Source organism: Amycolatopsis bullii (assembly GCF_014654205.1).
Classification (GTDB): domain Bacteria; phylum Actinomycetota; class Actinomycetes; order Mycobacteriales; family Pseudonocardiaceae; genus Amycolatopsis; species Amycolatopsis plumensis.
Window position 1 is genome coordinate 55,169 of record NZ_BNAW01000003.1, and the last position, 111,858, is coordinate 167,026.

A 111,858-nucleotide genomic window follows, 5' to 3' on the forward strand; every position below is an offset into this window, starting at 1 on the left:
ACCTGGCCTTGGACCACCAGGAGGAGTTCGTCACGTCGCTGGCCCACACCGTGACGACGCGCCGGCCGGGCGAGTCGGCGACGGCTGCGTTGCGCCGTGCGTTCGCCGATGCCGTCGAGAGCAGGGATCCGGTCGCGGGCTTCTCCGGACCGGAGTTCGCCCGCATGATCGCCGACAGCCCGACCCTGACCACGTGCCTGCGTGGCCTGCACGACCAGCGCGAACACCGCCTGGCCGAGGCGCTGGCCGAGGCTGCCCGGACCCGGCCGGACGACATCGCGGTCGAGACTGCCGCCGGGTTGCTGGGGGCCGTTCATCGTGTGCTGTTCCAGCGCATCCAGGCGCTCACCCTCGCCGGGCACGCCAACGACCGGATCGCCGACACCGTGGGCGCGGAGGCGGCGCAGGCCTTCAAGCTGCTGGAGACCGGTCTGGCCGGCTGGCCCTACACCCGCGTGCACGCGCCCGGGTGAGTTCGTTAGCGTGGCGAACTATGGCGAAGGCAATTGTCGGGGGCTATGTCGTCCCCATCGACGGTGATCCCATCGAGGGCGGCACGGTCCTGATCGACGGCGGCAAGATCGTCGCGGTCGGCACCGAGGCCGACGTCGACATCCCGGAGGACGCCGAACTGGTCGACGCGGCCGGCACCTGGGTGCTGCCCGGCTTCATCGACGCCCACGCCCACCTCGGCGTCCACGAGGACGGCGAGGGCTGGGCCGGCAACGACACCAACGAGATGACCGACCCGAACGGCGCCCGTTTCCGCGCCGTCGACGGCATCGACCCCTACGAGCCGGGCTTCGACGACGCGCTGGCGGGCGGCGTCACGAGCGTCGTCATCAAGCCCGGGTCCGGCAACCCGATCGGCGGCCAGACGATCGGCGTCAAGACGTGGGGCCGCAGCATCCTGGACATGACGTTCGCGGAGCACGTCAGCGTCAAGAGTGCGCTCGGCGAAAACCCGAAGCGCGTGTACGGCGACAAGAAGCAGACGCCGTCGACGCGTCTCGGCGTCGCGGCGATCCTGCGCGAGGCGTTCACGAAGGCCCGCAACTACCAGGCGAAGCGGGCACACGCGGAGTCCGAAGGCAAGCCGCACGAGGTGGACCTGACGCTGGAAACGCTGTCGAAGGTCCTCGACGGCGAGCTGTACTGGGACCAGCACGTCCACCGCGCGGACGACATCGTGACGGCGATCCGGCTGGCCGACGAGTTCGGCTACAAGCTGGTGATCAACCACGGCACCGAGGGCCACCTGATCGCGGACCTGCTGGCCGAGCGGGACGTCCCGGTCATCCTGGGCCCGCTGTTCACGACGAAGTCCAAGGTCGAGCTGCGCAACCGCACGCTGCGCTCGGCGGGCATCCTGGCCCGCGCGGGCGTGAAGATCGCGATCACGACGGACCACCCGGTGATCCCGATCAACTTCCTGGTGTACCAGGCCGCACTCGCGGTGAAGGACGGCCTCGACCCGGCGACGGCCCTGCGGTCGCTGACCATCAACCCGGCATCGATGCTGAACCTCGACGGCCGGATCGGTTCGCTGAAGCCGGGCCTGGACGCCGACGTGGTGCTGTGGTCGGGCGACCCCCTGGACGTGATGAACCGCGCCCTCCGCGTCTTCATCCGCGGCGACGAGGTGTACCACTTCGACGAGTCGACGGGCGAGGGCGTGTCGAAGGACCGCCGTTACCGGGAGGTCCGCTGAGTTTCGGGCGGCACGCCGGTGACCGGGCGGTTCCGGCGTGCCGCCCGATCAGTCGAGGAGCGCGTTCAGGTCGAGCGTGACGGGGAACGGGACATCGGTGGCGAAGGTCCCGGTGACCGCGGCGGCGTCCATATAGCCGAACTCGCCGGCTTGGTGGCAGGCGACCAGCGAGATGGGTTCGCTCATGTCGATGATCCAGTAGTGCGGGATGCCCGCGTCGGCGTACTCGTTGTGCTTCACCTGGTAGTCGGTGCGCTTCGAACCCGGTGACACGATTTCGACGACCACGACCACTTCAGCGGCGCGATACATGTCGCCTTCTTCATCCACGCGAGCGCTCGCCTCGCGGTAGGTGATCAACAGGCCGGGACGGCGCGAGAATCCCGGTTCACCCCGGGGTGCCAGACCCAGGTCCACGTCGATATCCGGGGTGAAGTCGAGTTCCGCGGGCAGCTGCGATTCCAGCTGTCGGCCCAACAAGTAAGCGGCTTTGTTGTGCTTTCGGCTGGGGCTGGGGGACATCAGGACGCGGCCTTCCACGAGTTCGGTGAAACCTGTGTCGGTTTCACCGAGCGCCGCGTACTCCTCGATCGTCAGCAGGTGATCCGGGATCTCCCACCGTCGAGCAGCGCCCGGCTTGGGAAGTGCAATCACAGCGGCTCCTCACGTCGCCCGGCATTGTCTCACGGCTCAGGTGCAACCATGAGTAACGCTATCTGTACCGAGCGTGTGACACCGTTGCCTCGACCTGGTGATTCAGGTGCGCTCACGGGACCAGCGCGTCGAGGTCGAGCCGCACCGGGAACGGGATGTCCGTGGTGAAGGTATCGGTGACCGCGGCGGCGTCCAGGTCGCCGGCGCGGCACGCGACCAGCGACACCGGCCCGGTGATGTCGACGATCCAGTAGTGCGGGATGCCCGCGTCGGCGTACTCGTCGTGCTTCACGACGTAGTCCGTCCGCTTCGAATCCGGTGCCACGACCTCGGCGACGACCAGCACCTCGTCGGCCCGCACCAAGCCGCCGGCGCGGGTGAGTGCCGCCCGGCCGACGACCATCAGGTCCGGGCGGCGGGCGAAGCCGGGCGCGCCGTCCGGGGCCAGGCGCAGGTCCAGTTCGGCGCGGACGACGAACGCGAGCCCGCGCGGCAGCTGCCGCTCGAGCTGGGCGGCCAGCAGGCACACCGCCATGTCGTGCCGTCGGCCGGAACCGGGGGACGTCACGAGGCGGCCTTCCACCAGCTCCGTGAAGCCGGGGCCGTCGAGTGCCGCGTACTCCTCGATGGTCAGCAGATGACCGGGCATGGGAAAACGCTAGCCGTCCCCGAAGCGCGACACCGGTCGCTGGATCGGGCTACGCGTTCTTCAGCTCCCGCGCGATCACGACCCGCTGGATCTGGTTCGTCCCCTCGAAGATCTGCGGCACCTTCGCCTCCCGCATGTACCGCTCCACCGGGAAGTCCCGCGTGTACCCGGCGCCGCCGAGGACCTGGACGGCGTCCGTCGTCACCTTCATGGCACCGTCCGTTGCCACCAGCTTGGCGATCGACGCCTGGCGCTTGAACGGCATCCCGCGGTCCCGCCGCCGGGCCGCGTCCAGGTACAGCGCCCGGGACGCCTCCACCGTCGCGGCCATGTCCGCCAGCAGGAACTCGACGCCCTGGAAGTCGATGATCGGGCGGCCGAACTGCGAACGGCCCTTCGCGTAGGCCACCGCTTCGTCCAGCGCCGCCTGGGCCAGGCCCACCGCGCACGCCGCGATCCCGAGCCGGCCCGAGCTCAGCGACGACAGCGCGATGCGGAGCCCGGCCCCGGGGTCGCCCAGGAGCCGCGAAGCGGGCACGCGCGCGCCGTCGAAGATCATCTGGGCCGTCGGGGAGCCGGTCAGGCCCATCTTCCGCTCGCGCGGTGCGGCCGAAAGCCCCGGCGTCGACGAGTCGACCAGGAGGCACGAGATCTCGGAATCGCCCGTGCGGACCATCGTCGTGTAGAAGTCCGCGACGCCCGCGTGGGTGATCCACGCCTTGGTGCCGTTGACGACGTAGTCCGAGCCGTCGAGACGCGCGCGCGTCGAAAGCGCGGCCGCGTCCGAGCCCGCCTGCGTCTCCGACAGCGCGTACGCGCCCAAGAGCGAGCCTTCGAGCATGTCCGGCAGCCACTGCTCGCGCTGCTCGTCGGTGCCGTACTCCGCCAGCGCGTAGCAGGACATCGTGTGCACCGACAGCCCGACGCCGACCGTCATCCACGCCGCCGCGATCTCCTCCAGGACCTGGAGGTAGACCTCGTACGGGACGTCGCCGCCGCCCCAGCGTTCCGGGTACGGCAGGCCCAGCAGGCCGGACTTGCCGAGCAGGCGGAACTGCTCGCGGGGGAACTGCTCGTCCTCTTCCGCCGCTGCCGCGCGGGGCGCGAGCTCGTCGCGCGCGATCTCCCTGGTCAGCGCGACCAGTTCCTCGGCTTCCGAGTTCGGCAGGAGGCGTTCGGCGGGCATCGTTGTCCTCCAGAAGCGGTACTGAAAACAGTACTGTGGGTCGGTTCAGAGTACAGTACGACTGACCTGGGGTGGCCGGAAAACATAGGAGATAGTGAGCCGATGCGCCCCGAACCCCGACGACGCCCGACCGCTCGCCAGCAGGCGCTGCTCGGCGAGCTCGAGGCGCTCTTCCTGGCCGAGGGCTTCGCCGCCTTCACCCTCGACGACCTCGCCGGCCGCCTGCGCTGCTCGAAGTCGACGCTCTACGCGCTCGCGCCCAGCAAGGAGCAGCTCGCCGTCAAGGTCGTCACCCGGTTCTTCCGGGGTGCCGCGGAGCGGATCGAGGAGCGCATCGCCGGGATCGACGACGCCCGCAAGCTCATCGGCGAGTACCTGGCCGGCGTCGCCGAGCACCTCAACCGGGCGTCCGCGGCCTTCATGCGGGACCTCGCCGAGTTCGGCCCGGCCCGGGAGGCCTACCAGCTCAACAGCCGGTTCGCCGCGAAACGGCTCCGGCAGTTCATCGACGCCGGCGTCGCCCAGGGGGTGTTCCGCGACGTCCACGCGCGGCTGGTGGCCGAGATGACCGGGCTGATCATCGAGGGCATCCAGACCGGCGTGCTCGCCCAGCGGACCGATGTGTCCGACGCCGATGCGTTCACCGCTTTGGGCGAACTGCTGCTGGGCGGGCTGAACAAATAGCGGACAGGAATTGTCAGCCGGAACTCCATTAAACTCCCGGCGTGATCGTCGTAGGCGGAGAAGCTCTGGTCGACCTGGTTCCCGGCGACCCCCTGGATTCCACTGTGGACGGTGGGCTGCGCGCGCTGCTGCCCCGGCTGGGCGGCGGCCCGTACAACGTCGCGCTGGCCGCCGGGCGCCTGGGCGTGCCGGCGGCGTTCTTCTCCCGCGTGTCCACCGACCGCTTCGGCGACGCGATGATCGAGCGCCTGCACGCCTCCGCCGTCGACACCTCGCTGCTGCAGCGCGGCGACGAGCCGACGACGCTGGCCGTCGTGGCGCTCGACGCGAAGGGCGCCGCGCGCTACACGTTCTACGTCGAGGGCACCGCCGACCGGCTGGTCACGGACCCTGGTCCGCTGGCCGAAGATGTGACAGCGCTCTCACTCGGGACGCTCGGCATGGTCCTCGAGCCCGGCGCCTCGGCGTACGAGGCGATGTTGCGGCGCGAAGCGGCCCGCGGCGTCCTGACCGTCCTCGACCCCAACATCCGCGAGGCGCTCATCACCGACCCGGCCGCCTACCGGGCCCGGTTCGCGTCCTGGCTGCCGGACGTCCGGCTGCTCAAGATCTCCGACGACGACGCCGCGTGGCTGACCGAGGGCGCCGATCCGGTCGCCGCGGCGAAGACGTGGATCGAGTCCGGTGTGGACGCCGTGGTGCTCACCCGGGGCGCCGACGGGCTCTCGGTGATCACCGCCGCAGGTGAGCTGGCCCACGTGCCGTCGCGAAAAGTCACCGTCGTGGACACCATCGGCGCGGGGGACACCGTGCACGGCGCGCTGCTGGCCTGGCTGCACACCCGCGAGGCCACCGACCTGGCGTCCCTGGACGCCGGCGCGTGGCGCGAGGCGCTGGAATTCGCGGCGAAAGCGGCGTCGATCACCGTGTCCCGCAGCGGCGCCGAGCCGCCCACGTCCGCCGACATGGCGGCCACCGTGTGAACCTGGTCCCAAAGGGGCCCCCAGGAGCAACGTCACCGCTGCGCGAAGGCGGGTTTCTCGACTAACGTTGAGGGGCATTCTTCATACCCCAGCGGGGCGGTGTGCAGCGAGGCGCCAGTGTTTCCTCGCGTGAACACGTGGCTACCTGTGGAACGTACAGGCGCCGCCGGCCCGTGCCCAACGTGAGAGGGACTTGCATGTCCGACGCGACGACTGCGGGGCAGTCCGGCGGAGAAACCGCGAAGCTGACCCTGCCGAGTGGCGAGCACGAGTTCAAGATCGTCCACCCGGTCGAAGGCGCGCCGGGGATCGAGCTGGGCAAGCTGCTGGCGCAGACGGGGTACATCACCTACGACCCCGGTTTCGTCAACACCGGTGCCGCGTCGTCCGCCATCGCCTACATCGACGGTGACGCCGGCATCCTCCGCTACCGCGGGTACCCCATCGAGCAGCTGGCCGAGAAGTCGACCTTCGTCGAGGTCTCCTACCTGCTGATCTACGGCGAGCTGCCGACCGAGACCCAGCTGGCCGACTTCACCGAGAAGATCCAGCGCCACACGCTGCTGCACGAGGACCTCAAGGCGTTCTTCAGCGGCTTCCCGCGCGACGCGCACCCGATGCCGGTCCTGTCCAGCGCGGTTTCGGCGTTGTCGACCTTCTACCAGGATTCGCTCGACCCATTCGACGAGCCGAACGTCGAGCTGTCCACGATCCGGCTGCTGGCCAAGGTGCCGACCCTGGCCGCGTACGCGTACAAGAAGTCCGTGGGCCAGCCGCTGCTGTACCCGGACAACTCGCTCGGCCTGGTCGAGAACTTCCTGCGGATGACGTTCGGCTTCCCGGCCGAGCCGTACGACGTCGATCCGGACGTCGTCAAGGCGCTCGACCTGCTGTTCATCCTGCACGCCGACCACGAGCAGAACTGCTCGACCTCGACCGTGCGCCTGGTCGGCTCGTCCGAGGCGAACCTGTTCGCCTCGATTTCGGCCGGCATCAACGCGCTGTTCGGCCCGCTGCACGGTGGCGCGAACGCCGCGGTGCTCGACATGCTCGAGGGCATCAAGAACGACGGCGGCGACGTCGCCAAGTTCGTCGAGCGGGTGAAGAACAAGGAAAAGGGCGTGAAGCTGATGGGCTTCGGGCACCGGGTCTACAAGAACTACGACCCGCGCGCGAAGATCATCAAGAACACCGCCGACGAGATCCTCGGCAAGCTGAAGGGCGGCGACCAGCTGCTTGACATCGCCAAGAAGCTCGAGGAGACCGCGCTCTCCGACGAGTACTTCATCGAGCGCAAGCTGTACCCGAACGTGGACTTCTACACCGGCCTGATCTACCGGGCGCTGGGCTTCCCGACGAAGTTCTTCACGGTGCTGTTCGCGCTCGGCCGCCTGCCGGGCTGGATCGCGCACTGGCGCGAGATGATCAACGACCCGGCCACCAAGATCGGCCGCCCGCGGCAGATCTACACCGGCCACGCGACCCGGGACTACATCCCGATGTCCGAGCGCTGATCCGGTTTTCCGGAAACGCCCCGTCGTGCACCTGCACGGCGGGGCGTTTATCGTTGTCCGTCGTGACTCGAGAAGCGCCGGTCGTCCTCTGGTTTCGCCGTGACCTGAGGCTCGGCGACCACGCCGCGCTGCTGGAGGCGTCGAAGCACAGCAAGCACGTGCTCGCGCTGTACGTCCTCGACGAGGCGCTGCTGAAGCCGGGTGGCGCGCCGCGGGAGGCGTTCCTGTACGGCTGTCTCGAAAAGCTGAACGACCAGCTCGGTGGCCGCCTGATGCTGGCCCGCGGCGACCCGGCGACCGAAGTCGTCCGTGCGGCGCGCGAGATCGGCGCGGCCGCGGTGCACGTCAGCGCGGACACCGGTCCCTACGGTCGTCGCCGGGACGCGGCGGTGGCGGAAGCGTTGGCGGAGCACAACATCGACTGGGTGGAGACGGGCTCGCCGTACGCGGTGACACCCGGGCGCGTCACCAAGCCGGACGGCAGCCCGTACCGCGTCTTCACGCCGTTCTTCCGCGCCTGGACCGCGCACGGGTGGCACTCGCCCGCCGACACCGGACCGTCCCTTGTGGACTGGGTGGCGCCACTGAATTCGCCGGAAATCCCGCATCCGCCTCGGATTTCCGCGGCTCTGCCCGAGCCGGGCGAGCAGGCGGCGCTGGAAGCCTGGCACGCGTTCCTCGCCGACGGCATCGAGACCTACGACGAGGATCGCGACCGCCCGGACCGCGAGGGCACCACACGGCTTTCGCCGTACCTGCGCTGGGGATGCATCCACCCGCGGACGATCCTGGCGGACCTGTCCGGTGACGATCGCACCGGCGCGAAGTCGCTGCGGAGCGAGATCTGCTGGCGGGAGTTCTACGCCGACGTCCTGTGGCACCGCCCGGAAACGGCCCGCGAGAACTACGACAAGCGCTTCGACGACATGAAGTACGACAACGACCGCGAGGCCTTTTCACGCTGGTGCGAAGGCCGGACGGGTTACCCGATCGTGGACGCCGGGATGCGGCAGCTGCTGGCCGAGGGCTGGATGCACAACCGGGTGCGGATGGTCGTAGCGAGTTTCCTGGTGAAGGACCTGCACCTGCCGTGGTGGCTCGGCGCCCGCCACTTCATGAAGCACCTGGTGGACGGCGACCTGGCGTCGAACCAGCTGAACTGGCAGTGGGTGGCGGGCTGCGGCACCGACGCGGCGCCCTACTTCCGTGTCTTCAACCCGACGACCCAGGGCGAGAAGTTCGACCCGCAGGGGGACTACGTGCGCAAGTACGTGCCGGAGCTGCGTTCGGTGCCCGGCAAGGCGGTGCACCAGCCGAAGAACCGCCCCGAGGACTACCCGGAACCCATGGTCGACCACGCCCACGAGCGCCAGGTGTCCTTGGAGCGGTACGGCAAGATCACCTCGTGAGTGTTCAGGCGGGTTCTAACCCGCCTAACCACTCACGAGCGGTTTGGCGCGCCAGACGACTGCGAGCGCGGGATCGCCGCCTGCGCTCGGCTCGATCCGCTCCACGGCGAAGCCTTCGCGCTCGTAGCGGGGCCCTGCCGAATCTTTGCTCGCCGAACAGGAGGTCGCCCCCAGGGGACCCCCTGATTTCACGTTACCGCAGGGGTCTGACAGTTTCGGGCGGTCAGGGCACTGGCCTGTGCGTTGGTGCGAAGCGCGCGATGGACCGCCGGCCGACGGCTGCGTGGCCGCGCTGGGTGACGCCGAGGAGCGCCCCACCGTCCTCGGCGACGACCACCAGTCCGGTGGCCACGGACGTACCGGCGTGCGTCTCGCTGCCCGGTTCCGGACCGGCGCGGCCGCGCCGATCAGCGGGGTTCTGCCGCCCGCACCTCAGCCACGCAAGGCCTCCTTCAGCTTGATCCGGCTGCCGATCCGCAGCACGCTGTTGCCGTAGATCTTCCCGCCGATCCAGGTGAGCACGGCGACGAGCGCGACGGTCAGCGCGAGCGACAGCCCGATCTCCCAGCCCGCCGCCGCGCCCGTCGAGATGCGGGCCGGCATCAGGATCGGCGACAGCAGCGGAATCAGCGAGACGATCTTCGTCGCCGAGCCCGCCGGGTTCTGGACCAGCAGGTTGAACCCGGCGATGAACCCGACGACCAGGATGATGTTGAGCGGCCCCACCACCGACTGGGTGTCCTCCTGCCGGGACACCAGCGAACCCAGCGCGCCGTAGATGGTGGCGTACAACAGGAAACCCAGCAGGTACCAGAGCAGGCCCCACAGCACCGCGCCGGTCGCGAAGCCGGACAGCGTGAACACGCCGGTGGCCGACGCGGCACCCAGCCCGACCACCGCCAGGATGACCAGCTGGGTCAGGCCGACCAGGCCGAGCCCGATCACCTTGCCCAGCAGCAGCTGCCACGGCCGCACGCTGGCGAGCAGGATCTCCACCACCCGGCTCGACTTCTCCTCGACCACGCCCTGGGCGACCATCATCCCGTAGGTGATGATGCTCATGTACAGCAGGAACGCCACGACCAGCCCGACGACCAGCCGCTGCGTCTGGTCCGCCGGCTGCGGCGAAAGGGCGTCGTCCCGGACGTGGGTGGCGTCGACCCGGGCCATCACTTCGGCCGGCTCGAGCTGCGCGGACGACAGCACGCCGTCGAGCACCTGCTGCTGGGCGACCTGGTCGAGCACCCGGCGCAGCTGGTCGTCCAAAGAGGACTTGTAGGTGGCGGTCAGCTGCGCCGCGCTGCCCGAAACGAGGGCGTCGAGGTCTCCGTCTTCGACCTTCTGCCGGCCTTCCGCCGGGTCGGTGACGACGACCGTGCTGATCTCGCGGCCGGACAGCGCCGCCTCGGTCTGCAGCTGCCGGGCGATCCCGATCGCCTGGCCGGTCAGCCCGACCGTGTTCTTGTCCGACGAACTGGCCAGCGACGTCTGGAAGAAGACGTACCCCAGCAGCAGCACCAGCAGCACGCCGGTGCCGACCACGAACGACCGCGTGCGCAGCCGCGTGTTCAGCTCGCGCTTCATCACCAGCCAGACGGCGCGTCGGCCACTCAGCGTCCTCATCGCGGTTCCCCCTTCTCGGACACGGCGTCGCGGAACAGCTCGGTGAGCGAACGGCGACGGCGGCTGAACTCGGTGACCGGCCCGGTCGCCAGCGCGGCGGCGAGCACGGCCTGGTCGTCCGCGCCCGGTTCGAGGTCGAGCACGGTGGTGGTGCCGTGCTGCTCCAGCACCCGCACGCCGGGCAGGCCCGCGGCCCAGCCGTTGTTCGCGGCCGGCGCGGTCACGACGAGCTTGCTGCGCGCGCCCGCGGTCAGCTCGTCCACGGTGCCGACGGCGACCATGCGGCCGCCGCGGATGATCCCGACCCGGTCGCACAGCCGCTCGACGAGGTCGAGCTGGTGGCTGGAGAACACGACCGGCGCCCCGGCGGCGGCCTTCTCCCGCAGGACGCCGCTCATCACGTCGACGGCGAGCGGGTCGAGTCCGGAGAACGGCTCGTCGAGCACCAGCACGGCCGGGTCGTGCACCAGCGCGGCGGCGAGCTGGACGCGCTGCTGGTTGCCGAGGGACAGCTTCTGCACCTCGTCCTTGCGGCGCTCGGCCAGCCCGAGCCGGGTGATCCAGGTTTCGGCGTTGCGGTGGGCTTCGTTCGCGCTCAGGCCGTGCAGCTCGGCCAGGTAGACGAGCTGGTCGAGCACCTTCATCTTCGGGTACAGCCCGCGTTCTTCCGGCATGTAGCCGATGTGCGTGCGCGTCTCGTGCGTGACCGGGTTGCCGTCGAAGCGCACCTCGCCGCCGTCGGCGGCCAGCACGCCCAGCGCGATCCGCATGGTGGTGGTCTTGCCGGCGCCGTTGCTGCCGACGAAGCCGAACAGCTCGCCGGCGCGGACGTCGAACGAGACGCCGTCCAGCGCGACCTTGGCGCCGTAGCGCTTCGAGATCCGGTCGATCTCCAGTGTCCCCTCAGGCATTCCCCATCCCCTCCTCGAAATCTTCGGGATCGTCGTCCGGCAGCGACCAGCCCAGCACGATGGCCGGGATGGTGGTGCCGGTGACCAGCAGCGCGGACAGCATCATCGCGCCGGCGGCCGCGGTGTCGGCGACGATCAGGCCGTAGAACATCGCGATCAGCATCAGGTAACTGAGCGCCTGGTAGCCGATGTAGGTGACGCGGTGGCGCCACTCGCGCTCGCGTTCGTCCAGCAGGCGCGAAAAGCTGCCGCTCATCCGGCCGGTCAGGACGCGCAGCGTGATGAACGCGAACCCGCCGACGAACAGGCCGGTGAGCCAGAAGGCCGGGAACACCCAGCGCGGGTCGGCTCTGAACTGGGTGGCCCCCGCGACGAGGGCGAGATCGGCCGCGACCAGCACGACGACCAGTGCTCGCCGGTGTTTTCGCGTGCGCCAGCCCGGCAGTTTCCGCGACCGCTTCCGTTCGGCTTCCTCCAGCTTGTCGAGCTGGCGTTCCCAGTAGGCCGCGAGACGGCCCGGCTGCTCGGTCATGCTCCCCCCTCGCGGTAGACCTGGGTGGAAAGCGGCGTGAACGGCTCGCGGCTGAAGACCGCCTCGACGGGCAGGTCGAACACCGCGCAGATCCGGAACGCCAGATCCAGGCTCGGGTAGTGGTCACCCCGCTCGAGCGCGCCGATGGTCTGCGGATTGACTTCGACGGCACTGGCGAGCGCGGCCCTGGTCATCCCGCGCTCGGCCCGGAGCACGGGAAGCCGGTTGTAGATCGGCAGCTCTTTGCCGCGTCTGACCGGACTCATGGACGTACTGTTGCAAAAACCCAACGGGTCGTCAACTCAAGAGAACATCAAGTGGGGTTGTGCACAACTTGGGTGGGGTGTGGGTTCGGGCGTCAGCGTCCCGTTCGCGCGCCGGTGAGGCACCTGAGAAGGCGGAGTGTCGGCCGTGGTGGGTGCTGTCGCGGCAACGGGACTCAGGCCAACCCCGCCAGCGACTTGTCGACAAGCTCCGCCACCCGCTCCCGCGCGGCCTCCGCGTCCGCCGGGATCAACGACAGCCGCGTGCGGCGCTCCAGTACGTCCTCCACGTCCAGTGCCCCCTCGTTCCGGACCGCCCACACCACCTCGGCCGCCGTGATCTCGGTTCCCGGTCCGACCGGGGCCGCGAACTCCGTGTCCAGCTCGCCCAGCGCCGCCACCCGGGGCGCCTCCGTGCCGTACCGGGCCACCAGTCGCGGTGAAGCGTCCACAAGCGACAGATGAGACCGGGGAGCCGCGCCCAGCAAAGGCAACCGCGCCGTGCGGCAGGGCGAAGCCGTCAGGCCCGCCAAGCGGACCGCCGCGTCGACCGCGTCCTCGGCCATCCGCCGGTACGTGGTCAGCTTGCCGCCGACCACCGTCAACAGTCCGTCGGATCCCGCCAGCACCGCGTGCTTGCGGGACAGGTCCGCCGATCGGCCGCCCGTTCCCTCGACCAGCGGCCGCAGCCCCGCGTACGACCCGGCCACGTCGGCCCGGGTCAGTGGCCGGGCGAGCACCGACGATGCCAGCGACAACAAGAAGTCCACATCGGACTCCGGAACCACTGGCACGGCGGGAATCGGACCCGATAACGGCTCGTCCGTCAGTCCCAAATAGACTCGGCCGTCCGGCTGGGGGAGCAGGAAGACGAACCGGTTCGTCTCCCCGGGCACGCCGATGTTCACCGACGTCGTCCCCATCGGCACCGTCCCCGGCGCCAGCACCAGGTGGGAGCCGAGTGACGGCCGCAGCCGGACTGCGCCCGTCAGCGTTCCCGCCCACACCCCGGTCGCGTTGATCACCTGCCGCGCGTGAATGTCCACTGTGGAGCCGGAGACGGCGTCGCGCACCTGGACCCGGTCTGCCGAAATCGACGAAGCCGACAGTCGGGTGAGGATTCGGGCGCCGAACGACGCTGCCGTGCGCGCGAGAGTCACCACCAAGCGCGCGTCGTCGACCAGAGCGCCGTCGTATGCCAGCAAAGCGCCGCGCAACCCGTGAGCGGAAAGACCGGGCGCCAGCGCCAGGGCCTCCAAAGCGGGAACCGAACGCGGCCCCGGCAGCACCGACGACGGCGTGCGTGCCGCCCGGCGCAGCGCGTCCCCGGCGCGCAAACCGGCCGCGACCACCTTCTCCTGGACACGGGAAGTGCTGGGGTACAACGGGAACAGCTGCGGCATCGCCCGCGTCAGGTGCGGGGCCGTGCGCGTCATCATGATCCCGCGCTCCACCGCGCTCTCGTGCGCCAAGCCGAATTCACCGTGCGCCAGGTAACGCAGGCCGCCGTGGACCAGCTTCGACGACCAGCGCGACGTCCCGAACGCCAGGTCGTGCGCCTCGACGAGCGCCACCGACAGGCCTCGCGAAGCCGCGTCCAGTGCGATACCCGTGCCGGTGACGCCGCCGCCGACCACGACGATGTCCACGCGCTCGCCCGACGCCAGCTCCGCGAGCTCGCGTTCGCGGCGCCGCGCGTTGAGCGAGCCGGGCGTCATGGCCGCAAAGCCGCGTCGAGCACGTGGGTGAACTCCGCCATCAGGGCCGCCTCGTCGACGTCCGCGGTCGCCGGGCGCAGCGAGAACGCGAAGGACTGCACCACCAGCAGCACCGACCGCGACTGCACCGCGACCGGCGCCCGCCGGATCGAGCCGTCCTGGTGGCCGGCTTCGAGGAGCCCGTGCAGCGCCTGCTCGGCGAACTTCTGCGTCGCGCCCAGCCGCTCCACGATGTACGGGAGAACCAGCTCGGGGTCGACGTCGAGCAGGGTGCGGAACAGCGGGTCGGTCGATAATGCGCGGACGCCGGCCGCCGCGATGAGCACGAGCCGGTCGCGGCTGTGCGCGGCGTCGGCGCCGCTTTCGCTCGCGGTGCGCAGCAACCCGCTGAACTCGCGGGTCATCAGCGCGGCGAGCACGCTGCGGACGTCGGGGAAACGGCGGTAGACCGTCATCCGGCTGACGCGCGCGGTGCGGGCGATTTCGGCGAGTGTGGTGCGGCGCACACCGACGGCCAGCACGCACGAGCGCGCGGCGTCGAGCAGCACGTCATCGGCCACCCGTGTCGCCGTCTGGCGGTTGCGGGTGTCCGCGAGCGCGGAGGAACCCGCCGTCTGCATGGTGTGACGTTTTACGTCCATATGTCACACTGTAGTCGTGAACGCTCTTATTGACCACCGCCTCCGCCGGTCCTGGACCGAGGGAGCCGCCGGCGCCGCCCCGCTGCCCGCGCGCGCGGCGAGGTGGCTCGACCAGCGTATCGGCCCCGTGGTCCCCGGTGGCGCTCCCGCGGGCGACATGCCGGTAAAAATACCGTCACCGAAGCTGGCGAAACCGGCCGAGGAAGCGCTTGCGAAAGTGGTCGGCGCGGAGAACGTGCTGGTCGACGACCCGGCGCGGCTGGCGCGGGCCACCGGGCTGTCCTACCTCGACCTCCTGCGGCGCCGTTCGCCCTCGGCGGACTTCCCGGTGCCCGACGCCGTCGTGCTGCCCGCCGACCCCGACGAGGTCCAGGCGGTCCTCGATGCCTGCGTCCAGCACGACGTCGGAGTCGTGCCCTTCGGCGGCGGGACGTCGGTGGTCGGCGGCGTCGCGGCGCTGCGCGGGGAGAAGACGTCGGTCATCGCGCTGGACCTCGTCCGGCTCGACGCGCTGGTGTCGGTGGACGCCGAGTCCCGCATCGCCGTGCTGCAGGCCGGCGTCCGCGGGCCCGAGGCCGAGCGGCTGCTCGCCGGGCACGGCCTGACGCTCGGGCACGTCCCGCAGTCGTTCGAGCGCGCCACGATCGGCGGCTTCGCGGCGACGCGCTCGGCCGGCCAGGCGTCGTCGGGGTACGGGCGGTTCGAAGACATGGTGACCGGCGTCCGGCTGGCCACTCCGCGCGGCCCGTGGAAGCTCGGCGTCGCCCCGGCGTCCGCGGCGGGACCGGACCTGCGCCAGCTCGCGATCGGCAGCGAGGGCACGCTCGGCGTGATCACCGAGGTCGCGCTGCGGGTGCGGCCGGCGCCGCCGGTCCGGCGCTACGAGGGCTACGCGCTGCCCGGCTGGGCCGCCGGTGCCGAAGCGGTGCGGGACCTCGCGCAGCACCACGCGCTCGCCGACGTCACCCGGCTGTCCGATGTGGACGAGACGGAGGTTTCCCTGGCGCTGAACGCGGGCCTGAAGACGGCGGCACTGCGCCGCTACCTCGCCGCGCGGGGCGTCCGGCGGCCGTGTTTCCTCATCGTGGGCTGGGAAGGCACCGCGCACGACGTGGCGCTGCGCCGCCGTGAGACGGCTCGTCGGCTGAAGGCCTCCGGTGCCGTGCGCGTCGGCAAGGCGCTCGGCGAATCGTGGCGGCACGGCCGGTTCGCCGGTCCGCGGCAGCGGGACACGTTGCTGGACATGGGGGTCTGTGTCGAGACGCTCGAGACAGCCGCCTACTGGTCCAATGTGGACGAGTTGCGCGACGACGTCCGCGCCGCGTTGACGGCCTCGCTGGGCCGGTCGATCGTCATGTGCCACATTTCGCACGCGTACGAAACGGGCGCGTCTCTGTACTTCACGGTGCTGACGGCCCGCGACGAAACCGACTCGGTCGGGCAGTGGCAGCGTGCGAAGGCGGCGGCCTGCGAGGCGATCGCCGGGCTGGGCACGATCTCGCACCACCACGCCGTCGGCGTCGACCACGCGCCCTACCTGAGCGCGGAGATCGGCTCGCTCGGCGTCGAGGTGCTGCGGGCAGCCAAGTCCACTGTGGACCCGACCGGGATCCTCAACCCGGGAAAGCTGGTGTGACGACTTCGCAGGGCACGCCGTGCCCGTCGGCCGCGACGCCGTCGAGCAGCGCCGCTGCGGCCTGCGGGACGTCGGCCGTGCGCACCGGCGCGCCGTCGACCAGCAGGGGGTAGCGGATCGGCGCGGCGCCGACGTACGTGTGGACGTCGGTCAGGCGCGTGCCGTCTTCGAGGGTGATGTCGGGGTCGGTCAGCCGGGCCAGGTGGTAGCGCGTGCCGCGGCCTTCGCAGCGGTCCAGGACCGCGAGCTGGTCCGGCGTCACGAACCAGATGGCGTGCTCCTCGACGCCGTCGAGCGCGGTGAGGGTGGCCGGGCGCTGGTCGTCGACCACGCGGAAGCCGGCCGCCCAGACGGCGGCGAGCCCCGCGCAGCGCGCGTGCGCCACGACGACCGGGCCTTCGAGCCCGAGCCGGGCACGCAGCCAGGTGATCTTCGACGGGTTGGCGTTCGAGCCGTAGGCGAGCACGGCCATCCGGTCGCGCCAGCCGTCGGGGGCGGTGTCGAGCGGGTGCCCGACGCCGTCGACGTGCACGAACGAGTGGCCCGGCCGGGTGCCCGGGTAGGGCTCGGCCGGGTACTCATCGTCGGTGAAGAGGGTCAGAACGTCACCACGCTGCGCAGGACGTCGCCGTGGTGCATGCGCTCGAAGGCCTGTTCGACGCCGTCGACGCCGATCCGCTCGGTGACGAACTTGTCGAGCGGGAGCCGGCCCTGCAGGTAGAGGTCGACGAGCATCGGGAAGTCCCGGCTGGGCAGGCAGTCGCCGTACCAGGACGACTTCAGCGAGCCGCCGCGCGAGAAGAAGTCGATCAGCGGCAGGTCGTTCAGCCGCATCTCCGGCGTCGGGACGCCGACCAGCACGACCGTACCGGCCAGGTCGCGGCCGTAGAAGGCCTGCCGCCAGGTTTCGGGGCGGCCGACGGCGTCGATGACGACGTCGGGGCCGAACCCGCTGGTGGCGTCCTGCAGGGCTTCGACGACCTGCGCTTCGCTGAGGCCCTTGCTGTTGACGGTGTGCGTCGCGCCGAAGTCCTTCGCCCAGGTGAGCTTCCGGTCGTCCATGTCGACCGCGACGATCGTGGTGGCCCCGGCGAGTTTCGCGCCGGCGATGGCGGCGTCGCCGACGCCACCGCAGCCGATGACGGCGACCGAGTCGCCGCGCGTGACGGCGCCGGTGTTGATGGCCGCGCCCAGCCCGGCCATGACCCCGCACCCGAGCAGCCCGGCGACCGCGGGCTCGGCGGCCCGGTCGACCTTCGTGCACTGTCCGCTGTGGACAAGAGTTTTCTCGAGGAAGGCGCCGATGCCGAGGGCGGGCGAGAGCTTCGTGCCGTCTTGGAGGGTCATCGGCTGGGCGGCGTTGAAGGTGGAGAAGCAGTACCACGGCTTGCCGCGCTTGCAGGCCCGGCAGGTGCCGCAGACCGCGCGCCAGTTGAGGATGACGTAGTCGCCCGGCTCGAGATCGGTGACGCCTTCGCCGACGGCCTCGACGACCCCGGCGGCCTCGTGGCCGAGCAGGAACGGAAACTCGTCGTTGATGCCGCCCTCGCGGTAGTGCAGGTCGGTGTGGCAGACCCCGCAGGCCTGGACGTTCACGACGGCTTCGCCGGGACCGGGATCGGGCACGAGGACGGTCTCCAGCGAGACGGGCTCGCCCTTCGCCCGCGAAACGACCCCCTGGACCTCGTAGGGCATTCGAACCACCTTCCGGCTGCGCTGCTGGTCGACCGCAGCTAATCACGGATCATGCGGAGATGGCGACATCCGCATGAGTGACGTTCTGCGCAACCTGTTGCGCTTTACGCAACTGTGGTCGTCCAGGTGGCGAGGGTGGCGAGGTCCTGGCCGGTGAGGCCGGTGGCCGGGTCGACGGTGTGCAGGAGGGCGGGTGCGGGGTGGTGGCGCGCGACCCAGGCGCGGTCGGCGTCGGTGGTTTCGTCGTCGATCCAGGCGAAGGGGCGCCCGGCCGCCCACTCGACGATCGGCGCGGTCTTCCAGTGCAGCCCGGGGAGGCCTTCGTCGGGGCAGTCGAGCACGGGCAGTGGCGGCAGGCCGAGCAGCGGGGCGATGCACTCGTTGGCGTCGTGCGCCCAAGTCGTGGCCCAGACGAGCTCGCAGCCCAGTGCCAGCAGCTGCGGGCCGAGGCTCGGGTCGATACGGGACAGCAGGGGATTGCCCAGGTCGGTGCCCGTTCCGTAGGTGCGGGGACTGCCTCCGAACGGGATCAGCGGGCCGTCGACGTCGAGGAACAGCAGCATGGTCTCCGCAGTTTGGCACGGGCAGGCCGGCCTCCGGCCCCGGTTTCCAGCTTACCGGGCACCACCGACGGTTTCGGGCGGCTCCGGCAGGGCCATGGACGCGAGCTTCACCGGGTCCGCCACCGCCGCGATGCTCACGATCCGGCCGTCGACCACGGTGAACGCCACCACCGACAGCGGCGTCCCGTCCGCGCGCCACGCCACCACACCGGGCAGGCCGCCCACCAGGACGCGGCGGCCGTCGTTGGTGGCTCCGAAGCGGGCGCCCGCCGCCACGTTCGTGGCGCCCAGGACCACCACCACTCCGTCCGGCGTGTCGATCGTCAAGCGGACGTCCGGGTCGAGCACCCGCAGCAGCTCCTCGAAGTCGCCGTCGCGGGCCGCCGTCAGGAATGCCTGAACCACCTCGCGCTGGGAAGGCCCGGTCGGCGGTGCGGGGGTCCGGACCTTCCGGCGGGCCCGGCTCGCCAGCATCTTGGCCGCCGCCGTCGACTTGCCCAGGATGCGGCCGATCTCCTCGAACGGGACCGCGAACAGGTCGTGCAGCACGAACGCCAGCCGCTCGCTCGGGCCCAGCGTCTCCAGCACGACCAGCAGCGCCAGCCCCACCGAATCCGCCAGCTCCGCGTCCGCCGAGGGGTCGTCGTCGGCCTCCACCACGATCTCCTCGTACGCGCCCTCGGGACGCGCTCGGCGCGACCGCAGCACGTCCAGGCTGATCCGGCCCACCACCGTCGTCAGCCAGCCTTCGAGGTTGTCGATCGTCGCCGCGTCCTGGCGGGAGAGGCGCAGCCACGCCTCCTGGACCACGTCCTCGGCGTCGGCGTGGGAACCCAGGACCCGGTGGGCCACCGCGCGCAGCCGGTCGCGCTGCGCTTCGAACGTCGACGCCAACCTGTCGGACATGGTCGTTACCTTCCTCGCTTCTGCTCCGTCGTGGACATGACGGGCCCGGAGGGGCACAGGTAACCGATGGAGGAACCGATGGAACCACGGCTGAAGACGCCGAGCGACCCCGACGTGACCGGCGCGGTCCAGCAGCTCTACAAAGCAGTGCACGGCGCGGGTGTCGATCCGCTGCTGCTCGAGCTGGTCCACCTGCGGGCCAGCCAGATCAACGGCTGCGCGCCCTGCACCTACGCGGGTGTCCGGAACGCCAAGCGCCAGGGCGAGACCGACGACCGGCTGCACAGCGTCGTCGCCTGGCGCGAGACGCCGTTCTTCACCGAGCCGGAGCGGGCGGCGCTGGAGCTGACCGAAGCCGCCACGCGGATCCAGGACGGCCAGCCCGGCGTGACCGACGAGATCTGGGCGGCCGCCGCGGCGCACTTCGACGAGAAGCAGTTGTTGGCGATCGTCACGCACATCGCGCTCACCGGCTTCTTCAACCGCGTCAACCGCGCGATCCGGGAGCAGGCCGGCAAGACGTGGTGAGCCCGGCGGGGCGCCGCCGCGGCGCCCCGCCGAACCTGGTCAGGCCGGTGTGATGATGTACGCGATGCCGCCCGGGCCGCCCGCCACCGTGCCGTCCGCGCGGTAGCGCTTCGTCCGCTGCCAGATCTTCTCGAACTGGTCGCGCTTGTACACGTTGCGGACCCGGTCGTTGCTGCTCGACGCCGGGTCGTTCGCGATCACGTCGCCGTCCTTGGTGAAGCCGATGACGACCATGATGTGCCCCGACGTGCCGTAGCCGGCGCCGTCGAGTTCCGAGGAGAGGAACGACTGCGACGTGATCACCGGGATGCCACGGGCGATGTAGTTCTCCAGCTCGTTCAGCGAGTGCAGGCGCGTGATGTGGCCGCGCAGCCCACGCGAAGCCGCGTACGCGGTGTTGAACGGCCAGTTGCCCGTGCCGTCATACGCGTGGTCGTAGGTGTAGCGCGCCGCGAAGGCCACCTGGGGGTCGACGTAGTCCGCCGGGATCCAGGACATCTCCGCCGCCGACGGCTTCTTGCCCCAGTACTCGGCCACCATCTCGGTCGACGTCGGGCTGCACCAGGCTTCGCCGCCCCCGCCGTACTGCGGGAACTGTCCCTTGTGGAGGTTCTGCGCGTACGCGGGCACCTTCAGCTCGATCCCGGTGGCACGCCCCGGCTTCGTCGGCTGGACCTCGAAGCGGTCCGGGACGGCCGAAGTCATCGCGCCCAGCAAGCTCACCGACGGTGTTGCGCCCGAGCCGGCTTCGCGGTAGAGACTCACCCGCAGCTGGTACGACTTCAGTGTCACGCCCGCCTTCGTGACCAGCGTGTCGACGTCGACCATGGCGTTCGCGTCGTCCTGGCCGTCGACGCTGGTGCGCAGGATGTCGGTGTCGCCGCTGGCCCAGCGGCCCATCACGTACCACGCCGTTTCGGCGCCGGCCGACGTCCGGCCCTGCGCCTCCACCTGCAGCCAGGTCTTCGCGGGCGTCTTCGCGTTCCACGACGCCACCAGCTGCGTCGCGCCGAAGCCCTGCCGGTACACCGGCGACGTCCACTGGCCGTATTCGTACGTTCTCGTCGTGCCCAGTTCCGGCTCGGTGTGCTGGACCGTCCCGATCGGGTGGGTGAGGCGCAGGCCGTCGCGGTTCAGCGCCACCCCGGCGAAGTGGCCTTCGTGGAAGCGGCCGCCGGTCCACTCGTGGTAGTCGATCGCCTCGTCGTCGCGGGGCCGGACGGGCCCGGCCTCGGCGGCTTGTGCGGTTACCGCGGACAACACGACCACTGACAATAAGGTGAACAACTTGCGTACGCGCATCGCGGCTCCCTGCTCGACCCACCCAGTAGCCAGAGATTTTCGCCGGTCCGGCCGGGTCTGTAAACAGGTACCTACAGAACCGCCTGGGTCTGTGTCACTTTCGCGACCAGCTTGCCGTCATCGTCGTGGATTTCGGTTTCCACCACGACGAACTTGCGGCCCGCGTGCAGTGGTCTGGACGACGCAACGGCGTAGCCCGAACGCACCGCACGCAGGAAGTTCGTCTTCGACTCGACGGTCGTCGTGCCCTGGCCGCCCTCGGGCAGGTTGAGGAACGCGCACACGGCGCCGGTCGAGTCGGCCAGCGCCATGAGCGCGCCGCCGTGCAGCGCGCCGCCGAGCGTGCAGAGGCTCTCGTCCCACTTCAGCCGGCTGCGGACGAGTTCACGCCCGTGCTCCAGCACCTCCACGCCGAGGCGTTCCGAAAACGGCATGGAGCGGTGGAAGAGCTGCGTGCCCTCGAGATCGGTCATGCCCTCACTCTGCCGTTCAGGACAGCGGGTTCACCAGCAGCAGCTCCGTGTTGTGGTCCGTGGCCGCGCCGACCCGGTCGAGGTCGACGTGGATGTCGTTGTAGGACAGCTCGCGGTACAGCGACGCAAGCGCTTGCGGCGTCCGGGCGTCGTAGTCGACGGCGTACGGCGCTTCGGCCTCGATCAGCGTCGTGAACAGCGACAACGTGCCGTCGGCGTTGTCGGCGACCTCGACGATCCGCGCGTGCTGCGGGAAGTCGACGTGCGACGCCGTGTTGATCTCCCAGAAGCCCTGTTGCGGCGTGTTCCCGGCGTGCGCGGTGATCTTGTTGAGGTGCGTGTGGCCGTTGACCCAGGCCAGCACGTTCGGGAACCGGTTGAGCAGCGCGACGAACGCGTTACCGTCCAGCCGCGGGTCGAGCAGGTGGCGCGAGTCCGGCAGCAGGTTGCCCATCGAGCCGCTGGTGTGGTGGCTGAAGAGCAGGAACAGCTCGTCGGTGACGGCGTGGGTGACCTTGCGGCCGAAGAAGTCGTAGTACGTCGAACTGCCGCGCTTGAGCGTCGACTCGACCCAGGAGTACTGCGCGAGCCCGATCGAGCCGTCGGCGAACCCGGCGTCGGTGGTCGTGTCGAGGCTGATGCCGGTGATGCCGGGCGCGATCCGGAACGTGTAGTAGACGTTCTGGCCGTCGGCGTTGGCGCTGGTGAAGCCGTGGCCGACCGGGCCGGGGCCGGTGTTGGCCGCGTCGAGGTGGGCGCGGACGAACTCGCCGGTGCTGAAGGGTCGGCGCCGCGCGTCCGGCGTCACCTCGCGGATGGTGCCGCTGCCGCCGAACAGCTCCGCGACCGGAACGCCGGAGCCGCTCTTGATCGCGTCGGCGAGCTTCTTCGAGGTGGTCTCGTCCTTGCCGATCACCTTGTACTTCCCGGTGTACCAGGCGTCGATGCCCGGGATGTTCGCCGGCAGCGAGCCGACGATGCTGTCGTCGTGGTTGCCGAAGGTGCAGAACCACGGGACGTCGAGACCGGGCGCGGTGAAGGCCTTCATGCCCGCTTCGAGCAGGCCCGGCAGCTGCGGGAAGCCCTTCGCCGAGTACTGGTCGCCCACACCGGGGATCGAGGGGTTCCAGTACTCGTCGTTGCCCGAGGCCTGGACGCCTTCGTAGGCGTTCGCGTCGCCGGAGTTCGGGGTGACGGTGCCGCCGTTGAGGACCTTGAGGAACCACTCGAGCTCGATCAGCTCGTGGTTGTCGGTGTTGTCGCCGGTGGTGACCATGAGGTCGAACGGCCGCCCGGTGAACGGGCCCTGCCGCACGCTGTTGACGCGCTCGACGAGGGCACTGGTGGCGACGGTGCCGAGCGCCTCCTGCGGCCGGTGCGCGGAGCCGATGTAGGGGTGCAGGTACTCGAAGCGGGCGGGGCTCTCCGCGTCGGTGATGTGCAGGTCGGTGAACTGGACGAAGGCGGACAGCGCCCGGCGCCGGTCGTCGCGGCCGCTCTTCGGCGTCGCGAGATCGCTCCGCACGACCAGCGGCCAGCCGGGACCCGCGGACAGGCGCGAGTAGGTGCTGGTGGCGCCACCCGTGGCGACCTGCTCGAGCGTGGTCCCGGCGGTGGTGACCGAGCGGGCGCTCGTCAGTCGCAGGGCGCGGTCGAGGGCGTTGGCGGTGGGCGTGCAGAGCAGGAGCCCGACACCGGCGGCGCCCGCGGTGGCGAAGGTGCGCCGGGTGAGTTCGGCCATGGGTTCGCTCCCCAGTCTTCTCGGTTGCCCAGCACCGTGCCTGACGTCGGTGACCGGACGGTGAACGTGACATTTCGAGCTAGCCTGTCACGGGCATCGAGGGGGGTGTACCGCCGAAGGTCGTGGTCATTTCCGCCGTGCGGCGAGGCCGTCGAGGATCACTTCGGTGCCGAGGGCGAACAGCTCGTCCGCGGTGGTGCGCGCGAACGCCGGGCCGAGCGCCGCGACGGTGGGGAAGCCGGCCAGCCGGTTCCGGAACTCGGGATCGGTCCGTGCGGGCGTCTCGGCGGAGGCGAGCACGTGCGCGGTGAGCAGGCGGGCGATGCCCGCGGTGTCTTCGGGGGTGAAGCCCGCGTCGAGCAGGATCCGGCACGTCGTCTCGATGTGCGCCAGGCGGTTCGGCCCGGGCAAGCGCTCGCGAAGCAGGGTTGCGGCGTCGCGGTGCTTGAGCAGCAGCGCGCGGAACTGGTGCAGTCCCTGTTCGAGCTGCCCGCGCCAGTCCGCCGTCTCGTCGATGTCGAACGCGTCTTCGCAGATGGCCTCGGCGAGCAGGTCGAGCAGCTGGGCCTTGTCCTTGACGTGCCAGTACAGGGTCGGCGAGCTGACGCCGAGCCGCGCGGCGAGCCGCCGGGTGCTCAGTTCGGCGAGCCCGGCCTCGTCGAGCAGTTCGAGGGCGGCTTCGGTGATCCGGCGGCGATCGAGCGGCACCCGGCGGACTCTATCAGTGATAGATTGGTCTCTATCACTGATAGGGGACTGGGGATGCGCTGGTGGGTGGCGGTTTGTTCGCTCGTGTTCGCGATCGGCACGGCGGTGCAGAACTTCGTGGTGATCGGCCCCGGCCTGGTGGCGCGCGCGGCCTTGCTGGCGGGCGCGCCGCTGTCCGACGGTTTCCTGACCGGGTTGCGCCTGGCGGGGGACGTCTACCTGGTGGGGAACCTGCTCGGGCTGCTCGTCCTGACCGGGCGCCGGTGGGTGTTCTGGCTGGTCCTGGCGGTGAACGCCACCCAGGCAGCTGGCGTGTTCGTGATCCCGCCGCCGGTGTGGCGGGCGACGCTGGACCTGTACGGCTGGCCGGGCCTGCTGCCCTCCCTGATCACCGACGGCGGGGCGCTGGTGCTGACGTTCGCCTTGCTGTGGTGGCGGTTCAGCCCTTCAGGCCGGACTCCGCGACTCCGCGCACCAGGTACCGCTGCAGGAACGCGAACAGCAGCACGATCGGCAGGATCGACACCGCCGCCGCCAGGAACAGCAGGTTCAGCTGCGGGTTCTGCGCGGTCAGCAGGCCCGACAAGGCCACCTGGACCGTCCAGGAATCGGGCGACTGGGCGATGATCAGCGGCCACAGGAACGCGTTCCAGCTGCCGATCACGGTGATCACCGCGATCGCCGCGAAGAAGCCCTTCGAGTTCGGCACCACGACCCGCCAGAACACGCCCCAGCGGGACAGGCCGTCCACCCGCCCGGCCTCCTCCAGCTCGCGCGGGAAGTCCAGGAAGTACTGGCGGAACAGGAAGACGCTGAACGCGCTGAACAGCCCGGGGATCACCAGGCCGCGGAAGTCCGACAACCAGCCCAGCGACGAGACGACCACGAAACTCGGCACGAACGTCACCGACGTCGGGATCATCAGCGTCGCCAGCACCGCGTAGAACACGATCCTGGAATGCCGGTAGGGGATCCGCGCCAAGCCGTAGCCCGCCAGCGAGCAGAGCACCAGCAAGCCGGTCGTCTGCAGGGTCGCGACCAGCGCCGAGTTCAGCAGGCTGCGGGCGAACGGGACGTCGGAAAGCGAGAACAGCCGCGCGAAGTTCTCCCAGTGCACTGTGGACGGAAAGATCGTCCACTGTGGAGAGGTGAGGTCCGATCGCGACGCCAGCCCGTTGCGCAGCAACAGGTAGAACGGCAGCAGGAACAACACCGCCGCGACCACCAGGCAAGCCCACCGCAGGAACGCTTTCACGAAGCACGCCCGAACCGCAGCACCCGGCCCTGCAGCACCGTCACCAGTGCGATGATCAGCGCCAGGATCACCGCGCCGGCGCTGCCCCGGCCGAGGTCCTGGCCGCCCGAACCCAGTGACGTGTAGTACAGGTACACCAACGGCGGCCGGGCGAACGGCGGGTAGCCGCGTGCGTCGCCCATGATGTTGTAGAACTCGTCGAACGCCTGGTAGGCGTTGATCAGGTTGAGCAGCAGCACCGCCACCGCCGTCGCGCGCAGCTGCGGCAGCGTGATGTACCGGAACAGCTGCCAGCCCGGTTTCGCGCCGTCGAGCGAGGCCGCTTCGTACAGCTGGGCCGGGATGCGCTGCAGTGCCGCGATGAACAGGATCATGTAGAACCCCAGCTGCAGCCACAGCCGCGCGGTCACCAGCACGATCCAGTACAGCGGCGGGTCGACCGTCCCGGTCCAGGCCACCGGGTCGGCGCCGAACCACCCGAGCACCGTGTTCGCCAGTCCGTACCGGACGCCGGAGAACAGCGACGTCTTCCAGATCAGCGACGCCACCACGTACGAACACGCGAACGGCAGGAAGAACACCGATCGGAAGAACGCCTGCGCGAACCGCAGCCGGTTGACGCCCAGCGCCAGCGCCAGCGACAACACGAACGTCAGCGGCACGATGAACACCGCGAACACGCTGAACGTGCCCAGGCTCGACAGGAACGGCTCGTCGGTGAGCATGTGCCCGTAGTTGTCCAGCCCGACGAACTCGGTCGGTGTCACCGTGTTGCGCGCGTCGAAGAACGAAAGGTAGGCGCTCCAGCCGATCGGCAGGTACGCGAAGACCGCCAGCCCCAGGAGGAACGGTCCGACGAACAGCCAGAACGCGCGCGCATCGCGCTTCTTCATCCGAAGAGGCGCTTCAGCTCGGCCTTCGCCACTTCGACGGCCGTCTTGGTCTGCGCGACCGGGTCCGCGCCTTCCTTGGCGATCTTCGCGACCGCGTCGGACAGTGCCGTGTTCGCCTGCTGGGTCCACACCGGGCCGCCGACGAGGTGGCTGTTCTCCTGGACGAACCGGGCCGCGTCGGCGGCCGGGCCGGACTTGAGGCTGTCGGCGCGGCCGATCAGGCTCTGCCGGGCCGGCACGTGGAAGCCGAACTTCGTCGCGAACTCCAGCTGGTCCTGCGTCTGGTCGATCCACAGCCACTTCACGAACGCCTTGGCCTCGACGACGTGCGCGCTCTTGGCGTTCACCATCGCGCCGTACGCGCCGACCGGTACCGACGGCGCGCCACTGCCGTCCAGCTTCGGGAAGGGCAGCACGCCGAAGTCGTCGTCGAACGCCTGGCGGATCTTCGGCACGTTCCACAGCCCGGTCCACTGCATGGCGGTCAGCCCGTCGATGAAGGCGCCCGGGTCCGACCAGTCCGCCGGCGCGCCGAGCAGCAGGGAACCGTTGGCGTTCAGCGTGTGCAGCTTCGCCAGCGCAGTGGCCGCGCGCGGGTCGTCGAAGCCGACCTCGCGGTTGCCGTTCTTCAGGTAGTCGAGGCCCGCCGACCACAGCAGCGGGCCGGTCAACACGCCGACGCCGCCGTCGTTGCCCGCGAAGAGGCCCTTGACGCCGTCCTTCGTCAGCTTCGCGGCCGCGTCGACGAGCTCGTCGACCGTCTGCGGCGGCTGCACACCGGCGGCCTGCAGCAGGCTCTTGCGGTAGAACAGCAGCTGCGTGTCGGTGGCCTGCGGGATGCCGTAGACCCGGCCCTCGACGGTCTGCGCGGCCAGCACCGCCGGGCTGAAGTCGCCCTTCACCGGCCCGATGACGTCGTCGAGCGGGACGACCTGCTTCTGCCGCACCCAGTCGATCTTGACCTGTGCCTCGAAGACGTCGGGCACCTTGCTGTTCTGCAGCGCGGTGACGATCTTCGAGTCGTAGTCGCCCGGGTTCCACTGCACGGTCACGGCCGCGCCGGGGTAGCTCGCGGCGTACCGCTTGACGGCGTCCTGGACGCCTTCCTCGCCGTACGCGTGGTACCACTGCTGGAGCGGGACCTTCGGGGCGTTCGACGGCGGCGGGCCCGCCGAGTACGCCGTCGAGGGTGGCGGGTCACCCTGCCGCCCGGTGTTCGACCCGCAGGCCGTCGCCAGCGCGCCCATCCCGGCCAGTGCGAGGAAACTCCGCCTGTTCCGCTGCATCCTCAGAACCCCTCCGACGTGCTCTGAAGGTCACCATAGGGGCGTTAGGTTCCCCCATGGTGACCACCAAAGGCGTGAAGACTCGCCGGAGTCTTACCCGTTAGAGCTGGGCGATGTCGAGCTTTCCCTCGGAGTAGGACGCGCGGATCCGCTTCTTGTCGAACTTGCCGACACTGGTTTTCGGCACTTCGTCCACGAACGTCCAGTTCTCCGGCAGCTGCCACTTCGCGACCTTGTCGCTCAGGTAGTCGCGCAGCTCCTCCGGCGTGACACTCTGGCCCTCCTTGAGCACGACGGCGACCAGCGGGCGCTCGTCCCACTTCTCGTCCGGGATGCCGACGACCGCGGCCTCGGCCACCGCCGGGTGGCCCATCACCTGGTTCTCCAGGTCGACCGAGGAGATCCACTCGCCGCCGGACTTGATGACGTCCTTGGCGCGGTCGGTCAGCGTCAGGTAGCCGTCGGCGCTGATCTTGCCGACGTCGCCGGTGCGCAGCCAGCCGTCGTGGAACTTGTCCGGGTCCGGGGAATCGGCACTGTCGGAACCTCCGTAGTACTGGCCGGCGATCCACGGGCCCTGTACCTCGAGCTCGCCGACGGCTTCGTTGTCCCAGGGCAGCACCGCGCCGCCGTCGTCGATCAGCCGGGCGCGCACGGACGCCGGGAAGCGGCCCTGCGTGTAGCGGTACTTCCACACGTCGTCGCCGGTCGCCGACGCCGGCGGACGGGCGACGCTGCCCAGCGGCGACGTCTCGGTCATGCCCCAGGCGTGCAGGATCGAGACGTGGTGGCGCTCCTCGAACGCGTGCATCAGCGACGGCGGCACCGCCGACCCGCCGACGACGACCTCACGCAGGTGCGAGATGTCCTGCGGGTGGGCTTCGAGGTGGGCGAGCAGGCCCTGCCAGACGGTCGGGACCGCGCCGGCGAACGTCGGCTTCTCGGCGGCCAGCATCGCCGAAATCGGGGCCGGCTGGAGGAACCGGTCCGGCATCAGCAGCGACGCGCCGACCATCAGCGCCGCGTACGGCAGGCCCCACGCCATCGCGTGGAACATCGGCACGATGGCCAGGGCCTTGTCGCTCTGCGCCAGGTTCATGCTGTCGCTCATGCAGACCTGCATGGAGTGCAGCCAGATCGACCGGTGTGAATAGGCGACGCCCTTGGGGTCACCGGTCGTGCCCGAGGTGTAACACATCGCGGCGGCCGAGCGCTCGTCGACGTCCGGCCAGTCGAAGGTGTCGGGCTGGGCGGCCAGCAGCTCGGCGTAGGAGTGGACCTGGACGCCGTCGGGGGCTTCGAGGGACGCGGCGTCGCCGTTGGCCACGATGACGTGCCGGACCGTCTTGAACTGCGGCAGCTGCTTGGCCAGGAGGGGAACGAGGGTGCCGTCGACGATGACGACGTGGTCCTCGGCGTGGTTGGCGACGAACACGAGCTGCTCCGGGAACAGCCGGATGTTCAGCGTGTGCAGCACGGCGCCCATGGCCGGAACGGCCAGGTAGGCGGCCATGTGCTCGGCGTTGTTCCACATGAACGTGCCGACGCGCTGGTCGCCCGTCACGCCGAGGCCCCGGAGGGCGTTCGCGAGCCGGGCGGCGTGCCTGCCGAGGTCGCCGTAGGTCTCGCGGCGGGCTTCTGAACCGGTCCAGGTGATGACTTCGCTCGCCGAGTGCACCGACGTGCCGTGGCGGAGCAGGTTCGCCAGCGACAGCTGGCCCTCCTGCATGGTGCTCAACATGGTCGCTCCCGGGGGTCGTTCGCCGGTGGGCTGGGGTTGGGCCGACTCTAATGCGGATCGGGTGAAGCGAGCATGGTCAACAACGGCTCCGTTCGGTCACGGTCGTAGCGCGATCGGGCGACGACCGGACGATGATCAAGATCATCAATTTTTCGACTTTTCCTTATGTGCAAGGAAATGTGCACGAGAACAGGGCGTAACGGAAGCTCCACTTCCGGGTGAGAGAGGCCACGCCGGCCACTTCTTGGGAGCGTTTCCGCAGGCCGGAGCGGGTTGCCCGGTATCACCTCCGGGGGTAATAAGTGCGTGTCGGTTGCACGGCCACGAAGCGGGTGGCGTTTACTGGGCCCGTGGCAAGAGACGGCTGAGCAGCGCTTGCAGGAGCAAGCACTCACAAAAGCTGTCGGCCGCGAAAGCGGAGACCTGAGAGGAAAGGACACTACGTTGGCTCTGCCTACGTTGACTCCGGAGCAGCGCGCCGAGGCCCTGGCCAAGGCCGCCGAGGCTCGCAAGGCGCGTTCGGAGCTGCTCGCGTCGATCAAGTCCGGCAAGGAGAGCATCGAAAAGGTGCTCAAGCAGGCCAAGGAGAACAAGACCATCGGGAAGACGAAGGTCACCCAGCTGCTGAAGGCCGTCCCCGGCCTCGGCGCGGTGAAGGTCGCCGCCCTGCTCGAGCAGGCCGGCATCGACCCGGACCGGCGTGCGGCCGGTCTGGGCGAGCGTCAGCGCGAGGCGCTCATCGACGCGCTCAAGTAGCGCGTCACCAGGAGCTGACCGCGGGGGGAGTGTCGCTGGCGACACTTCCCTCGCGGATCTCCCGTCGCCTGGGACGCTGGGTCTTGTGAGTTCTCCTGATCCGGCGACCCCGGCTGACCTCGCCGCCCGCTACCAGCGTGGCGACTTCCTCTTCACGACGGCTTCGCGCGCACTCCTCGCGCAGGGCACGATCCGGACGGTGACCGAGACGGACCCGCGGCGGCTCGCCTCGGCGATCCCCGGCGTCCTGGCCGAGACGGGCGCCCCGCTGGCCGTCGGCGTCCTGCCGTTCGACACCGGACCCGACACGAAGGTGCCGGGTCACCTCGTCGTGCCGCGGACGGTGCACCGCTCCTCGGGAGCGCCTTCGCTGCCGCGCGAGACGCTGCCGATGCCCGTGCGGGTGCGTGCGGTGCCCTCACCGGCGCTGCACATGTCGTCGGTGCGCGCCGCGGTAGCTGCGTTGGACGCGCGTGACCTGCGCAAAGCCGTCTTGGCACGTGCCCTGGACCTCGAGTTCACCGCGCCGGTGCCGACCGAGAGCATCGTGCGGAACCTGGCCGTCGGCAATCCCCGGCACTTCACCTACGCGGCCGAGCTGCCGGGCGGCCGGTCACTCGTCGGGGCGACCCCCGAGCTGCTGCTGCGCCGCACCGGGCGGACGGTCTTCTCCTCGCCGCACGCCGGCTCGATGCCGCGTTCGGCCGACCCGGTCGTCGACCGCGCGAACGGCGAGGCGCTGCGGAACTCCCGCAAGGACCAGCTCGAGCACGCCGTGGTGATCGACTACCTGGTCGAGGCGCTGCGGCCGTTCTGCCGGACCCTGGACGTCCCGGCCGGCCCGGAGCTGGTCACGACCCCGGCGATCTGGCACCTGCGCACGCCGATCGCGGGCGAGCTGGCGGACCCGGACATCACGGCGCTGGACCTGGCGGCGGCCCTCCACCCGACCCCGGCGATCTGCGGCACCCCGACGGAGGGTGCGCGTGAGCTGGTCCAGGAGCTGGAGCCGTTCGACCGCGACTACTACGCGGGCGCGGTCGGCTGGGTCGACGCAGCGGGCGACGGCGAGTGGGCGGTGGCGATCCGGTGCGCGGAGATCGCCTCGACGTCGATGCGGTTGTACGCGGGCGGGGGGATCGTGGCGGCTTCGGATCCGCAGGCGGAGCTGGACGAGACGACGGCGAAGTTCCGGACGCTGTTGACCGCGATGGGCCTGGCCGACCTCCCGGACTGACCGGCCCAGAGCGCCCCAATGTGGCCTTCGGTGCGTCAGACGCACCCAAGGCGGCCTTCGGTGCTCCATCCATGCCCCCGCCACCACCCTCAACGGAGGCGCTTCGCGCCGCAGTGCTGATTCAACGCAACCAAGGCCACCTTGGGGCGCTCGGGCTCAGGGGGTCCAGTGTTCCTCGGTGACCGACAGCTCCTCGGTGGTCAGCACCGCGATGGCCGCCCGGTAGCCGTCCGCGGCCTTCAGGTCCGCCAGCCGCGTCGTGGCCGGGTTCAGGGCCGGGTCGCCTGACGCGGCCAGGCGGGCCGGCTCGTCGTAGCGGGAGAACGTGATGCTCTGCAGCGGGATGCGCAGGCCCTTGCCGGTGGCCTTCATCACCGCCTCCTTGCGGGTCCAGTAGACGAAGAACGCCGCGGCCTTCTCCTCCGGCCCCAGGCCCGCCAGGTGCTCCGCCTCCGCCGGGCTCAGCGCGTAGTCGATCAGGCCGTCGTCCGCGCGGCGGGTCGCCGTCTCGACGTCCAGCCCCACCGGGACCGACGGCGTCGCCGCGATGCCGATCAGCTCGCCCGAATGGGAGATCGACAGCGTCAGGTCCGCGCCCGGGACGCGGGGCCTGCCGTGCGGCTTGCCGCAGTCTTCGCAGGTCGCGTCGAACCGCACCGCCTCGACGGCCAGGCCGAGCCGCTCGGCCGCGACCGTCTTGGCCAGGACCCGGCCGGTGAGGAACCGCCGCTTGTCCGCCTCCTGCCGGTACGCCTCGAAGCGGCCCTGTTCGACGTCGTCGAGCAGGCGCAGGAAGCGTTCCTCGGCGGGCAACGGCGACGACCAGCGGACCTCGATCTCCATCACCCCTCCGATCCTTCCCGGCCCGGAAGCCGTTGTCACGAATTCCGGCCGAGGTCTGGGGTTATCCCCGCCCCACGAGGTACCCTCGGGTAAGCAAGCGCTTAGCCAGAGTCGGAGGAGCACCCGGGACATGGACTTTTCACTCAGCACCGAAGAACGGGAAGTGCGCGACTGGGTCCGCACGTTCGTCCAGCGGGAGCTGGTCCCGCTCGAGCAGGAAGTCCTCCGGCGCGAGCGCGCCCACCAGCCCGGCCTCACCGGCGAGGAGCTCAAGGACCTCCAGCTCAAGGCGAAGGAGTCCGGCTTCTGGGGCGTGCTGACGCCCGAGGAGTACGGCGGCATGGGCCTGTCCGCCGTGATGGCCGCGCTGCTGGAGGCCGAGCTCGGCCGGACCTTCGTGCCGTTCCGCTTCGGCGGCGCCGCCGACAACATCCTGTTCCACGCCAACGAAGAGCAGAAGCAGGCCTACCTGCTGCCCACCATCTCGGGCGAGCGCAAGTCGTGCTTCGCGATCACCGAGCCGGGTGCCGGGTCGGACGCCAAGGCCATCCGGACCACCGCCCGCAAGGACGGCAGCGACTGGATCATCAACGGCGAGAAGACCTTCATCACCGGGGGCAACGAGGCCGACTTCACCATGGTCTTCGCCATCACCGACCCGGAGAAGGGTGCGAACGGCGGGGTCACCTGCTTCCTCGTCGACCGTGAGGCCGGCTGGAAGTCCGAGTACATCGACACCATGGGCGAGTGGGGCCCGGCGTCGCTGATCTTCCAGGACGTCCGCGTCCCGGAGACGCAGATCCTCGGCGAGGAGGGCCGCGGCTTCGAGCTGGCCATGCAGTGGATCGGCCAGGGCCGCTACCTGCTGCCCGCTCGCGCGATCGGTTCCTGCGAACGACTGATCACCATGGCCATCGAGCACGCCAACACGCGCGAGACGTTCGGGCAGAAGATCGCCGAACGGCAGGCCATCCAGTGGATGATCGCCGACTCCGGCGTCGAGCTCGAGGCGCTGCGGTGGCTGGTGCTGCACGCCGCCTGGCAGGTCGACCAGGGCGTGGATTCGCGGCACGCGCAGTCGATGGCGAAGCTGTACGGGGGCCAGAAGGCCAACGAAATCGTCGATCGCGTCCTGCAGATCCACGGTGGCATGGGCTACACGCGCGAGCTGCCGGTCGAGCGGTGGTACCGCGAGCTGCGGCTGCTGCGCATCTACGAGGGCACCGACGAGATCCAGCGCCGGACGATCGCCCGCAACCTGCTCAAGGGGCACGTCAAGGTCGGCGGGACGCTGGGCTGAGAACGCGAGAAGCCGTCAAGGCCGCCCCGAAGGGAGCGGCCTTGACGGCGTTTCGGCTTGCTTACTTCTTGTTGCGGATGGCGATCGGGACGCCCGCGAGGTCCTCTTCGTTGCACAGGAGCTTCACGTCGTAGTACGGCGAACCCTGGCGGTCGTCGTAGTCGAGGTGGATGGCCAGGACGTCGAGCGGCTCGCCCAGCCACTCCTGCGCCTGCCGTAGCCACTTCGAGCACCGCTCCAAGGCGGTGGGGAGATCGTCATCACGGAACTCGACGGGGCGATAGGGCACATCCTGCACCTGATCGCGGGGGTTTTCCGGCGCCGGGAGGCCCGGCGCGAGACCCGAGTCGTCCAGTTCCAGTTGGATCGTTTCCTCAGTCACCCTTCGAGCGTCCCCCACCCGCGCCGTCTGGGCAAGGCGTACACAGGTAAAAGCGCCGCTAAACGGACACTCCCCACTCTTTCGCGACGATTTCCCGGCACCGTCGCAAGTCGGTGACGCCGGGCGCGGACGTGCAGCCCAGCGCCCTGGAGGCCAGTTCCGCGTAGTGCTCCGCGAGCTCGTCCAGCGCCAGCGGGCCGCGTGGGGAATACCACCTCGCGACCCCGCTGCACATCTCGAGCAGGGCGAGCCGGGTCACCGCCGGGTGCTCCACACGGAACACCCCGGCCGCCACCCCCTCGTCGATCGCGGCCGCCCACAGCCGTTCGTAGGCGTCCCGCAGGGCCACCACCGGCTCGCGCGCGGCCGGGGACAGGACGTCGACTTCGTTGTCCACCACCCGGGTTTCGGCCGGTCCGACGGCGTGCGCGAGGACGTGCAGCACGACCAGCGTGCGCAGCCGGTGCACCGGGTCGCCGCCGCCCGCGGTCGCCTCGCGGGCCGCGTCGAGCAGCCGGTTCAGCGCCGTGTGCATGATTTCGGCGAGCAGATCCTCTTTGGTGCCCATGTAGTGGTACAGGCTGGCCGAGGACAGTTCCGCCTCTTGCGCCAGATCCCGGATGCCGGTGCCGTGGAAGCCCTTGGTGGCGAACAGCTTCACCGCCGCCGCACGCACCCGCTCCCGGCTGCTCACAGCCATGCTCCCGCCTTCGCGTCCCAGGACCCGGCCCGCGGGTCCGCGACCTTCCGCAGCTCCCCCTTGGTCACCCGCTCCGACGGCGTCATCGGCAGCGAATCGGCGAACGCCCAGAACCGCGGAACCTTGAAGTAGGCCAGTTTCCCGGCGCAGAACGCGGCGAGCTCGGCGGGGTCGGGCCGGTCGCCGTCGCACACGACGTACGCCTTGATCTCCTCGCCGCGCAGCTCGTCCGGCACCGCGACGACGGCGGCCAGCCGGACCGCCGGGTGCAGCAGCAGCGCCCGCTCGACCTCGTCGGCGGAGACGTTTTCGCCGCTGCGGCGGATCATGTCCTTGGTCCGGCCCACGTAGTAGACCCGGCCCTCGGCGTCCATCCGGGCCAGGTCGCCGGTGTGGAACCAGCCGTTTTCGAACGCCTTCGCCGTCGCGTCCGGATCGTCGTGGTAGCCGTGCATCAGCCCGATCCCGCGGATCAGCAGCTGCCCGGTTTCCCCGCGCGGCACCGGCTTCCCGTCGTCGCCGGCGATCAGCACCTCGCGATCGCGGCTCGGCCGCCCGATGCAGCCGGTGCCGACGGTCTCGTCGTGGTCGGCCGCGGTCATCCGGATGTCGCCGCCGGTTTCGGTCATCCCGAACGCCTCGTACCACGGCACGCCCCAGCGGGCCTCGAGCTCGGCGTGCAGGTCGTGCGGGATGGCGGACGCGCAGATCGCGCGGACGCGGTGCTCGCGGTCGGCCTCGGACGGCTCCTGCCGCAGCAGCAGCGTCGGCATCAGGCCCAGGCAGTAGAACCAGGTGACGCGGTGTTCGCGGACCTTCGCCCAGAACGTGCTCGGGTGGAACCGGTCCAGCACGACCAGGGTGGCGCCGCCCGCGAGCCCCAACGCGACGTTCCACTGTGGATCGATGTAGTGGAACGGCTGCGCGGTCAGGATGACGTCGTCCTCGCCGACGGCCGGGAAGTCGGCGGCCAGGCTCACCGCGAGGGTGGTCCAGTAGCGGTTCGGCAGGACGCACCCCTTCGGCGCGCCGGTGGTCCCGGAGGTGTACTGGATGTTGACCGCCGTCTCCGGCACCGGCGTGAACTCCGGCGGTTCGGCGTCGGTGCGGAGTTCGTCCGGGGTGATGACCTCGGTCAGGCCGATCCGGTCGAGGAGGGCGGTGAACTCGGGGGCGGCGACGGCCAGCTTCGCGCCGGAGTGGCGGAGCACGTGGGCGCCGTCGAACTCCTGGTAGTTCGTGTTGACCGGCACGAGCTGCGCGCCGATCTTCGCCAGTGCGAGCCAGATCAGCGGGAACTCCGGCTGGTTGCGCAGCATCACGGCGACGCGGTCGCCTTGGCCGATCCCGCGTTCCGCCAGCGCCGCGGCGATCCGGGAGCTTTCCCGGTCGACCTCGGCGAAGGTGAACGTCCGGTCCAGGTGGTCGAAGATCCAGGCCGTGTGCTCCGGCCACAGCGCGGCGGCCCGCATGACGAGCTGCGCGAGCGTCCCGATCTCGGACAGAGGGGTCACGCCCGGCTCCGGAAGGCTTCGGTGGACGCGGCGACCGCGGCCGAGTGCTCGGTGATCAGGGCGTGGCTGACCTCGAGTTCGAGGGCGGGCTCGAGGTCGGTGCTCGCGTCGAGGACGCGCTTCGCCATCGCCGCGGCGGCCGGCGGGTGCTCGGCGATCCGCTTGGCCCAGCTCAGCGCCTCGGCCTGGAGCTGCTCGGCGGGCACGGCCGCGTTGACCATGCCCAGCTCGGCCGCCTTCCGGCCGTCGAAGCGCTCGCCCAGCAGCAGGAGCTCTTTCGCCTTGAGCGGGCCGACCAGCAGCGGGAGCAGCCGCGACGCCGCGCCGGTGACGCTCAGCCCGAGCGAGACCTCGGGGAACGCGAACACGGCGTCCTCGGCGGCCAGGATCAGGTCGCAGCCGAGCGCGAACTCCGCGCCGGCGCCGATCGCGTAGCCGTGCACCGCCGCGATCACCGGCTGCCGCAGGCCGCGCAGCCGCCGCGTGACGTCCTGGAGCCGGTCCAGCCGCGCCCGTGAGTCACCCGCGGGGGCGGGTTCCTTGAGGTCGTGGCCGGCGCAGAAGGCGCGCCCGTTCCCGGACAGGACCACGACGCGGGCGTCGCTGCGGGCGGCCTCGTCGAGGGCGGCGAGGAAGTCGTCGACCAGCACGGCGGCGACCGCGTTCAGCCGCTCGGGCCGGTTCAGCCGGATGTGCGCGATGCCGTCCTCGACGGCGAAGTCCACGGTGGGCATGAGGGCGATGCTAGACGTTCGATCGATCGATCGATAGCCTCTGAATGTTGCAGCGGCGCGAAGCGCCTCCGTTGAGGGCGGCGGTGGGGAGGAAGGCGGAGCGTGCGAGTCGATGCGGTCTACGAAAACGCCACGGTATGGACGGGCGCCGGCGTGACCAGCGCCATCGCCGTCCTGCACGGCCGGGTGGTCGCGCTGGGCGATGAGGCGCGTGAGCTTTCGGCGCGCTCCCGGGTCGACCTCGCCGGCGGGTTCGTCGTGCCCGGCTTCCACGACGCCCACAACCACATGGCGTGGTTCGGCATGGGCCTCGACGACGTCCCGCTCAGCGACTGCCGCAGCGTCGAGGAGGTCTACGACGCCGTCGCCGCGCGCGCCGCGACACTGCCGCCCGGGAGCTGGGTGGTCGGCAGCGGGTACGACCAGAACAAGCTCGCCGGCGGGCACCCGGACCGGCGCGGCCTCGACCGCGCCGCACCGGGCATGCTCGTGCGGCTCAAGCACACGTCCGGGCACATGACCGTGGTCAACTCGGCCGTGCTCGACCAGCTCGACCTGGCGCACGTCCCGGTGGGCGGCGACGTCGTGCTCGACGCCGGCGGCTCGCCGACCGGGCTGCTGCGCGAGCAGGCGCAGCTGCTGCTGCGGCCGCTCACCTACCCGACCCCGGTCGAGCGGGTCGTGCGCGGGCTCGAGCGGGCGTCCGAGCAGTACCTGGCCGAGGGCATCACCAGCGTCCAGGAGGCCGGGATCGGCGGTGGCCTGGTCGGCGAGACGCCCGCGGAACTGGCCGCCTACCAGCTCGCGCGCGACCGCGGCCTGCTGCGCGTGCGCAGCACGGTGATGGTCGCCGCGAGCGTGCTGCACGACCTGCCCGACGACGCCGGCTTCGGCCTCGACCTCGGCCTGCGCACCGGCCTCGGCGACGAGTGGCTGCGCGTCGGCCCGATGAAGTTGTTCGCCGACGGCTCCCTGGTCGGGCGCACCTGCGCGATGCACGACCCGTTCGACGGCGAGCCGGGCAACCGCGGCTACTTCCAGGTGCCCGAGGACGAGCTCGCCCGCACGATCCGCCGCGCACACGAGGCGGGCTGGCAGATCGCGACGCACGCGATCGGCGACCGCGCGATCACCGTCGTCCTCGACGCCTACGAAGCCGCGTTGGCCGCTTCGCCGCGCACGGACCACCGGCACCGCATCGAGCACTGTGCGGTGCTCCGGCCCGCGGAGCTGACCCGGCTCGCCTCGCTCGGCATCATCCCGTCACCGCAGGGCCGGTTCGTCAACGAGCTCGGTGACGGCATGCGCGCCGCGCTCGGTGACTCCCGCGTGCCCTGGTGCTACCGGCTGCGCAGCGTCCTGGACGCGGGTTGCGTGCTTCCGGCGTCCTCCGACCGGCCCGTGGTGAACGGCGCACCGCTGCTCGCGCTCGCCGACATGGTGCGTCGGCGCACGGCGTCAGGCGCGCCCTTCGCTCCCGAAGAGGCGCTGACGCCGGAGCAGGCGTTGCGCGCGTACACGTACGGCTCGGCGTACGCGACCTTCGCCGAGCGTGACCTGGGCACGCTCGAACCCGGGAAGCTCGCCGACTTCGCCGTGCTGTCCGGTTCGCCCCTGGACGAGTCCGCTGTGGACGGGCTCGCTTCCGGAGAACTCAGCGTGCAAGGCACCGCCGTCGGCGGCGAACTGCGTTATCAAGCGTGATGACCACCTCCCTTCCAGCCCGACCGTAACGACCACCACCGACAAAACCGGGAGGCGAGATGCCCGTCCGCGACGCCGTCTTCGAGGACATCGAAGAGATCTGCGCGCTCATCGAGGAGCACGCCGTCTACGAGGACAACCACGACCTGAAGCTGGACCGCGCCGAGATGAGCGGGCACCTGTTCGGGCCGGACCCGAAGGCGTGGGTGCTGATCGCGACCCCGCCCGGAGAGCCCGGCACGGTGGCCGGCTTCGCCTTCTGCAGCTGGAACTTCTCCACCTGGGAGGCGCGGCCGGGGATCTGGCTGGACGACCTGTTCGTCCGCCCCGCGTACCGCCGCCACGGGCTCGGCGGCGAGCTGCTGGACGAGCTGCGGAACCGCACGAGCGGGCGCGTCGAGTGGGACATGCAGGAGGGCAACGAAAAGGGCGAGGCGTTCTATGCCCAGCTCGGCGCGGAGCCGGTGCCCGGCTGGATCCGCTACCGCTGGCGGCCGTGAACTTTCACGAGAAAGTACGCGGCCCCGTATCGTATGCGGTATGGGAGATGGTTCGGTCCGGAGGTCCTCGTCGGTCGAGGACTACGTCCGGGTGATCTACGGCCTGGTCGAGCGGGGTGAGGCGGTCACCAACGCGTCGCTCGCCGGCCGGCTGGAGGTCAGCCCGTCCTCGGCGTCGGGGATGGTCACGAAGCTGTCCCAGCTGGGTCTGGTCACCCACGTGCCTTACCGCGGCATCGAGCTCACGGCCGACGGCAGGCTCCTGGCGCGCTCGGTGCTCCGGCGGCACCGGCTGATCGAGACGTACCTGGTGTCCGAGCTCGGCTACACGTGGGACGAGGTCCACGCGGAGGCGGACGCCCTGGAGCACGCGGTGTCGGACAGGCTGGTCGAGCGCATAGCGGCGAAGCTGGGCAACCCGGTCCGCGACCCGCACGGCGACCCGATCCCGGCGCCGGACGGCAGCGTGGAGGAACTGCCGGTCCGCATCCTGGACGACCTCCCGCCGGGGGCGGTGGGCGAGATCGTCCGGGTCTGGGACACGGACCCGGAGCTGCTGAGGTACCTGACCGAACACGCGATCAACCTGGGCGAGCGCATCGAGGTCGTGGAGCGGCAGCCGTTCGGGGGGCCGATGGTGGTGAAGGTGGGGTCGCCGCCGGATGCCGCCACGCACGCCATCGGCAAGGAGATCGCTCAGGCGTTGTCGGTCACCCTGCGCTGAGGGACGTACGCGCGGGTGACGTCGTGAAGCGGATGTGGTGACGCCCTCCTCCACACGACCATGACCGCATGAAACCCTTCCGCTTCGGCGTCGTCGCCGGTTATGCGCCCGATCTGACCTCCTGGACCGCGCAGGCCGAGCGGGTCGAGAAGCTCGGCTTCGACACCCTGCTCGCCACCGATCCCGTCGGCACCGCCGACCCCTTCGTCCTGCTCGGGGCCGCCGCCGCGGTCACCATCGACCTCACGCTCGGGACCTTCGTGCTCGCCGACCCCTTCCGCGACGCCGCGGCGCTCGGCTGGCAGGCGCAGACCCTGCACCGGCAGACCCGCGGCCGGTTCGAGCTCGGGCTGGGCGTCGGGCGGCCCGGCGCCGAGACGCACGCGGCGGCCCTCGGGCGGGAATTCCCCTCACCGGGTGAGCGCATCACACGGATGGCCGCCACCATCGCGCACCTCAAGCGCGAGCCCGACCGGCCGCGGTTGGTGCTCGCGGGCGGTGGGCCGAAAATGCTGGCGCTCGCCGCGCAAGAAGCCGACACCGTGACCTTCACCTGGCGCCCGACGACCACCGAAGCCGAGGCGCAGTCCATTGTGGATCAATTTCGGGAACTCGCCGGGTCGCGGCTGCCGGAGATCGAGCTCGGCCTGAACCTGATGGCCGTCGGCAGCGAGCCGTCGCCGGGAATCGCGCGGTGGGCCGGGGTCGACGTGCCGGAACTCGCCGCCGGGGGTGCCGTGACCGTGCTGCCCGAGGATCCCGGCGCGGCCGCGGAAACCCTTCTCCGGTGGCGGGAACGGTGGGGGATTTCCTACGTCACGATCAACTCCGGCTACGCGGAACCGTTCGCGGCAATCGCCGACGAGGCGCGCAAGGCAGGTGGGTGAGGGCCCTTCCGATCTTGCGAAGCGGCGCCTACGCTCCAATGTTCTGTAAACGGGAGTGCTTCGGAGCGTTGTGATGACCGGTCAGCGAACACGCACCATCGACCGGGGGGAACAGGCGGAGCTGAGCCGGCTGCTGGCAGCCGGACCGTTCGACGTGGCCCTGCGGGCGGCGATCCGGGCCCGCGGCCTCGGCCTCGAGCGGATCCGCTATCGCTTGCGCGGCAGGGGAACCACGGTCAGCCTGGCCACCCTCAGCCACTGGCAGTCGGGACGGTGCCGGCCCGAGCGGCCGGAATCGTTGGAAGCCCTGCGGAATCTCGAGGACATCCTGAACGTGCCGGACGGCTCGCTCAGCAAGCTCCTCGGGCCGCCGCGGGCGAGAGCGCGGTTCCACGCGCTCAATTGAGCGGCGGTTAGGCTCGCGCCATGCGAGCTGTCGTCATGGAGGAGTTCTGCGTCCCGCCCGTCGTGCGGGACGTGCCGGAGCCGGTGGCCGCGCCGGGGGGTGCGGTGATCGAGGTCGACGCCACCGGCGTCTGCCGCAGTGACTGGCACACCTGGCAGGGGCACGACGCCGCCGTCACGCTGCCGCACGTCGCCGGGCACGAGCTCGCCGGCCGGGTCGTCGCGCTCGGCGAAGGCGTCCGCGGCTGGGAGCTCGGCGCGCGCGTCACCGTGCCGTTCGTCTGCGCCTGCGGCTCGTGTGCCCAGTGCGCCCGCGGTGACCAGCAGATCTGCGACCGCGAGTTCCAGCCCGGCGCCACGCACTGGGGGTCGTTCGCCGAGCGCGTCGCCATCGAGCACGCGGAGACGAACCTGGTCGCGCTGCCAGACTCGCTCGGCGCCGCCGAAGCCGCGGCGCTGGGCTGCCGGTTCGGCACGGCGTTCCGCGCGGTCCTGCGGCAGGGACGCGTCAGCGCGGGCCAGTGGGTCTCGGTGTACGGCTGCGGCGGGGTCGGGATCTCCGCGGTGCTGCTGGCGGTCGCGGCGGGCGCGAAGGTCGTCGCCGTGGACGTCTCGACGGCGGCGCTGAAGCTGGCCGCGAAGTCGGGCGCGGCGCTCACCGTCGACTCCTCGACGTTCGACGGTCCCGAAGCCGTCGCCGCGCGCGTCCGCGAGCTGACCGGCGGGGGCACGCACGTCTCGCTCGACTGCCTCGGCTCGCCGTCGACCTGCGCGGCCTCGGTCGGCAGCCTCCGCAAGCGCGGCCGGCACGTCCAGGCCGGGCTGATGCCGCCCGCGCAGGGCATCGCGCCCATCCCGATGCACCGCGTGATCGGCGGCGAACTGGAACTGGTCGGCATCCACGGGCTCCAGGCCCACGAGTACCCGGAGCTGCTGCGCGTCGTCGAGACGGCGGGCATCGACCTCGCCGCGCTGATCGGCAGGCGCATCGGGCTCGACGACGTCCCGGCCGCGCTGGCCGCGATGAACGACCCCGTTCCGGCGCAGGCAGGCGTCACCGTCGTGACTTTCCGTGACTGATCGGCGTCGCGGCGGTCAAGAGACCCGTTCGTAGCTGATCCACGCTGGCTTGTGACATTCAGGTGTGGGAACGTCGACCTCATGGTGGCCCAAAGCGAGGGGACGCGGCCGCAGGGGCGCTCCGCTGGTCCATTGGGGCAGCTCCTGCGGCTGTTCGCCACCACGGGCGTCACGTTCCGCGGTCACCACGTGGTGCCCTCGCCGATCACCGAACGTGTGCGGCGGAAGTCTGCGGCACAATCGAAGTAATGGACGCCCTCCTGCCGCGCCCGCGCGCCGAACAGGCGCCCGGGGCGGTGCACCTGCCCGACTGGCTGGGCTTCGACGAACAGCGCGAGCTCGTCGCGGCCTGCCGCGGCTGGTCCGGCTACCGCCACACCCGGCTGCCCAACGGCGGCGTGATGTCGGTGAAGTCGGTCTGCCTCGGCTGGCACTGGTACCCGTACGGCTACTCGCGCACCACCGGCGAAGGGACACCGGTGCTGCCGTTCCCGGACTGGCTCGGCGACCTCGGCCGCCGTGCGCTGGCGGCCGCGTACGGCGAGGCCCGGCCTTACGAGCCGGACATCGCGCTGGTCAACTTCTACGACGCCACCGCGAAGATGGGGCTGCACCAGGACAAGGACGAGCGCAGCCTGGAGCCGGTGGTGTCGTTCAGCCTCGGTGACGCCTGCGTGTTCCGCTTCGGCAACACCGAGACCCGCGGCCGGCCGTACACCGACGTCGAACTCCGCTCCGGGGACGTCTTCGTGTTCGGCGGCCCGTCCCGCCTGGCCTACCACGGCGTGCCGAAGACCCTGCCGGGCACGGCGGACCCGGCGCTGGGCCTCGACGGGCGGCTGAACATCACGCTCCGGGTGTCCGGCTTCTAGTCCTCTGTGGACTCTTCCTCCGGCACCACGATGAACCGCACGGAGACCGCCCGCGAGCCTTCGGGGTGCTGCCCCGGCTCGGTGGCGTACTTCCACACCAGGTTCTGGTACTCCTCGACGAAGGACGTCACCTGCTCCTTCGTCAGGTGCAGACCGGCGCGGTGGATCTGGTTCCAGCCCGCGGAGCTGTCGTAGCCCGCGTAGGCCCGCGTGACCAGGCTGAGGTCGTGACTCATCTTGAGGGCGCCGAGCTTGAGCATCGCCTCGCGCTCGTCGGGCGCCAGGTCGAGGCCGGGCGGGGTGTAGATGTCCTTCGGCCGCGACTTCCACCAGCGCTCGCGGCCGTCGCCGCGGTCCACGAGCTCCTCGATCAGGTCCAGGTCGGCGAGCTTGCGGAGGTGGTAGCTGGTCGTCCCGGTGCTCTCGCCGAGCGCCTTCGCGACGCTCGTCGAGTTCGCTTCGCCGTGTTTGCCCAGGTAGCTGAGGATGTCCCGGCGCACGGGATTGGCCAGTGCCTTGGAGAAGGCCTTCAGGTCCGCGCCGGTCAGGACGCGCTTTTCGGGACGTTCGACCACGGCGTGAGCGTACTACAGAGATTGTTTGCAAAGAATCTCTGCAATCGCTACCGTGGATCGGAGATCGGGGGTTGCGATGAAGAAGCTGTTCTGGGCGGCGGGGTTGGGCCTGTTGCCGTGGATTGCGATACTGGGGACGACGCTGCCGGACGTCGTGGCGGCGCGGCACTGGCGGCTGGCGTGGACGGGTTTCGACGCGGCGGAGGCGGCCGGCCTGCTGCTCACCGCCTGGCTGCTGGGCCGTGGTGACGCGCGGACGCCGCTGGTCGCGACGGCCACGGCGACGCTGCTGCTGGCCGACGCCTGGTTCGACGTGGTGACGGCCGGCGACGACGTGGTGTTTTCGCTGCTCATGGCCGGTCTGGAGGTGCCGCTGGCGCTGGCGTGCCTGGCGGTCGCCGTGCCGCGCCCGGTGCCGGCGCGTGTCTGAGCTGGACGCGCGGCTGCGCGACCGGATCGACGACCAGGTCGCCGAGGCCCTGGACGCCTACCTCGCCGATCTCGCGGAGTCGCGGCCGCGACGGCCGCGGCGCGCGTGGCCCGTGGTGGTGACGGTGGCACTGGGGGTCGTCACCACCGGGCTGGACCCGCGCGTGGCCTGGGCGGCGTGGCTCGCGATCGCGGTCACCAACGTCACCTGGCTGCTGGTCTGCCGCGGCCGCTCGTGAGTGAGAAACAGTGTTCTAACCCTGTTTCTCACTCACGAGGCGGAACGGAAGCGGACGGTCTGGCCCGGGCGCAGCTGGGCCGCGAGGTCGAGGTCGTCCTCCTCGACGACCGCGATCACCGGGTACCCGCCCGTCGTCGGGTGGTCGGCGTGGAACAGGATCGGCCGGCCCGACGGCGGCACCTGCAGCGACCCCGGCACGCACGCCTCCGACGGCAGCTCGTCGTGGCGCGCGCGGGCCAGCGCCGGCCCGGTCAGCCGGATGCCGACGCGGTCCGAGTCCGGCGACACGGTGTACACAGTGGACAACAGGTCGTCCGGCGCGGTGAACCAGTCGCGACGCGGGCCCGGCGTCACGCGCAACACCGGTTCCGCCGGAAGAGCCGCCCGGGGGGCCAGGTCCACCACCGGGAACGCGGCCGGCGCGGGGCCGATCGGCAGCAGCATCCCGGCCGTCACCGGGGGCGGACCGAGCTTCCCGAGCGTGTCCGTCGCCCGGGAGCCCAGCACCGGCGGCACGTCGATCCCGCCGCGCACCGCGACGTAGCACCGCAGGCCCGACTCCGCCGTGCCCAACGCCAGTTCTTCGCCCGGCCACAGGGTGATCGGCCCATTGAGGCCGCCCTTCGAGAGCGGGCAACAGGCGCCGGTGACCGCCACCGTCGTCACGGCCGACGCACGCAGCACCAGCCCGCCGAGCGTGACCTCCAGGGCCGCGGCTCCGGCCGGGTTCCCGACGAGCCGGTTGGCCAGCCGGAACGACCCGCGGTCGGCCGCGCCGGAGCGGCCGACGCCGAGGGCCGCATGCCCCGGACGGCCGAGGTCCTGCACCGTCGTCGCGAACCCGGGCCGGACGACTTCGAGCTTCACGACCGCACCGCCGTGAACCGGACCCGGGTGCCCGGCGGCAGCAGGTTCGGCGGGTCGCGCTCGACGTCCCACACCGGCACACCCGTCCGGCCCAGCAACCGCCAGCCACCCGGCGACGCGCTCGGGTAGACCGCGCTGTACTCGCCGGCGATCGCCACCGAACCCGCCGGGATGCGGGTGCGCGGCGACGACCGCCGGGACACGTGCAGGGCGGGGTCCGAACCAGTCAGGTAGGCGAACCCCGGCGCGAAGCCGCAGAACGCCGAAACGTACGCCCCCGCGGTGTGCCGCGAAATCAGTGAAGCCACGCTCAGCCCCGCCTCCGCGGCGACGTCGGCCAGGTCTTCACCGTCGTACACCACCGGGATCACCACCTCGCCCGCCTCGGCGGCCACACTGTCCACAGGGGACACCTGACGTAGCAGGGCGCCCAGCCGTTGCGCGTTCGTCACCGAAGGGTCGAAGCGGACCAGCAGCGTCCGCGCCGCCGGGACCAGCTCCTCGACGCCGGCCAAGCCGAGGCGGGACACCGCCGTCTGGTACCCCAGCACGTCACCGGTTTCCACCAGGACCGCGCGCCGCCCGCACGGCAGCAGCCGGACGGTCATCCGGTGAACGCGCCGAGCTGGATGCCCGCCCCGGTCAGCGCCGCCTCGATCCGCCGGGCCAGCTCGACCGCCCCCGGCGTGTCCCCGTGTACGCACAGGGAATCCGGGCGCACGTCGAGCTTGGTGCCGTTCTCCGCCACGACGCCGCCGGTCGCCATGCCGACCGCACGCTCGGCGACCACGTCGGCGTCGTGCAGGACCGCACCCGGCCGGCCACGCGGCACGAGCTTGCCGTCTGAGGTGTAGGCCCGGTCCGCGAACGCCTCCGCGTACGCGACGACGCCGGCTTTCTCCGCCTCCCGTTGCATTTCCGAGTCCGGCAGGCAGAGCAGCGCCAGCGCGGGGTCGTAGCGGCGCAGACCCTCGACGATGGCGGCCGCCTGCTCGGTGTCGACCGCCGCCGTGTTGTACAACGCGCCGTGCGGCTTCACGTACGTCACGCGGCTGCCGGCCGCGCGGGCGAACGCGTCGAGCGCGCCGATCTGGTAGAGCACTTCGTCCGCCAGGTCGTCCGGTGCGATGGCGAGCGCGCGCCTGCCGAAGCCCGCCAGGTCGCGGTAGCCGACGTGCGCCCCGATCGCGACGTCGCGCTCGGCCGCCATCTCGCACACCCGCCGCATCACCGACGGGTCGCCGGCGTGGAAGCCGCACGCGACGTTCGCGCTGGTCACGATGTCGAGCATGGCTTCGTCGTCGCCCATCTTCCAGGCGCCGAAGCCCTCGCCGAGATCGCTGTTCAGATCCATTTCAGCCCACCCGGTATTCGCTGTCGTACCGATCGGTTATGAACATGTACCCCGGTGCGTGGGTGATCGCAAAGGGGGGCCGGGACGCCATCAGCGCCGCCTGCGGCGTGACCCCGCAGGCCCAGAACACCGGGACGTCGCCGGGTTCGGCGTCCACCGGATCGCCGAAGTCCGGCCGGGCCAGGTCTTCGATGCCCAGCGCGCCCGGGTCGCCGATGTGCACCGGGCCGCCGTGCACGGCGGGCATCGCGCGGGTGATCCGGATCGCGTCGGCGACGCGGTCCTCCGGGATCTGCCGCATCGACACCACCAGCGGGCCGAACAGCCGCCCGGCCGGTTCGCACGACCGGTTCGTCACGTACATCGCGACGTTGCGGCCCTGGTCGACGTGCCGCAGCGGGATGCCCTCGGCGGCCAGTGCCGTCTCGAACGTGAAGCTGCAGCCGAGGGAAAAGGCGACCATGTCGCTGCGCCACAGGCCGGTCGCGTCCGAGACCTCGCCGGCCAGGACGCCGTTCTGCCAGATCCGGTAGCGCGGCAGGTCGGTGCGCAGGTCCGCGCCCTCGGCGAGCCGGGTGGCCGGGTCGCCGGGGTCGGTGACGTCGAGCACCGGGCAGGCCTGCGGGTTGCGGGTGCAGAACAGCAGGACGTCGTAGGCCCAGTCCTCGGGCACGGCGATCAGGTTGGTCTGGGTGAAGCCGGTGGCCCAGCCGGTCGTGGGGTGGGCGGTGCCGGCGCGGAACGCCGCTCGCGCCTGCGCCGGTGTGTAGGTGGCCGGCTCGTCGAAGGTCGTCATTCCGCCCCTCAATCCTCGAGTTCCGCGCCGCGGGTTTCCGGTAGGCCGAGCAGCGCCAGCACCGCGATGCCGTACCCGATCGCGCCGAAGACGATCGCGCCACCCGCGCCGAGGTAGCCCACGATGGTCGGGAAGATCGCGCCGACCGCGCGGCCGAAGTTGTACGTGAAGCCCTGGCCGGTGCCGCGCAGCGCCGTCGGGTACAGCTCGGCGAGGAACGCGCCGAACCCGCTGAAGATCGCGGACATCGAGAAGCCGAGCGGGAAGCCGAGCACCAGGATCAGCCCGTTGGCCCCTTTGGGGATCTGCGTGTAGGCAACGATCAGCGCGGCCGAGAGGATCGCGAACGTCATGAACGTCTTTTTGCGGCCCAGCAGGTCGGTGAGGTAGCCGCCGCAGACGTAGCCGACGAACGCGCCGGTGATGAGGAAGGCCAGGTATCCGCCGGTCCCGATCACCGTCAGCTCGCGCGTCTTCTTCAGGTAGGCGGGCAGCCAGGTGTTGATCGCGTAGTACCCGCCCTGTACGCCGGTGGCCAGCAGCGACGCGAAAAACGTCGTGCGCAGCAGCTCGCCTTTGAAGATCTTGGCGAGTGAGCCCCTGGTGCGCTCGGTGGCCCGGCGCTCCTCCGCGCGCGGGGCGTCCTGCACGCTGCGGCGGACCCACAGCACGAGCAATGCGGGGATGACGCCGGTCCAGAACATGATCCGCCAAGCCACGTCGTCGCTCGCGAGGCTGAAGACGATCGTGTAGACGATGACCGAGAGGCCCCAGCCGACGGCCCACGCGCTCTGCACGAACGCCACGGTCCGGCCGCGGTACTTGGCCTGCGAATACTCGGCGACCAGGGCCGCGCCCGCCGCCCACTCGCCGCCGAAGCCGAGGCCCTGCAGCGCGCGGAAGACCAGCAGCGTCTCGAAGTTCGGCGCGAAGCCGCAGAGCACGGTGAAGATCGTGTACATCGCGATGGTGATCTGCAGCGTCCGGACGCGGCCGATGCGGTCGGCGAGGATGCCGGCGCCGACGCCGCCGATGGCCGACACGACCAGCGTCGTCGTGCTGAGCAACCCCGCCTCGCCGCTCGAGATGCCGAAGAACGCGGTGATCGCCGCCAGGCCGAGCGGCAGGGTCTGGTAGTCGAACGAGTCCAGGCCGTACCCGCCGAACGCGCCGAGGAAGGCGCGGCGCCCACGTTTTCCCAGCGTGCGGAACCAATCGAACGGTCGTGCCTCGGTAGCTGTGGCAGTCATGCGGCACCTCCTGGCCAGTGTTCCTCGTCGTGGCGTGCCTCACACGGTAAGGATTGTTCAACAATTCCACAAGGTGCTGAGTGGATCGTCCCCTGAGTGGCGGGTAGCCTGGACTTCGTGGTCACCCAACATCGCGACGTCCTGGGCCTCGAGGCCGATCGCGAACTGGTCACGCGCAAGAGCACGGCCGAGCGGGTCGCCGGCGTCCTCCGCAACCGCATCGCGGAGGGGTTCTTCAAGCCCGGTGTCCGGCTGTCGGAGCAGGACATCGGCAAGGCGCTCGGCGTTTCCCGCAACACCCTGCGCGAGGCGTTCCGGCTGCTCACGCACGAACGGCTGCTGACCCACGAGCTCAACCGCGGGGTCTCCGTCCGCATCCCGAGCGTCGAGGACGTCGTCGACATCTACCGGGTGCGCAAGATCATCGAGTGCGCCGCGGTGCGCGGGCTGAAGGCCAAGCCGGCGACCTTCGCGCGGATCAAGGAGAAGGTCGAGATCGGCGACGAGGCCGCGCGCACCGGCAACTGGAAGGACCTCGGCACCGCGAACGTCTGGTTCCACCAGGAGCTGGCCGCGCTGTCGGGCAGCGAGCGGGTGAACGAACTGGTCGGCAGGCTGACCGCCGAGCTGCGGCTGGTGTTCCACATCATGGCCGAGCCGCGGCGCTTCCACGAGCGCTACCTGCCGCGCAACCACGAAATCCTCGACCGCATCGAGGCCGGCGACGGGCCGGGTGCGGAGCAGTTGCTGCTGAAGTACCTCGACGACGCCGAAGAGCAGCTGGTCGCCGCGTACGCCGACCGGACCGAAGCGGCCCGCGCGGCCATCGCGGCGGAGTGACCGAAACGGCCCCCATGTCACATGGGGGCCGTTTGGGCAGGGTTCGCGTCCGGACGGCCCGAGCACGAGCCGGACGCGACCGCCGGTCGATAACCTCGGGGGCGGTTCCGCCGCCGGAGACCCCCAGCGGCAGGCGGGACCCCACGCTGCCGGGTCGCCGCTTCCCCAGGGCCGCGGCCCGGCAGCCCTTCGCTCAGCCGGCGTAGCGGGCGAAGATCCTCGTGAAGTCCCACGCCTGTTGGGAAACCCCCGAACAAGTGTCGTTGTTCGGGTACCCGCCGGGGCACGGGCGGTCGCGGTTCGCCGACCAGAACGTCAGCCGGGCCAGGTGGTGGGAGTTGGCGTAGCCCAGGATGGTCGTGAAGTCGTCGAGCGTGACCGTCTCGCTGTTGTCGGTGATGCCGTTCATCGACGAGATGCCCATGTGCCGGTAGGCGGTGTCGTCGTCGTAGCCGTACGCGCTCTTGACGACGTTCTTCAGGCCTTCGGCCGCCCGCTGCGTCAGCGTGCCCATGTTCTGGCCCGCGCCGCCGAAGTCGAACGGCATGATCACCCAGCCGTCGACCGTGAGGCCGGACTGGGCCGCGCGGTTGACCAGGCTGTTGTCCGGCCCGGACTGGCCGGTGCCGAAGGTGACGTAGATCTTGATGCCCGGGTTGTTCGCCCGGACCGTCTTCAGCGCGTCGACCGTCCGCTGCTGCACGGTCGGGTTGCTGTAGGCGTCGGCCTCGATGTCGATGTCGATCGCCTTGAGACCGTAGGCGTTGATCACCTTCTGGTAGCCCGCCGCCAGCTCACCGGCGCTGCCGCACGACGACTCCAGCTTGTTGCCGGAGTAGCCGCCGAACGACGGGATGACGTCGCCGCCGTTCGCCCGGATCGTGGTGATCGTGCTCTGGTCGACCCCGCCGGTGAGCGCCCGGCCGCCGTCCCACTGCGGGTTGCAGTAGCCGTTGGACAGGATGAACGCCAGCGTGAACCACTTGACGCCGGTAGCGCTCATGATCGTCGCCGGGTTCGGCGGGTCGCCCCAGCCGTTGTAGAGGTAGGGGGCGACGGCCATCGCGCCCGGCCCGGGCGGTGGGGTGGTGCCGCCGCCGGGCAGCGTCCACTGCTGGTTGGCCGTGCTCGCGCAGGTCCAGATCTGCAGCCGGGTGCCGTTGGCGCTGGAGTTGCCGGTGGCGTCGAGGCACTTGCCGGACCCGGTGTTGACCAGGTTCTTCGCCGTGTTGGCCGTCCACTTCTGGGCGCCCGAGCCGTTGCAGTCCCAGAGCTGGACCGTCGTGCCGTTCGCCGTGCCCGCGCTCGTGACGTCGAGGCACTTGCCCAGCGCCTGCAGGGATCCGTCGCTGCCGACCGTCCACTGTTGAGCGTTCGTGCCGTTGCAGTCGTAGAGCTGGATCGCCGTGCCGTTCGCGGTGCTCGCCGCGTTGACGTCGACGCACTTGCCGCCGAGGCCGGTGATGGGCCCGGTCGCCGCCTGCGCGACGCCCGGCGCGAGCACCAGCGCCGAGGCGGCTGCTACGAGAGCACCGAATGCTGCGAGTTTCTTCATGCGGGTACGTTCCACTTCTGGTTGGCGGCGCCGGTGCAGGTCCAGATCTGCAGCCGGGTGCCGTTGGCGCTGGAGTTGCCGGTCGCGTCGACGCACTTGTTCGAGCCCGCGCCGACGATGTCCTTGGCCGCGGTGGCCGCCCACTTCTGGTTGGCCGTGCCGCCGCAGTCCCAGAGCTGCAGCTGCGCACCGTCCGCCGTGGACTGCCCGGTGACGTCGAGGCACTTGCCGAGCGCGCGGATGGTGCCGTCCGTGCCGACGGTCCACTGCTGGGCGCCCGAGCCGTTGCAGTCGTAGAGCTGGACAGCGGTGCCGTTGGCGCTGTTCGCGCCCGCGACGTCGATGCACTTGCCGCCCAGGCCGGTGATCGGGCCGGTCTTGCCGGTGCCACCGCCGGTGCCCTGGGTGCCGCTCCAGGTGAACGTCGCCGACGTGCGGCCGGGCAGGCTGTAGGTGAACGAGGAGCTGCCCCAGTTCACCCGGACGCTCTGGGCGCCGGTGCCGGAGTTGTAGGCGATCAGCGCCTTCGAGCCGTCCGGGTTCTTCCAGGCGACGTTGCGGACGGCCGAGCTGTCGTTCGAGTCGATCCGGTACGCGCCGGGCTTCACGAACTTCGTCAGGTGGCCCATCGTGTAGTACTCGACGGTGTAGTCGACCTGCCCGCTGCGCGAGTCTCCGTTGTGGACGGTGATCAAGCCGGTGCAGGTGCCGCAGCCGCCGTTGTGCGGGCCCATGTTCTGGTCGACGCCGAGGCTCCACTTGACGAAGCTCTTCGACCAGTTCCGGGTGTAGTCGACGATGTTGTTCATGTCTTCGGCCTGCTGGTTCGAGATCCAGGTGCCGCCGGAGTGCTCGGTCGAGTAGGCGTTGACGTTCGGGTACTGGTTGTGCGTGGTCGTCTGCTGGGCGATGTCCCCGCCGTAGCCGTGCCACGCGACACCACCGAAGTTCGGGTGGTTGCGGATGGCCGCGTCGTCCAAGGTGGGCGCGCCGTACGACGCGTAGGTGTCCCAGTTCCAGTCCAGCGCGAGAACCTTTGTGGACAGACCGGCGTTCTGGAGCGCGGGCAGCAGGTTGTTCTTCGCGAAGTACGCCAGGCCGGCGCCGTTCCAGTTGGTCGACGGGTAGCTCGCGCAGCACGTCGGCTCGTTCTGCATCGAGACGTAGTCGATCGGGACACCCGCGTCCCGGTAGGCCTGGAGGTACTTGACGAAGTACTGCGCGTAGGCCGGGTAGTACTGCGATTCCACCCAGCCGAGCAGGTAGCTGTCGTTGTCCTTCATCCACGGCGGCGCGCTCCACGGCGACGCCATCACCTTGGCCTGCGGGTTGAGCTGCTTGGCCTGCTTGGTCAGCGGCAGCACGTCGGCCTGGTCGTGGGCGATCGAGAAGTGCGTCAGGTTCGGGTCGGTCTGGCCGGCCGGCATGTCGTCGAACGTGTAGCTGTAGCGGGCCAGGTCGGACGCGCCGAGCGGGTTGCGGATGAAGCTCAGCCCGATGCCGCTGTTCGGGTCGAACAGCTTGCGCATGGTGTCGTCGCGGGTGGCCTGGGACAGCGCGCCGCTGGAGTTCATCAGCCAGGCCGCGGTGTCCGTGAACGACGCTCCACCGCCTTCGAACTGCTGGTACGTCGTGTTTTCGTTGACGTTGATGGTCACTCCGCCGCTGCCGGTGCCGGCGGCGAACGTCACCGGCGCCTGCTGCTGGAGGCCCCGGGTGACCTGGCGGCCGCCGGCGTCGCTGGTCGTCGTGAGCCAGACGTTCACGGTTTCGCCCGCGGCCTGCGCGGGCGCGGCGAGGGTGGCCGCGGCGACGGCGGTCACCCCGAGCATCGCCAGGAGAGAGCGTTTTCTCATGGGAGCGTCCACTTCTGGTTGGCGCCGGTACCGCAGGTCCAGATCTGGAGCCGGGTGCCGTTGGCGCTGGAGTTGCCGGTGGCGTCGAGGCACTTGCCGGAGCCGGTGTTCACGAGGTTCTGCGATCCGTTCGCCGTCCACTTCTGGGCGTTGGAGCCGTTGCAGTCCCAGAGTTGCGTCGGTGTGCCGTTCGCGGTGCCCGCGCTCGTGACGTCGAGGCACTTGCCGAGGGCTTTGACGGTGCCGTCGCTGCCGACCGTCCACTGTTGAGCGGTGGTGCCGTTGCAGTCGTAGAGCTGGACGGCGGTGCCGTTGGCGTTGTTCGCGCCGGCGACGTCGACGCACTTGCCGCCGATCCCGGTGATCGCGCCGGCGTTCTGCGTGGGCGGCGTCGTGGTGCCACCGGCGAACTGGGTGGCGACCTGCTCGCCGAGGCTGACCGCGTTGGCGTGGTTCTCGATCGGGTTGACGTGCGTGTTCGGGAACACGATGTACGTCACCGGGCCTTCGGTGCCGCCGTTCTTCGGGTCCGGGTTGATGCCGAGGCTGACGGCGGTGGCGTAGGACGCCTCACCGATGATGCTCGTCGGGCCGGTGTCGCCGACCACGGCGTAGGTGACCTGGTTGTTGTAGATCACCGCCACCACCGAACCACCGTCGATGCCGTAGGTGCGGTAGTCCCAAGTGGACGTCGGCTGGGGGAGGACGATGTACGGGAGCTGGGCCGCGTTGAGCGGCTGGTCGGTCGAGGTGTGGAACGCGGTGTCGGGGTAGAAGCAGCAGTCGGTGTTCTCGTTGCACTGCGTGGTGCGGACGCCGTCGCAGTCGATGTCCATGTCGGCCGTGAAGAACACCGCGCCGTTCGCCTGGCACACGGGCACGGTGGCCGCGCCGCCTTCGTCGAAGGAATACTTCCCGTTCGAGATCTGTTGACAGGACTGGGTTTTGGCGAGCAGCTGGCTCGCGGACGGACCGGCTTCGACGGCCGCCTGGGCGGAGCCGGTCGTCAGGAAGGAAAGCGCTAACAGGGCACACCCCATTAGCGCGACGAGAATTCGCCGCACTTCGGTTCTCCTTATGGGGTCGTGGGTGCGTAACAGTGTTAGAACACTGTTACGCACTCACGAGGGGTGGGGTCAGGGAGTGGTCCACTTCTGGTTTGCGGCGCCGGTGCAGGTCCAGATCTGCAGGCGGGTGCCGTTCGCGCTGGAGTTGCCGGTGGCGTCGAGGCACTTGTTCGCGTTGGGGTTCACGATGTCCTTCGCGCCGGAGATGGCCCACTTCTGCGCGGCGGTGCCGTTGCAGTCGTAGAGCTGCACCGCTGTCCCGTCCGCGGTGCCCGCGCCGGAGACGTCCATGCACTTGCCGAGGGCCCGGATGGTGCCGTCGGTGCCGATCGTCCAGTTCTGCGCGGCGTTGCCGTTGCAGTCGGTGATCTGGATCGGCGTGCCGTTGGCGGTGTTCGCGCCGGCGACGTCGACGCACTTGCCGCCGATGCCGGTGATCGTGCCGGTCCGGCCGCCGCCGCTGCTCGAGGTGTTGGTGACGTGGACGTAGTCGACGATCAGCTGCTGCGGGAACTGCGTGCTGCTGTTGGGGTCACCGGGCCAGTACCCGCCGACGGCGAGGTTGAGGATGATGAAGAAGTTGTGGTCGTAGACCCAGCGGTTGCCGTTGAGGTCCGACGGCGTGCGCGTCTGGTAGAGGTTGCCGTCGACGTACCACTTGATCTGGTTGGGGGCCCAGTCGATGGCGTAGGTGTGGAAGTCGTCGGAGAAGTTCGGGCCGTTGTAGGCCGCGCCGATACCGCCGGAGCCGGAGTATCCCGGGCCGTGGATGGTGCCGTGCACGGTGTTCGGCTCGAACCCGACGTTCTCCATGATGTCGATTTCGCCGTCGGTGGGCCAGTTCCCGCCGCCGAGCATCCAGAAGGCGGGCCACATGCCCTGGCCCCGCGGGAGTTTCATGCGCGTTTCGAAGTGGCCGTAAGCCTGGCTGAACTTGCCGGCGGTGTTGAGCCGGGCGGAGGTGTACTCGCAGCGGCCGTACCAGCAGTTGTAGTTGCCGGGATTTTCCTTCTTGGCGGTGATGACGAGGTGGCCCTGGCCGTCGAGCTGGGCGTTGTTGGTGCCGGAGGTGTAGTACTGCCGCTCGTGGTTGTTGACGTTGTCGCCGGTCTCGAGCTGCCACTTCGACCCGTCGACGCCGGCGCCCGCGGGACCGTTGAAGTCGTCGGTGAAGGTGGCGGCCGCTTCGGCCGGGGTCATCGTGAGGGCTTGCTGCCCGAGCAGGAGCAGGGAGCAGGCGGCGAAGAGTGCCGCCCAGCGGTTCTTTTTCAAGGGGGACATCGTTGTCTCCTCTTTCACCGTGGGGAACGGCGTTCCGCGCGCAGCACGGAACGCGGGGAGGGGAGGTGGCCTCGCGTGCCGGGGCGGCGGCAGGCGCGGCCGATCAGCCGGCGCTCGCGGTCCTGGGCGGGGTCGGACGTGGCGAGCACCGGCGGGCGCTTTGTTGTGTCTGGCAACAAAGTATGCATGGTCCAGACAAGGCGGGCAACAGTCGCGCGGGTCATTTTTTTCAACCCGAATTAAGGGGTGGTGGGTGACTGGTTGCGGGTCTTGTGCTGGGTCCCGCTCAGCGGGGCACTCTGGTGTGCGGGGCCCGGTGGCAGTTCGGTCGTGGCCTTTCGGCACCCCGAAACTGTCCTTGTGACTACGGCCGGCGGCACCGCGTCAAGGCGGGAAAGCGTGCCTTGACCCGGCGCCGCCGGCCCTGTCGTGGCTTCGGATCGGGGTGCGGGGAGGTCTGGGTGCTCGTCGGTTCCTGTTCGCGTCCACAACTGGGTCGGGCTGTGGACAAGGCGGGCCGAGTAGGGGTTTGCGCCGGTTTCTGTCGGGGCGTGCCGATACGCTGGAGCGGGGATGGACCCCCTGGGAGGGTGGGTCCTGGGCGGGCCCCGCTATGCCTGGTTCACCTGGCGCTCACGCCGCGTCGGAGTCCGGGGCTCCCGGCTTGGCGAGCCTCGAGGTCGCTCCCTGCTCCAGCAGGTCCGCCACCGGGAGCGTCGCCGCCCCGGTGGCCACCGCGTCCAAGCCCAGGGAGCCCAGCTGGATCGATGTCTGGCTGAACGGGTGCCGCAGGGCGTGCCCGGCCGCCGCCGCGCGGATGGTCGGCAGCAGCTGCTCGCCCAGGGCCAGGCCCGCCCAGCCGCCGATCACGATGCGCTCCGGGTTGAACAGGTTGATCAAGTTGGCGATGCCCGCGCCCAGGTAGCCCGCTGTCTCGTCGAGTACGCGCGCTGCCGTCTTCGACTTCGGTGCCGCCGACAGCAGGGCCGAAAACTGGGCCTGCTCGTCCTCACCCGTGATGTCCTTGCCGCGTGCCCGGCGGTACCGCGCCAGCACCGCGCCCGCCCCGATGTACGCCTCCAGGCAGCCGCGTGCGCCGCAGCGGCACTCGTGGCCGCCGTACGCGATCGTCGTGTGGCCCCACTCGCCCGCGCTGCTCGTCGAGCCTCGGTACGTCGTTCCGTCCGTCACCACCGCCGCGCCCACGCCCGAGCCGATCAGCGCGATCACCGCGTGGCGCGCCCCCCGGCCCGCGCCGAACCACATCTCCGCCTGGCCCTGCGTCTTCGCGCCGTTGTCGATGAACAGCGGCAACCGGACGCCGGCGTCGTGCAACAGCGAAGCGAACGGGACGCCGTCCCAGCCGACCGTCGGGGCGTGGACCAGCACCTCCGTGCCCTGCTCGACCGTGCCCGGGACGCCGATGCCGACGCCCAGCACACCCGATTCGTCGATGCCCGCGCTCGCGAACACCTCCCGCAGCCCGGACGTCACCTGCTCGACCGCCGTCGCCGGGTCGGGGGCCTTCGGGAGGGGGTGCTCGACCGTGGCCAGGCGGTTCATCGCCAGGTCGAACAGCTCGACCTTGACGCCCGTTTCGCCGATGTCGACGCCGGCGACGTGCCCGTACGCCGGGTCCACCCGCAGCAGCACCCGGGGCCGTCCGCCGTCCGATTCGACCTGGCCGGCTTCGGTGATCAGGCGTTCTTCGCCCAGTTCGGCGGTCACGTTGCTCACCGTGGCGGCACTCAATCCGGTGAGCTGGCTGAGTTCGTGCCTCGACAGCGGGCCGTCGAAGTACAGTTTCGACAGCAGCAGGGATCGGTTGTGCCGCCGCAGATCACGGACGGTGGTGCGCTTGCTCGCCATGGGCAACCCATCTAACTTCTTACCGGCTCACTGACAGGATGCCTGATCGCCGTAAGTTGTGGCTATGTATTAAGTGGTGAACTAAGTCCCGAACCCATGGTGGCGGGGCCGCGATCTGGCAGAATCCTCCCGGTGACCCAGGTGGTGCGCCAGACGACCCGTGACCTCAGGCGGCACAACCGCGCGGCGCTGCTCTCCTCGCTCTACCTCCGCGGTCCCGTCAGCAGACTGGAACTGGTAGCTGAATCGGGTCTGTCGGCCGCCACCGTTACCAACGTCGTCTCCGAGCTCATCGCGGACGGCGTCGTGGCGGAGGCCGGATCGGTCGAATCGGACGGCGGACGGCCCCGGACGCTGCTGGCCGTGAGGCCCGGCTTCGGGCACGTCGTGGGCGTCGACGTCAGCGAGACGCACGTCGAAGTCGGCCTGTTCGACTGCGCGCTCGGCACCCTCGGCACCGTGCGCCACCCGCTCGTCGGCACCCGTCTCGACCCGGAGGAAGTGGCCGGTCTGGTGCGCACGGGCATCGCCGAAGTGCTCGAAGGCGGCGATCCGGACGTGGTGTTCGGCGTCGGCATCGGCGTGCCGGGCGCGGTCCGCGACGGCGGGATCGTGCACGCGCCCACCCTCGGCTGGCGAGGCGTGGACTTCGCCGAGCTGATCCACCCGCACATCCAGGCACCCCTGCACCTGGACAACCGCGCCCGCACCCTGGGCCAGGCCGAGACCTGGCGTGGGGCCGGCCGGGGCGCCGAACGCGCCATCGTCGCACTGCTCGGGGTCGGCGTCGGGGCCGCCGTCGCCACGGCCGGGCGGTCGCACCCCGGCATCACGACCAGCGAGTGGGGTCACACCGTCGTCAAGGCGGCCGGGGCGGCCTGCCGGTGCGGCTCGCACGGCTGCCTGGAGGCCTACGTCGGCACCGAGGCGGTCGTCCGCCACTACGCCGCCCGCGTCGGCAAGGAACCGGTCATCGGGGACGAAAGCGACGTCGAGCTGGCGCACATCGTCGCCGAAGCCCAGGGCGGCGGCCCCGCCGCCGACGTGCTGGCCGAGACCGGCGAGTACCTGGGCATCGGCATCGCCAGCCTGATCAACCTGCTCAGCCCCGATCGGGTGGTGCTTTCCGGCTCGGCGGGCGCGATCATGGGGCAGGCGATCCTCCCCGCGGTCCGGGACGCCGTCGAGCGGCACGCCCTGGACTACCTGGCCGAGCGCACCGAGGTCGTCCTGGGCCGGCTCGGGCCCGAGGCCGTCGCGCTGGGTGCTGCGACCCTGCCGATCGCCCAGCTGCTCGCGAACGGCGGCCGCATCGGCTGAATCCCTTGCCTGGCAAGGAATGATCCAAAAATAGGTCTAGACCGCTATTCTTTCAGAACTTAAACTTAGGTCCAAAAAGTTACCGCGGTGTTATTGACGTGACCCGAGTCACCCGGGTTGACTTCGGGACGTCGTTCGGTCGCCGGCGGTCGGGGCTCGCAACCAGTCGACAGCACGTAGTCGTCGATGACCAGGAGGAACCGATGCGAGTCAAGCGCTCCATCGTCGCAGCGCTCGTAGCCATGACTGCACTGAGCGGCCTCACGGCCTGCTCGGGCGGAAGCTCCAACGCGGCCCAGAGCAACCCGGACGCCGTGCTCACCGTCGGCAAGCCGGACGGCCCCCAGGCGGAGAACAACAACCCGTTCCTGGAGACGTCCGCCCTGTCGAACATGGGCTACCGGTGGATGATCTACGAGCCCCTCGTCATGCTCAACCGCGTCAAGCCGCAGGAGCCGGGCAAGCCGTGGCTGGCCACCAAGTGGGACTGGTCGGACAACTACAAGAAGCTGGTCCTGACCGTCCGTGACGGCGTGAAGTTCTCCGACGGGCAGCCGATGACCGCCGAAGACGTCGCCTACACCTTCCAGCTGCTGCGCGACAACAAGGCGCTGAACGTCGACGCCGTCCCGTACAAGGACATCACCGCGGCCGGCAACCAGGTCACCCTGGCCTTCGACGGCTCGCAGTTCGTCAACCAGGTCAAGATCCTGCAGACCCTGGTCGTGCCGAAGCACGTCTGGAAGGACGTCAAGGACCCGGCGCTCGACCTGGTGAAGAACCCGATCGGCACCGGCCCGTACACGCTCAAGTCGGCCACCCCGCAGACGATGATCGTCACGCGGCGCGACAGCGGCTACTGGCAGGAAGCGCCGAAGGTCAAGGAGATCCGCTACACCTCCTACACCGACAACAACGCGCAGGTCAGCGCGCTGGTCAACGGGGCCTCTGAGTGGAGCTTCGTGTTCATCCCGAACTACAAGGCCGTCTACACCAACAAGGACCCGCAGCACTACAAGCTGTGGTTCCCCGCGCAGTTGGCCGTCCACGGCCTGTGGTTCAACACCGAGAAGGCGCCCTGGAACGACCCGAAGCTGCGCCAGGCGATCAACAAGGTGATCAACCGCGACGACATCTTCAACCAGGGCGAGGCCGGCTACTTCTACCCGAAGAACGACCAGGTCACCGGCATCCCGACCCCGGCGGGCGACCCGTTCATCGCGCCGGAGTACAAGGGCAAGACGGTCCAGGTCGACGTCCCGGGTGCGAAGTCGCTGCTGACGGGCGCCGGTTACCAGTTCGCCGGCGACAAGCTCACCGACCCGAGCGGCAAGCCGGTCACCATCAAGCTCACCGTCCCGTCGGGCTGGTCGGACTACGTCACCGACCTGGAGATCATCAAGGACAACCTGGCGCAGATCGGCATCACCGCCACGGTCGAGAAGATGAACCAGGACGCCTGGATGAAGTCGGTCGACACCGGTGACTTCGAGGGCCTGATGCACTGGACCAACGACGGATCGACGCCGTACGACATGTACCGCGACGTCATGGACGGCAACCGCTACAAGCCGACCGGCCAGGGTGGCATCAACGGCAACTACGGCCGCTACAAGAACGACGAGGCGACCAAGGCCCTCGAGACCTACGCGAACGCCGAGGACGACGCCGCCCGCACCGCCGCCATGGCGACGCTGCAGAAGATCATGATCGAGCAGCAGCCGATGATCCCCACGTCGGCGGCCAACTCCGGCGGCGAGTACAGCACGAAGAACTGGGTCGGCTGGCCGGACGACGCCAACCCGTACGCGCCGGCCCAGCCGACGCTGCGCAACGCCCTCGACATCGTCCTGCACCTCAAGCCCGCGGCCTGACGATGGCGGATTCAGCCGTGACGACCGAGCAGTCCCCCTCCGACCCCGTCGCCGTCGGGTCGGAGGGGGACCTCCCCGTGGTCCTCGAAGCCACGGGCCTCACCAAACACTTCCCGGTGCGCCGCAAGGGCCGGGCCGCCCTCACCGGTCCCCGGCGCAGCATCCAGGCCGTCGACGACGTGACCCTGACGCTCCGCCGCGGCCGCGTCACCGCCCTGGTCGGCGAGTCCGGCTCCGGCAAGTCGACGGTCGCCCGCCTGCTCGCGGGCCTCCACCCGCGCACCGGCGGCGACATCCGCCTGCACGGCGAGACGGTGAACGTCAAGCACGGCAGGGCGTTCCGCGCCTACGCCCGCCGCGTGCAGATGATCTTCCAGGACCCGTTCGCGTCGCTGAACCCGGTCCACACCGTGCGCTACCACCTGACGCGGGCGCTGAAGATCCACGGCCGGGCGGGCGAAGACCTCGAGAAGGCACTGCACGAGCTGCTCTCGCGCGTCCAGCTGACCCCGCCCGAGCGGTACGTCGACAAGTTCCCGCACGAGCTGTCCGGCGGCCAGCGCCAGCGCGTCGCGATCGCGCGGGCGCTCGGCGCCGACCCGGAGGCGCTGCTGGCCGACGAGCCGGTGTCCATGTTGGACGTCTCCATCCGGCTCGGCGTGCTCAACCTGTTGCGCGACCTCAAGGAACGCCTGCACCTGGCGATCCTGTACATCACGCACGACATCGCGTCCGCGCGTTACTTCGCCGACGAGACGATGGTGATGTACGCGGGCCGCATGGTCGAAGGCGGCGACAGCGAGACCATCACCCAGCGGCCGGCGCACCCGTACACCCGGCTGCTCATCGAATCCGCCCCCGACCCGGACCGGATCGCCGGCGGCGCCGAACCCGGGGAAACGCCGGCGGAGCGCGGGTCCGGCGAACCGCCGAGCCTGATCGACCCGCCGCCGGGCTGCCGGTTCCACCCGCGCTGCCCGGTGGCGATGGCCCGGTGCGAGACCGAGCTGCCGCCGCGCTTCGACGTCGGCGACGCGTCCGGTCACTGGGCCGCCTGCTGGCTGTACGACGGGGCCGCCCGATGAGGTACCTGCTGCAACGGCTGGGCTTCTACGTCTTCACCGCGTGGGCCGCCGTCACCATCAACTTCTTCATCCCGCGGCTGATCCCGGGCGACCCGGTGCAGTCGCTGATCGCCAAGAACCAGGGCATGATCAGCGCCGAAGCGATGCAGTCGCTGTACGTCCTGTTCGGACTGGACAAGAACGAAAGCGTGGTCTCCCAGTACTTCGACTACTGGGGCCAGCTCTTCCGCGGTGACCTCGGGATCTCGTTCACGTTCTTCCCGACGCCGGTGTCCGACCTGCTCACCGACAGTCTGCCGTGGACGATCATCCTGGTCGGCATCACCACGGTCGTCGGCTTCGCGGTCGGCACCGGGCTCGGCGTGGTCGCCGGCTGGAAGCGCGGCTCGTGGGTCGACGGCCTGCTGCCGGTGACGACGTTCCTCTCGTCGATCCCGTACTTCTGGCTCGGCCTGATCGCGCTGGCGCTGCTGGCCGGCCCGGGCAGCTTCTTCCCGTCGTCCGGCGGTTACGACCCGGGCACCGTCCCGGGCTGGGACCCGGCGTTCATCGGCAGCGCGATCCAGCACAGCCTGCTGCCCGCGCTGACCATCCTGATCAGCTCGATGGGCAGCTGGATCCTGGGCATGCGCAACATGATGGTCACCGTCGCGTCGGAGGACTACGTCACCGTCGCGCACGCCAAGGGCCTGCCGGAACGCCGGGTGATGGTCGGGTACGCCGCGCGCAACGCGCTGCTGCCGAGCGTGTCCGGGTTCGCGCTGGCCCTCGGGTTCATCGTCGGCGGCACCCTGCTGGTGGAGATCGTCTTTTCCTACCCGGGTGTCGGCTACCAGCTGTTCCAGGCCGTCGGCTCGCAGGACTACCCGCTGATGCAGGGCATCTTCCTGATCATCACGCTGTCGGTGCTGGTGGCGAACCTGTTCGCCGACGTCGCCTACCTGGCGCTCGACCCGCGCACCCGGAAGGAGGGCTGACATGGCCGTACCCGCGGCGGACGTCAAGGCCGCCCAGGCCCTCCCGCTCGAAGCGGTCGCGCGCCGGCGCCGCTTCCGGTTCCTCACCGGCGGCAAGACCGTGACCGGCGTCGCCGTCATCGGCTTCTTCCTGGTCATCGCGGTGATCGGCGACTGGATCGCGCCGTACGACCCGTCGGCACGCAGCAGCGACCTGCTGGAACCGCCGTCGGGACGGCACTGGTTCGGCACCACCCACCTCGGCCAGGACATCTTCAGCCAGGTCGTGGTCGGCACGCGCAGCGTCATGCTGGTCGGGCTGGCCGCCGGGATCGTCGCGACGATCCTCGCGGTGATCGTCGGCGTGACGTCCGGGTACCTCGGCGGCACCCCGGGCGAAGGCCTCTCCGCACTGTCCAACGTGTTCCTGGTGATCCCCGCGCTGCCGCTGATCATCATCATCGGCAGCGCGGTGCCCACCGGCGGTGACATCCTGGTCGCGGTGATCATCGGGTTCACGTCGTGGGCGTGGGGCGCACGGGTCCTCCGGGCGCAGACGTTGTCACTGAGAGGCCGCGAATACGTCGAGGCGGCCCGGGCCACCGGCGAATCGACGTGGCGGATCATCTTCTTCGAGATCCTGCCGAACCTGACGGCGGTGATCGCGTCCAGCTTCGTCGGCACGGTCATCTTCGCCGTGATGTCGGAGATCACGCTGGCCTTCGTCGGCGTCTCCGGGCTGTCCGACTGGAACTGGGGCACGATCCTGTTCTGGGCGCAGAGCCAGCAGGCCCTCGCGCAGGGCGCGTGGTGGTGGTTCGTGCCGGCCGGGCTGGCGATCGCCATCCTCGGCACGGCGTTGTCCCTGCTCAACTTCGGCATCGACGAGTTCGTCAGCCCGCGGCTGCGCGGCAGCGGCAAGGCGCGGGTGCGCGGTGCGGACGGGAAGGTGCATCGCATGCGGGTGGGCTTCACGCCCGTGCTCGGGCGGGAGGAACGGCCATGATGGACCCGGTGCTGGAGATCAAGGGCCTGGACGTCGACTACGGCGTCGGCGAGGAGGCCGTGCGCGCGGTCCGGGACGTGCACTTGACGCTGCACCGCGGCGAAGTGCTCGGCCTGGCCGGGGAAAGCGGCAGCGGGAAGTCCACTTTGGCCTACGGGCTGACGCGGCTGCTCGCCCCGCCGGGCGTGATCCGCGGCGGCGAGGTGATCTACCACCCCGCGGACGGCGAGCCGTACGACGTCCTCAAGCTGACGGACAAGCAGCTGCGGGACTTCCGGTGGGCGGAGACGTCCATTGTGTTCCAAGGCGCGATGAACTCGCTGAACCCGGTGCACAAGGTGGTCACGCAGCTCGTCGACGTCATCAAGGCGCACGAACCGCGGACCACGAAAGCGGGCCGCGTCGCCCGTGCGAAGGACCTGCTCAAGCTCGTCGGCATCTCGGCCGACCGGCTGGAGGCCTACCCGCACCAGTTGTCGGGCGGCATGCGGCAGCGCGTGATGATCGCGATGGCGCTCGCGCTGGAACCGCGGATCGTCATCATGGACGAGCCGACCACCGCGCTCGACGTCGTGATGCAGCGGCAGATCCTCGGCCAGCTGGTGGAACTGCGCGAACGGCTGGGCTTCTCGGTCCTGTTCATCACGCACGACCTGTCGCTGCTGGTGGAGTTCTCGGACCGGATCGCGATCATGTACGGCGGCCGGATCGTCGAGCAGGCGCCGGCGGCCGACCTCTACCGGGACGCGCTGCACCCGTACAGCCACGGCCTGCTGAACTCGTTCCCCGCGCTGCGGGGACCGCGGCGCGAGCTGGCCGGGATCCCCGGCTCGCCGCCGGACACGCGCGGGATGCCGTCCGGCTGCGCCTTCCACCCGCGGTGCCCCCAGGCCTTCGAGCCGTGTCCCGACCGGGTGCCGCTGCTGGGAACGCCCGGTGATCCGGCGCGCGAAGTGGCGTGCTGGCTGCATCCCGTCGCCACTTCCTGAACGCCGGTATCCGCTACCCCTGGAGGAGAGCCGCCTTGACCGAGACCACCGCCGCGACCGCCGAGCAGCAGGCGCTGATCGACACCCTGCCGCCGGACTTCCGCTGGGGCGTGGCGACCGCCGCGTACCAGATCGAAGGCGCGGTCTCCGAGGACGGCCGGACACCGTCCATCTGGGACACGTTCTGCCGGGAGCCGTGGGCGATCGACAACAACGACAACGGTGACGTGGCGTGCGACCACTACCACCGGATGCCGTCCGACATCGGTCTCGTGTCGGAGCTCGGGGCGGACACCTACCGGTTTTCGGTGGCGTGGCCCCGGGTCCAGCCGCGCGGCCGCGGCGGCGTCAACGAGGCGGGCATCGGGTTCTACGACCGGCTCGTGGACGAGACGCTGAACCGCGGGATCACGCCGTGGCTGACGCTGTACCACTGGGACCTCCCGCAGGAGCTGGAGGACGCGGGCGGCTGGCCGGCGCGCGACACGGCGTACCGGTTCGCCGACTACGCGATGCTGGTGTTCGACCGGCTTTCCGACCGCGTCCGCCACTGGACGACGTTGAACGAGCCGTGGTGCTCGGCGATGCACGGGTACGTCCACGGCGTGATGGCGCCGGGCCGCCGTGACTACGCGGCCGGGATGCACGCGGTCCACCACCTGCTGCTCGGCCACGGGCTGGCGGTGCAGCGCATGCGCGAGGCGGCCCCGGCGGACACGCAGTTCGGCATCACGCTCAACATGTGCACGGCCGACCCGGCCACGGACTCCCCGGAGGACGTCCGCGCGGCCCGCCAGGCGGACGGCCTCGGCGTCCGGATCTACCTGGACCCGCTGGTCCACGGTCGCTACCCGACGGACGTGGTCGAGGACCTGGCCGCCCGCGGGGTGCGGCTGCCGGTCCAGGACGGCGACCTGTCGGTCGTCTCCACCCCGCTGGACTTCCTCGGCGTCAACTACTACTTCGGCCAGCAGTTTTCCGGAGTGGACGAATCGGGGTCCGCTGTGGACTCGGACGGCGTCCCGGCATCCCGGGTGGTCCCGTTCGGCGAGCCGACGACGGCGATGGGCTGGGAGATCCTGCCGGGCAAGTTCACCGAGCTGCTGACCCGGCTGGGCCGCGACTACCCGGGCCTCCCGATGTACATCACGGAGAACGGCTCGGCGTTCGACGACGACCCGGACTCGTCGGGCTTCGTCCGCGACGACGGCCGCACGGCGTACTTGGCCTCGCACATCGCGGCGGTGGCTGCGGCCCGTCAGGCCGGAGTGGACGTGCGCGGGTACTTCGCCTGGTCCCTTTTGGACAACTTCGAGTGGGCGTACGGGTACGCGAAGAGGTTCGGCCTGATCCGGGTGGACTACGAGACGCAAGCGCGGACGATCAAGCAGAGCGGGTACTTCTACCGCGACACCGTCCGGCGGGTGCGGGGCAGCTGAACGGCGGTGGGGTGAGCCCCACCACGGTGGCGGTGGCTCACCCCATGGCTCCTGCCGGGGGCTTTCCCTAGCGTCGGACGAAAGCCGACCTCGGGGGGAAGCCATGACCGTCCGCACGGAAGTCAGACCCGCACCTGCCGCGGCGACGCCGAGGTGGTGGCGACGGCCTTGGGTGGCGCCGCTCGCCCTGGTCGTCGCCGTTTTCCTCGCCTACTCCGTGCCGCCCTACCTCACTCTCGACCCGGCGCAGTCACGGGTTCCCGCACCGGCCGGGTTCGCCGCGCACTACTGGCTGCTCGTCGCGCACATCGCGTTCGGGACGATCGCCATCGTCGGCGTCATCCTGCAGATCTGGCCCTGGCTGCGCCGGACGCACCCGGTGGCCCATCGCCGGATCGGGCGGGTCTACGTCTTCGCCGGGGCGATCCCCTCTGCCGTGCTGGCCGCGGCGATCGGTGCCGTGAGCCCCTTCGGGCCGGTGCTCGCCGTGCTCGACGTCGTGGCCGCGCTGCTGTGGCTGGGCTTCACCGTCGCCGGGTGGCGGGCGGTTCGGCAGCGGCGGTTCGCCGATCACCGGAAATGGATGATCCGCAGCTTCGCCATGTGCATGAACACCCTGATGACCCGGGCGCTGTCGCCGGTCTCGTTCCTGCTGCTCATGCCGAGGATCGAGGGCAAGGAGACGCTCATCCTCAACGCGGCCACCCTCTCGGGCTCGCTCAGCGTCGTGACCTTGCTGCTGCTCAGCCAGTGGTGGCTCGACCGGACGCCGAAGAAGCCAGCCAGCGCGCGATGATCGTCCGCTGGATCTCCGACGCGCCCTCGTAGATGCGGGGCGCCCGGACCTCGCGGTACAGATGCTCCAGCAGGTGCCCGCGCCGCAACGCGCGGGCACCGTGGAGCTGGACCGCCGAGTCGACGACGAACTGCGCCGCTTCGGTGGCGAACAGCTTCGCCATCGCCGCCCGGCCGCCGAGGTTCGGCTCGCCCGCGTCGTACGCGCCCGCCGCCGCGTAGACCAGCAGCCGCGCCGCTTCCGTGCGGGTGGCCATCTCCGCGAGGGTGTGCGCCACCGCCTGCTGCTTGATCAGCGGCCCGCCGAAGGCTTCGCGAGACCCGGTGTGGTCCACAGTGGCGTCGAGCGCGGCCTGCGCCATGCCGACGGCGAACGCGCCGACGCTCGGGCGGAACAGGTCGAGGGTCCGCATCGCCACGGCGAAGCCGCGGTTCTCCTCGCCGAGCAGTTCCTCCCGCCGGACCGCGACGCCGTCGAACGTCACCGTGCCGATCGGGTGCGGGCTCACCAGGTCCAGGTGCTCGCCGCCGAGGCCCGGACGGTCGGCGGGGACGACGAACGCGCTCACCCCGCGCGATCCCGCGCCCGATGTCGTGCGGGCGAAGACCGTGTAGAAGTCGGCCTCGGGAGCGTTCGAGATCCACATCTTTTCGCCGGTGAGGCGCCAGCCGTCGCCGTCGGGCTCCGCGGCCAGTGACAGCGCCGCCGCGTCCGAGCCCGCGTCCGGCTCGGTCAGCGCGAACGCCGCCACCGCGTCGCCCGCCGCCACCGCGGGCAGCCAGCGCGCCACCTGTTCGTCCTGTCCGGACTGCAGGATCGGGTAACTTCCCAAGCCCTGCAACGCCAGCGCCGTCTCGGCTTCGGTGCTCACCGTGGCGAGGTTCTCCCGCAGGATGCACAGGTCCGTCGCGGCCGCCTGCCTCGACGGCGTGCCGGAAGCGACGCCGGGGAACAGCCGCGCGAGCAGGCCGAGCGCACCCATCGCCTTGAGCAGCGGGCGGTTGACCGCACCCTCCACTCCGGACTCGGCGAGCGGGCGCAGCTGCTCGGCCGCCAGCTGCCGGACCTCCGCGGCGAACGCCTGCTGCTCGGGGCTCAGCGTGAAAGTCATGAGGAGGCTCCCGGTCGCCAGCGGGCATGGGCGGTGCCGGCCGGGCCGGACCGGACGAGGTCGAGCCGCGGCTCCGGTCCGTCGGAGCGGCCCGTCTGCGGCTTGCGGCTGCCCGCGGCGAACGGCTTCGGCCACGGCACCGGATAGCCCTGCTCGGCCGCCGCGTGCAACGTCCACTGTGGATCGTAAAGGTGGGTGCGGCCCAGCGCGCAGAGGTCCGCGCGGCCGGCCAGGATCAGCGAATTGACGTCGTCGTAGGAAGAGATCGCGCCGACCGCGATCACCGCGATGCCGTACTCCTCGCCGATCTCGTTGCGGATCCGGTCGGCGTACGGCGTCTGGTAGCTGCGGCCGTACTGCGGGCGCTCCTCGCTGACGACCTGCCCGGTCGAGACGTCGATGCCCGCGGCGTCGTGCGCGGCGAAGGCCCGCGCGATCTCGACGGCGTCGTCGGCGTCGATGCCGCCCTCGCACCAATCGGTCGCCGAGATCCGGACCGTCATCGGCCGCTCGGGAGGCCAGGCGGCGCGGACGGCGTCGAAGACTTCGAGGGGGAACCGCAGCCGGTTTTCGAGTGAGCCGCCGTAGGAATCGGTCCGCTGGTTGGTCAGCGGCGAGAGGAACGACGAGAGCAGGTAGCCGTGCGCGCAGTGCAGTTCGAGGACGTCGAACCCGGCGCGGGCCGCCGCACGGGCGCACGCGACGAACTGGTCCCTGATCTCGGACAGTTCCGATGTAGACAGTTCACGCGGGACTTGGTTCCGGTCCGAATAGGGCAGTGCCGAGGGTGCGCAGACCTCCCAGTTGCCGGACGGCAGCGGCTCGTCGATGCCGTCCCACATGAGTTTCGTCGAGCCCTTGCGCCCGGAGTGTCCCAACTGGACGCCGATCCGGGCCGGCGTCTGCGCGTGCACGAAGTCGACGATCCGCTTCCAGGCCGCTTCCTGTTCCGGCGTGTACAGCCCGCCGCAGCCCGGCGTGATGCGGCCTTCGGGGGAGACGCAGACCATCTCGGTCATCACCAGCCCGGCGCCACCCAAAGCCTTGCTGCCCAGGTGCACCAGGTGGAAGTCGCCCGGCACGCCGTCGACCGCGGAGTACATGTCCATCGGGGACACGACGATCCGGTTGGGCAGCTCCAGGCCACCCAGCGAGAACGGCTGGAACATCGGCGGCCGCGACGTCGTCCCGAGCGACCGGGCGAACCAGTGGTCGAGCTCGGCCGCGAACTCGGGGTCGCGCAGGCGGAGGTTGTCGTAGGTGACGCGGCGGCTGCGCGTCAGGATGTTGAACGCGAACTGCGGCGGCTCCTGGTGGGCGTACTGCGCGATGTTCTCGAACCACTCCAGGCTGGCCTGCGCGGCGCGCTGCGTCGACGTGACGACCGGCCGCCGCTCCAGCTCGTAGGCCTTCAACGCCTCCGGCACGCCGTCGTTCTCGTGCAGGCACGCCGCCAAGGCGAGCGCGTCCTCCATCGCCAGCTTCGTGCCGGAGCCGATCGAGAAGTGCGCGGTGTGCGCGGCGTCGCCGAGGAGGACGACGTTCTCGTGCACCCACGTCTCGCAGCGGACGGTGCCGAACGAGACCCACTTCGAGTTGTTCGCCATCACCTGGTGGCCGTCGAGGACGTCGGCGCACAGCTCGCGGATCAGGGCGATCGACTTCTCGTCGCTCTCGCCGGGCTTCAGCGAGGTCGCCGCGATCGGCCCGAACGTCCGCTGCCAGACGTCCTCCTGCACCTCGAGGATGAACGTGCTGCCGTCGCGGCCGTACGGGTAGCCGTGGATCTGCATGATCCCGGCCGGCGTGTCGAGGACGTAGAACTTGAAGGCGTCGAACACCAAGTCGGTGCCCAGCCAGATGTACCGGCACCGGCGGGTCTCGACACTCGGCCGGAACGTCTCGGCGTACCGCGCGCGCATCGCGGAGTTGACGCCGTCGGCCGCGACGACCAGGTCGTACCCCTCGAGATCGGCCGGTGCTTCCTCGCGGAAGTGCAGGCCGACGCCGAGCTCGCCGCAGCGGCTCTGCAGGATGCCGAGCAGGCGCTTGCGGCTCATCGCGGCGAAGCCGTGGCCGCCCGAGGTGGTCACCGTGCCGCGGTAGTGGACGTCGATGTCGTCCCAGCGGGCGAATTCGGCCTTCATCGCCTCGTGCACGGCCGCATCGGCGTGCTCGATGCCGCCGAGCGTCTCGTCGGAGAACACCACGCCGAAGCCGAAGGTGTCGTCGGGCGCGTTGCGCTCCCAGACGGTGATTTCGTGGCCGGGACCGAGCTGTTTCGCGAGCGCGGCGAAGTACAGACCCGCCGGGCCGCCACCGATGACCGCGATTCGCACGCCGTCCAGGGTATGTCGTGATGACTACGACCGTCAATAACGCGAAAGATGGCGTACCGTGTCCGGCATGGAACGCATCAACCCGCCGGAGCTGGGCAAGCCGTCCGGGTTCTCGCACGCGGTGGTGGCCGAGGGGCGGGTCGTCTTCCTCGCCGGGCAGACCGCGCTGGACGCGTCGAACAAGATCGTCGGCGACGGTGTCGTCGAGCAGTTCGAACGCGCCCTCGGCAACCTGCTGGCGTCGCTGCGCGCGGCCGGCGGCTCGCCGGAGGACCTCTGCAGCGTGACGATCTACATCGTCGACATGGCCGGCTACCGGGCCCACGCGCGCGAGATCGGCGCGGTCTGGAAGCGGCTCGCGGGCACGGAGTACCCGGCGATGGCGGGCATCGGCGTGTCCCGGCTGTGGGACGAGGAGGCCCTGGTCGAGCTCCAGGGCTTCGCGGTGCTCAGCCGAGGTTGATCGCCTTGGCGACGTACGCGCGGGCCGGCGTCTCCAGCTTCGCGTGCAGCTCGAAGAACAGCTCGGCCGCGCGGATCCCGGACCAGCCCGCCGGCAGGAACTCCGCGGGCAGGCCCGGGTCGAGGTAGGGCATCCGCCGCCAGCCGGTCAGCACCCGGACGTAGTCGGCGAAGGCCTGCTCGCCGGTCACGGACTTGCGGCGCAGCGCCGGGCCGTGCTCGTCGAGGAACGTCGTGTACAGCTCGTCCAGCCGGTCGAGGTCCCACCAGTCACGGACCTTCGCCGCGACGTCGCCGAAGGCCAGGTGGTCGGCGCGGAACAGGTCGGCGTACCCGGCCAGGCCGAGCCGGCTGAGCGCTTCCTCGGTCGCCGCGTGCAGGTGGGCCGGGGCGATCCAGACGCCGGAAGCCGCGGTGCCGAAGCCCATCCGGGCGAGCTGGGTGCGCAGGAGGTGGCGCTTGTGCCGTTCGGTCTCGGGCACCGAGAACACCGCGAGCAGCCAGCCGTCGGCCGGGGTCGCGCGCCCGCGCCGGAAGATCCGCTCGTCGCCCTCGCGCAGGATGTCCCGGGCGGCGTCGGACAGCTCGTAGCCCGCCGTCGCGTCGCGGCGCACCGCTTCGAGGATCCCGCGCCGCTTCAGCCGGGAGATCGACGAGCGCACCGCGGGCTCGTCGACGCCGACGACGGCCAGCAGGTCGATCAGCGAGGCGACCGAGAGCCAGCCGCCCTCCGTGCGCGAGTAGAGGCCGTACACCGTCACGATGAGCTGGCGAGGCTGGGCGGACCGGCCGGAGCCGTCCAGTTCGGTTGCCTCGGGTACGGCCGTCATCGCGCCACGATAGCAACTCCCGCCCGGATCGCTCCGCTACGATTTCGCCGCGATGCTGCCAGCCACCAAGGGGATCTTCGACCGGCTCACCCGCCGCGGGCGCCTGATGACCAAGCGGACCTGCGACCGGCAGGGCCACGTCCTGCGCACCGGGCGCTACCTCTTCCGCACGCCGACCGCGTGGGAGTACGCCGCCGCCGCGGCAGGGGGCAGCGATCCGGCCGCACAACGGTGGCTCGGCTGGCAGCCCGACTCGATCGTCGCCGAGCCGATGCGGGCGGACGCGCTGCGGGTCGTGCCCGGCACCGGGCCGCACTGGGCGTCACCCGATCCGCAGTCCGTCGACCTGGTGATGATCGACGTCGAGGCCGGTCGCTGCGCCGGGCTGGTGAGCGTGCACACCGGCGAGGACGGCGGCCCGGAGACCGGCGGCTACCTGGCCCCGGACTACCGCGGGCGCGGGTGCGGGCGGGTGCTCTTCGCGGCCGGGCTGGCGCTGGCCCACGAGCACCTGGGCCTGGCGCGGGTGCGCGCGGGTGTGGAGGTCGGCAACATCGCCAGCGCGCGGTCGCTGCAGGCGGCCGGGCTCGTCCGCGTGGCCGGCCCGCCGACGTACCGGCTGCCGGACGGCCGGATCATCGAGGCGTGGTGGTTCCAGCACGACGTCCCGCGCCCGGCGCAGTGTGGCGGCCCGCAGGCTAACTGGTTCCCGGCGTCGTCGGTGCTCTGACACTTCGGCCGTCGCCGACGTTTTCCGCGGCTAACTTCGCGGCATGACTTCGCTTTCCGCTCCGGTCCCGCCCGTGCCCCTCGACGTTCCGCCGGGCGGCATCGCCTGGCTGCGCGCGTCCGTGGCCCGCTTCAGCAACGGCCCCGACCACGTCCGGCGGCGGGGGCTCGCCGTGGATCTCCTGGCGCCGCTCGACGAGGATTCGTTGCGGCGCAACGCTTTCGAGCGGACCCGCCGGATCGTGGCCGAACTCGACGTCCTCGACGTGATGGCCGCGGTCGCGCGGCCGGTGCCGGTCGGGGTGCTCGCCGAGGCGCTCGGCCTGCCGGACGTCTCGGCCGACGTCGCCGGAGTCGCGGCGGCGTACCACCCGCACGTGTCGCCCGGTGCGGCCGAGGAAGCGGCGTTGACGCGGCTGGTCGCGGTCTGCGGCGGCCCGACCGAACTCGCGGCGGCCCGGATCGGCCTGCTCGTCCAGGCCTGCGACGCCACGGCGGGTCTCATCGGCAACGGGCTTCGGGCGGCGCTGACCGGAAAGCCCGCCGAGCAGCCGGTGCTCGCCACGCGCCGCCGGATCGGCGGCGAGGACGTGACGGTGTCCCTCGCCGGGACGCCGTTCGGGGCCGGCCCGCGCGCGTGCCCGGGGTCGCGGCCCGCGCTCGCCCTCGCGGCCGGCGTTCTCGAGGCGTTGCGCGGTTTCCGCCTGACAGAAGGGGAACCGGTTTGGGTTTCCTCGCCGAATCTTCGGATGCCCGCGGTGCTGCGGGTGACCCGCGGCTGAGCTGCTTCGGCCTTCTGCTAAGACTTACCGCGTTCATCCGGTGGGGGAAGGCGGGAAATTGCTGTACTTCGACGGCCTGCTCGGCATCGTCACGCTCGGGTTGTGGATCTTCTGCCTGGTCGACGTGATCACGACGGACGAATCGTCCTGCCGCAACCTGCCGAAGGGCCTCTGGCTGCTGCTCGTGCTCGTCGTGCCGCTGGTCGGCTCGATCATCTGGCTGGTCGCGGGCCGCCCGCAGCAGGTGACGCGGGCGCGCGGGCCGTATGAGCGCCACGCGCCGGCGTTCCCGGAGTACGACCGGCCGGGCCGGTTCGCGGCGACGAGCCCGGAGGACGACGAGGAATTCCTCCGGAAGTGCCGGGAACGCGCGGAAGCCCAGCGCAAACTGGCCCGGGAAAAGCGCGGCGACGCCTAGCAGGCCGGCCCGTCGCAGGTGCCGCGTTCGTAGGCTTCCAGCGTCGTGATCACCAGCTGCCGCTCGGCGGGGGTCAACGGCGTCAGTGCGTCGCTCCAGGCCTTCGCGCCGCGGGCGAGCCAGGCGTCGACCGCCGGGCGCTTGTCCTCGGCGATGCTGACGATCGTGCGGCGGCGGTCGGCCGGGTCCTCGTCGCGGTTCAGCACGCCCTGACGGCTGAGGTCGCCGACCATCAGACTCGCCGTCGTCGGCGCCACCTGGAGGCGGGTGGCGAGTTCGGTGACCGTCATCGGCCCGTCGAAGAGCAGGTACGACAGCAGCGAGAGGTGCCGGGGCGCCAGCGCGCAGCCGTCCAGCTCCGCCGGCACCGGGGTGCGCTTCGCGCGGCCGACCAGGCGGGGCATGAGCAGCAGCAGCTGCCGCACGCCGTCCTCGACACTCGGTCCGGCCTCCGTTGACACCACGCACTTCCCGTCGGTAGCTTTGCTTGCAAAGCAAACGCTTCAGCTCGTCCGAGCCTACCTCGCGTCCGGTCGAGCGTACCGGCCAGAAACAGGGGATCCCATGACCACGCCAGCCGAGATGAACGACTTCAACCAGCAGGTCGTGGCGGAGTTCCGCGCCAACGACGGCAAGGTCGGCGGCATGTTCGCGGACAAGAACGTGCTCTTGCTCACCACCATCGGCGCGAAGAGCGGCGAAGAGCGCCTCTCACCGCTGGTCTACACCCGCGACGGCGACCGTTACGTCATCGCCGCGTCCATGGGTGGCGCACCGAAGAACCCCGCCTGGTACCACAACCTCGTCGCCAACCCGAAGGTCACCGTCGAGGTCGGCACCGAGAAGTTCGAGGCCACGGCCACGGTGATCGCCGACCGTGCCGAGCGTGACCGCCTCTACGCGGGCATGGTCGCGCACGCCGAGGGCTTCGCCGACTACGAGAAGAAGACCGACCGGGTCATCCCGATCGTGGTCCTGGAGCGCTAGGACCCGATCGGCGCGGGCTTGGGCTCGGCGCGTGGCGTCTCGGCGGGCGGGGGAACCGCCTGCCGGGACTCGCGCCGGGCTTCCTTGCGGGCGATGACCCGCTTGCCGAAGCCGATCAGCGGCTTCTCGACCCAGCGGTGGATCAGGTCCGCGATCGCCAGGCCGACCAGGAACACCGTCAGCGCCGAGACCGTCCGGTGCGGGGCGAGCCCGGGCACCGCCTGCACGACGACGAAGTGCACCGGCCCCTGCAGCAGGTACAGCGAGTACGACCGCTCGCCGACGAACCGCATCGGGGCCGTGCTCAGCAGCCACCGCAGCGGGCCCGGGCTCACCAGCACGATCAGCAGCAGCATCGTCAGTGCCGCGTACGCGACCAGCAGCCAGAGGTTGTTGCGGGTCTCGTGCCACAGGTCGTCGAAGTTCGTGTGCAGCAGCGCGAACGCCACGACGATCGGGATCGCCGCCAGCGGGTGCGTCAACGGCTTCAGCAGCGCGTACCCACGGGGGTAGTGCAGCAGGATCGCCAGCAGGCAGCCGCCCGCCAGGATGAAGTAGTGGATCGTCGAGCGGTAGATCGCCGTCTGCGAGTACTCGAGGACCCAGCCGCCGGTGGTGAGCGGGACCAGCGCCAGCAGCGCGACCATCGCCACGCCGACCAGCAGGAACTTGCGCTTCGCCGCGCCGATCCCGATCGCCACCAGCAGGAACGGCCAGACCAGGTAGAACTTCTCCTCGATCCCGAGCGTCCACGAGCCGCTGAAGAAGTTGTCCGCGCCGTGGGTGGCCGCCGGCAGGAACTCGTTCAAGAACGTCAGGTAGTACTTCAGCGCCTGCGGGAAGTCGCGTGAGTGGAACTCGCCGCGCAGGATGACGAACGCGACGATCCCGCCGAGGATCACCAGGTACGGCGGCAGGATCCGGAACACGCGCCGGATGTAGAAGTTCGACAGCGAAATCCGGCCCGTCCGGTCCTGCTCGCGCAGCAGCAGCGTCGTGATCAGGAACCCGGACAGCACGAAGAAGAGGTAGACGCCGACCCAGCCCGACAGCCACGTCCAGTTCGGCCCGCCGAAGTGGAAGAAGATGACCATCGTCGCGGCGAGCGCGCGCAGGCCGTCGAGCCCGGGGAACCGCCGCATGCCGAGGTAGTCCTCGTGGCTCATCGTGCGCAAAACGGTTCCCCTAACGGCGTGACCAGGCCGGCCGAGTATAGGGCGCCACCGTTTCCCGGCCGGGTCCCCTCCTCACCCGGCCCGGAAGACGTTCCCGGCGTCGTACCGTTGCTTCAGCTCCCGGAGCCGCCGCAGATCGGCGGCCGGGAAGACGCTTTCCGCGACCTCTTCCGGCGCGTGCTCCCCGTAGACGAACGGCAGCAGCCGGCCGGTCGTCCACGGCGCCAGCGCGTCGAACAGTTTCGCGTGCGCACGCCGGACGTCCGCGACGCCGTCGCCGTCCACCACCGACAGCGCCCGGACGACGAACTCGGCCGAGGAGTCCCAGCCCACGCCCGGCGTCTCCGGGGTGCGGGCGAGCGCGCCGCCCAGCCGGTCGATGATCAGCACCGGCGGCGCGGCCGCGCCCGGGCCGGCGTGCTCGAGGACGGCGTCGAGCATGGCGTCGTTCAGCTGGGAGACGGTCGCGTTGGTGCCGTGGTAGCCGTGCGGCTGCCGCGGCTCGGCCGCGATCGAGCCGGACTCGGTGAACGGCATCGTCCGCAGCGTGTCGGCCAGCGCGGGGGCCGCGGCCCGCAGCGGCGCGACGACGTCGTCGCCGTTCTCGCCGAGGTAGGCGATCCGGACCTGGGCGACGTGCCGGCCGCGCACGGGCGCGGGCACCATCGGCAGGTCGGGGTACTGGATCAGGGCCAGTGACGTCGTCAGCGTGTCCGGCGCGGCCGCCGACCACGTCCGCCACGCCCGCAGCACCGCGGGCACGTCGGCGCTGTCGAACGTGAGGCTGCCGCCGTAGAGCTCGCGGACCGGCAGGAGGGCGAACTCGATCGCCGTCACGACACCGAAGCCATCGCGGCCGCCCCGCAGTGCCCAGAACAGGTCCGATCCCGGCTCGGCCCGCCGGAGCTCGCCGTCGGCGGTCACGACGTCGAGGGCGCGGACGTGGTCGGCGGCGCGGCCGTAGCGGCGGGCCATCAGCCCGAAGCCGCCGCTGAGCGTGTAGCCGACGACACCGACGTCGGGGGACGAGCCGCTGAGCGGCGCCAGGCCGTGCTCGCCGGCGGCTTCGATCACCGCTTCCCACCGGGCACCCGCTTCGACGCGGGCGGTGCGGGCGCCGGGGTCGATCTCGACGCCGGTCATCCGCCGGGTGCTGATCAGGACGCCGTCGGTGCCGGCGGTCAGGCCGTGCCCGGTGGCCTGGACCGCGACGGACAGCCCGTGCCCGGCCGCGTACCGCACCGCGGCGACCACGTCCTCGGCGCTTTCGGCGGCGACGACCGCCGCGGGCGCGGTGGCCACCGCCGTCTGGAATCCGGTGATTTCGTCGGCGTACCCGGCCTGACCGGGGCGGAGGAGATTCATCTCGGGTCCTTTCGTTGGCTGTGTCCAGCTTCGAACGAACCCGATCAGAAGTCCAAGATCTGGTTTGTCTACTGACTAGAATCAACGCTTATGGAACTGCACCAGCTCGCGTACTTCGTCGCCGTCGCCGAGGAGGGCAACTTCACGCGCGCGGCCGAGCGGCTGCACGTCGCCCAGCCGGGGGTGAGTGCGCAGGTCAAACGCCTGGAGCGGGAGCTCGGGCAGGAGCTGCTGGACCGCTCCGGCCGGACGGTCCGGCTCACCGACGTCGGCGCCGCGGCCCTGCCGCACGCCCGAGCCGCGCTCGCGGCGGTGAAGGGGGTGCGCGAAGCCGTCGAGGAGCTCGCCGGGCTGGTCCGCGGGCAGGTGGCGATCGGCATGGTGACGTCGGTGGGGCCGGTCGGGCTGCCCGACCTGCTGGCCGGCTTCCACGAGCGGTACCCGGCCGTCGAGATCACGCTCTCGGAGGCCGACTCCGACACCATGCTCACGGCGCTGCGCGCAGGGCAGCTCGACCTCGCCGTCGTCGGCATCTCGACGGCCCCGCCGGCCGGCATCGCGACGCAGGTGCTGCTCGAGGAGCCGTTCCTGGCCGTCACCGCTCCCTCCGGTCCGCTGGCCGGGCGGGACGAGGTCGGGATCCCCGACCTCGACGGCCTGCCGCTGATGGCCCTGCCGAAGGGCACGGGCCTGCGCACGGCGCTGGACGCGGCCTTCGCGGGGGCGGGGCTGACCCCGCGGATCGCCTTCGAGGCGGCCGACCCGAACTTCCTGGTGCAGCTGGCCACGCGCGGGCTCGGGGTGGCGATCGTGCCGGAATCCCTGGCCCGGTACCACCAGGCGGAGCTGCACGTCGTCGGGCTCCGCGGACCCGGGTTGCGGGGGATGCTGGCGCTGGCGTGGCGGACGGAGGGGCCGTTGAGCCCGGCGGCCCGGGCGCTCATCGCGTTCGCCCGGGCGGCCCACCGCTCTTGACAGATCGTCAACAGCGGCGTTCCCTCAAAGGTCCAGGAGGTGCGCCGATGCCCGAGACCGCCCTTCGCGACGCCGTCATCGGCGCCGGGCTGCTGGCCGGCAGCGCGAACGTGATCATGCAGCTCTCCCGCGCGCCGGTCGGGCACGGCGTCCTGGAGAGCCGGGTCGACAGCGGCAACCTCTTCCGCCACCCGGTGAAGCGGACCCGGACCACGCTGACCTACCTGGCGGTTGCGACGATGGGCACCGACGCCGAGCGCGCGGCCTACCGGAAGGCCGTCAACCGGGCCCACGCGCAGGTGCACTCGACCGCGTCGAGCCCGGTCGCCTACGACGCCTTCGACACCGGCCTCCAGCTGTGGGTCGCGGCCTGCCTGTACAAGGGCTTCGAGGACGTCTGCCTCGCCTTCTCCGGCGGCGAGCCGGAGCGGTTCTACGCCGAGGCCGCTGTCCTCGGCACCACGCTGCAGGTGCGTCCGGAGATGTGGCCCGGCGACCGCGCGGCCTTCGAGGCGTACTGGGCGGGCGGGCTGGCCGAGGTGAGGATCGACGACAGCGTCCGCCGCTACCTGACCCGGATCGTCGACCTGGAGTTCCTGCCGCCGGTCTTCGCGGTGCCCGGCCGCCGGTTCCACCGGTTCGTGACCACCGGGTTCCTCCCGCAGCGCTTCCGCGACGAGATGCGGCTGCCGTGGACGGCCGCCGACCAGCGCCGGTTCGCCGCGTTCCTCGCCGCGCTCGGCCGGGCCGTCCGGGTGCTGCCCGGCCCGCTGCGGCGGTTCCCGTTCAACGCCTGCCTGTGGGATCTGCGGTGGCGGCTGCGGACCGGACGTCCGCCTGTTTGACAGTTGACCGCCTCGCGAGGGACCGCGAGGGTGGGCGGATGAGCGGCGACGAAATCAGGCACGGCGTCAAGCTGAGCAGTCTCGACCAGGAGGTGTTCCCCGACGCGGGGGTCACCAAGCGCGAGCTGATCGGCTACCTCGAAGCGGTGTCGGACCGGATGCTGCCCGAGCTGCACGACCGGCTGCTGAGCGTGGTGCGGGTGCTGCGCGGCCAGGACGCGTTCATGCAGAAGAACCTGCCGAAGTACACGCCGGAGTGGGTGGCGCGCCGGGCGCTGTGGGCCGATCGCTCGCGGCGTGAAGTCACCTACGGCCTCGGCAACGACCTCCGCACGCTGATCTGGTTCGGCAACCAGCGCGCGATCGAGTACCACACGTCGCTCTTCCGCGGTGAGCCCGCGAGCGGGCCGACGCACCTGATCCTCGACCTCGACCCGCCCGCGGACGCCCCCTTTTCGCTGGCCGTCGGGGCCGCGAAGCTGGTGCGGGAGGCGTTGCGCAACGACGGCCTCGACGGCGCGGTGAAGACCAGCGGTTCCAAGGGCGTCCACGTTTTCGTGCCGCTCGCACCGGGCCAGGCGATGGAGGACATCGCGGCGGCGACCCGCGCGGTCGCGGCCCGGGCCGAGCGGATCGACCCGGCACTGGGCACGACGGAGTTCGTGGTCGAACGCCGCGAAGGCAAGGTGTTCCTGGACTCGACGCGGGCCGGCGGCGCCACGGTCATCTCGGTCTACAGCCCGCGCCACCGCCCGGGTGTTCCGGTGTCCTTCCCGGTCCGCTGGGCCGACGTCGACGGCGTCAAGCCGGCCGACTTCACCGTGCACACGGTCCCCGATCTGCTGGACGGCGGTGACCCGTGGACCGACGAGATGCCGGAGCCCTTCGTGCTGCCCGCGGACCTCGTCGAGGAGGGACACACGATTCCGATCGCCCGCGTGGTCGCGATGCACGAGGGCAAACGCCGGGCCCGCGCGGCCCGCGACTCGAGTTCGTAACCGGCGCCTCAGGCGGCCTGGTTGTGGCCGTAGCCGAGCGGGCGGCGCAGGGACGCGCGGGTGAGCGCGACGATCCGGGCCGGGCGGTGCTCGACGCGGTGACGGGCCAGCCAGACCACGTCCCGGCCGAACGACCACGTCAGCGACGCCAAAGCCAGCGCGACCGCCGCGAACGTCAGGGCAAAAGGCAGCAGAGCCGAGACCGCGACCACCAGCACGACCCCCTGCACGGCCGCCACCGTCTTGCGGGCCATGCTCGGGTACAGCGGCGCGGTCAGCCAGGGCATGGTCCACGAGGCGGCGACGAAGACGTACCGCATCAGGCCGATCGCGAGCACCCACAGCCCGAGCGTGCGGGACACCTGGATGCACAGCAGCAGGATCAGGAACGCGTCGACCTCCATGTCGAAGCGCGCGCCGAACTCCGACGCCGTCCCGGTGCGGCGGGCCACCTGGCCGTCGAGACCGTCCAGGAGCAGCGCCACGCCGACCAGCCCGACCAGCCAGCCGAGGGAAAAACCACCCTCGGCGATCAGCGCCGCGGCGCAGCCGACGAGGACCGCGCGGGCGAAGGTGATCCAGTCCGCCGGTCCGAAGGCGCCGCGGCCGCTGCGGCGCAGCCCCCACTCGGTGAGCAGCACCAGCGCGAGGCCGTAGACGACTCCGGTCGCCCAGGCGAGCGGCGAGAAGCCGCCCGCGAAGACCCCCGCGGCGAGCACCGGCGCCGGAACCACCGCACGCAGGAGAAGGTCCTGTTTGATCATCGTCGACTCCGCGAATTGCTCATAGGGTGGCGACACCAGCCTCCGGTCGCCCGCTGAGGAGAAACACGTGGAACAGGCTTTCTGGGTTCAAAGTCCCGGCTCGGGAGAGCTGCGCGAGGAGCGGCTGCCCGCGCCCGGACCGGACGACGTGCTCGTCCGCACGCTGTACTCCGGGGTGAGCCGCGGCACCGAAACCCTCGTCTTCCGCGGCGGGGTGCCGGCCAGCCAGCACGACGTCATGCGCGCCCCGTTCCAGGAGGGCGAATTCCCCGGCCCGGTCAAGTACGGCTACCTCAACGTCGGCGTCGTCGAACAGGGCCCGGCGCACCTGGAGGGCAAGACCGTCTTCTGCCTCTACCCGCACCAGACCGCGTACGTCGTCCCGGCGACCGCGGTGACGCCGGTGCCGGATTCCGTCCCGCCCGGCCGCGCGATCCTCGCCGGCACGGTCGAGACCGCCGTGAACGCCGTGTGGGACGCGCGTCCGCGGCTCGGCGACCGGATCGCCGTCATCGGTGCCGGGATGGTCGGCTGCAGCGTGGCGAAGCTCCTCACCGGCTTCCCGGCCGCGCGGGTGCAGCTCATCGACGTCGATCCGGCCAAAGCGGACATCGCCGCCGCGCTCGGGGTGGAGTTCTCGAGCCCCGAGAAGGCGCTCGGTGACTGCGACCTCGTCGTGCACGCGAGCGCGTCCGAGGCCGGGCTCACCCGCGCGTTGGAACTGCTCGCGCCGGAGGGGGAGGTCGTCGAGATGTCCTGGTACGGCGACCGCCCGGTCAGCGTCCCGCTCGGCGAGAACTTCCACTCGCGACGCCTGGTGATCCGCAGCAGCCAGGTCGGGACGGTCGCGCGGCCCGATCGCAGCTACGCCCAGCGCCTCGCCGTCGCCCTGGATCTGCTGGCCGATCCCGCGTTCGAAGCGCTGGTCAGCGCCGAATGCACGTTTAAGGATCTTCCTTCCGTGCTACCCCGGCTGGCGGCAAATGAACTTTCCGCCCTCTGCCTCCGTGTCATGTATCAGCCGCAGTGACCACGTCCACCCGAACGCATCGGAGGTCTTGGTGTTCAGCATCACCGTCCGTGACCACGTGATGGTCGCCCACAGCTTCCGCGGGGAAGTGTTCGGTCCCGCGCAACGCCTGCACGGCGCGACCTTCCTGGTGGACGCGACTTTCCGCCGCCCCGAGCTCGACGAGGACAACATCGTCGTCGACATCGGCAAGGCCACGGAAGAGCTCAAGGCGGTGCTGGGCGACCTGAACTACCGCAACCTCGACGACGAGCCGGAGTTCAAGGGCATCAACACCTCGACCGAGTTCCTCGCGAAGGTCATCGCGGACCGCCTGGCCGACGCCGTCCACGCCGGACGCCTCGGCGAAGGCGCGCGCGGCCTCGAAGGGATCGCCGTCTCGCTGCACGAATCGCACGTCGCCTGGGCGAGTTACGAGCGTGCACTGTGAACAGCCTGTACGTGGTCCTCCCGGGGGACGTCGACGACTCGTCCGTCCCCAGTGGCGGCAACACCTACGACCGCCGCATGTGCGACCGGCTCGCCGAAGCCGGCTTCGACGTGCACGAGATCGCCGTCTCCGGCAACTGGCCGCGGCCGGACACCGAGGCCCGCGCGGTCCTCGGCCACCTCCTCTCCGCGCTGCCCACCGGCTCGGCCGTGCTGCTCGACGGCCTGGTCGCCTGCGGCGTGCCCGAGGTCGTCGTCCCGCAGGCGCGGCGGCTGTCGGTGTCGGTGCTGGTGCACCTGCCGCTGGCCGACGAGACCGGCCTGCCGCCCGCGCTCGCGGCCGAGCTCGACGCGCTGGAGCGCGAGACGCTGCGGGCCGCCGGCTCGGTCGTGGCGACCAGCGAATGGGCCGCGCGCCGGCTGATCGACCACCACGGCCTCGCCCCGCACCGCGTGCACTCGGTGACGCCGGGCGTCGACCCGGCCCCGCTCGCCGTCGGCACCGACGGCGTCTCCCGGCTGGTCTGCGTGGCCAACGTGACCCCGCGCAAGGGCCAGGGCGTGCTCGCCCAGGCCCTCGAAACCGTCGCCGACCTGCGCTGGACGTGCGAATGCGTCGGCGGGATCCGCCGCGAGACCAAGTACGTCGAGCGGCTGCGCGAGCACCGGCTCGGCGCCCGCTTCACCCTCACCGGCCCGCGCACCGGCGCGGCGCTCGAGGCGACCTACCACACCGCCGACCTGCTCGTGCTGCCTTCGCGCGCCGAGACCTTCGGCATGGTCGTCACCGAGGCCCTCGCCCGCGGGGTGCCGGTGCTGACCACCGACGTCGACGCGCTGCCCAGCACGGTCGGCGTCGCGCCGGACGGCTCGGTGCCGGGCATGCTCGTGCCCGGTGACGACGTCGAAGCGCTCGGTGCCGCCCTGCGCCGCTGGCTCACCGAGCCGGCGCTGCGGGCCCGGCTGCGCGCGTCGGCGAAGCTGCGCCGCGAGACCCTGACCGGCTGGGACGACACCGCGCGGCGGATCGCCGACATCCTCCTGCGGCAGGAGGCGGCGGCATGACCGCGTTCGCGCCGGACTGGCTCTACCTGCGCGAACCCGCGGACGCCGCGGCCCGCGCCACCGAGCTCCTCGATCCGTTGCGTTCGTACCTGCCCCAGGACTTCACAGTGCGGGACCTCGGCTGCGGCACCGGCTCGCTCGGCCGCTGGCTGGCCGCCCGCCTGCCCGGCACCCAGCACTGGATCCTGCACGACCACGACACCGACCTGCTCACCCACGCGCAGGCGAGCCTGCCGGGCACCGCGCTCGACGGCAGCCCGGTGGACGTCGTCGCCGAGCAGCGGGACGTCACCGCGCTGCGGGCCGCCGACCTCGCCGGGACGTCGCTGGTCACCGCGTCCGCGCTGCTCGACCTGCTGACCAGGGACGAAGTCGCGGCGCTGGCCACGGCGGTCGTCGAAGCGGGCTGCGCGGCCCTGCTGATGCTGTCGGTCACCGGCAAGGTGGAGCTCTCGCCCGCCGACCCGCTCGACCCCGCGGTCGCGGCGGCGTTCAACGCCCATCAGCGCCGGATCACCGAAGACGGCCGTCGGCTGCTCGGCCCGGACGCCGTCGACGTCGCCGCGGCCGCGTTCGGCAGGCTGGGCGCCAAGGTCGTCCGCGCGGACAGCGCCTGGCGGCTCGGCCCGGACCAGGCCGAACTGCAGCGGCAGTGGCTCGAGGGCTGGGTCGGCGCGGCCGTCGAACAGCTGCCGGAGCTGCGCCCGGTCGCCGACGTCTACCTGCAGCGACGGCTGGAGATGGCGGCGGCGGGCGAGCTGCACGCGGTGATCCACCACGGCGACCTGCTGGTCCTGCCGCCGAGCCGGGAGGTGGCGGCGTGAAGCGCGCACTGGCCTGGCTGCGGATCCTCGGCGCGGTCGGCATCCTCGCCGTCCTCGTCTGGCAGCTCGGCAGCGCGGCCTTTCTCGACGGGCTCGGCCGGATCAGCGCGCCCGGCGTGCTGGCCGCCCTCGCCATCGGCTTCGCGACGACGGTGTTCAGCGCGGGCCGCTGGCAGATCGTCGCCACCCGCCTCGGCCTGCGGCTTTCGCTGCGCGGCGCGGTCGGCGACTACTACCGCGCGCTGTTCCTCAACGGCGTGCTGCCCGCGGGCGTCCTCGGCGACGTCCACCGCGCGGTCCAGCACGGCCGCGACAGCGGGGACGTGCCGCGCGGCGTGCGGGCCGTCGTCCTGGAACGCACCGCGGGCCAGGTCGTGCTGATCGCGTCCGCGGTCACCGTCGTGCTCGCGTCGCCGTCGGTGGTGCCCGGTGCGTTCCGCGAGGTCGTCGTGGTCGCCGGGGTGGTCGTCGTGCTCGCCGCCGTCGCCGCGCTGGTCGTGGGCCGCCTGCTGGGCGGGCGCTGGATCCACAGCCCGTCGAAGTGGCGCCGCGGCTTCGCCGTCACTCTCGCCGACGTCCGGCTCGGCCTGCTGACCCGCGAGACCTGGCCCAGCGTGGGCTTCCTGTCGGTCGCGACGCTGGCCGGGCACCTGGCGCTGTTCGTCGTCGCCGCCCGCGTCGCCGGAGTGGCCGCGCCGGTGGGGCAGCTGGTACCGCTGATGGTCCTCGCGCTGCTCGCGATGGGCCTCCCGCTCAACGTCGGCGGCTTCGGCCCGCGCGAGGGCGTCTGCGCCCTGCTCTTCGGCGCGGCCGGCCTGGGGGCCGCCCAAGGTGTCACCGTCGCCGTCGTCTACGGCGTGCTCACGCTGGTCGCGAGCCTGCCCGGCGCCGGTGTCCTGCTCGTCCGGAGTGTCGCTGGGGTGCGCCGGACGGCACTTTCACGGGAAAGTGCCGCACGAACGGCCCGGCACGTCCAGGTGGAAGTGCCGGGATAGAGAGGTGGAGGCCATGACAGCAAGCGAGGTCGCCGGGGATTTGCCGCGCCGGGCCGTGGTCGAGCGGGTGGTCGAGACCCGGTTGCCGACCCGGCACGGGACGTTCCGCGCGTTCGGGTACCTCGATCGCACCGGCACCGAGCAGGTCGCGCTGGTGTTCGGCGAGATTTCCCCGCTCGGCGCCCTGACCCGGGTGCACAGCGAGTGCCTGACCGGCGACGTCTTCGGCTCGACGCACTGCGAGTGCGGCGACCAGCTGGCGGCGGCGCTGGACCGGATCGTCGAGGAGGGCGCGGGCGTGCTCGTCTACGTCCAGGGCCACGAGGGCCGCGGGATCGGCCTGCTCGCGAAACTCGAGGCGATGCGGCTGCAGCAGGACGAGGGCCTGGACACGGTCGACGCGAACGTGGCGCAGGGCCTGCCGGTCGACGCCCGCGACTACCACGCCGCGGCGGGCATCCTGACCGACCTCGGCATCCGCTCGGTGCGGCTGCTGTCCAACAACCCGAAGAAGGTCGAACAGCTCACCCGCTACGGAATCCGGATCAGCGAGCAGGTCCCGCTGCTGGTTCCGCCGAACCCGGAGAACCTGCGCTACCTCCGCACGAAGGCCGAGCGGATGGCCCACCTGCTCCCGCACCTGGACCAGGCCATCTCAGGCGCCTAACACCTCCAGGACGCCGGCGAAGCGCTGGACCAGCGTGTCCAGCACGACGTGCCCCTTGGCCGCGGTCGCCAGCGAAGGACGGCCGACCACCCCCGACTCCGTGTACGCCCGCAGGCCCAGCGTCAGCAGGTGCTCCCGGTCGGTGACGTGGTCGGCCGTTTCGTGTCCCGGGCGGACCAGGTGCGGGTGGGCGTGCAGCAGGATCGACGTCTCCAGCTCGCCCGCGTGCATGTCGTCGTCCAGTGACGTCCGCAGGCCGGCCGCCGTGTGCGCCGCCTGCCAGTCGGCGACCCCCGGGAACAGCGCCATCGCGCCCGCCGCCTCCTGGACCACATTGGACAGTACGTAGTTGCCGCCGTGCCCGTTGACCAGCACCAGCCGGTCCACCCCGGACGCTTTCAGCGACGCGGCGACGTCGGTGACCACCGCGTGCAGCGTGCGCGCCGAGATGCTCACCGTGCCCGCCCACCCCGCGTGCTCGTGCGAGCAGGAGATCGTGATCGGCGGCAGGTGCAGGACGGGGTGGGCGTCGGCCACCGCGCGGGCGAGGGTCGCCGCGATGATCGTGTCGGTGGCCAGGGGGAGGTGCGCGCCGTGCTGCTCGAAGCTGCCGACCGGCAGCACCGCGACCGACGCCCGCCGCTCCTGCTCGTCGGCGGTGGTGGCGAGCGGGAACAGATCGGTCATCGCTGCGGCCCTTCACTAGGTTGGAGTCATGACCGAGCATGCCGCACTACTGGACATCGCGCGCGAGGCCGTCGCGAAGGCGACGGAGATCGTCAGGTCGCGCCCGAGTTTTTCCGTTTCCGCGAAAGGCGATCGCGACCTGGTGACCGACGTCGACACCGCGGTCGAGGACGCGCTGCGGGCGTTCCTCGCCGCCGAGACGCCGGAGATCGGGATCCTCGGCGAGGAGCGCGGCCGCAGCGGGGACGGCGGTGGCCGCTGGTGGGCGCTCGACCCCATCGACGGGACGGCGAACTTCGCCCGCGGAATTCCGCTCTGCGGGATTTCCCTGGCGCTGGTGGACGGCGAGCACAGCACGGTCGCCGCGATCACGCTGCCGTACCTCGGCGTCACGTATACCGCCGCGCGCGGCGAAGGTGCCTTCGCGAACGGAAACCGTGTCGGCGCTTCGACCGCGACGGAAATGTCCGACGCGATGATCGCCGTCGGGGACTTCGCGATCGGCGAGCTCGCCGAGGAGAAGAACCGCGCGCGGCTGACGCTGCTGTCGGACCTCGGCGCGCGGGCGCAGAAGATCCGGATGCTCGGCACCGCGGCCATCGACCTCGCCTGGGTGGCGGACGGAAAGCTCGACGCCGCACTGATCCTGTCCAACAACCCGTGGGACACCATGGCCGGCGTGCTGCTCGTGCGCGAGGCCGGCGGCGCCGTCGTGGACCGGGACGGCAGCGAGCACACGGTCGGTTCCGCGGCGACGATCGCCGTCGGCGCCGGGCTGCGCAAGGAGATCGTGGACGCACTTGATCGCGCCTACGGGGTTGTTCGTTAGGATTCCCGGGTACACCGTGGGCGGCGCCACAGCGCTCGTTTGCGCTGTCCGCGCAAGGTTTTCGGTTACGTTGGTACCGGTCGGCCGCCCAGGCTGGCATGCTGACCGGATCTCGTCGGCCACTTCGGAGAATGGTGGATGCTCGTGGAAAGTCGCCGGATCCGCGATCGGTACCGGCTGCTCGAGCCGATCGGCGGCGGCGCGATGGGCACGGTGTGGCGGGCCCAGGACGAAAAGCTCGACCGCACCGTGGCGATCAAGGAACTCCTGCTGCCGCACGACCACGACGAGCAACGCACCCAAGAGGCGAAGAACCGCGCGATGCGCGAGGCGCGGATCGCCGCGCGGCTGCAGCATTCCCACGCGATCACCGTGTTCGCTGTCCTCGAAGAGGAGGACCGGCCGTGGCTGGTGATGGAGTACCTGCCGTCGAAGAGCTTGGCCCTCGTGCTCGGCGAGGAGCCGGCGACGGTCGACGACGCCATCCGCGTCGGCGTGCAGATCAGCTCGGCGCTGGCCGGCGCGCACCGCGCCGGGGTCGTGCACCGCGACGTGAAGCCGGCCAACATCCTGGTCTCCGAGGACGGCACAGCCAAGATCACCGACTTCGGCATCTCGCGCGCGATCGGTGACGTCAAGCTGACGGCCACCGGGGAGATCGCCGGCACGCCCGCGTACCTCGCGCCGGAAGTGGCCCGCGGCGAGGACGCGGACTTCGCCGCCGACGTCTTCTCGCTCGGCGCCACGCTGTACGCCGCCGTCGAAGGCCAGTCGCCGTACGGCACGGCCGACAACCCGATCGCCTTGCTCTACAAGGCCTCCAGCGGCGAGATCGTGCCGCCGGAGAAGGCGGGCCGGCTGACGCCGCTGCTGCTGCGGATGCTCGCCACCGAGCCGGCCGAGCGCCCGTCGATGGACGAGGTCGAGCAGGAGCTGCGGGCGCTGCTGCCGGACGCCGAGCCGGGCGACTCGGTGCTCGCCGCGACGGTGCCGGAGACCGAGCCGCCCGCCGTCCCGACCGTGCCGGCCGCCGTGTCCGTGCCCGCGGGCGAGGTCACCGCGGTGTCGCCGGGCGCGCGCAAGGGCCTGATCGCCGTCGGGGCGGGCGCGGCGCTGCTGTGCGTGGCGGTCGTCGTGGCGATCCTGCTGGTCGTGCGGCAGAAGCCGCCGGCGGACAACGTCGCCGCCCCGCCACCCTCGCCGACGCCGTCCACGTCGGCAACGGCCACCCAGCCGACGCCGTCTCCGTCGCCGACGCCGTCGTCTTCTCCTTCGCCGACGCCGCCGACCTCGGCACCGGCGACTTCGCCGACGGTCTCGACGGTGTCCTCGACGAAGACGGCGGCCCAGGCGCTGAGCGAGTACTACGCACTGCTCCCGAACAATCCGCAGGCGGCGTGGAACCTGCTCACGGACAAGTTCAAGGCGTCGCGCAACCAGACGTACGAGAAGTACAAGGCCTTCTGGGGCCAGTACCGGAAGGTGGAGGCGTCCAACGTCAAGGAGATCGGGACCAACCAGGTCACCGCGCACGTCACCTACGACGGGGCCAAGCCCGAGAACGACACGTTCACGCTCGTCCAGGTGAACGGAATCTGGATGATTGACGCGCAGAGCTGAACCGACCCGGCTTGGGGTGCGTGTGACGTATGAGCCGTCACCGCCGTCGACCCACGCTGGAGGTAGCCGTGCCCGTATCCACCGCCCTGCCCCGGCGCGCGCGATGAGGCCCGCCGACCCGATGGTGTTCATCCTCCCGGCCGCGCCGCCGGGCAGCGACACCTACGACAAGCGGATGTGCCAGAACCTGCCCGCCGTCGGGCAGCCGGTGCTGGAGCTGCCGATCGCCGGCGACTGGCCGGAGCCGGACGCGACGTCGAGACGGAGACTGGCGCGGTCCCTCGCCGCGCTGCCGGACCGGACGGTCGTGCTGCTCGACGGCATGATCGCCGCTGGCGTGCCCGAGATCGTCGTCCCGCACGCGCGGCGCCTGCGCCTGGCCGTGCTGGTGCACCAGGCCCTGGCCGACGAGCCGGGCCTCGCGCCCGCGCACGCCGCCGAGCTGGACGCGTGCGAGCGCGAGACGCTGCGGATGGCCGGCATGGTCGTCGCGACCAGCCCGTGGCTGGCCCGGCTGCTGATCGACCGCCACGACCTGGACCCGGGCCGCGTCTACGTGGCCAAGCCCGGCACCGACGCGGCCCCGCTCGCGGCGGGCGCGGACGGCGTGTCCCGGCTGCTCTGCGTGGGTGACGTGACCCGCCGCAACGGCCACGACGTGCTGGTCCAGGCCCTCGGCGAGGTCGACCACCTGGCCCTGTCGTGCGTCTTCGCCGGTTCCTTGGAGACGGACCCGGCGTACGTCGGCGAGCTCGGCTGGTCGATCGAGCGCCTCGGCCTCGGCAACCGCATCACGCTGGCGGGCGACGCGGTCGACCTCGCCGCGGCCTACAACGCGGCGGACCTCCTGGTCATCCCGGCCCGCGCGGCGACCTCCGGCATGTACGTGGCCCAGGCACTGGCCAGGGGCATCCCGGTCCTGGCCACCGAGGTCGGCGGCGTGCACGACGCCCTCGGCGTCGACGCGGACGGCGAGATGCCGGGCCTGCTGGTGGAGCCGGACGACCCGTACGCGCTGGCGGACGCCCTGCACCGCTGGTACGCGGACCCGGAGCTGCGCCGCTCCCTGCGCACGGCGGCGCTGGGGAGGGGCAGTGCGTTGGAGGAGTGGGACGTGGCGGCCCGCCGGCTGACGCACGTCCTGTCGCGGCTGGCGTCGGAACCGCGGATCGTCGCTTGACGCTTGCCGGGGTGCTGAGGTTCCACGACCCTGGCCCGATGTGGCCTGGACGCCGAACCTCGTCGCCGACCGAACTCACCTCCGAGCGGGGCTATCTGGAACTGGTGGGGCGCCAGCCCGACCAACCGCTCCGGGAGGTCTTCCTCGGCTTCCGCGATCTCGTCTCCGCGGACATCGACTGGATCGATTCCCGGAAGAAGCGCTTCAAAAGACCGGCCTCCTGGGTGCGCGTCGCCACCCTGGTGCTCACCGCGTTGTCCACGATCGTGCTCGGCATCCCGGAGATCCCCTTCCGGGCGTCGATCGCCTTGCCGCTGGTCGCCGCGGTCACGTTGCTGGCCGGGCTGGAGTCCTTCTTCACCTGGCGCTCGCGCTGGTTGCTCATGGAAGAGACGCAGTATCGGATGAACCGGCTGCGCGACGAGATGGACTACTACCTGGTCACCACTCCGGCGGCCGACCTGGAACGAAGCCGGCTCGACCGGTTCTATGCCGAGCAGCAGGACCTGTGGGCCGACGTGAGCCGCCGCTGGGTGGAGTTCCGCAAGCACGACCGGCCACCGCAGCCGGAGGTCCGGCCCTCGCCCTGACCTGGTGGAACGGTTCGCCGGTGCCTCCGGCGAACCGAACCGTCACGCCAGGGTGAGCGCGTAGATCTCCACCCGCGGATCATTCGGCAGGCTCACCGACTGCACGGTCTTCCCACCATCCAGCCCCGCCGAGATCCCGAACAACCGCACCGGCGGCCCGTCGACCCCGCTGCCCGCCTTGATCCGGTGCGGCATCTCCAGCACCACCGGGCTCCCGGACCCGGCCCAGTCGCCGAACGTCAACGCCAGGTCGGCGCTCGTCCCGTCCGTGTAGTGCGCCGTCACCGTCGTCGACACCGGGCCGTTGTGCGACGCCCCCACCAGGCGGAGCGCCGTGTGCTGACCCGCCGGTACCAGCAGCGACTGCCCACGGGCCTCCACGAAGTTGGGCGAAGTCCCCGAGGCGTCCGGCGCCGCGTACGTGACGCCGTCCCAGACCACCGGGCCCGCCGCCGGGAGCAGTCCGGCGTCGTAGCTCCAGCCGCTGCCGTCGAAGTTGCCTTCCGTGGACGCGGCCACCGTCGCCGTGCCGTCGTGGTTCAAGTCGCGGCCCAGGTCCACCGCGCACTGGGGGCCCGGTGACACGCAGGCCGCGGGCGTGCGGACCTCGATCGTCGCCGAGCGCGTCACCTTGTTCGCGCCCAAGCCGGACACCGTCACCTGCACCGGGTACGTTCCGACGGCCGCGCCAGCTGGCACGCTCAGCGTGATCGGCACCGTCTGCTGCACCGGCAGCCGTCCGGACCAGGGCAGGAGCAGCGGCTGGAAGCGGGCCTTCCACGGCGACGTGACCGAAACCGTCACCGGCTGCAGGCCCGGGTTCTGCGCCACCACGTCCAGGTCGAGGTGCACCTGCTGGGCCGCCCCGGCCGGGATCACCACGGACGTCTGCCGCAGCGAAGCGTCGACGTGCCGCCGCTGGTCGCCCGGCGCGTTGTTCACCGACGGCGGCGCCGCGGACGGCGACGTCCCCCACGTCGACGGCCGCGAGCCGAGCTGGTGCGAGAGCTTCCCGCCGTGGGCCAGCGCGGACCAGTCCAGGGACGTCTGCCGGACGTCCCGGCCGTTGAGCGACACGCTCTGGATGTACCGGTTCGTGTCGCTCGCGCCCGGCGCCGACACCGTGAGCGTGCCGCCCTGCGACGAGCCGTACTGTCCGATGCGGACGGTCGCCGACTCGAACTGCGGGCTCGACAGCGCGAGGAAGTTCGCGCCGCTCATCGTCGGGTACAGGCCGAGCGAGGAGAAGACGTACCAGGCCGACATGGTGCCGAGGTCGTCGTTGCCGGTCATGCCGTCGGGGCCGGTGGTGAACAGCGTCATCGCCGCGCGGACGACGGTCGCGGTCTTCGCCGGAGCGCCGACCCAGTTGTACATGTAGGGCGCGAGCAGGTCGGGTTCGTTGTTCGGGTTGTAGGTCGCCTTGCCGTAGTAGTCGTACGGGCTGGCGATCCAGTCCTTCCGCGCGGTGCCCGCCGGGTCCTGCAAGAGGTTGCTGTAGGCGAAGAACGAGTCCAGGCGCTTCTCGGTCGCCGTCCGGCCGCCCATCAGCGAGACGAGCCCGGCCGGGTCCTGCGGCACGAGCCACTGGTACTGGTAGGCGCCGCCTTCGTGGAACTGGTGGCCGGCGTCGACCGGGTTGTACGGCGTGACGAACGTGCCCTCGGTGGTGCGCGGGCGGAACTGCTGGATCGAGGAGTCCCACAGGTTGCGGTACCACTGGCCGCGGTCGGCGAACATCCGCGCGTCCGCCTGGTGGCCGAGCCCGCGGGCCATCAGCGCGAGCGAGGCGTCCGCCGCGGCGTACTCCATGGTCGCCGACGCCGGGTGCTCGCAGTCGTTGTCGCCGCCCTTGGCCGCGCAGTCCTTGCCGAGTTCCAGCCCGCTCGGGATGTACCCGCGCTCGTTGTAATAGTTGACGCCGGAGCGGCCGTTGTACGGCGAATCGGCGGGCGGCGTGCTGGTCGCGTTCTTCTTGAGCAGCGCGTACGCCTCTTCCTCGTGCCCGGCGAGCAGGCCCTTCGACCAGGCCTCGACGAGGAACGGCGTCACCGGGTCGCCGGTCATGATGTTCGTTTCGCTCTCGGCCAGCGCCCAGCGCGGCAGCCACCCGCCGTCGCGCCCGATGGCGACGACCGACAGGGCCACGTCCCGTGCGACCTGCGGTTCCAGCATTTCGAGGAGCTGGTTCTGCGGCCGGTAGGTGTCCCACAGCGAGAAGTTCTGGTACGGCGTGTAGCCGCTCGCCGTGTGCACCTTGCCGTCGAAGCCGGTGTACGCGCCGTCGGTGTCGCCGGCCAGGTTCGGGTGCAGCTGCGCGTGGTAGAGCGCGGTGTAGAACGCCGTCTGCCGCTCGGTCGTGCCGCCGGCGATCTTGATCGCGCCGAGCCGGTCGGCCCACTGCTGGTGCAGCGCGGCCCGCGTCGCGTCGAAGTCGTAGTCCGACGTCTCCGCCGCGAGGTTCTTCCGGGCGCCGTCGAGACCGGTGTAGGACAGGCCGACCTTGAGCACGACGTCGTGGTCGGTGGTCGCGTCGAAGCTCGCCCAGGCGCCGTTGCTCCCGGTGCCCGCGGCGTCGCGGCTGCCGGCGGTGCGCGTCGAGCCGCGCCAGGTGCCGAACGAGCTGAACGGCCGGTCGAAGGTGGCGGTGAAGTAGACGGTGTGTTCGTCGTGCCCGGCGCAGAACCCGCCGGCCTTGACCCGCCCTTCGAGCGTCCGGTCGCCGACGACGTGGATCTCGGAGTCCTTGACCGACTGGTTGGCCTGGCCGGTGTTGAACAGGACGTTCGCCTGGCCGGTCGACGGGAAGGTGTAGCGCTGCCAGCCGGTGCGCGCGGTCGCCGTCAGTTCCGCGTTGACGCCGTACTTCTTGAGGCCGACGCGGTAGTAGCCCGGTTCGGCATGTTCGTCGTCGTGGCTGTACTCGGACCGGTAGGCGTTCTTGTCAACGTTGTCCACGGCGCCGGTGGTCGGCATGATCGGCAGCTCGCCCATCACGCCGCAGCCGACGCCGGACAGGTGGGTCTGGCTGAAGCCGTAGATCGCGTTCTGCAGGTAGTCGTAGCCGCCCTGGCCGCCGGTGTCCGGGCTGACCTGCACCATCCCGAAGGGCGCACTGGCGCCCGGGAAGGTGTTCCCGAAGTTCTGCGTGCCGACGAACGGGTTGACCAGGCTCACCGGATCGGCGCTGGTCTCGGCGTGCGCGGTGGCCTGGGTCGTGGCGGCGACCACGAGCCCGATGGCCGCCGCGGCGATCAGTTGTCTGCTTGGCGACCGCATGGGGCGCGCACCTCCCAGGTGACAACGTTGTCAGAAGCGGACTGTCCAGCAGCCTTTCACATCCGCGAACATTTGAGAAGGCGGCAACCAGGTCAAGCCGTTGTCATGGCTTGCCGGAGCAGCCCCGCGGCGGCTTCGACGCCGGTGTCGGCGAGGTTGCCGTAGCCGAGGACGAGCGCGGGTTCGCCCGGCGTCGTCCGGTAGCCGTCGAGGTCGGCCACCTTGACACCCGCCGCCCTTGCCTTCCGGACGACGGCCGCGGCGTCCCGGTCGAGGTGGAGCACGAGGTGCAGTCCGGCCGCGACCCCGGAGAGCCGCACCGGTCCGAGCGCCTCGACGAGCTTGTCGCGCCGGGCGCGGTAGCGCAGCCGCGCCGCCCGCAGGTACCGGTCGTAGCCGCCGCCGGTGATGAAGCCCGCCAGCGCGAGCTGGTCCAGCACGGGCGGCGGGTGCGCCCGCACTGTCCACTGTGGAGGCAGGACGGCCCAGCCGAGCCCGAGCGCGGGACTGAGCGTCTTGCTGACCGACCCGAAGAGCGCGACCCGACCCGGGTCGGTGCCCTGGACGGTGCCGACGGGCCGCCGGTCGTACCGGAACTCGGCGTCGTAGTCGTCCTCCAGGATCAGGCCGTCGACGTCCCGCGCCCAGGCCAGCAGCTCGGCGCGCCGCCGGGGCGACAGGACCGAGCCGGTGGGGAACTGGTGCGCGGGCGTGACGAGCACGGCGCGGACACCCGCCGGGATCCGGCCGACGTCGAGGCCTTCGTCGTCGACCGGCACCGGGTGGACGGTCATCCCGGCGTCTTCGGCCGCCCGCCGCAGCCGCGTCCACCCCGGGTCCTCGACGGCGAGCCCGGTGCTGCCGCGCTCGACCAGGGCGCGGCACACGCCGGTCACGCCGTCGGTGACGCCGCCGCAGACCAGCACGGTGCCGGGCGCGGCGCCGCGGACGCGCCGGAGGTACTCGCCCAGGACCTGCCGCAGCCGGGGGTGCCCACCCGGTTCGGGGAGCCCGAAGTCGGTGTGCGGCGTGTTCGCGAGCACCTCGCGGACCGCTTCCGCCCACGGCCGGCGGGGGAAGTTCCGCAGGTCGGGCAGGCCCGGAGCGAGGTCGTACCGCGGCGCCGCCGCGCGCGGCGGTTCCTTCGCCGCCACCGCGTCACCCACCGGCCGGACCCGGGTGGCCGACCCGGTGCGCCCGGCCAGGTACCCCTCGGCGACGAGCTGGGCGTAGGCCTGCGTGACGACCCACCGCGAGCACCCGAGGTCGGCGGCGAGCCGGCGGCTCGGCGGGACGGTGCCGGCCAGGACGCCGTCCCGGATCGCCTTGCGCAGGGCGCTGGCCAGCTGTTCGTGCTTCGGTCCGCGCCCGGACAGCTCCAGCAGCACGCCCCAATTGGTCTGTGATCCAGGCACGGTATTGGATCGTAGTACCGGACCGATCCCTCTTAGGTTCGTAATCATGAAGAAGGTGGAACTGGGCCGGACCGGCCAGGACGTGAGCCAGGTGTCGCTGGGCTGCATGCTGATGGGCACGTCGACGGACGAACCGACGTCGGCGCGCATCCTGGACGCGTACCTCGACGCCGGCGGCGACTTCCTGGACACGGCGAACTGCTACGCCTGGTGGACGGGGGATTCCGCGACCGGCGGCGAGAGCGAAGCGATGCTGAGCAAGCTGCTGCGCGGCCGGCGCGACCGGGTGTTCCTGGCCACGAAGGTGGCGGCGGGCATCACCGACCTCCCCGCGGCGCGCGCGGCTTCCCGGCCGGACGGCACGACGGACTGGGCGGCGCGGGAACGCACGTACGAGGGGGCGAGCGCCGCGGTGATCGAGCGCGAGGCCGAAGCGAGCCTGCGCCGGCTGGGCACCGACCACATCGACCTCTACTACGTGCACGTGGACGACCGCTCGGCGCCGCTCGAGGAGACACTGTCCGCTTTGGACACGTTGGTGCGGTCGGGCAAGGTGCGGTACATCGGCTGGAGCAACGTGCGGACGTGGCGCCTGGAACGCATCCGGTCCCTGGCGCTGGCCAACGGGTGGGCGTCTCCGGTGGCGGTCCAGGTCCAGCACTCGTACCTGCGCCCGGCCGGCGCGGACGTCCCGTCCGTGGCCGGGGGCGAGCTGCTGGACTGGCTGGCCGTGCACCAGGACGTCTCCCTGGCGGCGTATTCCTCGCTGCTGCGCGGGATCTACGACGACGCGGCCTACCGGGAATCCACGCAGATCTGGCGGTCCTACGCGGGCCCGGACTCGGAAGCGCGGCTGGCGGCGGTCGCGAAGGTGGCGTCGGAGCTGGGGGCGTCCGGCAACCAGGTGGCGCTGGCGTGGTTGCTGCGCAAGGGGGTCATCCCGCTGATCGGCCCGCGCACGTGGGAGCACTACGAGTCGATCGCCCCGGCCTTCACCTTGGAGCTGCCGGACGAGCTGCTGTCGGTGCTGGACAACGCGTAGGCGGTGGCGAGCAGCGCGGCGACGCTCGGCTTGCGTTCGTCGCGCCGCCGCCACGTCATGGTGACGTCGGTGGTGGCCCCGGCCAGCGGAACGGCAACGGCGCCGGCGTGCTCGACGAGGGCGGGAACGAGCCCGCACCCCTGACCGGCGGCCACGCACCGCGCGAGGGCGGCGAGGCTGCCGACTTCCGCCTCGATGACGGGTCCGTCGATCCGGTCCAGCATCTCCCGGAAGCCGCAGCCCGGCGGCGTCGCGAGGAAGCCGACGCCGTCGAGGTCGCCGGGACGGAGTTCTTCCTTGCCGGACAACGGATGTCCCGGCGGAACGATCACGACGAGCGGCTCGCTGCCCAGCTTCGCGCTCGAGAGAGCCGGATCGGCCGGCGCGTCACCGAAGGTGAAGCAAACATCCATTTCGGACTGTTGCACGGCCTGGTAGAGCTCCCCGCGGCTGCCCTCCCGGAGCGTGACCCGCACGCGCGGCCACCGCGTCCGGTATTCGCCGAAGAGGGCAGGGATCCTCTGTGCACAAAGCGTTTCCAGGGCGCCGATGGTCAAGTCGCCTTCGGGTTCACCGCGTTCCTCGTCAACGGCGGCCCGGGCTTCCTCGACGAGTTCCAGCACCTGGTCCGCGTACCCGACGAGCCGTTCCCCGGCCCCGGTGAGCCGCAGCCGCCGCCCACGTTCGAACAGTTTCGACCCGAGTTCGGCTTCCAGGGCCTGAATCTGTTCGGTGACACTGGACTGAGCGTAGTGCAGTTCGGCGGCGGCATGGGTGAAGTTGAGCGTCCGCGCGACGGCGCGGAAGGTGCGCAGGTGGCGCAGTTCCATGGCATCCCCCATCGGCGTTCCCGATACCAGCCATCGTAACTGCCTGCTTCCGCCGGTGTCACGGAGCGTCGAGGATTTGAGCGTGGCAAGACTCCTCACCGGCCTATCGCTGGGTTACTTCCTGGTCATGCTGGACACGACGATCGTGACGGTCGCGCTCCCGGCCCTATCGCCGTCATTGTCGGCACAGCAGTGGATTTCGAACGGCTACACGCTGACGTTCGCGGCGTTCTTGTTGACGGCGGGAGCGTGGTCCGACCGCTTCGGCGCCCGCCGCGTGTTCTTCCTGGGCTTGATTTCGTTCGGCGTTCTGTCCGGTCTGTCGGCACTCTCCTTTTCGACGGCGTTGTTGATCGCCCTCCGAGCCCTGCTGGGAGTCGCGGGTGCCTTGCTGGTCCCGTCATCGCTGTCACTGATCGCGGCGGCCTACCCGGTGCCGGCCGCGCGAGCGAAGGCGATGGGCGTGTGGGCGGCGGTGAGCGGAACGGGCCTGGTGGCGGGCCCATTGTTAGGTGGCCTCCTGACGGAGGCATTCGGCTGGCGGGCGATCTTCGTGGTCAACATCCCGGTGGCGCTGGTCGCCCTGGCCCTGTCCCGCTCGGCTCCTGCAACCCCGGTCCGGCCCGGCCGCATCGACGTCGTCGGCCAGCTGTCGGCGGTGGTCGCTTTGTCGACACTGACGTATGCGCTGGTCGAGAAGGCTTTCTGGGCACTGCTGCCGTGCGCGGTCGCGGCCGCGGTATTCGCGGTCTCGCAACGCCGTCCCGGCGCGATGCTCCCACCGCAGCTCCTGTCGCGGGGTCTGCTGGCGGGCGCGATCGTGAACTTCGGGCTGTCGGGTGTCCTGTTCGTGCTGTCGCTGTACTTCCAGGAAACCCGGGGCTACCCGCCGTCGTCGACGGGCCTGGCCTTCCTGCCGCTGATGATCCCGACGGCGTTCAACCCGATCTTCACGGGCCGCCTGGTGGCCCGGATCGGCCCGCGCATCCCGGCGGTGTCCGGCTTTCTGCTGATGGCACTAGGAGCCGCGATCCAGGCGTCTTCGCCTCCGGTAGCGGTGTCAGTGGTGGCCTTGGCCCTGCTGGGTTTCGGCGTTTCGCTGGCCATCCCGTCACTGCTGGCCGCGGTGATCGGCGCGGCACCCCCGGAGCTGGCGGGCATCGCGGGCGGCGCCCTGAACGCCTCCCGCCAAACGGGCGCCGCACTCGGCGTGGCGGCCCTCGGTGCCTTGTCGGCAACGTCGACGCCATTCGCCCTGGCCACCGCGGCAGCGGTGCTGCTGGCCGGCGCGGTGGTCGTCGCCGCCCAACCTCAGAAGGCGGCGGCGAACCGCGCGCCGATGCGGGAGTGACGTGTCCAGTTTTTAGCCTCTTTTTGGACTGTTTCCCGGAACTGACCACTTTTTCGTCCTGTTGGTGAGCTGTCCGATCTGCTTATCATCGTCGGCGTGCCGGGATACAAGTACGATCTGTTCATCAGTTACAGCCGCCACGGAACTGCACGGAATTGGCTGCTGAACCACTTCTATCCACGGCTCGCGGAGTGCCTGGTCGACGAGATCGCACCTGCGCCGAAGATCTTTCTCGACAAGGACATGCCGCGTGCCGTGCACTGGCCTGCGCAGCTCGAGAGCGCACTGCACCACACCAAGATCATGGTTGCCGTCCTGTCGGCGCCCTACTGGGAATCTCCGTGGTGCATGGCTGAATGGGGCAGCATGGAGGCGCGCGAGCAGCTGCTCGGGCTCGTCAGTCTCGAGCGTCCGCAGGGACTGATCTATCCTATTCGCTTCGCGGACTCGCACAGACTCGAGAACGAAGGCCGTCTTCGGTCGTGGTGGGACTTCAAAGGTCTTGACAACCCGGACAGAGGTTTTCAGGAAAGCCGGGACTGGCATTCTTTCCAGCAAAAAGTTAGACAATGTGCGCAGGATCTCGCCGAACTGCTGAGTCAGGTGCCACCCTGGCGGCCCGACTGGCCGGTCATCGAGCGACCTGATCCCGTCCTGTCGCCGCCTCCTCCGCTCCCGAGGTTCGACTCATGACGGGGACTGTCGTCACCTTCTACTCCTACAAGGGCGGTGTCGGGCGTAGCTTCACGCTGGCCAACGTCGCTGTGTTGCTGGCCCGGTGGGGTTACCGTGTGCTCACCATCGATTGGGATCTCGAAGCGCCTGGCCTTCATCACTACTACGGACCGTTGATGAGTAAGGCGCCCAAGGGCGGGGTGATCGATCTCGCAGCCGACTTCCTCACCGGCGCGGCAGAACCGAGGCAGCATGCCATCCGACTCGCACTCCCGGAGCAAGGCACGGTGTCACTGCTGGCCGCCGGTAAGCAGGACGTGTCCTACACCGGTCGGGTGCAGGACATCGACTGGGAGGACCTGTATCGACGAGGGTTTGCGGCCTTTCTGGAGCGCTGCCGGGCGGAGTGGACGGAGAACTACGACTTCGTCCTGATCGACAGCCGAACGGGCATTTCCGACATCGGTGGCATCTGCACCGCGCATCTGCCTGACCGACTCGTGGTCCTGTTCACGGCCAACCAGCAGAGCGTCGAGGGAGTCGTGAACATCGCCCAGCGAGCCGATGCCGCCCGCGACCGGATGCCTTACGACCGTCCGCCACACCTCGTGCTCCCGGTCCTCTCGCGGTTGGACAACCGTGTGGAGTACGAGCGAGCCGAGGGGTGGCAGCACCGGTGCGCGGAGCTCACTGCACCCCTGTACCGGAACTGGCTCGCGAAAAGTGTGACGCAGGAGCAGATGCTGCGTCACACCACGGTGCCCTACGTGTCGTACTGGAGTTTCGGTGAGCATCTCCCGGTGACGGAAGAGCTCACCCCGTCCGCGGACCAGATCTCGTATGCGTTGGAGTCCATTGCCGCGGTCATCGCGCAGCAGTTTGACCGCACGGCCCTGTTCGCGGACAACCGAGACGCCTACGTGGCTGCTGCCCGTACCCAACGGCAGTCGTACCGCCTGGACCTGCTGGTGTCGATCTCCCGGCCGGAGCCACCGATCGCGACCGAACTCATCAACGAGCTGGTGGATCTCAAGTTGCAGGTCGAGCGGTCTGTGTCCACCGATCCGGAGTTCTTCGACCACGGTAGCGACCCGGCGAAACACCTCTGCCTGGTCATCGACGGCGAGGTGAGCCGCTGGCAGGCTACCGAGGCGGAACGGTTCTTGCGGCACGCCCTGGACGCCGACAGCGACCGCCGGCTGTTTTGCGTGCTGACTCGTCGGACCGACCCGGAGAAGCTGCCTGCGTTCCTGCGCAACCTGCGGCTCTTCCGGCTGGACGCGAACACGCGGCCTCGCCAGGTAGCCCGTCAGCTGCACGAAGTCATCATCGACGCGCCAGCCGGCCGGACCGATTCCGGTCACGTCGCACTGCAGGACGCCGCTGCGGCGTTGCGCAAGGTTCCGGTGGAACTGTCCCGGGAAGGACGCTGGGCGATCGTCGAGCAGACCGTGATCGACATGGCCACCGCGCTCGATGACAACGACATGGCGTTGCTCAAGGAGCTGACGGCGGACCTCGATCTGCTGAACGAAGTCCGCGTGACCGGGAGCCGGGTCACCACCCCAGACGGCCTGCGCGAGCATATCGACGCATTGCTGGCCCGGATCGATCGCCGTATCACCGTGTTCACCGACTGAGGGAGTGGGAATGGCGGAAAAGTACGGAAGCCACGAGCGGGCAGCACTGTTCGTGTTGCTGCTGGCCGACGACGAGATCAACAACAGAGATCTGAAGGACCGGCACGGCATCACGCTGAGCAAGGACGGCCGTGAGAAGCTCAACAAGGCCCGTCTGCTCGATACCGATACGGACAAGCGCCCGTACGTGCATCGGATCACCGAAGCGGGCCGTGCGTGGTGTGAGCAGGCACTGACGGAGATCGAACCCCCACCCAGGCCCAACCCGCTCGTGCGGGCGGGATTCGAGTTGCTGCGGTTCTTCGCCCGTTACGCGCAGGAGCACAAGATTCCGCTGGCCGCGGTGATCGGGACCGTTCCGGGCCTGGAGTCACTGATCCGGAAGGCTTACCGGGATCTGTCCGACCGGCCGGGTGAGCACGTACGGCTGGCTCAACTCCGCCCCAAACTCAACGGAGCAGACAAGGACGAGGTGGATCAGATGCTGGTGGAAATGCTCAAGACCGGCCTCGTCGACCTCGCACCGGACTCCGACCGACGGGGACTCACCGATGCCGACCGTGCCGCGGCCATTCGCATCGGTATGGAGGACAAACACTTCGTGGCGATCGAGGAATCATGACCGAGGAACAGCAACGGCAGGCACTCGCCGCCGTCCGGTTCAACTTCGCCGAAACTCCGGACGACGTCTGGGGCGCTTCGCCCTTCCACGTGGATGGATTGCAGACAAGGGCCGAACACCGGATACGCGCCGGCATCCTCGACGCGAAGAACAGCAGTGGCCCGAACCCGGTTGGGCTCACACTGAAAGGGCAGAAGGGTGTGGGCAAGACCCATGTGCTGGGCCGGGTCAGGCGGATGGTGCAGGATGTGGGCGGCTACTTCTTCCTGATCGACCTCACCACGGGTCCCGCCTTCTGGGACGACGTCCTACGGGCCATGCGCGGCGAGCTGTGGCGCAAGGGTGATGACGGCGAACTCCAGCTGGCCAACCTGCTGCAGCGGTTGTGTGACAGGGCCGACGTGCCCGAGCCGGTGGCCAAGGTCGTCCTCGGCCGCGCTCCGCTCACCGTCGACAATCTCGACAGTTTCGTCGGTGCTCTGCGCCGAATCGACCCTCTTGTCGCGGTGGAGTGCGCGGACACTGTTCGTGCACTGGTGCTCTACGCGGCCGATGACGAGAACCAGATCGTCGTCGGTAAGGACTATCTCGCGGGCATGCCGGAGGCCAAAAACGGTCAACGTCGTTCCTGGGGGCTGCACACGGAGGCGAAACCACAGCGCGAACTCGCCACGGAGATCTCGCGGGTGCTTGCGCTCACCGGGCCGAGTGTCGCTGCGATCGATCAGCTCGACTCGTTGATCGCCAGAGCGGGCAACGGGGCATCGACGGACCAGAGCGGGGAACTCGCGGCCATCGCCGACGGTCTGATGCAGCTGCGTGAGACGACACGACGAACTTTGTCCATCGTTGCCACCTTGCCCAACACCTGGAGCCTTCTGCGAAAGGTAGCCACCGATTCGTTCGATGACCGGTTCACCGAGACACCGGTCCTCAAGGCCATCGTCGACCCGCAGCTCGGCCGGGCACTTGTCCAGAAGTGGCTCGGCGTGCTGTACGCGAACATCGGCTTCGACCCACCGCACCCGACTTGGCCGATAGCGCCGGCGGCGTTCGAAGGCGCGTGGAGCGGCGCCTACAGCCCGCGGCAACTGCTCCGACGCGTCCACGAGCACGCGGAAGCCTGCCTTCTTGGGGAGATCCGCGAACTGTCGTCGTTCAGCGAACCCGTCGAACTACCGCACGAGCCGGTCTCGGAACCCAACTACCTCGCAGCGTTCGACCAACAGTTCAGCGAGTTGCGGCAGAACGCCGATGTCGATACCGCCATGAGCAAGAACCACGTGGATCAGGTCATGCCGGGGCTCGTCCAGGCTGCGTTGCGCTCGTGGATCACCGAGGTCGGCAACGACGACCGCTCCTGGGAAACCGAAGGCCTGGACGGCGGCGGCGATCTGCACGCCGGTCTTCGCCGGACGGTGGACGAGGAACGTGATCTTTGGGAGCGTTGGGTGTTCCGTGCCATCCCGCCCCAGCACGGTAACCGCACGTTGCGGCAGATGCGTGCCGCCAGGTCGGCCGCAGGGGTCAGGAAAGGAATGGACAACCGGCACTTGGTATTGATCCACGACGGACCAAGGGGCTGGACCGGCGGCACGACCATATCGGAGTACACGGCACTCGAAGCGTTGGGCAGTCCACGCGTGGAGATCAGCAAGGACGACATCCGGACGTTCTGGGCGCTCAGCCAGATGCTCACCAAGCAGAGCTACGAACTCCTCAACTGGCTGGTCGCCCGCAAGCCGGCGAGCAAGACGGAGCTGCTGAAGAAGATCCTCCCCGATCCCGGCCAGACCCGCAGCAACCAGCGGGAAACCCGCCCCCCACCGGAAAGGGCCCAGGCCAAGCCGGAAGCCGGTCCAGGCGAGTTCACCCTCGGCGTCGACGGCGAGATCCGCATCGAGCTCGAGTCCCTCCGCAAGCACGCCGTGATCTTCGCCGGGTCGGGTACCGGAAAAACCGTCCTCCTCCGCCGCATCGTCGAAGAGTGCGCGCTGCGGGGCGTCTCCGCCATCGTCCTGGACCCCAACAACGACCTCGCCCGGCTCGGTGATCCCTGGCCGCAACCGCCCGAAGGGTGGCGGCCCGGTGACGCGGACGCCGCTACCGATTACCTGGGTGGGACCGAGGTTGTCGTCTGGACACCCGGGCGGGCTGCCGGGCGGCCGCTGAGTTTCCACCCGTTGCCCGACTTCGCCGGCGTTCGCGACGACGAAGACGAGTTCGCCGCGGCGGTCGAAGCCGCCGTGGCGCGGCTGATTCCGCACGCACGAGTGAGCGGCGGGGCCAAGGCCGCGGTGAGGGGCCAGGCCGTCCTGCGGGAGGCGCTCACCCACTACGCGCGGAAGGAGTCGCGCAGCCTCTCCGGGTTCGTCGACATGCTCGCCGAGCTGCCGATGGGCGTCAGCAAGCTCACCACCGGCACCAAGACCGCCGCCGATCTGGCCGAGACGCTGCGGGCCGCGATGGTCAACGATCCGCTGCTCGGGGGCTCCGGGGAACCCGCCGATCCTGCCGGACTGCTCACGCCGTCGCCCGGAAAGCGGGCGCGGATCTCGGTGATCAGCTTCGTCGGGCTGCCGTCCGACGAGCAGCGGCAGGGGTTCGTCAGCCAGCTCCAGCTGGAGGTGTTCGCCTGGATCAAGCGCAACCCGGCGGCCGATCGCCCGCTCGGCGGGCTGTTCGTCATGGACGAAGCCCAGACGATCGCTCCGTCGGGTGGCTGGACGGCCAGCACCCAGAGCACCATCATGCTAGCCTCGCAGGCCCGCAAGTACGGCCTCGGCCTGCTGCTGGCCACCCAGGCACCGAAGGGCCTGCACAACCAGATCACCGGAAACGCGACAACACAGTTCTTCGGCCGCCTGAACAGCCCGGCACAGATCGCCGCGGCGAACGACATGGCCAGGGCCAAGGGCAGCACCGTCGGGGACATTTCGCGGCTGGAACGCGGGCAGTTCTACGTCACCAGCGAGTCGTTCGGGTTCCGCGCCATGCGCGCGCCGCTGTGCCTGAGCCACCACCCACCCAGCCCGTTGCGGCTCGAAGAAGTGCTCGACCGGGCCCGCAACGGCCGTTGAACCACGAAGGCCGCGTTCCGAGGGGGAACGCGGCCTTCGTGCGTGTGCACCGTTGACCGCTGCTTCGGGAAACGGTCAACTCCTTGTCGCCGGACCACGCATGACGAATCCTGATTGCAGGGCGCCGAATCAAGTCGAATCGCCCGATCAATCACCTTTCGCAAGGAGGATTCGTCATGTTCAAAAAGCTGGCCAAAATCGGTGGTCCGGTGCTCGCCCTCTGCATCGTTGCGGCGGCCCCGCTGATCGGCTCCTCGGCGGCGCTCGCGGACGGCGACGGCGGCAGCATGCCCGCGGCGACCAGCACGGCCCCGCCGCCGGCGACCACCGACGGCAACCCCTGGCACGGGTGACGCGTGCCCGGACGGCCGTGGCCGCCGCCGCGGCCGTCCGGGCAATTGCGGCGGTCCGCCGTAAATGGTGTACTCGATACCAGCCGGAATGGAGGTCCGCATGCCCGAATCATTTGGCGCGCTGTTGCGGGAATGCCGGGCGGCCGCCGGATTCTCCTTGGGTGAGCTGGCCAGACGCGTCAACTACAGCAAGAGCTACATCAGCAAGATCGAAAACGACCTCAAACCGCCGAACCCGATGCTGGCGCGGATCTGCGACAGCGTGCTGGACGCCGGTGGCGCACTGGTCGAAGCCGCGCACGAGGCGCGGGCGCGTTCCCAGGCCGCGAACACACTGGACCGCCGCCAGATGCTGACCGGCGCAGGGGCGGTGCTCGGCATCGCGCTGGCCGGCGGGCCGCGGCCCGTCCTGGACGAGCACGTCGTGACCGGCCTGCGCGCGTCGTTCGAGCAGCTGCGCACGCTCGGCATGCAGACCAGTCCCGCGGTGGTCCTCGAACCACTCGCCACCCACACCCACACGGTGCACGCGCTGGCCAGGGAAAATCCGGAGCCGATCCGATCACGGCTGATGCTGCTCGCCGCGCGGATGGCCGAGTACACCGGGTGGCTGAGCCAGGAAGCCGGCCAGGAGCACGACGCGCTGTCGTGGACGCGGCACGCCTCGGAGCTGGCGCGCGCCGCCGGCGACCGGGAGATCGCGAGCTACGCGTTCGTCCGGGAAGCGGGGCTGGCCCTCTACCGGCAGGATCCGATCGCGACGATCGACCTGGCCCGGCAGGCGCAGCGGCTCGGCAGAGCCGGTTCGCGGACGTTCGGCCTGGCCGCTCGGCGGGAGGCGCAGGGCCACGCGCTGGCCGGCGACCGGGACGCCTTCGAGCGGGCGATGGACCGAGCCGCCGGTCCGCTGTATGCGTCTACTGTGGACACGGGGGACTACCCGGTGCTCGGCTCGACCGCGCCGGACCCGCTGGCCCTCGCCCGCGGCTGGTCGCTGGCGGACCTCGGCCAGGCCGGCGAAGCGGCGACGCTCCTGGGCGACGAGCTGGCCCGGATCCCCGTCACCAACCGCCGCACCCGGGCGCGGTTCGGCGTCCGCCGGTCCCTGGCGCACGCACTGGACGGCGAGATCGACGAGAGCTGCCGGACACTGGCCGGGACGATCGACGACGTGGCGCAGGTCGACTCCGCGACCGTGCGCACCGACCTGCGGGAACTGGCCCGGTGCCTCAGCCGGTGGCGCGGCAAGCACGCCGTCCGGGAGATCTACCCCGAACTGAACCGTGTGCTGCACCGGCACTGACGTCACGGCGAGCAGGCACACTCCAGCGCCGACCGTGCCCGGCGCACCTCGCCGGCCTCCGGTAGTTCGAGCGCGGCGAACTCGGCCTCGGCCGCGGCCCAATGCGCGATGGCGCCTTCGTGCTCGCCCATGGCGTGCAACGTCTCGGCGACGCCGCGGTGCGCGCGGGCCCGGTAGGTGCGGTTACCGTGGCCATCGGCCAGGTCCAGGGCCGCTTTGCACGCGGTGAGCGCATCCCGGCGGGCGCCGCGGGCCAACGCGGTGGCGCCGCGGTCGAGGTAGAGCTGGGTGCGGAGGTCGGCGTCCGGCACGTTCGCCGCCACATCCTTGGCCTTGTCGTGGTAGCGCTCGGCTTCGACGTACCGCCCGCGCTGGCGGTGCACGTTGCCGATGTTGTTCAGCGCGTAAGCCTCGACGCAGTGGTCGCCGACTTCGGAGGCGTAGGCGTGGGCGTCCGTGTAGCTGGCCAGTGCTTCCGCGAGCAGACCCAGTTTTTCCTGCACCGAACCGAGATTGTTGAGGACGTGCGCAGTGCCCTGGACGTGCCCGATCTCGCGCAGGATCCGCGCGGCGGACTCGTGCCGGTGCATCGCCACGGCGAAGTTCCCGTGCTGTTCGTTGAGGTAGCCGAGCATGCTCAACGCGTGGGCCTCCCCACGCGGGTCCTCGGTCTGCTCGTACTTCGCGAGCGCCGCCGTCAGGAGGGCCATGGCCTGGTCGTGCCTGCCCAGTTCCATGGTCGGGATGGCCAGCGCGCACAACGTCGCCGCCTCGCCGCGCGGATCACCGAGGCGTTGCCACTTCGGCAGCGCTTGTGCCGCGAACTCCAGCGCTTCGGCGTGCTGCCCCCGGCGGTCGTGCGCGGTGGCCAGCCGCAGCAGGACGTGCGCCTCGCCGTAGTCGTCGCCCTCGCCCGCGGAGACGATCTCCCAGGCGAGTTCCAGGGTGGCGATCCAGTCCTCGAACTGGTTCGTCGTGTGGAAGTAGCGCCACAGCAGCACGGCCAGCCGCCACGTGTGCCCGGGGAGGCCGTGCGCGGCGGCGTGGTGGATCGCGGCCACGAGGTTGTCGCGTTCGGCGGCGATCCACCGCAGCCCGGCGCCGGCGTCGGCGAACACCGGCGTCACCGGGCAGGACCGGTCGGTCGCCGGCAGCTGGGCGCGGTCGAAGGGGTAGGCGGCGGCGACCGCGGCGGCCAGCGCCACCAGGTAGAAGTCGAGCAAGCGCACCAGCGCCTGCTCGGGCGGCGGATCGACGGCGGCGAACTCCTTCAGCGGGTCGAGCATGTGGTACCGCTCGGGTGCGGCCTCCTCCAGGAGGCTGACCTCATGCAAATCGTTCAGTAGCAGCCGCGCTTCGGCGGGAGTGCAGCCGGCGAGCGCGGCCCCGCCCGCGACGTCGATGTCCGGCCCGGGCAGGCTGCCGAGCAACCCGAACATGACGCGCTGCGGTTCGCCCAGCTGGCGGCAGGACACCCGGACCGCGGCGATGCCGTCGTCCGTGCCCCAGGGACCGCTTTCTTCGAGCAGCCGCAACAGGTGCGAGAGCGGCCACCGGTCGTGTCGCCGGAACAACGCGGCCGCGACGCGGATGGGCATCGGCAGGAAGCCGCAGCGCCTGACGATCGCGGCCACCTCGGCCGCTCTGCCCCGCACCCGCGGCGGGTCGGTCAGGGCGTGGAACAGCTCGGCCGCGTCTTCCGGCGGCAACGGCGAAAGCCGGACGGGCTCGCCGGTGTCCGCGTCGCCCATCCGCCGGCTGGTGACGACGGCCAGGCAGCTGTCCGGCTCGGGCAGCAACGGCCGGATCTGCTCCGGCGAGGCGGCGTTGTCCAGCACGACCAGCGTGCGCGTGCCCCACAGCGTGTCCTGGTAGAGCCGGGCCTTCCGGCCGACGGTGGCGGGGATCTGCTCGGCGGGCACGCCGAGTTCGACGAGCAGCTCGGTGAGCGCGTCCCCGACGGTCGTTTCGGCTACGCCGGGGGTGAACCCGTTGAGCCGGACCAGGAGCTGGCCATCGGGGAAGCGCTCGCGCAGGCGGTGCGCCACCTCGATGGCCAGGCCGGACTTGCCGACACCCGGCGCGCCGCTCACCCAGACCGCGCGGCGCCCGGCCGCGGCGGCGGCTTCGAGCGCGGCGATTTCCGCGGCCCGGCCGGTGAACCCGCCCGGCCGGGACGGCAGTGAGCTGGGCGGATCGCCGCGTTCGGCCCGCGCGGCGAGCTTGCGCAGTACCGGGCCCGGCTCCATCCGCAGTCCGGCGAGTGCGTCGCGGGTGCTGGTGAACACCCGCAGCGCGCCGACCTGGTCGCCGCCGGCGAGCAGCGCACGCATGAGGAGCGCGGCGTGCTTCTGGCTGGCCGGATCGCTCCGCACGAGCGGACGCAGCCGGTCGCGCGCCGAGCGGTGATCACCGGACTCGAGCTCGAGCTCGGCCAAGTCACCGACGGCGTCGGGGTAGCTCTCGTCCGGCGAGATCACCTCGGCACCGCCGACCCGGTCGATGTCGATGTCCTCGAGGAACTTCCCGCGCCACAGACCGACGGCGGTACGCAGCAGCGTGATCGCCCGGCGCGGGTCTTCGGCGCGGACTTCGGTGGCTTCGGCGCGAAGCCGGTCGAAGCGCAGGGTGTCCAGCTGGTCCTCGCCGACCCGCAGCAGGTAGCCGGTGGGCGTCGTCTCGATGCGCACGTCGCCGGCGTCCTGCACGACGTCGCGCAGCCGCTTGATGTAGCTGCGCACCAGCGTCGGCTTGGCCTCGCCTTCGGGCCAGATGATCTCGGCGAGGCGCGTGGACGTCACCGGTTTGTTCGCGCGCAGCAGCAGCACGACGAGGACGAACCGCTGCTGCTGGTCACCCAGCTGCACCGGGGCGCCGTCGTGCCACGCCTCCAGCGGGCCGAGCATCCGAAACTCCACAAAAGCCTCCCCGGCCTCAGCCTGCTGTCTGCTTTTGACATCGCGCAATCGGCCGTAAGGGTTTCGGGAATCCGCATTCCTTGCACGTTCGGTATACGCGCCGTCGGCACACTCCGCCGGTCGATCTGGGGTGAAGGAGAAACCGGTATGGGGTCCGACGTGTTGCCGTGCTACGTGGCCTGCGACGTCTCGCTTTCGATGGCCGACCACATGGACGAGCTGAACACGGGCCTGCGGGAGTTCCGCGGCGCCGTCCACGCGGACGCATCGGTGGCCGGCCGCGTCCTGTGCAGCGTGGTCGGGTTCGGGGAGCGGCCGCACGTGGTCCAGCGGCTGCTTCCCATGGACGAGCTGGCCGAGCTGCCCGTACCGGGTCCGCGCACCGGGACGAACTTCGGGCCGGCGTTCACGTTCCTGCGCACGGTGATCGACGACGATGTCCTCGCATTGGAACGTCACCGCCTGCGCGTCCACCGCCCGCTGGTGTTCTTCCTGTCCGACGGCCAGCCGACGGACCCGTTGGCCTGGCCGCCGGCGTTCGCCGCGTTGACGGACCCGGACTGGGCGCGCCGGCCCCGAGTGGTGGCCTTCGGGGTGGGCGACGCGGACGCACTGGGCGCCATCGGCACGTTCCGCACCTACCTGTCCCGCGACGGCGTCCGCCTGGGAACGGCGCTGTTCGCCTCGGTGATGCACGTTCTGTCCACTTCCCGTCCACCGACCGGCCGCACGCTGTCCTGAAAGGGGGCCGGCCATGGAAACGCACTGAAGGAGAGCACCGTGGGGCGCGCTGAGCTGGTTCAGGAGCTGAAGGCCCTCCGCAAGGGGCGAGGCCTGCTGGGCAAGGTCGAGGACCGGGTGGGTCCGGGCCTGCGATCGGCCTGTTCGGTTTCGGAGGCGGACGGGACGGTGGCGATCCGCCAGAAGGTGGCCGGTCGTCTCGCCGAACTGGCCGCGCACCTTCCGGAGGACCTGAGGGTGACGGTGCTGGCGGCCTTCGCGATCTGTTCGGAGGCACGCCAGCCGCTGTACCAGGAGCGGATCCAATGGGCCGCCCGCCGCGTCGACCGCGACCCGCGTACGGTCCGCCGTCGCGTCGACGAGGCGATCGACCTCCTGGCGGAGCTGGCGACGGGGACGTCCCAGGACGTCTCTTCGCCGAGCCGGTGGCACACGGCTTCGCTGGCTGTCGCACTGGTGCTGGACCGGCCCGAGCCAGTGGTGCTGGAACAGCGCCGGGTGGTCGCGGACCAGGACGGACTACGTGCGCTGGACCTCGCGGTTTCGGGCCCGTCCCGGCAGGACCTGGAGGTGACGGTGCTCTACGGCGGAACGGTGGCCGACCGCGGCATGGAGGCGAGCGACCGTTGGGGATACGAGGTCGAGCTCCCCCGGCCGTTGGCCCGGGGCGAGACGTGGGAGGTGGCGGTCCTGTTCAGGCTGCCCTCGGCGTCGGCCCTCCGGCCGTACCTGGTTTGCGTGCCGCGGCAGCCGTGCGACGCCTTCGACCTCCGTGTCCGCTTCGGGGAAGCCCGGGAGGTCCGGACCTTGGACGGCGCGTTCCAGCGGGACGTGTCGGACCCGGGCTACCGCGGACGGCCGCAGGCGGTGGGGCCGTCGGGGGAACTGCACCTGCGGTTCCAGCACCTCGCACCGGGGTTGGCGTACGGGGCCCGGTGGGCGGATCGGCCGTGAGCGTGGCCGCCGCGGGCCGCGCGGCGGCCAGGTTCGTGGCTAGACACGACGTTTGCCGACGTTCCCGAAGCGGCTGATCGGTCGGTGGCGGATCGCGGCGATGAGCGGCTGGGACCGCGAAGCGATCGACCTCGTTGAGCCGGGATTCATCGAGTTCGCCGAAGACGGCACCGGGCAGATCGGGTTCATCGCCGTCGCCGGGCAGCTGGACTGCCGCGCGAGCGAACGTGACGGCTCTCCCGGCGTCGAGTTCACCTGGGCGGGCGTCGACGAGGGCGACCAGGTCAGCGGACGCGGCTGGGCGGTCCTGGTCGCCGACGACACGATCGAGGGGCACTTGTTCTTCCATTTGGGGGACGACTCGAGTTTTCGAGCGAGGTCACTCCGGTGACCGGCCCCGTTCGGCCGCCGAAAGAACAGGACCCGTCGCCTGGTATGGCTGCGGTGAAAATCGGAACGAGCGCGCCCTGACGGTCCGCGACTGAAGGCCGTTCTCCGGCCACGCTTTCGCGCTTACAACGCGGGTTGTTCGGTGGCCGCGAATACGACCGCCGGCCGGACTTCATGATCGAGAAATCAGGTGCCCCCGGCAGGATTCGAACCTGCGACACCCGCTTTAGGAGAGTGGGTGACAGCGCCGTCCAAGGCCTCTACCAGCCACTATGTCCTCACGGTTCTCTCGCGTGACCCCAGAAGTCACACGATTGAACACGGTTTCGGGTCACGAAATGGGTCACGCGCGGTCCCTCTAACTGTGTCGCACGCCACAAAGTGGACGGCGTGTCGGCGAAGGCACATGGCTGAGATGGCGTGCATAAGTTCCATCGTGACACGACGTCGGACGGCATGCTTCCGGGCTGGTTTCAAGAGAGGCGTCACTCGTTGTCGGTGACGGGCTCGCTCGTCACCGATGGGAGCTGCTCATCGAAGTCAGCTCCCAGAGTTGGACCTGAGCCGCCAGCCCGGGCAGGTGGGTGCCCCAATGCTCTCTGCGGACGTGCGACGACCTTCGACGATTATCGTCTGCGCGGGAAACTCGTCGCGCGAAGCGACCCGCCCTAGTCGCCCCCGCCTCTGCACGTTTAGGGTCGACCGCTCGCCGTCGACGACACTTCCGACCTGAAACCATCACTCGCAGTGGATCTGGTGACTTCGACGCCATCAAGCCCTCGAACGGCGATGGAACCACTGCGCGCGTCTGGCCAAACAAATCGGGCAAACAGGACAAGATCAAGGTGAGGCTGTCGTACCAGGATTTACGCACCACTATTCCATCAGGAATTGACGACAGTTGATCAAACAAGCTGATCAGTCCAAGATCCCCAACTCGGCACAATGCGGCCTCGGGAAGCGGTCGCCCTCGTTATCGCAGCCTCAAGTGACTGCTTTAGATCCAGCGTGGCGTCGCGGGCCCGGTGGACGGCTTCGGCTGTTTCGCTGGCTTTCTGTTCCGCTAGCCGGCAGGCTTCTTCGGCTCCTTGTCGGGCACGATGATCGGCGTCGCGTGCGATCTGTTCGACTCGCTGATGGTCCTGCTCAACCTCGCGCTGGGCTGCCTCGCGTGCAAGTTCGACTAGTTGCCGGGCGCGTCGCTCGGCCTGCTCGGCCTCACCTGTGCGGAGTTCGCTGTCGATTCGGAGCTGGTTGACAACCTGATCTAGTCGGTCCACC

108 protein-coding genes (2 of these 108 only partly in view) are annotated in these 111,858 nt (G+C 70.6%); 58 read left to right on the forward strand and 50 right to left on the reverse strand.

Features of this window, described 5'->3' with window-relative positions; genetic code table 11:
• Both IE317_RS05045 and IE317_RS05050 read left to right on the forward strand, forming a co-directional pair.
• Positions 1-473 carry the 3' portion of a TetR/AcrR family transcriptional regulator gene (locus tag IE317_RS05045; RefSeq protein WP_191306865.1) on the forward strand. It extends 181 nt beyond the left edge of the window, so the window shows 473 of its 654 coding nt (coding positions 182-654); its start codon lies beyond the left edge, outside the window; it ends in the stop codon at positions 471-473.
• A 20-nt stretch (positions 474-493) separates the two neighbouring features.
• Positions 494-1,711: an amidohydrolase gene (locus tag IE317_RS05050; protein ID WP_191306866.1), complete on the forward strand. Its 1,218-nt coding sequence runs from the start codon at positions 494-496 to the stop codon at positions 1,709-1,711.
• Between the two features lie 48 nt (positions 1,712-1,759).
• Here IE317_RS05050 and IE317_RS05055 read toward each other — a convergent pair whose 3' ends face one another.
• The 3 genes from IE317_RS05055 to IE317_RS05065 form a co-directional block, all read right to left on the reverse strand.
• Positions 1,760-2,365 (reverse strand): Uma2 family endonuclease, encoded by a 606-nt coding sequence (locus IE317_RS05055; RefSeq protein WP_191306867.1) that lies wholly within the window; start codon positions 2,363-2,365, stop codon positions 1,760-1,762.
• A gap of 112 nt (positions 2,366-2,477) precedes the next feature.
• The gene (locus IE317_RS05060; protein ID WP_191306868.1) at positions 2,478-3,014 is read right to left on the reverse strand and encodes a Uma2 family endonuclease; all 537 of its coding nucleotides are present in this window, start codon (positions 3,012-3,014) and stop codon (positions 2,478-2,480) included.
• Between the two features lie 49 nt (positions 3,015-3,063).
• The gene (locus IE317_RS05065; protein ID WP_191306869.1) at positions 3,064-4,200 is read right to left on the reverse strand and encodes an acyl-CoA dehydrogenase family protein; all 1,137 of its coding nucleotides are present in this window, start codon (positions 4,198-4,200) and stop codon (positions 3,064-3,066) included.
• Positions 4,201-4,302: 102 nt separating this feature from the next.
• Between IE317_RS05065 and IE317_RS05070 the strand changes: the two genes are divergently transcribed.
• The 4 genes from IE317_RS05070 to IE317_RS05085 all read left to right on the forward strand — a co-directional run bounded on the left by IE317_RS05070 (position 4,303) and on the right by IE317_RS05085 (position 8,790).
• Positions 4,303-4,884, forward strand: a complete 582-nt coding sequence (locus IE317_RS05070; RefSeq protein WP_191306870.1) for a TetR/AcrR family transcriptional regulator — start codon at positions 4,303-4,305, stop codon at positions 4,882-4,884.
• A 41-nt stretch (positions 4,885-4,925) separates the two neighbouring features.
• Entirely contained in the window at positions 4,926-5,867 is a 942-nt protein-coding gene (locus IE317_RS05075; protein WP_191306871.1) for a carbohydrate kinase family protein, read from the forward strand.
• 197 nt (positions 5,868-6,064) lie between these two features.
• The gene (locus IE317_RS05080; protein WP_191306872.1) at positions 6,065-7,381 is read left to right on the forward strand and encodes a citrate synthase; all 1,317 of its coding nucleotides are present in this window, start codon (positions 6,065-6,067) and stop codon (positions 7,379-7,381) included.
• Between the two features lie 62 nt (positions 7,382-7,443).
• Positions 7,444-8,790 (forward strand): cryptochrome/photolyase family protein, encoded by a 1,347-nt coding sequence (locus IE317_RS05085; protein ID WP_191306873.1) that lies wholly within the window; start codon positions 7,444-7,446, stop codon positions 8,788-8,790.
• Positions 8,791-9,222: 432 nt separating this feature from the next.
• Here IE317_RS05085 and IE317_RS05090 read toward each other — a convergent pair whose 3' ends face one another.
• The 6 genes from IE317_RS05090 to IE317_RS05115 form a co-directional block, all read right to left on the reverse strand.
• The gene (locus IE317_RS05090; RefSeq protein WP_191306874.1) at positions 9,223-10,413 is read right to left on the reverse strand and encodes an ABC transporter permease; all 1,191 of its coding nucleotides are present in this window, start codon (positions 10,411-10,413) and stop codon (positions 9,223-9,225) included.
• Positions 10,410-11,324, reverse strand: a complete 915-nt coding sequence (locus tag IE317_RS05095) for an ABC transporter ATP-binding protein (RefSeq protein ID WP_191306875.1) — start codon at positions 11,322-11,324, stop codon at positions 10,410-10,412. The genes IE317_RS05090 and IE317_RS05095 overlap by 4 nt, the downstream gene beginning before the upstream one ends.
• Positions 11,317-11,856 carry a hypothetical protein gene (locus IE317_RS05100; protein WP_191306876.1) on the reverse strand — a complete coding sequence of 180 codons (540 nt, stop codon included), beginning with the start codon at positions 11,854-11,856 and terminating at the stop codon, positions 11,317-11,319. Before IE317_RS05100 ends, IE317_RS05095 begins: the two co-directional genes overlap by 8 nt.
• Entirely contained in the window at positions 11,853-12,122 is a 270-nt protein-coding gene (locus tag IE317_RS05105; RefSeq protein WP_043776467.1) for a helix-turn-helix transcriptional regulator, read from the reverse strand. Before IE317_RS05105 ends, IE317_RS05100 begins: the two co-directional genes overlap by 4 nt.
• A gap of 173 nt (positions 12,123-12,295) precedes the next feature.
• Positions 12,296-13,837: a glycerol-3-phosphate dehydrogenase/oxidase gene (locus tag IE317_RS05110; RefSeq protein WP_191306877.1), complete on the reverse strand. Its 1,542-nt coding sequence runs from the start codon at positions 13,835-13,837 to the stop codon at positions 12,296-12,298.
• Entirely contained in the window at positions 13,834-14,397 is a 564-nt protein-coding gene (locus IE317_RS05115; protein ID WP_191307286.1) for a TetR/AcrR family transcriptional regulator, read from the reverse strand. The genes IE317_RS05110 and IE317_RS05115 overlap by 4 nt, the downstream gene beginning before the upstream one ends.
• Before the next feature lie 97 nt (positions 14,398-14,494).
• Here IE317_RS05115 and IE317_RS05120 point away from each other — a divergent pair, with 97 nt between their 5' ends.
• Positions 14,495-16,114 (forward strand): FAD-binding oxidoreductase, encoded by a 1,620-nt coding sequence (locus IE317_RS05120; protein WP_373308964.1) that lies wholly within the window; start codon positions 14,495-14,497, stop codon positions 16,112-16,114.
• On the opposite strand, the gene IE317_RS05125 is transcribed toward IE317_RS05120, so the two are convergent.
• From IE317_RS05125 to IE317_RS05140, 4 genes are all read right to left on the reverse strand, one after another.
• Entirely contained in the window at positions 16,092-16,646 is a 555-nt protein-coding gene (locus IE317_RS05125; RefSeq protein ID WP_191306878.1) for a gamma-glutamylcyclotransferase family protein, read from the reverse strand. The two genes, IE317_RS05120 and IE317_RS05125, sit on opposite strands and share 23 nt — an antisense overlap.
• A 65-nt stretch (positions 16,647-16,711) precedes the next feature.
• Complete coding sequence (locus IE317_RS05130) at positions 16,712-17,809, reverse strand: S-(hydroxymethyl)mycothiol dehydrogenase (RefSeq protein WP_191306879.1); 1,098 nt, start codon at positions 17,807-17,809, stop codon at positions 16,712-16,714.
• A 104-nt stretch (positions 17,810-17,913) separates the two neighbouring features.
• Entirely contained in the window at positions 17,914-18,372 is a 459-nt protein-coding gene (locus IE317_RS05135) for an HAD domain-containing protein (protein WP_191306880.1), read from the reverse strand.
• Between the two features lie 51 nt (positions 18,373-18,423).
• Positions 18,424-19,278 carry a sigma-70 family RNA polymerase sigma factor gene (locus IE317_RS05140; protein WP_191306881.1) on the reverse strand — a complete coding sequence of 285 codons (855 nt, stop codon included), beginning with the start codon at positions 19,276-19,278 and terminating at the stop codon, positions 18,424-18,426.
• A gap of 78 nt (positions 19,279-19,356) precedes the next feature.
• Between IE317_RS05140 and IE317_RS05145 the strand changes: the two genes are divergently transcribed.
• Positions 19,357-19,806 carry a carboxymuconolactone decarboxylase family protein gene (locus tag IE317_RS05145; RefSeq protein ID WP_191306882.1) on the forward strand — a complete coding sequence of 150 codons (450 nt, stop codon included), beginning with the start codon at positions 19,357-19,359 and terminating at the stop codon, positions 19,804-19,806.
• A gap of 39 nt (positions 19,807-19,845) precedes the next feature.
• Here the strand turns inward: IE317_RS05145 and IE317_RS05150 are convergent, their stop codons facing one another.
• From IE317_RS05150 to IE317_RS05185, 8 genes are all read right to left on the reverse strand, one after another.
• Positions 19,846-21,108 (reverse strand): peptidase C39 family protein, encoded by a 1,263-nt coding sequence (locus tag IE317_RS05150; RefSeq protein ID WP_191306883.1) that lies wholly within the window; start codon positions 21,106-21,108, stop codon positions 19,846-19,848.
• A gap of 71 nt (positions 21,109-21,179) precedes the next feature.
• Positions 21,180-21,581 (reverse strand): PaaI family thioesterase, encoded by a 402-nt coding sequence (locus tag IE317_RS05155; RefSeq protein ID WP_191306884.1) that lies wholly within the window; start codon positions 21,579-21,581, stop codon positions 21,180-21,182.
• Positions 21,582-21,597: 16 nt separating this feature from the next.
• Positions 21,598-23,322, reverse strand: a complete 1,725-nt coding sequence (locus IE317_RS05160) for a TIGR03767 family metallophosphoesterase (protein ID WP_191306885.1) — start codon at positions 23,320-23,322, stop codon at positions 21,598-21,600.
• 126 nt (positions 23,323-23,448) lie between these two features.
• Positions 23,449-24,030, reverse strand: coding sequence for a TetR/AcrR family transcriptional regulator C-terminal domain-containing protein (locus IE317_RS05165; RefSeq protein WP_191306886.1), 582 nt, complete (start codon positions 24,028-24,030; stop codon positions 23,449-23,451).
• Positions 24,031-24,469: 439 nt separating this feature from the next.
• Positions 24,470-25,285 carry a carbohydrate ABC transporter permease gene (locus tag IE317_RS05170; RefSeq protein WP_191306887.1) on the reverse strand — a complete coding sequence of 272 codons (816 nt, stop codon included), beginning with the start codon at positions 25,283-25,285 and terminating at the stop codon, positions 24,470-24,472.
• Positions 25,282-26,178 carry a carbohydrate ABC transporter permease gene (locus tag IE317_RS05175; protein ID WP_191306888.1) on the reverse strand — a complete coding sequence of 299 codons (897 nt, stop codon included), beginning with the start codon at positions 26,176-26,178 and terminating at the stop codon, positions 25,282-25,284. Before IE317_RS05175 ends, IE317_RS05170 begins: the two co-directional genes overlap by 4 nt.
• A complete protein-coding gene (locus IE317_RS05180; RefSeq protein ID WP_229902482.1) occupies positions 26,175-27,464 on the reverse strand; it encodes an ABC transporter substrate-binding protein in 1,290 nt (429 codons plus the stop codon). The genes IE317_RS05175 and IE317_RS05180 overlap by 4 nt, the downstream gene beginning before the upstream one ends.
• A gap of 100 nt (positions 27,465-27,564) precedes the next feature.
• Complete coding sequence (locus IE317_RS05185) at positions 27,565-29,205, reverse strand: long-chain fatty acid--CoA ligase (protein WP_191306889.1); 1,641 nt, start codon at positions 29,203-29,205, stop codon at positions 27,565-27,567.
• A 444-nt stretch (positions 29,206-29,649) separates the two neighbouring features.
• Between IE317_RS05185 and mihF the strand changes: the two genes are divergently transcribed.
• A complete protein-coding gene (gene mihF / locus IE317_RS05190; protein WP_051767699.1) occupies positions 29,650-29,961 on the forward strand; it encodes an integration host factor, actinobacterial type in 312 nt (103 codons plus the stop codon).
• Between the two features lie 85 nt (positions 29,962-30,046).
• On the forward strand, positions 30,047-31,198 hold the full coding sequence (locus IE317_RS05195) for an isochorismate synthase (protein ID WP_191306890.1): 1,152 nt from the start codon (positions 30,047-30,049) through the stop codon (positions 31,196-31,198).
• A gap of 156 nt (positions 31,199-31,354) precedes the next feature.
• Here the strand turns inward: IE317_RS05195 and IE317_RS05200 are convergent, their stop codons facing one another.
• Positions 31,355-32,041: a 4'-phosphopantetheinyl transferase family protein gene (locus IE317_RS05200; protein WP_191306891.1), complete on the reverse strand. Its 687-nt coding sequence runs from the start codon at positions 32,039-32,041 to the stop codon at positions 31,355-31,357.
• 130 nt (positions 32,042-32,171) lie between these two features.
• Between IE317_RS05200 and IE317_RS05205 the strand changes: the two genes are divergently transcribed.
• Positions 32,172-33,341 (forward strand): acyl-CoA dehydrogenase family protein, encoded by a 1,170-nt coding sequence (locus IE317_RS05205; RefSeq protein ID WP_191306892.1) that lies wholly within the window; start codon positions 32,172-32,174, stop codon positions 33,339-33,341.
• Positions 33,342-33,402: 61 nt separating this feature from the next.
• On the opposite strand, the gene IE317_RS05210 is transcribed toward IE317_RS05205, so the two are convergent.
• The 4 genes from IE317_RS05210 to IE317_RS05225 are packed head-to-tail and all read right to left on the reverse strand — an operon-like array spanning position 33,403 to position 36,671.
• Positions 33,403-33,723 carry a hypothetical protein gene (locus IE317_RS05210; RefSeq protein ID WP_191306893.1) on the reverse strand — a complete coding sequence of 107 codons (321 nt, stop codon included), beginning with the start codon at positions 33,721-33,723 and terminating at the stop codon, positions 33,403-33,405.
• A gap of 58 nt (positions 33,724-33,781) precedes the next feature.
• The gene (locus tag IE317_RS05215; protein ID WP_441296292.1) at positions 33,782-34,423 is read right to left on the reverse strand and encodes a TetR/AcrR family transcriptional regulator; all 642 of its coding nucleotides are present in this window, start codon (positions 34,421-34,423) and stop codon (positions 33,782-33,784) included.
• On the reverse strand, positions 34,414-35,937 hold the full coding sequence (locus IE317_RS05220; RefSeq protein WP_191306894.1) for an ATP-dependent acyl-CoA ligase: 1,524 nt from the start codon (positions 35,935-35,937) through the stop codon (positions 34,414-34,416). The genes IE317_RS05215 and IE317_RS05220 overlap by 10 nt, the downstream gene beginning before the upstream one ends.
• Complete coding sequence (locus tag IE317_RS05225; protein ID WP_191306895.1) at positions 35,934-36,671, reverse strand: enoyl-CoA hydratase/isomerase family protein; 738 nt, start codon at positions 36,669-36,671, stop codon at positions 35,934-35,936. The genes IE317_RS05220 and IE317_RS05225 overlap by 4 nt, the downstream gene beginning before the upstream one ends.
• Before the next feature lie 102 nt (positions 36,672-36,773).
• On the opposite strand from IE317_RS05225, the gene IE317_RS05230 reads away from it, so the two are divergent.
• The 7 genes from IE317_RS05230 to IE317_RS05260 all read left to right on the forward strand — a co-directional run bounded on the left by IE317_RS05230 (position 36,774) and on the right by IE317_RS05260 (position 42,843).
• Positions 36,774-38,375, forward strand: a complete 1,602-nt coding sequence (locus IE317_RS05230) for an amidohydrolase (protein ID WP_191306896.1) — start codon at positions 36,774-36,776, stop codon at positions 38,373-38,375.
• Positions 38,376-38,434: 59 nt separating this feature from the next.
• Positions 38,435-38,875: a GNAT family N-acetyltransferase gene (locus IE317_RS05235; protein WP_191306897.1), complete on the forward strand. Its 441-nt coding sequence runs from the start codon at positions 38,435-38,437 to the stop codon at positions 38,873-38,875.
• 40 nt (positions 38,876-38,915) lie between these two features.
• Positions 38,916-39,599 carry a metal-dependent transcriptional regulator gene (locus tag IE317_RS05240; protein ID WP_013230121.1) on the forward strand — a complete coding sequence of 228 codons (684 nt, stop codon included), beginning with the start codon at positions 38,916-38,918 and terminating at the stop codon, positions 39,597-39,599.
• Between the two features lie 68 nt (positions 39,600-39,667).
• Positions 39,668-40,486, forward strand: coding sequence for an LLM class flavin-dependent oxidoreductase (locus tag IE317_RS05245; protein WP_191306898.1), 819 nt, complete (start codon positions 39,668-39,670; stop codon positions 40,484-40,486).
• Positions 40,487-40,559: 73 nt separating this feature from the next.
• A complete protein-coding gene (locus tag IE317_RS05250) occupies positions 40,560-40,892 on the forward strand; it encodes a transcriptional regulator (RefSeq protein WP_191306899.1) in 333 nt (110 codons plus the stop codon).
• A 20-nt stretch (positions 40,893-40,912) separates the two neighbouring features.
• The gene (locus IE317_RS05255) at positions 40,913-41,971 is read left to right on the forward strand and encodes a zinc-binding dehydrogenase (protein ID WP_191306900.1); all 1,059 of its coding nucleotides are present in this window, start codon (positions 40,913-40,915) and stop codon (positions 41,969-41,971) included.
• Positions 41,972-42,219: 248 nt separating this feature from the next.
• Positions 42,220-42,843, forward strand: coding sequence for an alpha-ketoglutarate-dependent dioxygenase AlkB family protein (locus tag IE317_RS05260; protein WP_191306901.1), 624 nt, complete (start codon positions 42,220-42,222; stop codon positions 42,841-42,843).
• Here the strand turns inward: IE317_RS05260 and IE317_RS05265 are convergent.
• On the reverse strand, positions 42,840-43,418 hold the full coding sequence (locus IE317_RS05265) for an ArsR/SmtB family transcription factor (protein WP_191306902.1): 579 nt from the start codon (positions 43,416-43,418) through the stop codon (positions 42,840-42,842). The genes IE317_RS05260 and IE317_RS05265 overlap by 4 nt on opposite strands.
• Before the next feature lie 76 nt (positions 43,419-43,494).
• On the opposite strand from IE317_RS05265, the gene IE317_RS05270 reads away from it, so the two are divergent.
• Together IE317_RS05270 and IE317_RS05275 are read left to right on the forward strand one after the other, a co-directional pair.
• Positions 43,495-43,848 (forward strand): hypothetical protein, encoded by a 354-nt coding sequence (locus tag IE317_RS05270; RefSeq protein WP_191306903.1) that lies wholly within the window; start codon positions 43,495-43,497, stop codon positions 43,846-43,848.
• A complete protein-coding gene (locus tag IE317_RS05275) occupies positions 43,841-44,086 on the forward strand; it encodes a hypothetical protein (RefSeq protein ID WP_191306904.1) in 246 nt (81 codons plus the stop codon). Before IE317_RS05270 ends, IE317_RS05275 begins: the two co-directional genes overlap by 8 nt.
• Positions 44,087-44,118: 32 nt before the next feature.
• Here the strand turns inward: IE317_RS05275 and IE317_RS05280 are convergent, their stop codons facing one another.
• From IE317_RS05280 to IE317_RS05300, 5 genes are read right to left on the reverse strand one after another with little or no spacing between them, the layout of a single operon-like run.
• Positions 44,119-44,955, reverse strand: a complete 837-nt coding sequence (locus IE317_RS05280) for a biotin-dependent carboxyltransferase family protein (protein WP_191306905.1) — start codon at positions 44,953-44,955, stop codon at positions 44,119-44,121.
• Complete coding sequence (locus tag IE317_RS05285) at positions 44,952-45,563, reverse strand: 5-oxoprolinase subunit B family protein (protein WP_191306906.1); 612 nt, start codon at positions 45,561-45,563, stop codon at positions 44,952-44,954. The genes IE317_RS05280 and IE317_RS05285 overlap by 4 nt, the downstream gene beginning before the upstream one ends.
• Positions 45,560-46,309: a LamB/YcsF family protein gene (locus IE317_RS05290; protein ID WP_191306907.1), complete on the reverse strand. Its 750-nt coding sequence runs from the start codon at positions 46,307-46,309 to the stop codon at positions 45,560-45,562. The genes IE317_RS05285 and IE317_RS05290 overlap by 4 nt, the downstream gene beginning before the upstream one ends.
• A 1-nt stretch (position 46,310) precedes the next feature.
• Entirely contained in the window at positions 46,311-47,105 is a 795-nt protein-coding gene (locus IE317_RS05295) for a putative hydro-lyase (protein WP_191306908.1), read from the reverse strand.
• Positions 47,106-47,113: 8 nt separating this feature from the next.
• Entirely contained in the window at positions 47,114-48,355 is a 1,242-nt protein-coding gene (locus IE317_RS05300) for an MFS transporter (RefSeq protein WP_191306909.1), read from the reverse strand.
• A 117-nt stretch (positions 48,356-48,472) separates the two neighbouring features.
• On the opposite strand from IE317_RS05300, the gene IE317_RS05305 reads away from it, so the two are divergent.
• Positions 48,473-49,195 carry a GntR family transcriptional regulator gene (locus IE317_RS05305; protein ID WP_229902483.1) on the forward strand — a complete coding sequence of 241 codons (723 nt, stop codon included), beginning with the start codon at positions 48,473-48,475 and terminating at the stop codon, positions 49,193-49,195.
• Positions 49,196-49,388: 193 nt separating this feature from the next.
• Here the strand turns inward: IE317_RS05305 and IE317_RS05310 are convergent, their stop codons facing one another.
• The 5 genes from IE317_RS05310 to IE317_RS05330 form a co-directional block, all read right to left on the reverse strand.
• Positions 49,389-50,750 carry a chitinase gene (locus IE317_RS05310; RefSeq protein WP_191306910.1) on the reverse strand — a complete coding sequence of 454 codons (1,362 nt, stop codon included), beginning with the start codon at positions 50,748-50,750 and terminating at the stop codon, positions 49,389-49,391.
• A complete protein-coding gene (locus IE317_RS05315; RefSeq protein WP_229902484.1) occupies positions 50,747-52,606 on the reverse strand; it encodes a ricin-type beta-trefoil lectin domain protein in 1,860 nt (619 codons plus the stop codon). Before IE317_RS05315 ends, IE317_RS05310 begins: the two co-directional genes overlap by 4 nt.
• Positions 52,603-53,670: a glycoside hydrolase family 75 protein gene (locus IE317_RS05320; RefSeq protein WP_229902485.1), complete on the reverse strand. Its 1,068-nt coding sequence runs from the start codon at positions 53,668-53,670 to the stop codon at positions 52,603-52,605. Before IE317_RS05320 ends, IE317_RS05315 begins: the two co-directional genes overlap by 4 nt.
• A 72-nt stretch (positions 53,671-53,742) precedes the next feature.
• Complete coding sequence (locus IE317_RS05325; protein WP_191306911.1) at positions 53,743-54,954, reverse strand: glycoside hydrolase family 16 protein; 1,212 nt, start codon at positions 54,952-54,954, stop codon at positions 53,743-53,745.
• A gap of 633 nt (positions 54,955-55,587) precedes the next feature.
• A complete protein-coding gene (locus tag IE317_RS05330; RefSeq protein WP_191306912.1) occupies positions 55,588-56,823 on the reverse strand; it encodes an ROK family transcriptional regulator in 1,236 nt (411 codons plus the stop codon).
• A 132-nt stretch (positions 56,824-56,955) separates the two neighbouring features.
• On the opposite strand from IE317_RS05330, the gene IE317_RS05335 reads away from it, so the two are divergent.
• The 8 genes from IE317_RS05335 (at position 56,956) to IE317_RS05370 (ending at position 66,288) form a co-directional block, all read left to right on the forward strand.
• Complete coding sequence (locus IE317_RS05335) at positions 56,956-58,143, forward strand: ROK family transcriptional regulator (RefSeq protein WP_191306913.1); 1,188 nt, start codon at positions 56,956-56,958, stop codon at positions 58,141-58,143.
• 242 nt (positions 58,144-58,385) lie between these two features.
• On the forward strand, positions 58,386-60,017 hold the full coding sequence (locus tag IE317_RS05340; protein WP_191306914.1) for an ABC transporter substrate-binding protein: 1,632 nt from the start codon (positions 58,386-58,388) through the stop codon (positions 60,015-60,017).
• 17 nt (positions 60,018-60,034) lie between these two features.
• Positions 60,035-61,102, forward strand: coding sequence for an ABC transporter ATP-binding protein (locus tag IE317_RS05345; RefSeq protein ID WP_191306915.1), 1,068 nt, complete (start codon positions 60,035-60,037; stop codon positions 61,100-61,102).
• Complete coding sequence (locus IE317_RS05350) at positions 61,099-62,079, forward strand: ABC transporter permease (RefSeq protein WP_191306916.1); 981 nt, start codon at positions 61,099-61,101, stop codon at positions 62,077-62,079. The genes IE317_RS05345 and IE317_RS05350 overlap by 4 nt, the downstream gene beginning before the upstream one ends.
• 1 nt (position 62,080) lies before the next feature.
• Positions 62,081-63,064: an ABC transporter permease gene (locus tag IE317_RS05355; protein ID WP_191306917.1), complete on the forward strand. Its 984-nt coding sequence runs from the start codon at positions 62,081-62,083 to the stop codon at positions 63,062-63,064.
• Positions 63,061-64,053, forward strand: a complete 993-nt coding sequence (locus IE317_RS05360) for an ABC transporter ATP-binding protein (RefSeq protein ID WP_191306918.1) — start codon at positions 63,061-63,063, stop codon at positions 64,051-64,053. Before IE317_RS05355 ends, IE317_RS05360 begins: the two co-directional genes overlap by 4 nt.
• Positions 64,054-64,088: 35 nt before the next feature.
• Positions 64,089-65,492, forward strand: coding sequence for a GH1 family beta-glucosidase (locus IE317_RS05365; RefSeq protein WP_191306919.1), 1,404 nt, complete (start codon positions 64,089-64,091; stop codon positions 65,490-65,492).
• 172 nt (positions 65,493-65,664) lie between these two features.
• Entirely contained in the window at positions 65,665-66,288 is a 624-nt protein-coding gene (locus IE317_RS05370; protein ID WP_191306920.1) for a DUF2306 domain-containing protein, read from the forward strand.
• Here IE317_RS05370 and IE317_RS05375 read toward each other — a convergent pair.
• Both IE317_RS05375 and IE317_RS05380 read right to left on the reverse strand, forming a co-directional pair.
• Positions 66,236-67,399, reverse strand: coding sequence for an acyl-CoA dehydrogenase family protein (locus IE317_RS05375; protein ID WP_191306921.1), 1,164 nt, complete (start codon positions 67,397-67,399; stop codon positions 66,236-66,238). The genes IE317_RS05370 and IE317_RS05375 overlap by 53 nt on opposite strands.
• Complete coding sequence (locus IE317_RS05380) at positions 67,396-69,738, reverse strand: bifunctional salicylyl-CoA 5-hydroxylase/oxidoreductase (RefSeq protein ID WP_191306922.1); 2,343 nt, start codon at positions 69,736-69,738, stop codon at positions 67,396-67,398. Before IE317_RS05380 ends, IE317_RS05375 begins: the two co-directional genes overlap by 4 nt.
• Positions 69,739-69,805: 67 nt before the next feature.
• On the opposite strand from IE317_RS05380, the gene IE317_RS05385 reads away from it, so the two are divergent.
• Positions 69,806-70,201 (forward strand): RidA family protein, encoded by a 396-nt coding sequence (locus tag IE317_RS05385; RefSeq protein ID WP_191306923.1) that lies wholly within the window; start codon positions 69,806-69,808, stop codon positions 70,199-70,201.
• Here the strand turns inward: IE317_RS05385 and IE317_RS05390 are convergent.
• Positions 70,188-71,030 (reverse strand): PaaX family transcriptional regulator, encoded by an 843-nt coding sequence (locus IE317_RS05390; protein WP_191306924.1) that lies wholly within the window; start codon positions 71,028-71,030, stop codon positions 70,188-70,190. The two genes, IE317_RS05385 and IE317_RS05390, sit on opposite strands and share 14 nt — an antisense overlap.
• Positions 71,031-71,082: 52 nt before the next feature.
• On the opposite strand from IE317_RS05390, the gene IE317_RS05395 reads away from it, so the two are divergent.
• From IE317_RS05395 to IE317_RS05405, 3 genes are all read left to right on the forward strand, one after another.
• Positions 71,083-71,760 (forward strand): GNAT family N-acetyltransferase, encoded by a 678-nt coding sequence (locus IE317_RS05395; protein ID WP_191306925.1) that lies wholly within the window; start codon positions 71,083-71,085, stop codon positions 71,758-71,760.
• Positions 71,761-71,881: 121 nt separating this feature from the next.
• Positions 71,882-72,541 carry a hypothetical protein gene (locus IE317_RS05400; protein ID WP_191307298.1) on the forward strand — a complete coding sequence of 220 codons (660 nt, stop codon included), beginning with the start codon at positions 71,882-71,884 and terminating at the stop codon, positions 72,539-72,541.
• Positions 72,542-72,599: 58 nt separating this feature from the next.
• Positions 72,600-72,959, forward strand: coding sequence for a PLDc N-terminal domain-containing protein (locus IE317_RS05405; RefSeq protein ID WP_043789246.1), 360 nt, complete (start codon positions 72,600-72,602; stop codon positions 72,957-72,959).
• Here IE317_RS05405 and IE317_RS05410 read toward each other — a convergent pair.
• Complete coding sequence (locus IE317_RS05410) at positions 72,956-73,420, reverse strand: MarR family winged helix-turn-helix transcriptional regulator (RefSeq protein WP_191306926.1); 465 nt, start codon at positions 73,418-73,420, stop codon at positions 72,956-72,958. The two genes, IE317_RS05405 and IE317_RS05410, sit on opposite strands and share 4 nt — an antisense overlap.
• Before the next feature lie 103 nt (positions 73,421-73,523).
• On the opposite strand from IE317_RS05410, the gene IE317_RS05415 reads away from it, so the two are divergent.
• The gene (locus IE317_RS05415; RefSeq protein WP_191306927.1) at positions 73,524-73,946 is read left to right on the forward strand and encodes a nitroreductase family deazaflavin-dependent oxidoreductase; all 423 of its coding nucleotides are present in this window, start codon (positions 73,524-73,526) and stop codon (positions 73,944-73,946) included.
• Here the strand turns inward: IE317_RS05415 and IE317_RS05420 are convergent.
• Positions 73,943-75,112, reverse strand: a complete 1,170-nt coding sequence (locus tag IE317_RS05420) for an acyltransferase family protein (RefSeq protein ID WP_373308976.1) — start codon at positions 75,110-75,112, stop codon at positions 73,943-73,945. The two genes, IE317_RS05415 and IE317_RS05420, sit on opposite strands and share 4 nt — an antisense overlap.
• Before the next feature lie 81 nt (positions 75,113-75,193).
• Positions 75,194-76,486, reverse strand: a complete 1,293-nt coding sequence (locus tag IE317_RS05425; RefSeq protein WP_191306929.1) for an FAD-binding oxidoreductase — start codon at positions 76,484-76,486, stop codon at positions 75,194-75,196.
• Between the two features lie 90 nt (positions 76,487-76,576).
• Between IE317_RS05425 and IE317_RS05430 the strand changes: the two genes are divergently transcribed.
• From IE317_RS05430 to IE317_RS05440, 3 genes are read left to right on the forward strand one after another with little or no spacing between them, the layout of a single operon-like run.
• Positions 76,577-77,461 carry a LysR family transcriptional regulator gene (locus IE317_RS05430; RefSeq protein ID WP_191306930.1) on the forward strand — a complete coding sequence of 295 codons (885 nt, stop codon included), beginning with the start codon at positions 76,577-76,579 and terminating at the stop codon, positions 77,459-77,461.
• Between the two features lie 47 nt (positions 77,462-77,508).
• On the forward strand, positions 77,509-78,306 hold the full coding sequence (locus IE317_RS05435) for an oxygenase MpaB family protein (RefSeq protein WP_191306931.1): 798 nt from the start codon (positions 77,509-77,511) through the stop codon (positions 78,304-78,306).
• Between the two features lie 38 nt (positions 78,307-78,344).
• Entirely contained in the window at positions 78,345-79,304 is a 960-nt protein-coding gene (locus tag IE317_RS05440) for a DNA polymerase domain-containing protein (RefSeq protein ID WP_191306932.1), read from the forward strand.
• 8 nt (positions 79,305-79,312) lie between these two features.
• Here the strand turns inward: IE317_RS05440 and IE317_RS05445 are convergent, their stop codons facing one another.
• Positions 79,313-80,068 carry a CDP-alcohol phosphatidyltransferase family protein gene (locus IE317_RS05445; protein WP_191306933.1) on the reverse strand — a complete coding sequence of 252 codons (756 nt, stop codon included), beginning with the start codon at positions 80,066-80,068 and terminating at the stop codon, positions 79,313-79,315.
• A 67-nt stretch (positions 80,069-80,135) separates the two neighbouring features.
• Here IE317_RS05445 and IE317_RS05450 point away from each other — a divergent pair, with 67 nt between their 5' ends.
• From IE317_RS05450 to ribA, 6 genes are read left to right on the forward strand one after another with little or no spacing between them, the layout of a single operon-like run.
• Entirely contained in the window at positions 80,136-81,098 is a 963-nt protein-coding gene (locus tag IE317_RS05450) for a zinc-dependent alcohol dehydrogenase (RefSeq protein ID WP_191306934.1), read from the forward strand.
• Between the two features lie 31 nt (positions 81,099-81,129).
• Positions 81,130-81,528 carry a 6-pyruvoyl trahydropterin synthase family protein gene (locus IE317_RS05455; RefSeq protein ID WP_191306935.1) on the forward strand — a complete coding sequence of 133 codons (399 nt, stop codon included), beginning with the start codon at positions 81,130-81,132 and terminating at the stop codon, positions 81,526-81,528.
• Complete coding sequence (locus IE317_RS05460; RefSeq protein WP_191306936.1) at positions 81,525-82,592, forward strand: glycosyltransferase family 4 protein; 1,068 nt, start codon at positions 81,525-81,527, stop codon at positions 82,590-82,592. The genes IE317_RS05455 and IE317_RS05460 overlap by 4 nt, the downstream gene beginning before the upstream one ends.
• Entirely contained in the window at positions 82,589-83,416 is an 828-nt protein-coding gene (locus IE317_RS05465) for a methyltransferase domain-containing protein (protein WP_191306937.1), read from the forward strand. Before IE317_RS05460 ends, IE317_RS05465 begins: the two co-directional genes overlap by 4 nt.
• Positions 83,413-84,411: a lysylphosphatidylglycerol synthase transmembrane domain-containing protein gene (locus tag IE317_RS05470; protein ID WP_191306938.1), complete on the forward strand. Its 999-nt coding sequence runs from the start codon at positions 83,413-83,415 to the stop codon at positions 84,409-84,411. The genes IE317_RS05465 and IE317_RS05470 overlap by 4 nt, the downstream gene beginning before the upstream one ends.
• Before the next feature lie 13 nt (positions 84,412-84,424).
• A complete protein-coding gene (ribA, locus tag IE317_RS05475) occupies positions 84,425-85,078 on the forward strand; it encodes a GTP cyclohydrolase II (RefSeq protein WP_191306939.1) in 654 nt (217 codons plus the stop codon).
• Here ribA and IE317_RS05480 read toward each other — a convergent pair.
• The gene (locus IE317_RS05480) at positions 85,067-85,765 is read right to left on the reverse strand and encodes a creatininase family protein (RefSeq protein WP_191306940.1); all 699 of its coding nucleotides are present in this window, start codon (positions 85,763-85,765) and stop codon (positions 85,067-85,069) included. The two genes, ribA and IE317_RS05480, sit on opposite strands and share 12 nt — an antisense overlap.
• Before the next feature lie 28 nt (positions 85,766-85,793).
• On the opposite strand from IE317_RS05480, the gene IE317_RS05485 reads away from it, so the two are divergent.
• The 4 genes from IE317_RS05485 to IE317_RS05500 all read left to right on the forward strand — a co-directional run bounded on the left by IE317_RS05485 (position 85,794) and on the right by IE317_RS05500 (position 89,984).
• Complete coding sequence (locus tag IE317_RS05485; RefSeq protein WP_191306941.1) at positions 85,794-86,594, forward strand: inositol monophosphatase family protein; 801 nt, start codon at positions 85,794-85,796, stop codon at positions 86,592-86,594.
• Positions 86,595-86,732: 138 nt separating this feature from the next.
• Entirely contained in the window at positions 86,733-88,214 is a 1,482-nt protein-coding gene (locus IE317_RS05490; protein ID WP_191306942.1) for a serine/threonine-protein kinase, read from the forward strand.
• A 121-nt stretch (positions 88,215-88,335) separates the two neighbouring features.
• The gene (locus tag IE317_RS05495; RefSeq protein WP_191307301.1) at positions 88,336-89,394 is read left to right on the forward strand and encodes a glycosyltransferase family 4 protein; all 1,059 of its coding nucleotides are present in this window, start codon (positions 88,336-88,338) and stop codon (positions 89,392-89,394) included.
• Between the two features lie 38 nt (positions 89,395-89,432).
• Positions 89,433-89,984 carry a DUF4231 domain-containing protein gene (locus tag IE317_RS05500; protein ID WP_191306943.1) on the forward strand — a complete coding sequence of 184 codons (552 nt, stop codon included), beginning with the start codon at positions 89,433-89,435 and terminating at the stop codon, positions 89,982-89,984.
• Between the two features lie 42 nt (positions 89,985-90,026).
• Here the strand turns inward: IE317_RS05500 and IE317_RS05505 are convergent, their stop codons facing one another.
• Positions 90,027-93,263, reverse strand: a complete 3,237-nt coding sequence (locus IE317_RS05505; protein ID WP_191306944.1) for a GH92 family glycosyl hydrolase — start codon at positions 93,261-93,263, stop codon at positions 90,027-90,029.
• Positions 93,264-93,355: 92 nt separating this feature from the next.
• Positions 93,356-94,678, reverse strand: coding sequence for a MocR-like pyridoxine biosynthesis transcription factor PdxR (gene pdxR, locus IE317_RS05510; RefSeq protein WP_229902486.1), 1,323 nt, complete (start codon positions 94,676-94,678; stop codon positions 93,356-93,358).
• A gap of 46 nt (positions 94,679-94,724) precedes the next feature.
• On the opposite strand from pdxR, the gene IE317_RS05515 reads away from it, so the two are divergent.
• The gene (locus tag IE317_RS05515) at positions 94,725-95,720 is read left to right on the forward strand and encodes an aldo/keto reductase (RefSeq protein ID WP_191306945.1); all 996 of its coding nucleotides are present in this window, start codon (positions 94,725-94,727) and stop codon (positions 95,718-95,720) included.
• Here the strand turns inward: IE317_RS05515 and IE317_RS05520 are convergent.
• Positions 95,648-96,550: a LysR family transcriptional regulator gene (locus tag IE317_RS05520; protein WP_191306946.1), complete on the reverse strand. Its 903-nt coding sequence runs from the start codon at positions 96,548-96,550 to the stop codon at positions 95,648-95,650. The two genes, IE317_RS05515 and IE317_RS05520, sit on opposite strands and share 73 nt — an antisense overlap.
• 82 nt (positions 96,551-96,632) lie before the next feature.
• Here IE317_RS05520 and IE317_RS05525 point away from each other — a divergent pair, with 82 nt between their 5' ends.
• The 7 genes from IE317_RS05525 (at position 96,633) to IE317_RS05555 (ending at position 105,574) form a co-directional block, all read left to right on the forward strand.
• Complete coding sequence (locus IE317_RS05525) at positions 96,633-97,901, forward strand: MFS transporter (RefSeq protein ID WP_191306947.1); 1,269 nt, start codon at positions 96,633-96,635, stop codon at positions 97,899-97,901.
• 96 nt (positions 97,902-97,997) lie between these two features.
• Positions 97,998-98,594 carry a TIR domain-containing protein gene (locus IE317_RS05530; RefSeq protein WP_191306948.1) on the forward strand — a complete coding sequence of 199 codons (597 nt, stop codon included), beginning with the start codon at positions 97,998-98,000 and terminating at the stop codon, positions 98,592-98,594.
• Positions 98,591-100,216 (forward strand): CATRA system-associated protein, encoded by a 1,626-nt coding sequence (locus IE317_RS05535; protein WP_191306949.1) that lies wholly within the window; start codon positions 98,591-98,593, stop codon positions 100,214-100,216. Before IE317_RS05530 ends, IE317_RS05535 begins: the two co-directional genes overlap by 4 nt.
• 10 nt (positions 100,217-100,226) lie before the next feature.
• A complete protein-coding gene (locus tag IE317_RS05540; RefSeq protein WP_191306950.1) occupies positions 100,227-100,838 on the forward strand; it encodes a hypothetical protein in 612 nt (203 codons plus the stop codon).
• Positions 100,835-103,918 carry an ATP-binding protein gene (locus tag IE317_RS05545; RefSeq protein ID WP_191306951.1) on the forward strand — a complete coding sequence of 1,028 codons (3,084 nt, stop codon included), beginning with the start codon at positions 100,835-100,837 and terminating at the stop codon, positions 103,916-103,918. Before IE317_RS05540 ends, IE317_RS05545 begins: the two co-directional genes overlap by 4 nt.
• A 176-nt stretch (positions 103,919-104,094) precedes the next feature.
• Positions 104,095-104,271 carry a hypothetical protein gene (locus tag IE317_RS05550; protein WP_191306952.1) on the forward strand — a complete coding sequence of 59 codons (177 nt, stop codon included), beginning with the start codon at positions 104,095-104,097 and terminating at the stop codon, positions 104,269-104,271.
• A gap of 100 nt (positions 104,272-104,371) precedes the next feature.
• Positions 104,372-105,574: a helix-turn-helix domain-containing protein gene (locus tag IE317_RS05555; RefSeq protein WP_191306953.1), complete on the forward strand. Its 1,203-nt coding sequence runs from the start codon at positions 104,372-104,374 to the stop codon at positions 105,572-105,574.
• 2 nt (positions 105,575-105,576) lie between these two features.
• On the opposite strand, the gene IE317_RS05560 is transcribed toward IE317_RS05555, so the two are convergent.
• Entirely contained in the window at positions 105,577-108,480 is a 2,904-nt protein-coding gene (locus tag IE317_RS05560; RefSeq protein ID WP_191306954.1) for an AfsR/SARP family transcriptional regulator, read from the reverse strand.
• A gap of 159 nt (positions 108,481-108,639) precedes the next feature.
• Between IE317_RS05560 and IE317_RS05565 the strand changes: the two genes are divergently transcribed.
• From IE317_RS05565 to IE317_RS05575, 3 genes are read left to right on the forward strand one after another with little or no spacing between them, the layout of a single operon-like run.
• Positions 108,640-109,233, forward strand: coding sequence for a vWA domain-containing protein (locus tag IE317_RS05565; RefSeq protein ID WP_191306955.1), 594 nt, complete (start codon positions 108,640-108,642; stop codon positions 109,231-109,233).
• Positions 109,234-109,272: 39 nt separating this feature from the next.
• Positions 109,273-110,187, forward strand: a complete 915-nt coding sequence (locus IE317_RS05570; RefSeq protein WP_191306956.1) for a hypothetical protein — start codon at positions 109,273-109,275, stop codon at positions 110,185-110,187.
• Positions 110,188-110,239: 52 nt separating this feature from the next.
• Positions 110,240-110,578, forward strand: a complete 339-nt coding sequence (locus IE317_RS05575) for a hypothetical protein (protein WP_229902487.1) — start codon at positions 110,240-110,242, stop codon at positions 110,576-110,578.
• 904 nt (positions 110,579-111,482) lie between these two features.
• On the opposite strand, the gene IE317_RS05580 is transcribed toward IE317_RS05575, so the two are convergent.
• On the reverse strand, positions 111,483-111,858 hold the 3' portion of the coding sequence (locus tag IE317_RS05580; RefSeq protein ID WP_191306957.1) for a hypothetical protein. It continues 1,817 nt past the right edge of the window; 376 of the gene's 2,193 nt are visible here — the last part of the coding sequence; its start codon lies beyond the right edge, outside the window; the stop codon is at positions 111,483-111,485.

What these genes read in the sequence shown, in the direction of transcription:
- IE317_RS05070 (WP_191306870.1), top strand. Translation starts at nt 4,303, where the DNA reads ATGCGCCCCGAACCCCGACGACGCCCGACCGCTCGCCAGCAGGCGCTG.
- IE317_RS05490 (WP_191306942.1), top strand. Translation starts at nt 86,733, where the DNA reads ATGCTCGTGGAAAGTCGCCGGATCCGCGATCGGTACCGGCTGCTCGAG.
- IE317_RS05375 (WP_191306921.1), bottom strand. Translation starts at nt 67,399, where the DNA reads ATGACTTTCACGCTGAGCCCCGAGCAGCAGGCGTTCGCCGCGGAGGTC.
- IE317_RS05290 (WP_191306907.1), bottom strand. Translation starts at nt 46,309, where the DNA reads ATGGATCTGAACAGCGATCTCGGCGAGGGCTTCGGCGCCTGGAAGATG.
- IE317_RS05390 (WP_191306924.1), bottom strand. Translation starts at nt 71,030, where the DNA reads ATGACGGCCGTACCCGAGGCAACCGAACTGGACGGCTCCGGCCGGTCC.
- IE317_RS05285 (WP_191306906.1), bottom strand. Translation starts at nt 45,563, where the DNA reads ATGACCGTCCGGCTGCTGCCGTGCGGGCGGCGCGCGGTCCTGGTGGAA.
- IE317_RS05185 (WP_191306889.1), bottom strand. Translation starts at nt 29,205, where the DNA reads ATGTTGAGCACCATGCAGGAGGGCCAGCTGTCGCTGGCGAACCTGCTC.
- IE317_RS05245 (WP_191306898.1), top strand. Translation starts at nt 39,668, where the DNA reads ATGAAACCCTTCCGCTTCGGCGTCGTCGCCGGTTATGCGCCCGATCTG.
- IE317_RS05435 (WP_191306931.1), top strand. Translation starts at nt 77,509, where the DNA reads ATGCCCGAGACCGCCCTTCGCGACGCCGTCATCGGCGCCGGGCTGCTG.
- IE317_RS05135 (WP_191306880.1), bottom strand. Translation starts at nt 18,372, where the DNA reads ATGCTGCTGTTCCTCGACGTCGACGGCCCGCTGATCCCGTTCGGAGGC.
- IE317_RS05565 (WP_191306955.1), top strand. Translation starts at nt 108,640, where the DNA reads ATGGGGTCCGACGTGTTGCCGTGCTACGTGGCCTGCGACGTCTCGCTT.
- IE317_RS05325 (WP_191306911.1), bottom strand. Translation starts at nt 54,954, where the DNA reads ATGTCCCCCTTGAAAAAGAACCGCTGGGCGGCACTCTTCGCCGCCTGC.
- IE317_RS05480 (WP_191306940.1), bottom strand. Translation starts at nt 85,765, where the DNA reads ATGACCGATCTGTTCCCGCTCGCCACCACCGCCGACGAGCAGGAGCGG.
- IE317_RS05415 (WP_191306927.1), top strand. Translation starts at nt 73,524, where the DNA reads ATGACCACGCCAGCCGAGATGAACGACTTCAACCAGCAGGTCGTGGCG.
- IE317_RS05150 (WP_191306883.1), bottom strand. Translation starts at nt 21,108, where the DNA reads ATGCGCGTACGCAAGTTGTTCACCTTATTGTCAGTGGTCGTGTTGTCC.
- IE317_RS05060 (WP_191306868.1), bottom strand. Translation starts at nt 3,014, where the DNA reads ATGCCCGGTCATCTGCTGACCATCGAGGAGTACGCGGCACTCGACGGC.
- IE317_RS05100 (WP_191306876.1), bottom strand. Translation starts at nt 11,856, where the DNA reads ATGACCGAGCAGCCGGGCCGTCTCGCGGCCTACTGGGAACGCCAGCTC.
- IE317_RS05240 (WP_013230121.1), top strand. Translation starts at nt 38,916, where the DNA reads ATGGGAGATGGTTCGGTCCGGAGGTCCTCGTCGGTCGAGGACTACGTC.
- IE317_RS05515 (WP_191306945.1), top strand. Translation starts at nt 94,725, where the DNA reads ATGAAGAAGGTGGAACTGGGCCGGACCGGCCAGGACGTGAGCCAGGTG.
- IE317_RS05315 (WP_229902484.1), bottom strand. Translation starts at nt 52,606, where the DNA reads ATGAGAAAACGCTCTCTCCTGGCGATGCTCGGGGTGACCGCCGTCGCC.
- IE317_RS05110 (WP_191306877.1), bottom strand. Translation starts at nt 13,837, where the DNA reads ATGACGCCCGGCTCGCTCAACGCGCGGCGCCGCGAACGCGAGCTCGCG.
- IE317_RS05175 (WP_191306888.1), bottom strand. Translation starts at nt 26,178, where the DNA reads ATGAAGAAGCGCGATGCGCGCGCGTTCTGGCTGTTCGTCGGACCGTTC.
- IE317_RS05465 (WP_191306937.1), top strand. Translation starts at nt 82,589, where the DNA reads ATGACCGCGTTCGCGCCGGACTGGCTCTACCTGCGCGAACCCGCGGAC.
- IE317_RS05425 (WP_191306929.1), bottom strand. Translation starts at nt 76,486, where the DNA reads ATGAATCTCCTCCGCCCCGGTCAGGCCGGGTACGCCGACGAAATCACC.
- IE317_RS05330 (WP_191306912.1), bottom strand. Translation starts at nt 56,823, where the DNA reads ATGGCGAGCAAGCGCACCACCGTCCGTGATCTGCGGCGGCACAACCGA.
- IE317_RS05310 (WP_191306910.1), bottom strand. Translation starts at nt 50,750, where the DNA reads ATGAAGAAACTCGCAGCATTCGGTGCTCTCGTAGCAGCCGCCTCGGCG.
- IE317_RS05560 (WP_191306954.1), bottom strand. Translation starts at nt 108,480, where the DNA reads ATGCTCGGCCCGCTGGAGGCGTGGCACGACGGCGCCCCGGTGCAGCTG.
- IE317_RS05540 (WP_191306950.1), top strand. Translation starts at nt 100,227, where the DNA reads ATGGCGGAAAAGTACGGAAGCCACGAGCGGGCAGCACTGTTCGTGTTG.
- IE317_RS05270 (WP_191306903.1), top strand. Translation starts at nt 43,495, where the DNA reads ATGAAGAAGCTGTTCTGGGCGGCGGGGTTGGGCCTGTTGCCGTGGATT.
- IE317_RS05485 (WP_191306941.1), top strand. Translation starts at nt 85,794, where the DNA reads ATGACCGAGCATGCCGCACTACTGGACATCGCGCGCGAGGCCGTCGCG.
- IE317_RS05080 (WP_191306872.1), top strand. Translation starts at nt 6,065, where the DNA reads ATGTCCGACGCGACGACTGCGGGGCAGTCCGGCGGAGAAACCGCGAAG.
- IE317_RS05260 (WP_191306901.1), top strand. Translation starts at nt 42,220, where the DNA reads ATGGACGCCCTCCTGCCGCGCCCGCGCGCCGAACAGGCGCCCGGGGCG.
- IE317_RS05200 (WP_191306891.1), bottom strand. Translation starts at nt 32,041, where the DNA reads ATGGAGATCGAGGTCCGCTGGTCGTCGCCGTTGCCCGCCGAGGAACGC.
- IE317_RS05255 (WP_191306900.1), top strand. Translation starts at nt 40,913, where the DNA reads ATGCGAGCTGTCGTCATGGAGGAGTTCTGCGTCCCGCCCGTCGTGCGG.
- IE317_RS05215 (WP_441296292.1), bottom strand. Translation starts at nt 34,423, where the DNA reads ATGGCTGTGAGCAGCCGGGAGCGGGTGCGTGCGGCGGCGGTGAAGCTG.
- IE317_RS05505 (WP_191306944.1), bottom strand. Translation starts at nt 93,263, where the DNA reads ATGCGGTCGCCAAGCAGACAACTGATCGCCGCGGCGGCCATCGGGCTC.
- IE317_RS05360 (WP_191306918.1), top strand. Translation starts at nt 63,061, where the DNA reads ATGATGGACCCGGTGCTGGAGATCAAGGGCCTGGACGTCGACTACGGC.
- IE317_RS05130 (WP_191306879.1), bottom strand. Translation starts at nt 17,809, where the DNA reads ATGCCCTACGAGGTCCAGGGGGTCGTTTCGCGGGCGAAGGGCGAGCCC.
- IE317_RS05295 (WP_191306908.1), bottom strand. Translation starts at nt 47,105, where the DNA reads ATGACGACCTTCGACGAGCCGGCCACCTACACACCGGCGCAGGCGCGA.
- IE317_RS05180 (WP_229902482.1), bottom strand. Translation starts at nt 27,464, where the DNA reads ATGCAGCGGAACAGGCGGAGTTTCCTCGCACTGGCCGGGATGGGCGCG.
- IE317_RS05225 (WP_191306895.1), bottom strand. Translation starts at nt 36,671, where the DNA reads ATGCCCACCGTGGACTTCGCCGTCGAGGACGGCATCGCGCACATCCGG.
- IE317_RS05520 (WP_191306946.1), bottom strand. Translation starts at nt 96,550, where the DNA reads ATGGAACTGCGCCACCTGCGCACCTTCCGCGCCGTCGCGCGGACGCTC.
- IE317_RS05050 (WP_191306866.1), top strand. Translation starts at nt 494, where the DNA reads ATGGCGAAGGCAATTGTCGGGGGCTATGTCGTCCCCATCGACGGTGAT.
- IE317_RS05550 (WP_191306952.1), top strand. Translation starts at nt 104,095, where the DNA reads ATGTTCAAAAAGCTGGCCAAAATCGGTGGTCCGGTGCTCGCCCTCTGC.
- IE317_RS05495 (WP_191307301.1), top strand. Translation starts at nt 88,336, where the DNA reads ATGGTGTTCATCCTCCCGGCCGCGCCGCCGGGCAGCGACACCTACGAC.
- IE317_RS05095 (WP_191306875.1), bottom strand. Translation starts at nt 11,324, where the DNA reads ATGCCTGAGGGGACACTGGAGATCGACCGGATCTCGAAGCGCTACGGC.
- IE317_RS05235 (WP_191306897.1), top strand. Translation starts at nt 38,435, where the DNA reads ATGCCCGTCCGCGACGCCGTCTTCGAGGACATCGAAGAGATCTGCGCG.
- IE317_RS05355 (WP_191306917.1), top strand. Translation starts at nt 62,081, where the DNA reads ATGGCCGTACCCGCGGCGGACGTCAAGGCCGCCCAGGCCCTCCCGCTC.
- IE317_RS05535 (WP_191306949.1), top strand. Translation starts at nt 98,591, where the DNA reads ATGACGGGGACTGTCGTCACCTTCTACTCCTACAAGGGCGGTGTCGGG.
- IE317_RS05250 (WP_191306899.1), top strand. Translation starts at nt 40,560, where the DNA reads ATGACCGGTCAGCGAACACGCACCATCGACCGGGGGGAACAGGCGGAG.
- IE317_RS05300 (WP_191306909.1), bottom strand. Translation starts at nt 48,355, where the DNA reads ATGACTGCCACAGCTACCGAGGCACGACCGTTCGATTGGTTCCGCACG.
- IE317_RS05205 (WP_191306892.1), top strand. Translation starts at nt 32,172, where the DNA reads ATGGACTTTTCACTCAGCACCGAAGAACGGGAAGTGCGCGACTGGGTC.
- IE317_RS05160 (WP_191306885.1), bottom strand. Translation starts at nt 23,322, where the DNA reads ATGGCCGAACTCACCCGGCGCACCTTCGCCACCGCGGGCGCCGCCGGT.
- IE317_RS05385 (WP_191306923.1), top strand. Translation starts at nt 69,806, where the DNA reads ATGGAACGCATCAACCCGCCGGAGCTGGGCAAGCCGTCCGGGTTCTCG.
- IE317_RS05105 (WP_043776467.1), bottom strand. Translation starts at nt 12,122, where the DNA reads ATGAGTCCGGTCAGACGCGGCAAAGAGCTGCCGATCTACAACCGGCTT.
- IE317_RS05090 (WP_191306874.1), bottom strand. Translation starts at nt 10,413, where the DNA reads ATGAGGACGCTGAGTGGCCGACGCGCCGTCTGGCTGGTGATGAAGCGC.
- IE317_RS05140 (WP_191306881.1), bottom strand. Translation starts at nt 19,278, where the DNA reads ATGTCCGACAGGTTGGCGTCGACGTTCGAAGCGCAGCGCGACCGGCTG.
- IE317_RS05395 (WP_191306925.1), top strand. Translation starts at nt 71,083, where the DNA reads ATGCTGCCAGCCACCAAGGGGATCTTCGACCGGCTCACCCGCCGCGGG.
- IE317_RS05440 (WP_191306932.1), top strand. Translation starts at nt 78,345, where the DNA reads ATGAGCGGCGACGAAATCAGGCACGGCGTCAAGCTGAGCAGTCTCGAC.
- IE317_RS05545 (WP_191306951.1), top strand. Translation starts at nt 100,835, where the DNA reads ATGACCGAGGAACAGCAACGGCAGGCACTCGCCGCCGTCCGGTTCAAC.
- IE317_RS05350 (WP_191306916.1), top strand. Translation starts at nt 61,099, where the DNA reads ATGAGGTACCTGCTGCAACGGCTGGGCTTCTACGTCTTCACCGCGTGG.
- IE317_RS05340 (WP_191306914.1), top strand. Translation starts at nt 58,386, where the DNA reads ATGACTGCACTGAGCGGCCTCACGGCCTGCTCGGGCGGAAGCTCCAAC.
- IE317_RS05145 (WP_191306882.1), top strand. Translation starts at nt 19,357, where the DNA reads ATGGAACCACGGCTGAAGACGCCGAGCGACCCCGACGTGACCGGCGCG.
- IE317_RS05155 (WP_191306884.1), bottom strand. Translation starts at nt 21,581, where the DNA reads ATGACCGATCTCGAGGGCACGCAGCTCTTCCACCGCTCCATGCCGTTT.
- IE317_RS05420 (WP_373308976.1), bottom strand. Translation starts at nt 75,112, where the DNA reads ATGAGCCACGAGGACTACCTCGGCATGCGGCGGTTCCCCGGGCTCGAC.
- ribA (WP_191306939.1), top strand. Translation starts at nt 84,425, where the DNA reads ATGACAGCAAGCGAGGTCGCCGGGGATTTGCCGCGCCGGGCCGTGGTC.
- IE317_RS05500 (WP_191306943.1), top strand. Translation starts at nt 89,433, where the DNA reads ATGTGGCCTGGACGCCGAACCTCGTCGCCGACCGAACTCACCTCCGAG.
- IE317_RS05555 (WP_191306953.1), top strand. Translation starts at nt 104,372, where the DNA reads ATGCCCGAATCATTTGGCGCGCTGTTGCGGGAATGCCGGGCGGCCGCC.
- IE317_RS05430 (WP_191306930.1), top strand. Translation starts at nt 76,577, where the DNA reads ATGGAACTGCACCAGCTCGCGTACTTCGTCGCCGTCGCCGAGGAGGGC.
- IE317_RS05445 (WP_191306933.1), bottom strand. Translation starts at nt 80,068, where the DNA reads ATGATCAAACAGGACCTTCTCCTGCGTGCGGTGGTTCCGGCGCCGGTG.
- IE317_RS05065 (WP_191306869.1), bottom strand. Translation starts at nt 4,200, where the DNA reads ATGCCCGCCGAACGCCTCCTGCCGAACTCGGAAGCCGAGGAACTGGTC.